The following is a 114,274-nucleotide window of genomic DNA, read 5'->3' as shown; positions in this document are numbered from 1 at the left end:
CAGCACGGTCTTGATCTTCACCGCCGCGTCCTGGGCGGCCTTGCCGTTCAGGTCGGTACCGGTCGACGCGGCGGTCGCCGAAGTGTTCGGCACCTTGGAGGTATCGGTCGCCGACACGCGCACGCGGTTGAAATCAACGCCCAGTTCCTCGGCCACCACCTGGGCGACCTTGGTGTTCAGGCCCTGGCCCATTTCGGTGCCGCCGTGGTTGATCAGCACCGAACCGTCGGTGTAGATGTGCAGCAGCGCGCCAGCCTGGTTGAACTGGGTCGCGGTAAACGAGATACCGAACTTCACCGGCACCAGCGACAGGCCTTTCTTCAGCACCGGGCTAGTGGCGTTGAACGCGTCAATCTCGGCGCGGCGCTTCTGGTACTCCGAGCTTTCCTCGAGCTGACCGACCAGTTCGTGGATCACGTTGTCTTCCACCGTCATCTGGTACGGAGTGACATTGCGCTCGGTCTTGCCATAGAAGTTGGCCTTGCGCACCTCCAGCGGGTCCTTGCCCAGTTTGCGGGCGATATCGTCGATCACGTACTCGATCGCGATGATGCCCTGAGGACCACCGAAGCCGCGGAACGCGGTGTTCGACTGGGTATTGGTCTTGGCACGGATCGACAGGATGTCGAAGGTGTCCAGGTAGTAGGCGTTGTCCGAGTGGAAGATCTGGCGGTCGCCTACCGGGCCGGACAGGTCGGCCGAGAAACCGCAACGCAGCTGGTACTGGAACTTCACGCCCAGGATGCGGCCGTCGTCGTTGTAACCGACATCGAACAGCGCGCGGAAGTCGTGGCGCTTGCCGGTGATCATCATGTCGTCGTCGCGGTCGGCGCGCAGCTTCACCGGCTTGCCGGTGCGGCGCGCGAGGATGGCCGCTACGGTCGCGAAGTACCACGACTGGGTTTCCTTGCCACCGAAACCACCGCCCATGCGGCGGCACTCCACCTTGATGCCGTGCACCGGCTGGCCGAGTGCGTGCGCGACCATGAACTGCATTTCCGACGGGTGCTGGGTCGAGCAGTAGACATGCATGTCCATGTCTTCGCCCGGCAGCGCGTAGGCGATCTGGCCTTCCAAGTAGAACTGTTCCTGGCCGCCGACGTAGAAGTCGCCATCGTGGCGGTGCGGTGCGGACGCGAGCTTCGCCTCGACGTCACCGCGGGCGATGTGCACCGGCGGCAGCACGTAGGCCTTCTCTTCGGCGCCTTGCTGCGCGGTCAGGATTGCCGGCAGGTCTTCGTACTCGACCTTGGCGAGCTTGGCGGCGCGGCGCGCCAGGTCGTGGCTGGTTGCGGCCACGGCGAACATCGGCTGGCCGACGTACAGCGTCTCGCCGTCGGCGAAGACCGGTTCGTCGTGCAGGAACGGGCCGAGGTACTTGTCGCCCGGCACGTCGTCCAGGGTGATCACGGCGATCACGCCTGGCGCGGCCTTCACGGCCGACAGGTCCATCGATTTGATCTTGGCGTGCGCCTTGGCCGACAGGCCCATTGCAGCGTGCAGGGTGCCCTGGCGTTCCGGGATGTCGTCGGTGTAGGTGGCGCGGCCGGTCACGTGCAGGTGGGCGCTCTCGTGGAACAGCGACTGGCCTACGGTACGGTGTTGAGTGTTTTGCATGGTCATTCCTCTATCTCTGATTCGTAGCCTGTCAATCACACGCGGGTGTCGGCTGCGCCGGTGGACTCAAGATAGAACCGCAAGAGCAGGTTCTTCGCCGTCTTGATGCGGTAGTCGCTGGAAGCGCGCATGTCGGTCATCGGGCGGTAGTCCTCGCCCATCGCGTCCATCGCCGCGCGCACGGTCTCCTCGCTCCACTGCTTGCCGATCAGCGCCTTCTCGGTGCTGATCGCGCGCTTGGAGGTGGCGGCCATGCCGCCGTAGGCGATGCGTGCATCGGCTACCTTGCCGTTGTCCAGACGCAGCGCGTAGGCACCGCAGACGGCAGAGATGTCCTGGTCAAAACGCTTGGACAGCTTGTAGGTCGCCACGGCCTGGTCGGCGCGGCGTTTCGGCACCACGATGGCCTCGACGAATTCGCCCGCTTCGCGGTCCTGCTTGCGGTAGTCGAGATAGAGGTCTTCCAGCGCCAGTTCGCGACGGCGCTCGCCCTTGCGCAGCACCACGCGGGTGCCGATGGCGATCAGGATAGGAGCGGAGTCGCCGATCGGCGAGCCGTTGGCCACGTTGCCGACCAGGGTGCCGGAGTTACGAATCGGCATCGACGAGAAGCGCTTCCACAGCTCTTCCAGTTCCGGATATTCGTTGACCAGCGCCGGGAAAGCGTCGTTGAGCAGCGACGCGGCGTTGATGCGGATCTCGCTGTCGTTCTGCTCGATGACCTTGAGCTCTTCGACATTGCCAAGATAGATGACAGTCTTCAGCGTCATCAGGTGCTTGGTCACCCACAGGCCAACGTCGGTACCGCCGGCGAGGATGATCGCATCCGGATATTGCTCGTAGAGGGAAGCCAGCTCGGCGGCAGTCGCCGGCGCAAAATAGCGCTGACCATTGCTTTCCAGGGCGACGGTGCTGTCCGGGCGAATCGACTTGAGCTGTTCGGTGACGGCATCCACGTCGGTCGGCACGGCCGGGTAGCTGCCCATGCTCTGTACCGCGTCGATGATCGGACGGTAGCCGGTGCAACGGCACAGGTTACCGGACAGGTTGTCGAGTACTTCGTCGCGGCACGGCTTCACGTCGCCGTTCTGGTACATGGTGTACATCGACATCACGAAGCCAGGGGTACAGAAACCGCACTGCGAGCCGTGGCAGTCGACCATCGCCTGCTGAACCGGGTGCAAGCTGCCGTCCTGCTGGGCAACGCCTTCAACGGTCCAGAGCGCCTTGCCGTCGAGCGACGGCACGAAGCGGATGCAGGCGTTGATGGCACGGAAATGCACCTTGCCGTCGGCCTCGAGGGTGGCCTCGGTCACGGTGCAGGCACCGCAGTCCCCTTCTGCACAGCCTTCCTTGGTGCCGGTCAGACCGACGTCTTCGCGCAGATAATTCAGCAGCGTTTGAGTCGGCGAGCTCGGCACTACTTCATGCAGCTGGCCGTTCAGAAAAAACCGAACCGATGTACGGTGAGTCATGTCATTCTCCTCTTCCTGTTTCGCCGGGTTGTTTTCTGAAGGAACAACGCCGGCGCTGTTACGGCTGCAACCGGCAGGAGCTTGCGCTCCCGCGATGGCTGGCCCCTCCTGCTGTTGGCCGCCGTTCTGGAAGAAGGTTGGCCGAGCGGCCACCCTGACTCCGATGGTGATACCACGATGCAGGACACTAGTCGAAAACTCGGATACTGCAGCACTTCCGGCCCTGACGAACCGGATAACGACTATACCTGTTCTTGGATTTGTCCAGCCTTTAAGGCCGGGGTAACTCCATTCGATTATCGGACATTGCTGCCCGGCAGCCGGATGGGGTCACCGACAAATGCAGGCGGTTTCATCGGAAACCACCGCAATTCTCTTCACGTAAAATATCTTAATACGGTCGCAATGTCATCCTCTGTTCACGCGACGAGTGGTTTAATGCGACACCGACCGGCCTTCGGCGCAGCCTCGAGCGATTCACCGCGGCCAGCCGCCACCGCTTCTTCAGCGCGATTGAAGTATAGATTCAAGGTCACCACACCCAGCGTTGCAAGCCGAATGCCGCAGCACAGCAGTAGAGCCAGCGCCTTCGCCATCGGCAGCCCCGACGATGAGGTCGGGATCACCATCACGACGTACTTATCGTAGCGTCTGGTCGAGTAGTCCGCTTTGCCCCAGCATCTTGATGCTGGAGGCGAGCACGATATCGAACATCACGATACCGGCGGCGCACAGCACGGGCGAAAAAGTGGCGTGGCTGCTCATGCAAAGCCACGCCACCACAAGGCCGACGTAAAGCAGCCCCTAAAGCTTGGGATTGGGCGGGATGCGCGCCGTATCAGGCGTCTTTGCCCAGCAACTGGTAAACCTGCTTGAGATCGACTTCGTCGCAGTTGTGGCCGGGGCCGACGCGGTCGACCACGATGAAATCGCCTACCTGGCCGATGGTCACCAGCGGGTGGTGCCAGGTGCCACGGAAATAGTTCACGCCCTGGTTGCCCTCGACCCAGAAGGCGCGCAGGCCGGACTCGTCGGGCTTGTCGTCCGCGCCATTCGGGGCGACAACGACGACAAACGGGGCATTGCTGCATGGGATGAAAGCCTGGCTGCCGAGCGGGTGACGCTCGAGCATCGTGACTTCCAGCGGGAAATTGAAGGCATCGCCACGGGCCATGCTAATGGCAACTTGGCAATCTTCACCGACGACGTCGGTGAGGCCGAGCTTGTGGTAGCGCTGGGTGGTGCCCTTGTTGATCGGGAACCAGTCGCTGCCCGCGATCTCGATCACTTCGCCGAAGGGGGCGAAAGCTTCCTTGGTCAGCGCTTCGAGTTTCAACGTCGCCATGGTGTGGTCTCCTCTATTTGATGGCGGCCCCGCCCACAAGGAGCGGGGCCAAAACTTCATGTCACCAGGCGCTTAGTCGGCGAGCTTGCCCCAGATACGCAGGCGGCTTACACCACCGTCCGGGAAGATGTTCAGGCGCACGTGGGTCACCGGGCCGATCTCGCGGATCTGCTCCTTGCCGTAGTAGTGCTGCTTGTCCATCTCGGTCTTCTGTTCCGGCAGCAGGGTGTCCCAGAACATCGCCTGGGTCACGATCGACTGGTCGGTGCTGTTGGTCACGTAAGCAGCCTGGATCGACACGCGGTCCGGGTAGTTGCCCTTGAAGTGAGCGGTGTCGACTTCGATCTTCTCGACGATAGCCGGGTGGCCCAACTCGACGATGCACCAGTCGTTGCCCGGCTCGCGACGGCGGCGGGTTTCCCAACCGTCGCCCATGTTCACGCCGCGCCCCGGCATCACCAGGCGGAACGGCACGCCGAAGTGGGCGTTGTTGTAAGCAACGATGCGGCCGCCGTTTTCCAGCGCCGACACTTCATAGATCTGGCTCGGGTCCTTCTTGTCCCAGTCGCACTGCGGCAGACCGTATACGCGGAAGCGGGCCACGCCGCCGTCCGGATAGATGTGCAGGCGCAGGTGGGTCCACGGACGCTCGTCGGAGATTTCGAAGAAGTGGTGCGAGTCGCCGTTCAGCGAGGTGGTCGCAACGATTTCGGTCCACTCGGTGGCGTCGGTCGGGTCGGTTTCGCTGTAGCAGGCCTCGATCGATGCGGCCGGCGGGTAGTTGCCGGTGAAGTGGCTGGTTTCAACGTCGAAACCCTTGATCACGCCCGGCAGGCCCAGCTTGACGATGGCGTAGTCATGACCACCGTTGCGGCGACGGCGGGTTTCCCAGCCATCCATCCACTTGCCGTGATCGTCGAACTTGCCAACGATGAACACGGCTTCCGACGCTTGCAGCATGCGCTCGGCCGGAGCGAACCATTCATCGGTGCAGAACAGGACCTTGGCGCCGAAGTCCGGGTGAGCCAGGTTGGTATAACGGGTAGCGAATTCCGGTACCGACTCGGCGGGACGGGAATTGATGACGGTTCCTACCGGAGCATTCGGTGCTGCCATGGTCATTCTCCTTTTATGGTTTGTTGCTTCCGGACCGAGGCCGCGACAGGCGGGGTCGGCCGGAAGACTTGGCGATAAGTCCGCGATTAGCCGACGATCAGATCATTGAGACGGAAGCCGCCGATCTTGTAGATTTGCTTGAGGCTTTCTGCCCGCTCCTGCTCGACCGGCAGCGCGGTGCGACGCTCGAACTCGGCAATGATGCCGGCACGGTCGTAGCCGCGAACCGCCAGGATGAACGGGAAGCCGAACTTGGCGTTGTATTCCTCGTTCAGGCTAGTCAGCTTGGCAAACTCCTCGGCCGAGCACTTGTCGAGGCCGGCGCCGGCCTGCTCCGAGGTCGACTCGTCGGTCAGCTCGCCTCGCACCGCCGCCTTGCCGGCCAGTTCCGGGTGGGCGCGGATCAGCTTCAGCTGGGCATCGAGGCCGGCTTCTTCGATCTCGTTGATCATCGTGGCGTGCAGTTCGGCCATGTTGGCGAACGGGCGCTTGGTAGCGGCGCGCTCGGCTACCCACGGCGAGTGCTCGAAGATGCCGCCGAGCACGGCGACGAACTCGGCCACCGGGGCGTCGTTCAGGGCTTGCAGCGAAATGGTCTTGCTCATTGTCTTGTCCTGGTCTTATTTGCTGTACGGATGGGTTTCAGCCCAGTGCCGTGCGATATCAATGCGGCGCGCCACCCAGACCTGCTCGTGGCTGGCCACGTAGTCGAGGAAGCGGCGGAAGGCGGCGAAGCGGCCCGGGCGGCCGAGCAGGCGGCAGTGCATGCCGATGGACAGCATCTTCGGTGCGGTCTCGCCCTCGGCGTAGAGCACGTCGAAAGCGTCCTTCAGGTATTGGTAGAAGTGCTCGCCGGTGTTGAAGCCCTGCGGGGTCGCAAAGCGCATGTCGTTGGTGTCGAGGGTATACGGCACGACCAGATGCGGCTTGGTGCTGCCGTCGGACAGCTCCACTTCGCTCCAGAACGGCAGGTCATCGCCGTAGTAGTCGGAGTCGTAGGCGAAGCCGCCGTGCTCGACCACCAGTTGGCGGGTATTCGGGCTGTCGCGGCCGGTGTACCAGCCCTCCGGCGTCACGCCGAGCAGATCCTTGATGATCTGCATGGCTTCCTTCATGTGCTGGCGCTCGGTTTCCTTGTCGATGTGCTGATAGTGAATCCACTTCAGTCCGTGGCAGGCGATCTCGTGGCCGCCTTCGACGAAGGCCTTGGCCACTTCCGGGTGACGCTGCAGCGCGGTGGCTACGCCGAAGATGGTCAGCGGCCAGCCGCGACCTTCGAATTCGTTCAGGATGCGCCATACACCGGCACGAGAGCCGTATTCGTAGATCGACTCCATCGACATGTGACGGTCTTCGTAGGCCGCCGCGCCGACGATCTCGGACAGGAATTGTTCCGACGCCTTGTCACCGTGCAGCACACAGTTCTCGCCGCCCTCTTCGTAGTTGAGGACGAACTGCAGCGCGATGCGGGCATTGCCCGGCCAGTTGGCTTGCGGAACATTGCGGCCGTAGCCGACCAGGTCGCGTGGGTATTGCTTGCTCATCTTGGGCTTCCTTTATCTCTTGGGCTCAACGCTTCAGGTTGAAAACAGCCCTGAGGTCTGCCTGCATGCCATCGTCTTCGAAACGCAAGCGACGCTCGCAGTCCTGCAGGTGATGATTCATCGCGTCCAGCACACCGGCGCGATCGCGCGCCTCGAGGCTGGCAAGAATGCGGTCGTGCTCGTCGAACGAGCAGGCACTGCGGCCCGGCACGTCGTAGAGCGCAATGATCAGAGAAGTACGCGAGGCGAGGCTGCGCATCAGATCAGTCAGCACCTCGTTGTCGGCCAATTTGGCCAACTGCACGTGAAAGGCGTTGGAGAGGCGGATCCAGGTGACCCGATCCTTGCGGCTGAACGCGGCACGCTCCTCCTCCACCATCTGGCGCAGCGGCAACAGGCGCAACGGCAGATCCGGCAGCGTCAGCAGCTTGTCGAGAATGGCACCCTCGACCATCCGGCGCGCCTCGAACACATCGCGGGTTTCTTTCAGGTCGGGCGTCGCGACAAAGGCACCCCGGTTCGGCAGCAGCTCGACGATCTTGTCGTGCGCCAAGCGCGCCAGCGCGGCGCGCACCGTACCGCGCGAGCAATGGAACACATCGCACAGCACCGCCTCGGTCAGCTTGACGCCGGGCAGTAGACGGTGGTCGATCACCGCATCGAAGATCTCCGAGTAGATGCGGTCGACTTCATTGGCAGGTTCGGCCAATTCCAGCAATCGCGAGGAAACGGACGACTCCGCCGCCATCGTCTGCACGTCTGCTGCTTCAAAAGCTTCGCTCATCTTCTGCCCCGTTACGTTTCCGCTAATCGGGAAACGTTTCCAAAATTTTGTTGACAATTATTGGTGTCGTCGGACAATATCGTCAACACAAATTGTTAACAATTTTTGTGCGACCGCAACAAGGACCGACCGGTGGTCGCGGAAGCACAGGAACAGGAGAGAAAGAGATGGGCAAGCTGTCGACGCACGTGTTGGACACCATGCACGGCAAACCCGCCGCAGAAGTGCTCTGCGAACTCTATAAGGTAGAGGACGGCCAGCGCAGCAAGGTGACCGAAATCCACACCAACCAGGACGGCCGGTCCGACAAGCCGCTGCTGGAGGGCGACAGCCTGAAGGTCGGCGTGTACGAACTGGTGTTCCACGTGGGCGACTACTTCGCCCGCAAAGGGGTATCGGTTCCCGAACCGCGCTTCGTCGACCAGGTGGTACTGCGCTTCGGTATTGCCAATGCCAGCGAGAACTACCATGTGCCGCTGGTTGTAACGCCGTGGACCTACTCCACCTACCGCGGTAGCTAAGATTTAAGAGATTGTGATTCGGTAGATGAAGGACGGCCGGCGCAGTAAGCCGACCGAAGCTCATCTGACCTAGACAGCCGGAGCGACGAGCCACTGCCTGAAGGCCAAACAGCCTGAAAAAGTGACGAGACGAACTGGCGCTCCATACGGGCGATGACCTCGCCTACAAGGAGGAAGAACGGTTCGCGAACCGTGCTTCGTCAACCAGGTGGTGCTGAGCCTTGGCCAACGGCCGGGGCCAGCGAGAACTACCATGTGCCGCAGGTAGTGACGCCGTGGACTAACCCCCATAACAGCGGCCGCTGATTCTTAGGAACCATCGAGATTCAACACCATGGAAAACTACCTGCTTGAGTTCGCCAACCTGCTGCTACGCTGGTTGCATGTCATCGCTGCCATCTCCTGGATCGGTGAGTCGATCTACTTCGTGATGCTGGACAACAGCCTGCATGCACCGAAGGATGAGGCCAGCAAGAAACGCGGTGTGTTCGGTGAAATGTTCGCCGTGCACGGCGGCGGCTTCTATCACAACCAGAAATTCCTGACCAACCCGCCGTTCGAACTGAACGAAGACCTGCACTGGTCGTTCTGGAAGTCCTACACCACTTGGCTGTCCGGCTTCGCACTGTTCTCGCTGCTGTACCTAGCCAATGCCAGCATCTACCTGGTGAACCCGAGCAGCTCGTGGGAGTGGGCGGCCAAGATGTCCGGTCCGGAAGCCGGCGTGGTTGCCGTGGCCTTCCTGCTTGGCGGCTGGCTTGTGTATGACCAACTGTGCCGTCGCATCAGCCCGAACATGGATCGCGATGGCGTACTGAGTATCGCCGTTGCCGTGATGGTGATCGTGGTGGCCTACCTGACCTGCCACATCTTCCAGGGCCGTGCCGCCTTCCTTCTGACCGGCGCCGTGATGGCCACCAGCATGTCGGCCAACGTGTTCTTCTGGATCATCCCGGGTCAGCGTCGCATGGTCGAGGACATCAAAGCCGGCCGTACTCCGAACCCGCTGGACGGCAAGCGCGGCAAACAGCGCTCGGTGCACAACACCTACTTCACGCTGCCGGTCGTGCTGCTGATGCTCAGCAACCACTACTCGTTCACGTACAGCAACGAAAACGCCTGGATCATCATGTCGCTGCTGATCGTGTCCGGCGCGCTGATCCGTCAGTACTTCGTACTGCGTCACCAGGGTAAGAACCTGATCGCCCTGCCGGCGCTGGGTACCGCGGTCCTGGCCGTGGTGGCATTCATCGCCGCACCGAAGCCTGCTGACACGACTCCGGTTGCCAAGGCCGACAGCACTGTCACCGCTCCTGCCGCCGCCACCGCAGCAGCATCCGGCGACAGCAAGGATGTGACCTTCAACAAGGTGGACGGCATCCTGACCACCCGTTGTACTGCTTGTCACGCCGCCAAACCGACCCAGCCGGGCTTTGCCTCGGCCCCGGCCGGTATCCATCTGGATAACCCGGCAGAAGTAAAGTCGCATGCGGCTCGCATCAAACAGGTCGTGGCATCGAAGTACATGCCGCTGGCCAACATGACCAAGATGACCGACGACGAGCGCGCAGTCATCGCGCAATGGAGCGGTAACTAAGTCGGTCTAACGTAGCGCCTTGGTACGGCCAATCGGGGCTCCCCGGTTGGCCGTTCGATAAAATAACGAGGAGATACACCATGTTCCGAGGCACCAAGATCGTCGCCACGCTCGGCCCTGCCAGCAACGACCTGTCCACGCTTGAACGCATGATCTCGGCTGGCGTCAACGTCGTCCGGCTGAACTTCTCGCACGGCACCGCCGATGACCACATCGCCCGCGCTGCCCTTGCCCGTCAAGCCGCAGAGAATGTTGGCCGCACCGTCGGCATCCTCGCCGACCTGCAAGGCCCGAAGATCCGTGTCGGCAAGTTCGCTGACGGCGCCATCCAGCTCGCCAAGGGCGATCGCTTCATCCTCGACGCACAATGTGAACTGGGCAATCAGGAGCGTGTCGGTCTCGACTACAAGAACCTGCCGCGCGACGTGCAAACTGGCGCCGTTCTGCTGCTCGACGACGGTCGCATCGTGCTCGACGTCGAGCGTGTCGACGGCGACGAGATCCACACCGTGGTGCGCATTGGCGGCAAGCTGTCCAACAACAAGGGCATCAACCAGCAAGGCGGCGGCCTGTCGGCCCCGGCGCTGACCGTCAAGGACAAGCAGGATCTGAAGACCGCCGTTGCCCTGGCCGCCGACTACATCGCCGTGTCGTTCCCGAAATCGGGCGACGATATGCGTGAAGCGCGCAACCTGGTCGCCGAAGCGAACGGCCACGCGCTCCTGGTTGCCAAGATCGAACGCACAGAGGCGATCACCAACCTCACCGACATCCTGCTGGCCTCGGACGGCATCATGGTCGCCCGCGGCGACCTGGCAGTCGAAGTAGGCGACGCAGCCGTGCCGGCACTGCAGAAGCGCATGATTCGCGAAGCCCGCCTGCACAACAAGTTTGCGATCACCGCGACCCAGATGATGGAGTCGATGATCACCGCCCCGATCCCGACCCGCGCCGAAGTGTCCGACGTGGCCAACGCGGTGCTGGACGGCACCGACGCGGTGATGCTGTCGGCCGAAAGCGCTGCCGGCCAATACCCGGTGGAGACGGTCGAAGCGATGGCGCGCGTCTGCGCCGAGGCGGAAAAGTCCTACGTCAACAGCCTGGACGAGGAACTGCTCAACCGTGAGCAGAGCCAGATCGACCAGTCGATCGCGATGGCGGCGCTGTTCACCGCGCAGCACATCGGCGTGAAAGCGATCGCAGCCCTCACCCAGTCCGGTTCGACCACCCAGTGGATGAGCCGCGTGGACAGCGGCGTGCCGATCTACGCGGTCACCCCGGAAGAATCGACCCGCCGCAAGGTGAGCATCTTCCGAGATGTATTCCCGCTGAAGACTGATGCGATCCCGACCAACCGCGAAGCGGCGCTGGCCCAAGCCGAGCGCGCGCTGCTCGAACACGGCGCGGTGCAGCGCGGCGACCTGCTGTTGATGACGATCGGTGAACCGCTGGGCAAGCCCGGCGGCACCAACACCATGCTGATCGTGCGGGTGGGTGAATACTCCCGCTGATCACAACGATGATGGGTCCTCTCTTGTAACCGGCGCTTGCGCCGGTTTTTTTTCGGCCTACGCTGACATGGCCCGCCGTCGCTGAACAACTCTGATACGATAAAGCCCCCTATCGGGGGCTTTATCGTGCAGACGTGTCGACTCGGCGATCAAAAGCCGGCCGTGGCCCCGTCCGGGTTGCGCGGGTCCGAATAGCCGTACAGGCCATCGTCACGCACCTGGATGGTCTGGGTACGGCCCATCGTCGGCTTCTCCGCCACCTTGTAGCCCTGGTCACGAAGAATCTTCAGCGTATCCGGGCTCAGCCCTTTTTCGACACGCAATTCGTCCGGCAACCACTGGTGATGCACCCGTGGCGTGGACGCCGATTCGGCCGGGTTCAGGCCGAAATCGATCGCGTCGACGATGGTCTGCAGCGTCGTGGTGATGATGCGCGCACCACCGGGACTGCCGGTCACCAGCCACGGCTTGCCGTTCTTCAGCACCAGCGTCGGCGACATCGACGACAGCGGCCGCTTGCCAGGCTGGATGGCGTTGGCCTCGCCGCCGATCAGGCCGTAGGCGTTCGGCACCCCCGGCTTGGACGAGAAGTCATCCATCTCGTCGTTGAGCAGGATACCGGTGCCCTTGGCGACGATGCCGCTGCCGAAGTTGAGGTTCAGCGTGTAAGTGATCGCCACCGCGTTGCCCTTGCCGTCGACGATGGAGAAGTGCGTGGTCTGGTCGCTCTCATACGGCTGCGGCTTGCCCGGCTTGATCGCCGCGGCCGGCAGCACCTTGACCGGGTCGATCTTCTTCGCCAGCTCGTCAGCGTAACGCTTCGACGTCAGCCCCTTGACCGGCACCTTCACGAAACCCGGATCCCCCAGGTATTCCGCACGGTCGGCGTAGGCCAGCTTCATCGACTCGGCCAGGTAATGGATGCTCTGGGCGCTGTTCAAGCCGTACTGGGACAACGGATAGCGCTCAAGCAGGTTGAGGATCTGGATGATGTGAACCCCGCCGGAACTTGGTGGCGGCATCGACACCACCTTGTAGCCCCGGTATTCCCCGCTCACCGGCTCGCGCTCGACGACCTTGTAGTTCTTCAGGTCTGCCTTGCCGATCAGCCCGCCGTGCTGTGCCATCTCGGCGACGATCTTGTCGCCGATCTCTCCCTCGTAGAGCACCTTGGCGCCGTGCTGGGCGATCAGCTTCATCGAGCGGGCCAGATCCTTCTGCACCAGCCGCTCGCCGGCGCGCAGCGGCCGGCCGTCCTTGAAGAACACCGCGCGGGTGCTCGGCCATTTGCCGAGGTTCTCCTTCTCCACTTCCATCATCTGTCCGAGTGTCGGGCTGACTATGATCCCTTGCTCGGCCAGCCTGATCGCCGGCGCAGTCACGTCGGCGAGCTTCATCGTGCCCCAGCGCTTGAGCGCATGCTCCATCCCGGCCACGGTGCCCGGCACGCCCACCGCCAAGTGGGTATACAGCGAGCGCCCTTCGACCACATTGCCCTTCTCGTCCAGATACATGTCGCGGGATGCCTTCGCCGGCGCGATTTCGCGGAAATCCAGCGCAATGTCCCGCCCGGTCTTGGCGTCGTGCAACATCATGAAGCCGCCACCGCCCAGGTTGCCTGCGTTTGGCAGCACCACCGCCAGCGCGAAGCCGACCGCCACGGCGGCATCGACGGCATTACCACCCCGCTTCAGGATATCGACACCGATGCGGGTAGCCAGCTCCTGCTCGCTCGCGACCATGCCGTTCTTGGCGTAGACGGGGTGGAAGATGTCCTGGTCGTAATCGTATTTGACGAGTGGCGGAGCAAGCTGGACCTCGGCCTTGGCAAGCGCAGGCGTCAGCGCCAGGGCTAGACTCAGCGAGAGTGCGCTGAGCACAGGGAAGCGTCGGGAAATCGTCGATGGCATGGTTTCTCCTTTGTCGATGGCGAGTTCTGCCAACTCGCCCAAAGCCGCCCGGCCATCTGACGCAGCCTGGGTCGTTAACCTGCATACTGTCCGACGATATATTCCAAAGTCAATATTGTTATTTTTTTGTAATCGTATGGCGTAATCGACTTACCCATCCTTTCTCGTAGACCAATGTGATTCCCTCTTCGGAAGAGACATCACAAGGAGTGCGGTACCGACAGCCGATCATGGCACCGCTATTGAGTGTTCCTGACCGGAGTTCTAAAAGGGACAAAAAAAAGCCCCAGCTCAGAGCTGGGGTCAACAGGGGGTAAAACAGGCATGCCCGAGGGAGATCGGGACATGCCGAGGGCAAAAAACTTATTGCGGCAGCACCAGGATCGCGCGGAAATCGTTGACGTTGGTGCGGGTCGGGCCGGTCACGATCAGGTCGTCGATGCTCTCGAAGAAGCTGTAGGCGTCGTTGTTGGCGAGCTTCTGCTTGGCACTGACGCCGACCTTGGCGGCGCGGGCGATCGAGCACGGCGACAGCAGGCAACCGGCGTTGTCTTCGGAACCGTCGATGCCGTCGGTGTCGCAAGCGACCGCATAGACGCCCTTCTCGCCGTTCAGCGCCACCGCCAGTGCCAGCAGGAACTCGGCATTGCGACCGCCGCGACCATTACCGCGCACCGTCACAGTGGTTTCGCCGCCGGACAGGATCAGCGCCGGTTTCTGCACCGGCTCGTCGAAGCCGACCACCTGGCGGACGATGCCGGCATGCACCAGCGCCACGTCGCGGGCCTCGCCCTCGATCGTGTCGCCGAGCACGATGGTGTTCAGGCCGATGTCGCGGGCAAACTTCGCGGCCGCCTGCAGGCTGGCCTGCGGGGTGGTGATGATATGGGTCTCGCAATGCGCTAGGCGCGGATCGCCCGGCTTCGGGGTCTCTTGCGCCGAGGTCGCGTTGTCGAGGTAGGCCTTCACCGACGCCGGCAGCTCGATGCCGTACTTGGCGATCACCGCGCGGGCGTCGTCGAAGGTGGTGGGGTCCGCCACGGTAGGACCAGAAGCAATCACCGACGGGTCGTCCCCCGGCACGTCGGAAATCGCCAGGGTCACAACCTTGGCGGGGTAACAGGCAGCGGCCAGGCGGCCGCCCTTGATAGCAGACAGGTGCTTGCGCACGCAGTTCATTTCGTCGATCGCCGCGCCGGACTTCAACAGCGCCTTGTTCACCGCACGCTTGTCATCGAGCGGGATCTCCGGCACCGGCAGCGACAGCAGCGCCGAACCGCCGCCCGAGATCAGGCAGATCACCAGGTCGTCTTCGGTCAGCCCCTGCACCGAGGCGAGCACCTGTTCAGCGGCCTCGCGCCCGGCGGCATCCGGCACCGGGTGCGACGCTTCGACCACGCGGATGGCGCGGGTCGGCTCGGTGTGCGCATAGCGGGTGATCACCATGCCGGACAGCTCGCCGGGCCAGGCAGCTTCGAGGGCGGCCGCCATCGAGGCGGCGCCCTTGCCAGCGCCGATCACGACGGTGCGGCCCTTCGGCGGTTGCGGCAGATAGTTTTTCAGGCTGTCGTACGGCAGGGCGGTGTTGACCGCGACATCAAACAGCTGGCGCAGCAAGGTACGCGGCGCGGCGGGATCGCGTTGCAGGGCATCGAGGGTGATCGGCTGGCTCATGTTGTCTCCTTACTGTCTCTGGCCCGTCTGACGCGGGAATATTCTTGCTGATCGAAACGGGCTGCGAACAACCCGTTTGAATCAGCCGGCTGGCCTTTCGGCCAACCTGCTGAACGATCCGGGCTTACTGCTGAGCCGGGATCTCGAAGTTCGACATCTTCTCGAGCGCACGTACCAGCGCCGAGTGGTCCCACGACGCGCCACCGTTGGCCACGCAGGTGTTGAACAGCTGCTGGGCCAGGGCGGTAGCCGGCAGGGCAACGCCCATCTTCTGCGCGCTGGACAGGGCCAGGTTCAGGTCCTTCTGGTGCAGGGTGATGCGGAAGCCCGGATCGAAGGTGCGCTTGTACATGCGCTCGCCGTGCACTTCCAGGATCTTCGACGACGCGAAGCCACCCAGCAGGGCCTGACGGACCTTGGCCGGATCGGCGCCGGCGCGAGCCGCGAACAGCAAGGCTTCGCCCACGGCTTCGATGGTCAGTGCCACGATCATCTGGTTGGCGACCTTGGCGGTCTGGCCGTCACCGTTGCCACCGACGCGGGTAATGTTCTTGCCCATCAGCTGGAACAGCGGCAGCACCTTGTCGAAGGTCTCTTCCGAACCGCCCACCATGATCGACAGGGTAGCCGCCTTGGCGCCCACTTCACCGCCGGAAACCGGCGCATCCAAGTATTCGCAACCCAGCGCGTTCACCTTCTTGGCGAACTCCTTGGTTTCGATCGGGGCGATCGACGACATGTCGACGACGGTCTTGCCGGCCGACAGGCCTGCGGCCACGCCGTTTTCCGAGAACAGCACCTTTTCCACGTCCGGGGTATCCGGCACCATGGTGAAGATCACGTCGGCCTGCTGGGCCACTTCTTTGCCCGAAGCACATGCGGTGACTTTGTATTCCTTCAGGAAAGCCGGCACGTCGCCGATGGTGTGCACGAACAGCTCGTGACCTGCTTTGCCCAGGTGGCCCGCCATCGGGGCGCCCATGATGCCAAGACCGATAAAGCCGATTTTCATTGTCTTGCTTCCTTATAGGTTGATTGCAGCGAGGCGAACGTTACGCCAGGTAAGGCTTGACCCAGCCGAGGCCTTCCACGGTGCCGGCTTTCGGCTTGTATTCGCAGCCGATCCAGCCGGTGTAGCCAATCTCGTCGAGGAACGAGAACAGGAACGGGTAGTTGATTTCACCAGTGCCCGGCTCGAAACGGCCCGGGTTGTCCGCCAGCTGCAGGTGCGCGATCTTCGGTAGGTTGGCCTTGATGGTGTTGGCCAGCTCACCTTCCATGCGCTGCATGTGGTAGATGTCGTACTGGTAGAAGATGTTGTCACTACCCGACGCGGCGATCAGGTCCAGCGTCTGCTTGGTGCCCGACACGTAGAAGCCAGGAATGTCGAAGGTGTTGATCGCTTCGATCAACAGCTTGATCCCCTCTGCCTTGAGCTTGTCAGCCGCGAATTTGATGTTGGACACAAAGGTGTCGCGCACCTTGTCGGCATCAACGCCTTGCGGGGTGATACCGGCCAGCACGTTGACCTGCTCGCAGCCCAGCGCCTTGGCGTATTCGATGGCACGGCCGACGCCGTCCTGGAACTCGCCGACGCGGTCCGGCAGGCAGGCGATGCCGCGCTCGCCACCGGCCCAGTTGCCGGCCGGCAGGTTGTGCAATACCTGCTTCAACTTGAACTTGTCGAGCTGTTCGGCCAACAGGTTCTTGTCGAAGTCATACGGGAACAGGTATTCCACACCGGTGAAACCGGCTTTGGAGGCTGCCTCGAAGCGCGACACGAAGTCGACTTCGTTGAACAGCATGGTCAGGTTGGCAGCAAACTTCGGCATGGCACTCTCCTTCTACTCGCTACGACGGCAGACCCCGGATCGCGGAGTCTGCCTCTTTAGTATTGCTTGTGATGCTTAGACCGGCAGGTCGAGCACGTCTTCGAACTCGGTGATCGCGTTGATCTCGGTGCCCATGGCGATGTTCGTCACGCGCTCCAGGATTACTTCGACCACAACCGGCACCGAGAATTCGGCCATCAGGCGGCGGGCTTCGGCGAAGGCATCGCCGATCTTGTTCGGGTCGGTCACGCGGATGGCCTTACAACCCAGGCCTTCCACCACTTTGACGTGGTCGACGCCGTAGGCGCCCAGCTCCGGCGAGTTGACGTTCTCGAACGACAGCTGCACTTGGTAGTCGATGTCGAACATGCGCTGCGCCTGACGGATCAGACCCAGGTAGCTGTTGTTCACCACCACGTGGATGTACGGCACCTTGAACTGTGCGCCAACGGCCAGTTCTTCGATCATGAACTGGAAGTCATAGTCGCCCGAGATCGCCACCACGTCGGCCGAACGGTCAGCCACTTTGGTACCGATCGCAGCCGGAACGGTCCAGCCCAGCGGGCCGGCTTGGCCGCAGTTGATCCAGTTGCGGTCTTTATAGACGTGCAGGAACTGGGCCGCGGCGATTTGCGACAGACCGATGGTCGACACGTAGCGAGCGTTCTTGCCGAAGAACTTGTTCATTTCTTCGTACACGCGCATCGGCTTGACCGGCACGTTGTCGTAATCCGACTTGCGCAGCATGGTGCGCTTGCGGGTCTGGCAGGACTCTACCCAGGCCTTGCGATCCGGCAGACGGCCAGCGGCTTTCCATTCCTTGGCCACTTCAACCAGCAGCTGCAGCGCGGCCTTGGCGTCGGACACGATGCCGTAGTCCGGCGAGAACACGCGGCCGATCTGGGTCGGCTCGATGTCGATGTGTACGAACTTGCGGCCCTTGGTGTACACGTCGACCGAACCGGTGTGGCGGTTGGCCCAACGGTTACCGATACCAAACACGAAGTCGGACTCGAGCAAGGTGGCGTTGCCGTAGCGGTGTGAGGTCTGCAGACCGACCATACCGGCCATCAGCGGGTGGTCGTCCGGAATGGTGCCCCAGCCCATCAGGGTCGGGATCACCGGCACGTTGACGATCTCGGCGAACTCGGTCAGCAGCGCAGCCGCATCGGCGTTGATCACGCCACCGCCGGACACGATCAGCGGACGCTCGGATTCGAGCAGGAACGACAGTGCCTTTTCAACCTGGGCACGCGAAGCGGTCGGCTTGTAGGCGGCCAGCGGTTCGTAGGTGTCCGGATCGAATTCGATCTCGGCCATCTGCACGTCGAACGGCAGGTCGATCAGCACCGGACCCGGACGGCCCGAACGCATCACGTGGAATGCTTGCTGGAAGGCGCGCGGCACCTGGGCCGGCTCCATCACGGTGGTGGCCCACTTGGAAACCGGCTTGGCGATTTCCTTGATGTCCACGGCCTGGAAGTCTTCCTTGTGCATACGAGCACGCGGTGCTTGGCCAGTGATACACAGGATGGGGATCGAGTCAGCCGACGCAGAGTACAGGCCGGTGATCATGTCGGTGCCGGCCGGGCCGGAGGTACCGATACAAATACCGATGTTGCCCGGATTGGCGCGGGTGTAACCCTCGGCCATGTGCGAGGCGCCCTCAACGTGGCGAGCCAGCACGTGGTCAATGCCACCGACTTTCTTCATTGCCGCATACAAAGGGTTGATGGCTGCACCTGGCACGCCGAACGCGATGTCAACGCCTTCCTTACGCAGCACGTGAACGGCTGCTTCAATTGCTCTCATCTTGGCCATGCTGTGATCTCCCTCACACGTTATCCGCGCATGATTTGGCGAAAGGTTTCTGAATCTCGGATGTCACTATCCCGCAACCGCCAACAGGTGTCAAATTATTTCGGAAACAGATTCCATTTTTTTGCAAAACTCTATGTAGAGCTATACTTTTAGCGTGTTACAGAGTGATGTAAATACGGACTTAGCTCCCAAAGTATCAAGCGCGTTGTGCAAGGAGCGATAAGCGGCACAAAATGTCGTGGCCAGCCGTGCTAAAATGGCCGAAACCAGTCCACCCCTTTGATCGAAAGGCCTTTCCAGTCGATGACGAGGGGATTCTGTCCAACTTTGACGAGAGCTGAGTAGATGGCAAACGGCACTACGGCTACCAAGCGAAACCCACGCGGGCGGCCCGCCGACGGCACCACATCGAGCGTCGGCCAGGTACAGTCGCTGACCCGCGGCCTGTTGCTGATGGAACGCATTACCGAATCTCCGGCAGGGGTCACGCTGACCGACCTCGCGCTGCAAGTCGGGCTGCCCAACTCGACCACGCACCGCCTGCTGACCACGATGCAACAGATGGGCTTCGTGCAGCAGGTCGGCGACCTGGGCCTGTGGACGATCGGCGTGCGGGCATTCACCGTGGGCAGCGGCTTCCTCGGCAGCCGCGACCTGATGTCGATCGCACACCCGATCCTGCGCCGCCTGATGGAACAGTCCGGCGAGACCGCCAACCTTCTGGTGTTCGACGACGAAGAATGCCAGGCAGTGATGATCGGCCAGGTGCAGTGCCGCGAACTGATGCGAATGCTGGCACCGATTGGCGGGCGCCTGCCGATGCACGCCTCCGGTGGTGGCAAGGCCTTCCTCGCCACGCTGGACGACGTGGAAGTGACGCGCGTACTGCACAAAACCGGCCTGCCGCAGTACACCGACAGCACGATCAACACCCCGGCCCGCCTGAAGGAAGAACTGGCGCGCATCCGCCGCCAGGGCTACTCGTTCGACGACGAGGAGCACGCAGTCGGCCTGCGTTGCGTGGCGGCGTGCATCTACAACGAGAACAAGGAGCCGTTCGCGGCGGTCTCGGTGTCCGGCCCGAAGTCGCGCATCCCAGACGAGCGCGTCGTGCACCTGGGCTCGCTGGTGGTACAGGCAGCCGAGGACATCACCCTCGCCTACAGCGGCCATCCGCGCCCGGTCGCCCAGGCGGCCTGAGCGTACGGCCCAATGACGACAGCCCGTCCGGGAAACCGGGCGGGCTGTTTTGTTTTGGCAACAGCTTGGCCGAAGCGGGCTCAGCGGCGCTCCGCCACCGTCTCGTAGCGACCGGCCAACCAGTCCAGCACCAACGGGAAGTGGTCGTCCGGCGCGTCCGGATGGGTCAGCAGCGACACATGGTCGTAATCGTGGCGATGACCAGTGGCGCGGCCGAGCCGGTGCACCACGCCGAGCGGCGCGGCGCACTCGTCGCGAAAGCGCGCAACATCATGCGGATGGCCGCGGCAGGGGTCGTTCTGGGCGGCGAAGTACAGCGTCGGCGGCAGCGGGTGGCGGCGTGCCGCGTTGGCATAGTTGAAGCCATCGTCGTCCACCCAGGGTAGCGGCTTGGCCCACTGCATGCTCTGGTAGTGACTGCGGTCGGTTTCGTCGTCGGCACCGAGGCGCATCCGCGTCGCCGGCAGATAGCCATAGCGGCGGATCACCCAGCGGGCGATGCGGTTCCACAACAGGTCGACCTCGAACAGCTTGTTGAGGTTGAACACGCGGATGCTGCGCTTGCTGCCGAACCAGACGCAGGATTTCACTCGCTCGATCAGCGCCGGCTGCCAAAGCAGGCTGCTAGTCATATGCACCCCGCCCCAGGAGTGGGCCAGACAGTGCACCGGCACCTCGCCTCGTTCACGACGGATCGCCTCGAACAGCGCCGGGATATCTTCGCGGATAATCTCGGTCTGGCCGTGGCGGGCCTGGCGATCGATCTTCGGCGTGCTGCGACCACGACCGCGCAGATCGGCAACGTACACATCAAAACCGGCGCGCGCCAGAAATGGCGCCAAGCCCTTGCCGCTGTCAGTGTAGAAAATGCGCCCATTTGCCATCACCCCGTGCACCATCAGCACGGCTTCGCCGTTGACCGAGCCCTGTAGCCTCCTGATGTAGAGTCGGTCGCCTCCGCTGCCAACCGGCACCCACAGATCGCTTTCCTGAATCTCCATCCCCATCCTCGTATTCGTGCGTCAGCCGTCTTGCGCAGAAAATCAAGCAAACGCTTGAATCATTACTGGATGGAATGAACGCGTCAAGTCGACATGCCGCCACTAGCAAATGGAGGGGGGGGAGGACGCTTGGCCAGCCCGCGGCGAGGAACGTTGAGGCAGGTCAGCGCAGATACCTAGACGCGGCCGGGCCGGCCTCGTCAAATCCGGATCCTGCCTGGCCCGCCCTACTTCATCGAGACCAGTTCACCACACGGCGCCAGACGCCGCTCGCGCCACTCCTGCCACAGCGTGCTCCCTGCCAGCAGTGCCAGCGCGATAGCGATCAACCCCATGCCGGCCGCCTCGGCCGGACGAGGCCACTCGTTCAATTGCCAAGCCGACAGTGCCACCGCGACCGTCGGCACCGCCAGGATGTTGAGGCTAGCAGTGCCGGCACTGAGCCGGCCGAGCAGGATCATCCACAGCAGCCAGCCCAACCCCGAGGCGCCGATGCCGGTGAACACCAGCACCGTCAGCAGCGTCGGCGACCAGTCGATCGTGCGCTGCGGCAGCCAGCAGGCCACCAGCAGCATGGGCAGGTAGCCGAACAGCATCTGCCAGAAGGTCAGGTTGAGCACATCGAGGCGCGGCTGACGAATGCGCATTCGCTTGGCGAGGATGTTCGCGATCGCCCAAGAGAGCCCGGTACCGACCGCCAGTATTTCGGCCAACCTCAGCGTCATGCCATGCCACGGCTCGAGCACACCGATGAGCCCCGCCAGCGCGATGGTGAGGGCCAGCCATTGTGGCTGGCGTACTCGTTCCCCAAGACAGGCCTGAGCCAGCAACACCGTCCAGAACGGCATGGTATAGGTCAGCACCGACACCTTGCCGGCACCGCCACTCAATAGTGCCAAGCTGGACAAGACATTGAAGCCGAAAGTCTGCGTCACGCCGAGCCAGAAGGTCGGCAGTAACGGCGGTGGGGTCAATCGCCGACCGCTGAGCAGCAAGCAGGCCAGCAGTGTCGCCAGCCCGAGCGCACCCCGCAGCAGCACTAAATCGATCGGTCCGACGTAGGCCAGCGCGACCTTCGACAGCACCCAGGTGTAGCCCCAGATGCCCCACAGCGCAACCAGCAGCAACAGTGTGCCGGCCCGCCCCTTGCCCATCGTCATCACTTCCTCCCCTTGGTCGACGGCCGCTTATGACAATTAATTTAACTGGACACAAAACAACGGCCCGGCAGATGCCGGGCCGTCTTGGTCAGCGGCGGGCCATCGCCCGCCTCAGGTTCAGCCCAGGTTCTTCGAGACGATTTCGTAGACGTCCTTGGACAGGCCATCCGAACCGTGGATACGTTCCAGCTCGGCCCTCATCAGCGCCTGGCGCGCCGGCTCGACCTTCTTCCAGCGGTTGAACGCCTGAACCAGCCGGCTTGCCACCTGCGGGTTGAACGCGTCGATCGCCAGCACCTGGTCGGCGACGAAGCGATAGCCAGAGCCGTCTGCAGCGTGGAAGAGCGGCAGGTTGCGACCGAAGGTGCCGATCAGCGAACGCGCCTTGTTCGGATTCTTCAGCGAGAACGCCGGGTGTTCCAGCGCGTTCTGCACATGTTCCAGCGTGCACGACAGCTGGCTTGAAGCGATCAGCGCGAAATACTTGTCCATCACCAGCGCATCGTCGGCCCAGCGCTCGTCAAACGCCTCGAAGCATTCGGTACGCGCGTCGGTATCGCAGTCCTTCAACGCCACCAGCGCCCCCATCTGGTCGGTCATGTTGTCGGCGCCGAAGCATTGCTTCTTCGCCGCTTCCTGCGGCCAGTCGTCAGGCAGGCGGTTGAGCATTGCCAGCGCAAGGTTCTTCAGCGCACGCTTGTCGGCATCCTGCGGCTTGTATTCGCGGGTCTGATTCAGATCGAACGCCTCGTGCCAGTCGCCACGCAGCGCCTGCGCCAGCTCGACCAGCACGAATTCGCGAACCTGGTGGATCAGCGCCGGGTCGGCCGCATCCAGCCACTCGAGCATCTCACCCTCGCCCGGCAGGGTCAGCATCAACGCCTTGAACGCCGGGTCGATGGTCAGATCGGTCAGCACCGCGCCAAATGCGTCGACGATAGTCGTCGACAGCGTCAGCGGCTTGCCGGCCTGTGCATCATGGTACAGGCCAACCAGCAGCCTTTGCGCCAGCGTCTGGCCAGCCTCCCAACGCGCAAACGGGTCGCTGTCGTTGGCGAGCAGGAACGCCAGCTCGTCGTCGCGCCAGTCGAAATTGAGCTTCACCGGCGCAGAGAAGTCGCGCAACAGCGACGGCACCGGCTCGGTGACGACATTGACGAAGGTAAACGCCTGTTCGGCCGATTTCACGTCGAGCACGCGGCTCACGCCCTGCGGCTCGTCCTCGCCTTCGAGCTGCAGCGGCAGGTCAACGCCGTCACGGCCGACCAGGCCGAGCGCCAGCGGAATGTGGAACGGCAGCTTGTGTTCCTGCCCCGGTGTGGCCGGGCAACTTTGCTTCACGGTCAGCGTGTAGCGCAGGCCGACCGGATCGTAGTCGCCGGTCACATCGAGCACCGGGGTGCCAGCCTGGCTGTACCACAACGCGAACTGGTCGAGGTTGACGCCGTTGGCGTCGGCCATTGCGGCGCGGAAGTCGTCGCAGGTAACCGCTTGGCCATCATGGCGACGGAAGTACAACTCCATGCCCTTCTTGAAGCCGTCGCGACCGAGCAGCGTCTGGTACATCCGCACCACTTCGGCGCCCTTCTCGTACACCGTCATGGTGTAGAAGTTGTTCATCTCGATGTAGCTGTCCGGACGGATCGGATGTGCGGTCGGGCCGGCATCCTCCGGGAACTGCATCGCGCGCAGCTGCTTCACGTCCTCGATGCGCTTGACCGCGCGGCTGGTCATGTCGGCCGAAAACTCCTGGTCGCGGAACACCGTCAGGCCTTCCTTCAACGACAGCTGGAACCAGTCGCGGCAGGTGACGCGGTTGCCGGTCCAGTTGTGGAAGTACTCGTGGCCGATCACCGCCTCGACACCTTCAAAATCGGTGTCGGTGGCCGTGTCCTTGCGCGCCAGCACGTACTTGGTGTTGAAGATGTTGAGGCCCTTGTTTTCCATCGCCCCCATGTTGAAGTCACCGACGGCCACGATCATGTAGATGTCGAGATCGTATTCGAGGTCGAAGCGGTCCTCGTCCCACTTCATCGCGCGCTTCAGCGACGCCATCGCGTGCGCGGCCTTGTCCTGGTCGGCCGGCTCGGTCCAGATCTCCAGCGCCACGGCGCGGCCGCTCTGGGTAACGAAGCGGTCCTTCAGCACCGCCAGCTTGCCGGCCACCAGCGCGAACAGGTAGGACGGCTTTCGGTAGGGGTCGACCCACTTCACCCAGTGGCGCTTCTTGTCGAGCATGCCCTCACCCACCTTGTTGCCGTTCGAGAGCAGTACCGGGTACTTGTTCTTGTCGGCAACGATGGTGGTGGTGAACTTGGACATCACGTCCGGGCGATCAAGGTAGTAGGTGATCTTGCGGAAGCCCTCGGGTTCGCACTGGGTGAACAGGTTGCCGTTGCTGGCATACAAGCCCATCAGCGAGGCGTTGCTCGCCGGCTCCAGTTCGGTTTCCACTTCGAGGATGAAGCCGTCCGGCAAGCCGGTCAGCGTCAGCAGGTCCTCTTCCAGACGGAAGCGGTCTTCGGCCAACCTGTCGCCATCGAGCGTCAGGCTGAGCAGCCGGGCCGATCCGTGCAGCACCAGTTCGCCACTTGCCGCCGCCTGGGGATGGCGACTGAGCACCAGCCGCGATTTGACGCGGGTGGCTTCGTCCTGGATGTCAAAAGTCAGGTCGACCTTATCGATCAGATAGGACGGAGGAGTGTAGTCCTTGAGGTAGTGGACTTGAGGCGTGGAGGTATCGTGCTTGGCCATCGCGTACTCTTCTTCTCACAGTTACATGCCCGGCGCCGCTACGCGAGCGGCCGGGTACAGAGCGCCGCCGGCACGCTAGCCGGCGACAGGATACGGCCGGTCAGCCGTGGCTCGGCCAGGCGGCCCCGGCGTCCGGGATGCGGCGCAGCCGACAGGTATCAGCCGGCGTCGGAAGCAGCTTGGCGTCGACCACCTGCAGCTCGTCGCGACGGAACGCATACAAGCGCACCGTGTCGCCCGGCTCGAAGCGGGCGAGTTGACGGTCCAGGTCGGCCGCCTTCAGGCCGTCCACCGCGATCAGCACGTCGCCGCCGGACAGCCCGGCCGCCTGCGCTGCTCCGCCGTCGAACACGTTGACGAGTTTCAGGCCGAGCGGGTCGGCTGCGGTCTTCACGCCGAGCGTGGCGCGACCCCGCGCCTTGGTGTCAATAGATTCGACCACGCCGCCTCGGTCAGAGGCGGATTCGGCCGGGGTCAGCGCCAGATCGATGCCCTGCGTCGCCAGCAGCTCGGCCAACGGCAGCTCGGCAGTCGAACGCAGCGCCAGGTCGAAGAACGGTTTCAGGTCGAGGCCGGTCACTTCGGCAGCGACTTGCTCCCACTCATCTTCGGCCAGGCCCTTGCCGTCGGCCAGCCACTTCGCCCACAACGCGCGCATCACATCATCGAGCGACTGGCGGCCCTGGGTATCGCGGCGGATCAACAAATCGAGCGCCAAGGCCACCAGTGAGCCCTTGGTATAGTAGCTGACGATCGCGTTCGGGCTGTTCTCGTCTTGGCGGTAGTACTTGGTCCAGGCGGTGAGACTGGAGTCGACCAGGGTCTGCTTCAGTCGCCCGGCGCCGCGCTCGACACCGGTAATCACCTTGGCGACCAGGCCCAGGTAGCGGTTCTCGTCGATCAGTCCGGCGCGCAACAGCGCCAGGTCGTCATAATAGGAGGTGATACCCTCGAATGCCCACAGCAGCGTGGTGTGGTTCTCGCGAGTCAGATCATACGGGGTGAACGCAGCCGGCTTCATCCGCTTCACGTTCCAGCTGTGGAAATACTCGTGGCTGATCAGGCCCAAGAGCTGCAGATAGCCGTCGCTGATCTCTGTGGCGCCAGATGCTGGCAGGTCGTCGCGGTTGGCCACCAGTGCGGTCGAGGCGCGATGCTCCAGCCCACCATAGATGTTGTCGCCGACGAACAGCATAAACACGTAGTGGTCGAATGGCGCCGGTTCGCCAAACAGCTTGATCTGCCACTCGCATATCTTTTTGGTATCGGCCACCAAACGCTTCAGGTTGGCCTTGTATCGACCCGACACCACGAATTCATGTGGTACGCCGCAAGCCTTGAAGCTGACCCGTTCGAACTCGCCGAGCTCGACCGGATGGTCGATCAACTCGTCATAATTCGCGGCGCGATACCGGCCAAAACCGGACTTCTTTTTCACGTCCACCGCGGTCAGCGCGGTCGCCACCTTCCATTCCTCGTAGGCCTTGCCCTTAGGCGCCAGGATCTCCACCTCGCACGGCCCGCTCTCGTAACCGTCGGCGGACAGGAACACGCTGGTGCCGTTGAAGAAGCCGCGCGAGGTATCCAGGTAGGCGCCCCGTACCGACAGGTCGAATGCATACACTTCGTAGTGCAGCGTCAGTTCCCCCTTCACCGGCTCAGCCTGCCAGGTCGCCTTGTCAAGCTGGGTGATTGCGACCGGCTTGCCGCCCGCCTCGGCCCGCAAGGCGACGATGTGGCGAGCAAATTCACGGATCATATAACTGCCGGGAATCCAGGTCGGCAAACGGAAAATCTGTCCTTGCTTAGCAGGACGGGCTAGGGTGAGGGTAACCTCGAAACGGTGCGCTTCGCAGGACGCGGCACGGATCGTATAGGCAAGCGACACGGGGGGACCTCAATCGCGATGAGCGAAAACCGGCATTTTACCATTTCCGCGGCATTAGACCCGGCTCGGGATTGATCCAGGTCAAAAGCAGCCATCGCGATGACGATGTACTCTAGCAAACCGTGTGCCCTTGGGCCGCGCACGTGTGCCCTTGGGCCGCGCAACAGCAAAGTGGAAAGGGCTTGCAGACGCCGCTTACCGGCTAGTCCGTCGTGGGGGATTGATTTAGAATGATTCGTTGGCTGCTGGGCCTGCGTGCGTCATGTCGACGCTCATGCGGGTAGGATCATGCAAACCACTTGCCTCACCGCATGGTTAAGCCATTGATTTAGCGCAAGTAAAACGAATCTCTGCCGCTTGATGCCAGCCATTTCCATACATGGGGACGGTCTGCACGAGAATCAAGCTGCCATGCTTTATCGTTCTAGTTTGCAACCTTGGAGAAAACCTTAAATGGAAACGCAATCCACTTATAACTATAAGGTGGTGCGGCAGTTTGCAATCATGACCGTCGTCTGGGGGATTGTCGGCATGCTGGTAGGGGTCGTGATCGCGGCCCAGCTGGTGTGGCCGGACCTGAACTTCGGTCCATGGTTCCACTTTGGCCGACTGCGCCCGCTGCACACCAACGCCGTGATCTTCGCCTTTGGCGGTTCCGGTCTGTTCGCCACCTCGTACTATGTGGTGCAACGGACCTGTAACGTCCGCCTGATTTCCGACAAGATCGCCGCCTTCACCTTCTGGGGTTGGCAGGCCATCATTGTCGCCGCGGTAATCACGCTGCCGCTAGGCTACACCTTCGGCAAGGAGTACGCCGAACTCGAATGGCCGATCAAAGTGGCCATCACTGTGGTTTGGGTAGCCTACGCCTACGTGTTCTTCGGCACGATTGGGATCCGCAAGGTTAAACACATCTACGTTGCCAACTGGTTCTACGGTGCATTCATCCTGGCTGTGGCCCTGCTGCACATCGTCAACAGTGCGTTCGTGCCAGTGTCGCTGTTCAAGTCGTATTCGGTGTATTCCGGCGCCGTGGATGCGATGGTCCAGTGGTGGTACGGCCACAACGCCGTGGGCTTCTTCCTGACCGCCGCCTTCCTCGGCATGATGTACTACTTCGTCCCGAAGCAGGCAGGTCGCCCAATCTACTCGTACCGACTGTCGGTGGTGCACTTCTGGGCGCTGATCTTCACCTACATGTGGGCGGGTCCGCACCACCTGCACTACACCGCCCTGCCTGACTGGACCCAATCGGTCGGCATGGTGTTCTCGCTGGTGCTGCTGGCACCGAGCTGGGGCGGCATGATCAACGGCATCATGACCCTATCGGGCGCCTGGCACAAACTGCGTACCGACCCGATCCTGAAATTCCTGGTGGTGTCGCTGTCGTTCTATGGCATGTCGACCTTCGAAGGCCCGATGATGGCGATCAAGACCGTCAACGCGCTGTCCCACTACACCGACTGGACCATCGGCCACGTGCACTCCGGCGCACTGGGCTGGGTGGGCTTCATCACCATCGGTTCGATTTACTACCTGATCCCGCGTCTGTGGGGCCGTGAGCAGATGTACAGCATGAAGCTGGTCGAAGCGCATTTCTGGCTCGCCACCGTCGGCGTGGTGCTCTACATCTCCGCAATGTGGATCTCGGGCGTGACCGAAGGCCTGATGTGGCGCGCGCTGAACTCGGACGGCACGCTGACCTATTCCTTCGTCGAATCAGTGAAAGCGACCCATCCGTACCTCGCCGTACGCGTGCTGGGTGGTGCCCTGTACCTATCCGGCATGCTGCTGATGGCGTACAACACCCTCCGCACCGTGACCGCCGGTCGCGCCGTGGACGCCAAGATTCCGGCCATCACGGCTACTCACCACGCCTAAGCGGGAAAGAGGTTCTGCAAAGATGGAAAAAATCCAAAAACTCATCGAAGAACACGTCGGCTTCCTGATCGTGTTCACGCTGATCGTGATCAGCGTTGCGGGCCTGGTGGAAATCGTGCCGCTGGCGTTCCAGAAATCCACCACCGAGCCGGTGGCCGGCGTGAAGCCGTACACCGCGCTGCAGCTGGCCGGCCGCGACATCTACATTCGCGAAGGCTGCTACAACTGCCACTCGCAGATGATCCGCCCGTTCCGTTCCGAGACCGAGCGCTACGGCCACTACTCGGTTGCCGGCGAGTCGGTGTACGACCACCCATTCCAGTGGGGCTCCAAGCGTACCGGCCCGGACCTGGCCCGTGTCGGCGGCCGCTACTCGGACGAGTGGCAGCGCGTGCACCTGATGAACCCGCGTGACGTGGTGCCGGAGTCGATCATGCCGGCCTTCCCGTGGCTGGCCCGCAACCTGGCCGACGCGGCATCGGTGCCGAAGAAGATGGAAGCGCTGCGCAAGGTCGGCGTGCCATACACCGATAAGGACATCGCCGGTGCCACCGCCGAAGTGGAAGGCAAGTCGGAAATGGATGCCCTGATTGCCTATCTGCAGGGCCTGGGTCTTGCACTGAAGAATGCACGGTGAGCCACGATGGACCTAACCGAATTCGGACGGCTGCTATTCACCCTGATGTGTTTCGGCACCTTCATCGTGGTGGTCCTGATCGCTTACAGCAAGAAATCCAAGAAGCGCTATGACGAGGCGGCGAACATGCTGTTCGACGAGGACAAGCCTGTCGACGCCCCGACCTCCCAGCCTTCCAGCGGAGCAAAATAAATGAGTGATTTTGTCAGTGACTTTTGGGGGATCTGGATCTCCGTCATCGTGATCGCCGGCCTGCTCGGCCTCGGCTACCTGTTGTACTCACAGACCAAGTCTGTTGTCGTTAAAGGGGACAAGGTCGAGATCACCGGCCACATCTGGGACGGCGATCTGGCTGAGTACAACAACCCGCTGCCGCGCTGGTGGATGTGGCTGTTCTACCTGACCCTGGCGTTCGGCCTGGCCTACCTGGTGCTGTACCCGGGCCTCGGCAAATACCCGGGCCTGTTCGGCTGGACCTCGGTCGGCCAGTACAAGAAGGAACGCGCCGACGCGGAAGCGAAGTACCAGCCGCTGTACGACAAGTACCTGAAGCAGGACGTGAAGGCGCTGGCAGCCGACCCGCAGGCGCAGGAAATGGGCAAGCGACTGTTCCAGACCTACTGCGTGCAGTGCCACGGCTCTGATGCACGCGGCGCCAAGGGTTTCCCGAACCTGGTTCACCACGACTGGCAGTACGGCGGCACGCCGGAGAAGATCCACGAGACCATCTCCGAAGGCCGTCACGGTCAGATGCCGCCGTTCGGTGCCGCCTTCGGTGAAGAAAAGGTGAAGGACGTGGCCAACTACGTACTGTCGCTGTCCGGCAAGCACCACGACGCCGAGCGCGCCGCACGCGGCCAGGAAACCTTCAAGGCGATCTGCTCGGCCTGCCACGGCGCGGACGGTACCGGTAACCAGACCATCGGCGCACCGAACCTGACGCACCCGAGCGGCAGCTGGCTGTACGGTGGTACCGAGAAGACCATCATCGAGACCGTCACCAACGGCCGCAGCAACCAGATGCCGACCTGGAAGGACTTTCTCGGCGAAGGCAAGATTCACCTCTTGACCGCCTACGTCTGGGGCCTGTCCAATAACCCGCGCGCCCCGCAGCAACAGTAAGGCGCCCCCCATACTGCCCGCCTAGGCGGGCAGTATGTTTTACAACAAACGATCTATGTTTTTGTAAATTGATAGAGTGGGTTTCGTCAAAGCCAGCCGGGCTGGCTTTCGCGAATCCTTCTTACGAGGCATACCATGTCAGACCCCTTGAAGAACATTCCGATCAAGGTCGTACCGGCCACCGCCAGCCCCGACGATGACGCGCCGAACGAACTGGAACAGGTGTCGCTGTATGAGGCACACAAGAAAGTCTACCCGCGCTCGGTCAAAGGAATATTCAACAACTGGCGGGTGCTGTTCGTGCTGGCGACCCAGCTCGTCTACCTCGGCACCCCCTGGCTGGACTGGAACGGTCGCCAAGCCGTGCTGTTCGACTTGGTGAACCGCAAGTTCTTCCTGTTCGGGTTGACCATCTGGCCGCAGGATTTCGTCTATCTCGCCGCGCTGCTGATGTGCTGCGCATTCGGCCTGTTCACCTGGACCACCATCGCCGGGCGGCTGTGGTGTGGCTATTCCTGCCCGCAGACCGTCTACACCGAGATCATGCTGTGGATCGAGCAGTGGGTGGAGGGCGATCACACCAAGCGGATGAAGCTCGACAAGGCGCCGATGAACGCGCACAAACTGCGCATCAAGACCACCAAGCACAGCCTGATGATCGCGTTCTCGCTGTTCACCGGCTTTTCGCTGGTCGGCTACTTCACGCCGATCCGCGAGCTGGCCACCGCCCTGCCCCGTTTCGATTACGGGCCGTGGGAACTGTTCTGGATGTTCTTCTACGGCGGCTTCACCTATCTGTTCGCCGGTTTCATGCGCGAACAGGTATGCAAGTACATGTGCCCGTATGCACGCTTCCAGGCGGTGATGTTCGACTCGGACACGCTGATTATTTCCTACGACGAAGAGCGCGGCGAGCCGCGCGGCGCGCGGCGCAAGGGCGTCAACCCGCGCGAAGAAGGCAAGGGCGACTGCATCAACTGCCATATCTGCGTGCAGGTCTGCCCGGTCGGCATCGACATCCGCCAAGGCCTGCAGTACGAGTGCATCGGCTGCGCTGCCTGTGTCGATGCCTGCGACTCGGTGATGGACAAAATGGGCTACCCGCGCGGCCTGATCCGCTACACCACCGAGAACGCGCTGAACAAGGTCTACCCGGAGAGCCAGATTCTGTCGCGGCTGCGCCGCCCGCGCGTGGTGCTCTACGGTCTGCTGCTGTTGGCGGTGATCTCAGTGACGACAGGATCTCTGCTGATGCGCAAGCCGTTCAAGGTCGACATCATCCGCGACCGCGCGGCCCTGGTGCGCGAGACCAACGAGGGTTGGCTGGAGAACAGCTATAGCATCAAACTGTACAATACCTCGGAACAAACCCAGCGCTTCCGTTTCTCAGTCAAGGGCCTGCCGGGTATCAAGCTGACGACCGACACCCCGGTGGTCAGCATCCCCGGCACTGGCAGCGAGACGGTGGCGGTACGCGTCCAGGCCGACCCGCAGTACGCCACACAGGGCAGCCACGAGATTCATTTCGTCATCGAATCGCTCGACAAGCCCGGGCAGGTGGACGAAGAGAAATCAAGTTTCATCGGAGAGTAAGATGCAGGTCAAAACGCAAGCCCCACGCCCTTGGTACAAGGAGCCCTGGCCGTGGATCCTGGTGGGCATCCCGCTGATGTCGGTCATCGTCGGCAGCTGGTACGCCTACCTTGCCGTTACCACCAAGGACACCCTGGTCAGCGACGACTATTACAACCAGGGCAAGGCGATCAACCTGCAGCTCGATCGCGACCGGGTGTCGGCCCAGATGCAACTGCTCGGTCAGGCGGTATTCAGCGACGACATGCGCGCCGTGCGGCTGATGATCAAGAGCAAGGAGCCGCTGGCCCCGCAGCTGACTTTGCGCCTGCTGCACCCGACGCTGGCCGATCACGACCAGACCATCGCACTCAATATGGTGAGCCCGGGCCTGTATCAAGGCAGCCTGACGCCGTCCAAGGCCGAGCACTGGTACGTGCGACTCGAAGACCCGAAGGGCAAGTGGCGCATCCAGGGCGAATGGCTACCAGCCGATGGCCCTCAGGTCACACTCGACCCGATGCTGCCGGATGGTGGAGCAACAGAATGACCGCAATCACGATCACGATGAAGCGCCGCCTGCTGTTAGCCGGTCTTGCCGCATCGCTGTTGGCCGGCTGCGCCACCGGTGGCGGCTACACGCCGACCTACCTGAACGGCAGCGTGACGGTGCCTGCCGACAGCAAGCTGCAACTCTCCAAAGTGCACGTCAAGGTTCGCCTGCTTGACGTGAGCCAAGCCGACGCCCCGGCCGGCGTGTTGGCCGAACAGTACCTGAACCGGCCGCGCGCCTTCCCGATGCCGTTCTCGCTGTGCTATGACCGCCGTGCCCTGCTGCCGGGCCACCGCTATGCCGTCGATGCCCAGTTGTTTGTCGACGGCGAGCTGAAGATGCTCAATGCGGCCCAGGTTCCGGTGCTCGACCAAGCGAGCCCCGCCGAGCCGACCGTGTCACTGGAGCGCATCGGTAACTAAAACCGAACCGACTCGGGCCAAAGCGGAGCCAAAAGGCTCCGCTTTTTTCATGTTCGCTCCATCTCCGCACCTTCCTTTCGCCCCAGTGTAGGCCCACCGGCTTGCCGCCACGATGTGGCTCAGGTAGGCCGAAAGACCATTCTGGCATGTGAAATGGTTGTACTTTGGCCGATAACCTCTTGCTACAAAGACGCGAGCTTAGGAATTTATTGCTTCGTCATGCCAAATTATGACACAAAATTAACGCTAAAAGGGTACTTTCAGCCACACAATGCGCCAATAGATTGTCAGACCCTTTGACAAATACAGTATACAAACTGCAATATAGCGCGCCGCCAAATGGCGGCTTTACCCTTTGCAAACCAGCAAGTTACAAACAGCGGTCTCAAAGGGTGGCCCAGCGAGCATTTATCACGATGTTCTAATTTGAAAAATGACATTCTAATTAGAAAATTTTCCGCTTTCATTGCGGAACTTGCTGTGGCTATCATCGTCGCGCCCCCCACGAAGGGACGTGGACAACAACAAGTACACAAAGCACCGAACAAACAGGTGTTCTCTCGAGTAGCACAAGGAACTATCAATGACCACACAAGCCCATCCGCGCGGCAGGAACATGTCCAAGGCTGCACAAGCCCATCCTGGCGGTTTGTACCTGCTCTTCGTCACGGAGATGTGGGAACGCTTCAGCTATTACGGCATGCGCGCCATCTTCGTCCTGTTCATGATCAAGGCGTTGCTGTTCGACAAGGCCCACGCTTCGGACATCTACGGGACCTATACCGGTCTGGTCTACCTGACCCCGCTGATCGGCGGCTATATTGCCGACCGCTACTGGGGCAACCGTCGTTCGATCATCGCTGGCGGCGTGCTGATGGCGATCGGCCAGTTCATGCTGTTCTTCTCCGGCTCGATGCACGCCGGCAATGCGCAGATGGCATCGGGACTGCTGTATGGCGGCCTGGGCTTCCTGATCGCCGGTAACGGCCTGTTCAAGCCGAACATCTCGTCGATGGTCGGCCAGCTCTACCCGAAAGGCGACAAGCGCGTCGACTCCGCGTTCACCATCTTCTATATGGGCATCAACGCCGGCTCGCTGATCGCGCCGATCGTCTGCGGCTCGCTCGGTGACACCGGCAACCCGGCCGACTTCAAATGGGGCTTCATGGCGGCCGGCTTCGGCATGCTGCTGAGCCTGGTGGTGTTCAGCCTGTTCAAGAACAAATACCTGGTCGACCCGCAGGGCAAGCCGATCGGCATGGCGCCGAAGCGCCATCACGAGAGCGGCGAGAAGGTGGTTCACGCTCCGCTGACCCGTGTCGAGAAGGAGCGCCTGGCGGTAATCCTGATCGTGTCGGCGTTCGTGATCTTCTTCTGGTCGGCGTTCGAGCAGGCCGGCGCGTCGCTGACCTTCTTCGCCGAAGAGCAGACCAACCGCAACCTGATGGGCCATGTGATCCCAGCGTCGTTCTTCCAGTCGATCAACCCGATCGCGGTGGTGATCTTCGCCCCGGTATTCGCGTGGATCTGGACCAAACTCGGCCAACGCAACAACGAACCGAGCTCGCCGGTGAAGATGGCGCTAGGCCTGTTCTTCCTGGCTATCGGCTACCTGGTAATCGCCTTCGGCGTCGACGGCCTCGCACCGGGCGTGAAGGTGAGCATGATGTGGCTGACCAGCCTGTACGTGCTGCACACCTTCGGTGAGCTGTGCCTGTCGCCGATCGGCCTGTCGCTGGTAGTGAAACTGTCACCAGTACGCTTCACCAGCCTGATGATGGGTATCTGGTTCCTGTCGAACTCGGCCGCCAATAAGTTCGCCGGTACGCTGTCCGAGCTATACCCGGACCCGGCCAAGCCGATCCCGCACTTCCTCGGCTACGCGATCACCAACCTGCACGACTTCTTCATGCTGTTCGTGATGATGGCCGGCGCGGCATCGCTGATCCTGTTCCTGCTGTCGATGAAGCTGAAGAAGATGATGAACGGCCTGAGCTGATTCATTGCTTCGCTACACGAAAAACGCCACCCAAGGGTGGCGTTTTTTCATGGCTACTCGCCGGCTGAGTCAGACGCTCGGCCATTGGAGTGCCCACGGCGTGGCCCATTCTCCCACCAGCCGTTCGGCCAGCGTTGCGGCATTAAAATGCGCACCGGCCGACGGTGGACAGGTGAAGTTGAACGCCTCGCCATCCAATTCGAACGCCAACGCGTAGGCGTGCAGATAAGTCCGGTCGGCCGCCTCGCCACCGTAGAGCGCATCGCCAAGGATAGGCGCGCCGACGCTCTTGAGCGCCACGCGCAGCTGGTGGGTGCGGCCGGTGCGCGGCCGCAGCAGGAAGGTGCGCACGCCCGGCCCTGCCGACGTAGAGAAAAACTGCGTGACGGCTGGATTCTCGGTGCTGTGCAACAGCTTCCATGCCCCGCCGCGGCCCTTGGCCATATCGCCGCGGATCAGCCCCTGCTTCTTCTTTGGCTTGCTAGCCGACAGCGCGACGTAGAACTTGTCGATGCGGTGGGCCGCGAAGCGTTCGGCCAGGGCATTAGCGACATTGGCCGAACGGGCGACCAGGATCAACCCAGACGTCACCTTGTCGAGCCGGTGCACCGGCCACAAGGCGTCGTCGGCCAGCCCCATGCGCAGCAAGGGCAAGAGCCCTGCCTCGCCGTCCTCGGAATGGAAATTGACGCCCGGTGCCTTGTCAATCAGATAGAAGCGCGGGTCGGCGTGAACGAGGCGAAACGGTTCATTCACTGCGCGCTCTCGCGCATCCGTTCGGCCGCCTCGATGCGCATCTTCTTGCGGATTTCCGCCTCGCGGAAGCGCCTCTTGTGCGTGTCGTTCTCGAGCGTCAGCGGCGGCACCGCCACCGTCTTGCCCGACTCGTCCAGCGCCACCATCGTGAAGTAGCAGCTGTTGGTGTGGCGCACGGTGCGCGCGCGGATGTTCTCGGCGACGACCTTGATGCCGATCTCCATCGAGGTGGTGCCGACGTAGTTGACCGAGGCGAGGAAGGAGACCAGCTCGCCGACGTGGATCGGCTGCTTGAACATCACTTGGTCGACCGACAGCGTCACCACGTAGGCACCGGCGTAGCGGCTGGCGCAGGCGTAGGCCACCTGGTCGAGTAGCTTCAACAGCACGCCGCCGTGCACATTGCCGGAGAAGTTCGCCATGTCCGGGGTCATCAGCAGCGTCATCGACAACTCGCGCTGGGTTTCGGTATCCATCATCGTCCTTGTGGTGTGGGTTGCGTCCATATAGGGAATGCTACCTCAGCCGGCGTAGAATGTCGTTTTGCACCCGCCATTCAATTCGCATGAACGCCCTCTCCCGCCTGTTTGCCTATGCGCGCGACTACCGACGCGACGCGCTGCTCGCCAGCGTCTACTCGGTCGCCAACAAGTTCTTCGATATCCTGCCAGAGGTGCTGATCGGCGTCGCCGTCGACGTAGTCGTCAACAAGCAGGCATCGTTCCTGGCACGTTTCGGCATCAAGGACACCTTTGATCAGCTCGTCTGGCTCGGCGTGCTGACCGTGCTGATCTGGGGTGGCGAGTCGCTGTTCCAGTTCCTCTACGAGGTGAAGTGGCGCAACCTGGCGCAGAGTCTGCAGCACCGGCTGCGCCTGGACGCCTACCGCCATGTGCAGCAGCTCCCGCTTGGCTACTTCGAGAACAAGAGCACCGGCAACCTGATGTCCATCCTCAACGACGACATCAACCAGATGGAGCGCTTTCTCAACGGCGGCGCCAACAGCATCCTTCAGGTGACGAGCTCGTCGGTGCTGGTGAGCATCGTGTTCTTCGTGCTGGCGCCGCAGCTGGCGTGGCTGGCGCTGGCGCCGGTACCGGTGATCCTGTTCGGCACCTTCTGGTTCCAGCAGAAGCTCGCGCCGCGCTATGCGGCAGTGCGCGAATCGGCCGGGGTGATCAACGGCCGGCTCAACAACAACCTGCTGGGGCTTGCCACGATCAAGGCATTCACCGCCGAGGAGTTCGAGGCCGAGCATATCCGCGAGGCGAGCGAGCGCTACCGCACCACCAATGCCCGCGCGATCCGGCTGGCCGCCGCGATCACCCCGGTGATCCGCATGGCGATCCTGGCGGGCTTCGTCACCACTCTGGTGTACGGCGGCTGGCTGACCACACACGGCGAGCTCGGTGTCGGCAGTTACAGCGTGCTGGTCTACCTGACCCAGCGGCTACTGTGGCCGTTCACCGGCCTTGCCGAGATTGCCGACCTGTACCAGCGCTCGATGGCGTCGATCGACCGGGTGCTCAATGTGCTGAACGTGCCGATCGCGATCGCCTACGAGGGAGAAAGGTTGGTCGAAGCGCCGCGTGGTGCGCTGGCGTTCGAGCGGGTCAATTTCGGCTACGGCGGCACACCGACCTTGCATGACATTGATCTCGCCGTGCCGGCTGGGCAAACCGTGGCGTTTGTCGGCTCGACCGGCTCGGGCAAGAGCACACTGATCAAGCTGCTGCTGCGCTTCTACCATGCCGACAGCGGCGTAATCCGCCTCGACGGCCGCGACATCACCACGCTGCACCTGTCCGATCTGCGCCGCGCGATCGGCTACGTCAGCCAGGACGTGTTCCTGACAGACGGCAGCGTCGCAGACAACATCGCCTACGGTCAGCCGAATGCACCGCGTGCCGCGGTCGAAGCCGCCGCCCGCGCAGCCGAGGCACACGAGTTCATCACCCGCCTGCCGCAGGGCTACGACACGCCGATCGGCGAACGCGGCCAGAAGCTGTCCGGTGGCCAACGCCAACGCCTGGCGCTGGCGCGCGCCATCCTGAAGGATCCGGCTATCCTGGTGCTCGACGAAGCGACCAGCGCGGTCGACAACGAGACCGAGGCGGCAATCCAGCGTTCGCTTGCCCATGTGTCGGCGGGCCGCACCACACTGGTGATTGCACACCGGCTGTCGACCATCCGCCACGCCCACACTATCCACGTGCTGGAGCAGGGCCGTGTGGTGGAGAGTGGCACGCATGAGTCGCTCCTGACGGCCGGAGGCGTCTATGCCGGCCTGTGGCGCTTGCAGACCGGTGAACTCGACGCGGCAGAACTTACTGCGATGTGAGCAGGCCACACTCAGTCCGGGACAAACTGCAACCTGGATCAGCCATTTGTGTTAGCAAACGTTAAGGCTTACCGAATAAATTATTGATTTTTAACAAAATAAAATCACACCATGTCTTCGACACGAAAATATCGAACTGGCAGCCGAGTAAAATTACCGTATGCTTATGGTCAATTGGCCACCCTAGGACGTGGCGGCCATGCCGACTGACCGGGTTCACCCCCTTCTCCATGGAGTCAAGAACACAATGCAACTCACCCGCCCCGCCCTCGTTTTTGCCGTTGTCGGTGCCCTGGCCGCCAGCGCCTGCACCACCAACCCGCAAACCGGCCAGAGTGAGATGAGCAAGACCGCGATGTATGGTCTCAGCGCCGCCGCTGCCTGTGGCATCGTTGGCGGGCTGACTCACGGCTCGCGCGGCGCACGCAATGCTGCACTCGGCTGCGGCGCAGTCGGTGCCGGCGTCGGTGCCTACATGGACTACCAGGAAAAACTGCTGCGAGACAAGCTAGCCAATACGCAGGTGCAGGTACAACGCGTCGGCGACCAGATCAAGCTGGTGATGCCTGAGAACATCACCTTCCCGGTGAACAGGTACGACGTGAACACCGGGGCGCAAAAGACGCTGGGCGACGTGGCCGGTGTACTGACCCAATACCCTGACACCACCATCACCGTCTCTGGCCATACCGACAGCACTGGCACCGCCCAGTACAACCAGACACTGTCGCAGCGCCGTGCCCAGGCCGTAGCAGGCATCCTGGAGAACCGCGGCGTCGCCACACCGCGGGTCAATGCAGTAGGCTACGGCCCAGCCCAGCCGGTCGCCGACAACACGACTGCCGCGGGTCGCGCAAAGAACCGCCGCGTCGAGATCCTGATCAATCCGAAGACCGCTTGATCGTCCGCGCATCCGGCTACACAAAACCGCCCTCTCGGGCTAATGCCGTTCACTTAAGCCGTTCAGTCCGGTTTTTAGCTTCGAAGAACGCTTGGAAGTAACAAAAAAGCACCGTTTTTCCACCTTGGTGGGCGGTGCTTTTTCCTTAAGTGAACGGCATTAGCCCTCTCGGGCGGTTTTTTATTGCCAACGCTGGACGAACGCTCCCACCCTTCAGGGCAGTAACAACGGATCCGGATTGGTCAGCGCCGTCAGCACATGGTCGCGCCAGGCACCGTTGAGGAACAGGTAGTCGCGCGCCAGCCCTTCGATGCGGAAACCACAGCGCGCCAGCAGCCGGGCGCTGCGCTCGTTGTCGGGCTGGTAGTTGGCCATGAGGCGGTGCAAGCGCAGCGTATCGAGGGCGAACGCCAGGACCGCCGTCAGCCCTTCATGCATCAGCCCCTGCCCCTCGTACCTCGCGTCGATCCGGTAGCCGAGATAGGCCGCCTGGAACACGCCGCGCACGATCTGCGACAAAGTGATCTGGCCGATGATCCGCTGCGGCTCGCCCTTGGGCGCCAACAGAAACGCCGCCCCTCGCCCCTCCTCAGCCTCGCGCTGATACTGGCGCAGCCGCAGCCCGAGATGCAGCTCGGTGAAGTAGAGCGCGTCGCGGTCAGGATCCCAGCGGGCAAAGTGGTCGCGATTAGCCAGCTCGAAAGCCAGCAGCGCCCGCGCGAAGCCGGGCTCGGCCGGCAGCAGTTCGAGCCGGGCGGTATTCAAGGTAACAAGCGGTATCGTCATGATCGGCAATGAAAAAGCGGCCCATGTGGGCCGCCTTGCAGGCGAAACGCTTTGTCGGAGCAACGACAGCGCGGCTTAGGCCTCGGTCAGCCGGGTCAGCGCCTCACGGTACTTGTCGGCGGTCTTCTGACGTACCTCAAGCGGCACGGCCGGGGCCGGCGGGGTCTTGTTCCAGCCGGTGGCTTCGAGCCAGTCGCGCACGAACTGCTTGTCGAACGACGGCGGATTGGTACCCTCGGCGTAGCTGTCGGCCGGCCAGAAGCGGCTGGAGTCCGGGGTCAGCGCCTCGTCCATCAGCACCAGCGTGCCGTCCTCGTCGAGACCGAACTCGAACTTGGTGTCGCAGATGATGATGCCGCGGCTGGCCGCGTACTCGCTGGCCGCCTTGTAGAGTGCGATCGCAGTGTCGCGCACCTTTTCGGCCAGCTCCTGGCCCACTTCCTCGGCGCAGCGCTCGAACGAGATGTTCTCGTCGTGGTCGCCCACCGCCGCTTTGGTCGACGGAGTGAAGATCGGTTCGGCCAACTTACTGGCCTCCTGCAGACCGGCCGGCAGCTGGATGCCGCACACGGTGCCGCTTTGCTGGTATTCCTTCCAGCCCGAGCCAGCCAGGTAGCCGCGCACGATCGCTTCGACCGGCACCGGCTTCAGGCGCTTGGCGACGACCGAGCGGCCATCGACCAGCGGCAGCTCGGCGGCGCTGACCACGTCGGCCGGCACGTCGCCGGTCAGGTGGTTGGGCACGATGTCCTTGAGCTTGTCAAACCAGAAGTTGGAGATCGCGGTGAGGATCTTGCCCTTCTCGGGGATCGGCTCATCGAGGATCACGTCAAACGCAGACAGGCGGTCGGTGGCGACCATCAGCATGCGCTTGGCGTCGATTTCGTACAGATCGCGCACCTTGCCCGAGTAGATTTTCTTCAGGCTGGTCAGCGTTGGAGTGGTGTTGCCGGTCATCATCAGGATCCTTCACAAGATGTTTCAGTACTTCTTTGCACGACCGCGGGGGCATCCGAACGACGAAGCCACGCACCGCGACCGCATTGATATTCGTGCCGGGTCAGCCTATCACTCCACGTCCCGGTCGAAAAAACGCATGCCGCGGTACGGCGCCTCACGGCACGCGGCAAGCCGGCTCAGCAGCGAGCCGACATGGATTTCCAGCTTGTGCCCGTCCGGGTCGAGAAAATAGAACGACTCGCCCTCACTGCGGCTGTCCTTCCACACCATGACGCCGGCCTGCATCAGGCGCTCCACCCAGGCCGGGAACTCGTCCGGCGTCGCGGTGAACGCGATGTGGCTGTAGTCCGGATGTGGCCGTTCGCCAGCCGCCGCATCGAGCGACAAGCATAGCCACAACTCACCGACAGTCAGGTAGGCGCCGCTTTCCCAGCGGGCCATCGGTTTCGCGCCAAGCAACTCGCGGTAGAACGAAAATGAACGCTCCAGGTCGCTTACCGCCAGCGTCAGGTGGTTAAGTCCAGTCAGTCGCATGGAAAAAGGCGAAACCCACTGGTTTCGCCCGGTACTCTTACAGCGTGTCCTTCAGCGCCTCGGCCTGCTCCAGCGCATCGTCGACCTTGGCCGACAGCACGGTGAAGTGGCCCATCTTGCGGCCGGGGCGCGCTGCTTTCTTGCCGTACAGGTGCAGCTTGGCGTTCGGCGCTTCGCACAGCACCGCCCAGTTCGGCTCGCCGCCGTCCTCGCGCCACACATCGCCCAGCAGGTTCACCATCACCACCGGGGACAAGAGGTCGGTCTTGCCCGGCAGCAGGCCGCACATCGTGCGCACTTGCTGCTCGAACTGGCTGGTCACGCAGGCGTCGATGGTGTAGTGGCCGGAGTTGTGCGGACGCGGCGCGATCTCGTTGACCACGACGCTGTCGTCCTCCAGCACGAAGAACTCCACCGCCAGCACGCCGACGTAGTCGAGCGCGTTCGCCAGCTGCAGCGCCATCTGCTGCACCCGGTGGGCCAACTCAGGCTCGATGCGGGCCGGCACGATGCTGACATCGAGGATGCCGTTCTCGTGACGGTTTTCCGCCACCGGGAAACAGGCCTCCTGCGCATTGGTGGTGCGGGCCACGATCGCCGACACCTCCAGCTTCAGGTCGAGCATCTTCTCGAGCACACAGGCCTGGCCGCCAAGATTGGCGTAGGCGCTACGCGCCTCTTCCGGGGTGGACACGCGCACTTGGCCCTTGCCGTCGTAGCCGAGCCGCGCGGTCTTCATGATGCCCGGCAGATAGTTGCTCAGGTCGACGTGCAGATCCTCGACCGTTTCCAGCGCCAGGAAAGGCGCGGTCGGCAGGCCGGCCTTGTTGATCCAGCTCTTTTCCAGGATACGGTTCTGCGCCACCGCCACTGCGTCGCCGGATGGGCTGACCCGGGTGTGGCCGGCCAGCCAGCGCATCGCGTCGGCGTTGACGTTTTCAAATTCAGTGGTCACCGCCGCGCAGGTCGACGCCAGCATGTGCAAGGCTTCCTGGTCATTGTACGGTGCGCACAGATGCACGTCGGCGAAGGCCGCGGCCGGGGCGTCGGCGTCCGGGTCGAGCACGGTGACGCGGTAGCCCATGGTCTTGGCAGCGGTGGCGAACATGCGACCAAGCTGGCCGCCACCCAGAATGCCGAGCATCGCCGGCGGGAGGATTGCCGCCATCACTGCACCTCCGGCAGCGCCATCGCCAGCACGGTCTGCTTCTGCTTCTCGCGGAAGGCCTTGAGCGCCTCGGCCAGCTGTGGATTGCCGTTGGCCAGTTGCGCCACCGCGAACAGCGCCGCATTGGCTGCACCGGCCTCACCGATCGCGAAGGTGGCGACCGGGATGCCCTTGGGCATCTGCACGATGGACAGCAGCGAGTCTTCGCCGCGCAGGTATTTGGACGGAACCGGCACGCCCAGCACCGGCAGGTGGGTCTTGGCGGCCAGCATGCCCGGCAGGTGAGCCGCGCCGCCGGCGCCGGCGATAATGGCCTTCAGGCCGCGCGCTTCGGCGGTTTCGGCGTATTCGAACAACAGATCAGGAGTGCGGTGGGCGGAGACCACGCGCGTTTCGAAAGCGACACCGAAGTCTTTCAGCACGCGCGCAGCGTGCTGCATGACTTCCCAGTCGCTGTTGCTACCCATCACGATGCCAACGTCGATCATGGTGCAGAGCCCATTCGCTGATTGAGGAAGCCCGGCATTTTACCCGATTTTTGCCGAATGACGGGGGCTTCGCCGCCATAGGGCACCTATTCCACCTATAAAATCTTTCTTCAAATCAAGATTTTATAGGTGAAGTATAGTCACTCGCCAAACCGCTGCCCTGTCAGAACGGCCGGCAGCGCGGCTGTAACGCTTACATATGCTTGAGCTGTTCCTTGGCCTTCACCGCTGCGGCGCTGCTCGGATAGAGCTTGATCAGACGGCGCAGCGTGTTCTTGGCCACGTCGATCTGGTCGAGGTCGCGCTGGCAGTTGGCGACGTTGCGCAGCGCGTCGGGCGCCTTCGGATTGCTCGGATACTGCTCGACGAAGCGGCGATGGATCTCGATCGCGGCATCGTACTGGCGCAGCGCGGTATGCGCGACGCCGAGCCAGTAGGTGGCGTCCGGCACCTGCGGCGAAGTCGGGTTGGCATCGATGAAGCCCTTCAGCGCGCCGACCGCCTTCTCAAAGTCGCGGTTGCGCAAGAGCCCGATCGCCTTGTCGTAATCGGGGCTCGCCTGGGCAGTGCCGGCGTTGCTGCCCGCGTTGGCCGCGCTACCGCTGCCCCCATCGGCCGAAGCGCCGGTCGCACCACCGGCTGCCGCCGGGGCGTGGCCCTCAAGTTTGGCCACGCGACTGTCGAGGTCGTTATAGAGGTCGTTCTGGCGCTTCTGCGTGGTCTGCAGGTTGTAGTTCATCACCTCGGACTCGCCGCGCAGCTTGGCCACCTCGGCCTTCAGGCTTTCTACCTGGCTGACCATCTCCAGTAGCTTCTCGTTGGACAGCTTGGACTCGATGGTGCTCAGCCGCGTCTGGGCCTGCTTGTTGACGGTGTCGATCTGGCGACGCGTATCTTCGATATCGCTGGTGGTGGCGCAGCCGGCCAGCAGGCTGGCCAGCAGCACGGCCGAAACCGCTGCTTTCATGTCTTTTTCCCCCTTGGGCCTGTCAGGCATCGGCTCCGGCTCGAAGCCGATGCCTGATAAGCCCAGTATGTACAAACTGGCCGGGTGCTCGCGCGTCCCCGGCCAGTATTTTGTCATACCCGAGCCTTATTGGCCTTGGTAGACGATGTCATCACGACGGTTTTCGGCGTAGTCGGCGTCGCTGCTGCCGTTAGACTTCGGCTTTTCCTTGCCGTAGCTGATCGCTTCGATCTGGCTGTCCTTGGCGCCGAGCACCTGCATCGCGTTCTTCACGCTTTCGGCACGACGCTGGCCCAGTGCCAGGTTGTACTCGCGGCTGCCGCGCGAGTCGGTGTTGCCCTGGACCTGCAGTTTGCGGTCCGGGTGGGCGGCGAGGTAAGCGGCGTGCGCTTCAACGGTCGGCTTCTCGGACGAGCGGACCGACGAAGAGTCGAAATCGAAGTACACGTTGCGCTTGGCCAGCTGGCTGTTCGGGTCGTTCAACGGATCGACCGCACCGCCCTGCTGTGCGCCGGCGGTGGCGCCGCTGTTTGCCCCGCTACCCGAGGCAACAGGCGCCGTTGCAGCCGGATCCATCGGTTTGGTACTCGAGCATGCGGCCAATGCGAGGACAGTGGCAGCACCCAGAGCAAGCTGTTTCCAGTTCATGCTTGTTCTCCTTATTAACGTTACGGATTACTTGACGGCCCCCAGGCCGGGTCTTGCACGCTGCCGTTGATCACGGCGAGCTTCACGCGACTGCCGCCATCGGTCGTGGCAGCGTAGAGCACGCTCTTCCCCCCCTGATCGCTGGCATATAGCACCAGCTGACCGTTGGGAGCGTAGCTCGGTCGCTCGTTGTAGCTGCCGTCGGACAGCACGCGGCTGTCGTTGTTCCCGAAGGTTTGGATCATCACCCGGAAGCGACCGCCTTCGCGGCGGATGTAGGTGAAGCTCTTGCCGTCCGGCGACACCTTCGGCGACACGTTGTAGCTGCCTGCATAGGTGAGGCGCTGTGGCTCGCCGCCGTTGGCCGCAATGCGGTAGATCTGCGGGCCGCCGGCACGGTCGGACACGAACAGGATGCTGCCGCCGTCCGGGCTCCAGGTCGGCTCGGTATCGATCGCGCTGCTGTGCGTCAGGCGTCGCGGCGAACCGCCATTCGCCGGCACGATGTAAACCTGCGAGTTGCCGCTGGTGGTCAGCGTCACTGCCAAGTGCGTGCCATCCGGACTCCATGCGGGGGCGGAATTGCTGCCCTTGAAGTTGGCGACCATGCGGCGCTGGCCAGTGGCCAGGTCCTGCACCCACACGACCGGCTTCTTGGTCTCGAACGATACGTAGGCAAGCTTGTTGCCGTCCGGCGACCACGACGGCGAGATGATCGGCTCCTTCGAGCGCAGCACGGTGCGCGCACGGCCGCCGTCCACGTCGGCCACCTGGAGGTGGTATTCCGAGCCCATCTTCTGCACGTACACGATGCGGGTATTGAAGATGCCCTTCTGGCCGGTGATCGCCTCGTAGATCATGTTGGCGATGGTGTGCGCCACGTCGCGGGCGCGGTCGGCGCCGACGGTGAACTGGCCGGAAGTCAGCGTCTTCTTCTGCGCTACGTCCTGCAGCGCGAAGCTGATGCGGAACTGGCCGCCAGTCGGCACGACGCTGCCGACCGCAACCAATTGCGCTCCAGCCGCCTGCCACAGCGGGTACTTCACGTCGGCCGCGGAGAACGGCACGTTGGCGACACCCTCGGTCGGCACCATCCGGAACACGCCGGACAGAGACAGGTCGTTCTTGATGGTCGGCGTCAGCGCCTCGTTGACGCCGCTGGTCTCGCTCTTGAACGGCACGACAGCGATGGCATGCTGGTTGCTGCCGCCGCCGACGATCTCGATGGTCATGTCCTCGGCACGAGCCCCCAAGGGCAGCAGCACCGCCAGAAAGGCCATCCACAGCCAGCGGCGGTCTTTCAGGAAAAACGCTAGTTGCATCACAGTCCTCTAATCGGCTAGCCCCGCTCAGTGGGGGCGGAAAATCAGGTTGAACGAGCGGAACAGCCCCGGGTCGGCACCGGCTGGGCGCGGCGGGAAGTTGCCCGCCTCGCGGATGGCTCGCTGCACCGCTTCGTCATAGGCGGTGTTGCCGCTACTCTTGACCAGGGTGACACTGCTCACGCTCATGTCGGGCAACACACGTACTCGCACTTCGACCGCCGGATTGCCCTGCATGCTGTCCGGTATCTGCACCAGCGGCCGAATCCGCGCGACCACCTGCGACTTGTAGCCGCTCAGGTTGACCCCATTGCCCGAGGCCGATCCGCCGGCGACACCGGTCGAGCCGCCCGCCTGGTCGATCTTGGCGTTGCCCTTGCGGGTGGTGTTGGTGCTATCGAGCGACGACAAGAGGTCATCGGCCTCGTTGTTGTAGCGCGGCGCGGTCTTGGTGCCCTTGCCTGACGGGTGTTCCTTGGCCTTGGCCATCGGCTTCGGCGTTTCGACCGGAGCCGGTTTCGGCTTGGCCTTTTCCTGCGGCTTTTCCGGTGCCGGAGCCGGCTTTTTCTCGACCGGCGCCTTCTCGGCCAGATGCTTCTCGATTGGCTTCTTCTCGACGGGCTTCTTCTCGGGCGGCGGCGGCTCGACCGGTTTGGGCACCGGTTTGTGTTTCACCTCGGGCTGCGGCTTCGGCTCCACCAGCTTGTGGTGCTTGGGCTCCTGCTTGCCCAGCTTGACCTCGGCATCGCGGGTATCGAGCGGCGGGGCCGGCTCGGGTGCAGGGGCTGGCTCGGGCTTCGCCACCGGCGCCGGCGCGACCTTGACCGCTTCGCTCGGAGGTGGTGGCGGCGCGCTGGTCCACAACTCGACCGCGGCCGGCAACGCCTCGGTCACTGGCGGCTGACGGAAATTGGCCCAGATCAGCCCGCCGATCAGCAATAGGTGCAGCCCGATCGAGGCCGCCAGCGGCCAGCGTGGGGGGTTGGCATTGCGGCGGACCATCATTTGGCAGTCTTCACCACCAAGGCGACTTTCTTCACGCCGACTTCATGCAGGGCGTTGACCACCTGTACCACGGCGTCGTACTTCAGGTCCTTGCCGGCCGAGACGGCGACCGGACGATCGCCGGCGGTGGCGCTCGGTGCGGCCTGCTTGAGCTCATCGAGGCTGGCGAGCGTGTGGCTCTCGCCCTCATCGCTGAGCTTATAGGTGCCGTCGGCATTGACGATTACCTCGATCGGGCGCGCATCGGCGGACTTGGCGTGCGATACGCTCGGCACGTCGATCACGCCCGGCGTGAACATTGGGGCGGTGACCATGAAAATAACGAGGAGCACCAGCATCACGTCGATGTAGGGCACCACGTTCATCTGATTCATCAGGCGGCGGGGGCGACGATTAAGCATATTCAATAATGCAGAGGCGACCGGACCATAATAGCACCCGTCGCGAGGGGTTCGATGACAGAAGGAAAAGACCGGGCAGTACGCAAGAAAGTTCAGCACCGGAAGTAAATTCGGCCAACCGGGTAGGGCTGGCCGAATAAACATGCAAATGGTATTGCCAGAATCAGCGCCGGATCAGCAAGGTCAGGCCGTCGCCGATCGGTAAGGTGACAGGATGAACACGCGCGTCATTGACGAGCCGGGCGTTGAACTCATGAAGGATATGTACGCCTGGCGGGTCTTCCGGCTTCGGTTCTACGACGCGACCGCTGAGAAACACATTATCGATGGCGATGACGCCGCCGGGGCGCACCAGCTGCAGACAGGCCTCGAAATAAGCCGGATAGGATGGCTTGTCGGCATCGATGAATGCCATGTCGAACCGACCGGTCTCGCCAGCAGCGAGCAGTTCGGCCAGCGTCTTCTGCGCCGGCTGCAACACCAGCCGGATCCGTTCGGCGACGCCGGCCTTCTCCCAGTAGCGGCGCGCCACCCGAGTGAACTCGTCGCTGACGTCGCAGGCGACGATCTCGCCGTCCGGTGGCAGCGCCTGCATCACGGCCAGGCTGCTGTAACCGGTGAACACGCCGATCTCGAGGTAGCGGCGCGCGCCGATCAAGCGCGCGAGCCAGCCGAGCAGTTGGCCCTGCTCCGGGGCGATCTGCATCTTGGCCAGACGATGGCCGGCGTTCTCCTCGCGCAGCTCGCGCAAGAGCGGCGATTCGGTCACACCGATGGTCAGGAGATAATCGGACAGCGTCGTGTCGAGGGAGAGTGTTTGTCGGGTCATGCCAGATCCTCGGCGCCCTCCCCCTGCGATCACCGGCAAGGGTTAGGACAGCTCCAAAAACAAACGCCCGCAAGCGGGCGTCAACGTTGGCCGAACGGCGTCGGGGCCGTGCCGGCTTACTCCGGCTGGTAGACGTAGGGCTTCTGCGCCACGCGCGCCTGTTTGAAGCCTTCCTGCTCCTTGGCGTCGAGCTTGCGGTCCCACCAGGTCAGGCGCAGTTCGCGGCGCTCGGTATCCACGGCCGGGTTTTTGTCGAGGTACTCGTTCATAAACTTGGTGAAGTCCGACTGGTACATCTAGCTATCCTTCGTGCAGAGTTATCGGCGGATTGTACTGCAAAATCCGCGCCCTGCGCAGTCAGGCGACCAGTGCACAGCGGGTGCCGCCCACGTCGCTCATCGTCGCGACGCACAGATTGCAGTGGCTGCAGGCGCTGACATGGCCTGGATCGGCGGCGAGCTTCTGCACGAAAGCGGCATCATGCAGCAGCGCACGGCCGACGCACACATAGTCGAAACCGTCACGCATCAGCTGCGCGACGTCGTCGCCCGAGGTGACGCCACCCAGATACGCCACGGCGCAGCCGACCGCGTCGCGCACCCTGAGCGCCTGTTCGCGAAAATACAGCGGCGCGAACGGCAGGTTCGGGAACAGCTTGCCGCCGGACAGCCGCATCGCCATGCGCACCCGCGCCGCCGGCTCGCGCGCGATCATCGCGTCTAGCGGGCTGGCACCGCGGAACAGGTGCATCGGGCTGCGGTTGACCAGGCCGCCGGACAACACCAGCGCGTCGATGCCACCGGCCTCCAGCAGGCGCGCCACCTCGACTGCCTCGCTGACCCGCCCGCCGCCGGCCACGCCGTCGTCCAGATTGATCTTGGCGAGCAAGGGAAAGCCCTCGCCGACCGCTTCGCGCACCGCCGCCAGCACCTGAAGCGGCAGCCGCATCCGGTTGGCCAGACTGCCACCATAGCCGTCGCGGCGCCGGTTGGTGGCCGGACTGATGAACTGGCTCAACAGATAGCCGTGGCCCATGTGGATTTCCAGCGCGTCGAAACCGGCCTGCTTCAGCAAGGTGGCGGCGCGGGCGTAGTGGCGCACGGTGCGCGCGATGTCAGTCGCATCCATCGCCCCGGCGAACGGCACGCCGTGCAGCAGGCCGTAGTCGTTGAGGCCGAACGACGGTCCTTTCGGCCGACGTGTCTCGGTGGACTTGACCTTGGTGAAGCCGCCGCAGTGGGCAAGCTGGCCCGAGACCGCCCCGCCGGCGGCGTGCACCGCGTCGGCCAGCCGTGTCAGCGCCGGCAGACTGGCCTCGCTGACCACCAGCTGGTCGGGGAAAGTGCGCGCATCGGGTGCCACCGCGCAGTAGGCGACGGTGGTCAACCCCACCCCACCGGCGGCGAAGCCGGCATGGAAGGCACAGGTGGCGTCGTCGATGCGCCCGCCGGGGGTACGGCCTTCGAAGGTGGCAGTCTTGATGAAACGGTTGGGTAGCGCGAGCCGGCCGAGGCGGGCCGGAGTGAAGGCAAGCTGCAACATGCCGTGTTCCTTATGAAGAGTCAGGCCAAAGACTGGCCGAAAGCGGGCCGCCACGAAAGAAGGGGGCCAAAGGCCCCCTCTTCCGGGATCAATCCACTCAGCGCCCGGCGCGGCGTGCCGCATCCGGCGTGAAGTGGTCGGCAGTGAAGTTGGCCGCGTTCAGCGATGGCGCGTTCTGCTGGTTGGACAGACGATCGGCCAGGTAGGCGCCCGACACTAGGTCATAGAACAGGGCGGTGCGGGCCTGGAACGCTTTCATATCGTAGGCGTACACATAGTTCTGCTGGGCAACGCGCCACAACTGGCCGCGCGCGTCGTAGTTGTCGGCCATCACCATGTGATAGGTGTCCTCATCGAGGTACATCACTCGCTTGGCGTACTGGTGGCGGTAGCCCTGCTTCAGCGTCGCTTCCAGCACCCAGACCCGGTGCAGCTCGTAGCGCATCGCGTCCGGATCGGCGTGGCCCGGCTTCAGGATGTCGGCGTACTTGCGCGACGGATCGTCGAAGCGGTAGGCGTCGTATGGGATGTAGTACTCACGCTTGCCGACGATGCGCCAGTTGTAGCGCTCCGGCGAACCGTTGAACAGGCGATCGTCGTCGACGGTGCGAAAGCCCCCCGGACCGAACGGCATGTCGAAGCCGAACTGCGGCGCCTGGCGCACCCGGCGGGTGCCCGGATTGTAAGACCAGGTATCGCGCGGCGTGGTCTTGAAGTTGTTCGACTCCTTGCCGACATAGATTTCGCCGGCCTGGCGCTCAGGCAGCAAGACGGAGGTCAGGAAGTAGGACGACAGCACATTGGTGGTATGCGGACGCTGCTTCTCGGTCGGGTCGTTCACCGGTGCCAGGATGTCGTACTTGACCCGCCCCCAGGCGATATTGCCTTTTGGATAGACCACCGCCTGATCGTAGACCGCTTGTTCCTTCCAGGCGCGCACCGGTAACAGGCTGTTCCACAGCAGCTCCAGCCCGCTCTTCGGGATCGGGAACGCCGGCGCACCGGTCAGCGCGTCGACTCCCATGCCTTCGTCCTGCAGTTCGCCGACCAGGGCGTTCTCCTTGGCGGTCTTGCACACCCATTCGGCGTAGCGGAAGTCGCGATGACTCGGGTAGACCGGGATGTTGTAGCTGTCCGGGTATTTCTTCAGCAGCGCCTTCATCCCCGGAGTGAGCCGTTCGCCATACTGGGCCATGTTCTGCGCGGTGATCACGAACAGCGGTTTTTCGCTGGCGTACGGGTCGGGCAGCGGGGTACCGGTGCCCTTGTAGCCCAGCCCAGGCGGTACGCCCAGCCACTTGCCCGAATAGGCCGGGATGGTGCCGTCCTTGTTTCCGGCCTTTTCGGCGCCGATGCAGGTCAGTTCCTTGCCGAGCTTGTCGGCCTCGGCCTGGGACACTTTGGCCCAACCGCTGGCAGAGGCGGCGGCCAGACACACCCCCACAAGGGCAAGGGTCGGAATGCGATGCATAGCCATGTGCGTTACTCCTCGTCAGAAATCGTCAAAAACTGTACTTCGCGTTAAGAGCCCAGTAATCGCGGTCGGCGAGAGGCCGCAGGCGAGGATTGGGCGAACCGAGAAAGCCGTTGTAGCTGAGGCCCAGCTGTAGGTTGTTCAGGTACTTGAAGTTGGCGCCGATGCCGAGGCGCATGTCGCCCTCGCCGGTGTACGCGCCGATCGAGCCGGCCACCGCCGGTACGCCCTTGACCAGTTGGCCGAAGGTCAGCGGCACGTCGAGGTCCCAGCCGTCGAACACGTTGTTGTAGGTGAGCGTGGCGCCGAGCTGGTAGCCCCAGGCGTTGCGGGTGCGCAAAGTGGTCTCGTCGTCGACGAGCTGGTTGAAGCTCGCCCCGCCGAGCGCGGTCACCGACAGGCTCTTGACCCGGTTGACGTAGACGTCGACCACCTCGCCGAGCAGCGAGATCGCGTCGGCGATCGGGGTCGGGCCGATCGACTGGATGAACGACAACTGCGCCTGGGTCGCATCGCCGCGGCTGGTCATCGCCCCCAAGGGGGTGCCGACCAGCATCGGCACGTCCTGCTTGTAGCTGACTTCGCCGGCGACGTTGGTGTCGCCGAGGCGGGTGGTGAAGCTCGCGCCCGCGAGCTTGATGTCTTCCAGGTAGTCGACGCTGTAGCTGGTCGGCATCACCGCCGGGAAGCCCATGGTCTGGAACATCGCCGGGGTCGGCGAGAAGTTCACCGACACGGACGGGTTCTTGTCGTGGTAGCGCAGGTAGAAGAGGCCCAGCTCGGTCTCGTTGCCGACGCGGAAACGGGTACCCATCCCCCACTGGCCGCTGTTGCGTGCCTTGTTCTCGCCGGTGAACGGGAAGCCGTTGCCCAGGATGTTGGGCGAGGCCGGCGGGAACGCGAACCCGAACGGCGAGAAGATGCCGGGGCGCAGCAGCGCGTAGGCCGCGCCCGGGCCGACCAGGTCGGAATACGAGAAATAGCCACCCACCGCGTCGAGCTCGTTGGGCTTGTACTGGTATTGGTAATAACCGAGCAGGCTCCAGCGCTCGGACAGGGACAATTGCCCCGACACCTGGCCGACCGGCAGCAGGATGTCCTTGACCTCCACCCCCGGCACATTCGCCTTGGTCGCATCCGCCGGCCCCTGCGCACCGGAGATGCCGGGGAAGAACAGGCTCTCGCCCCAGGCGACCACCTGGTTGCCGGCGCGCAGATCGAGGCTCTTGCCCTCGCCGAACTTGAAGTTGCCGTAGAGGTAGGCGTCGAGCACGCGTGCCCGCGAACCCTCGTAGTAGCTGGCCGCGTCGGAGAAGTGGTTGAACTGCCCGAACTTGTTGATCGTGGACGGCGAGGTGTTGTCGTTGTTGCCGTGGTAGGCCTCGTCGTAAAAGGCGCTACCACGCACGAAGGCACCGTAGTTGTCGTGGTGCAGATCCGCTTCGGCCAACAGGCTGAGGCGGTTGTTGATCAGGCTGCCCTTCTTGAAGTTGCGGTCGCCGTCGTCCGAGTTGATGTTCACGAACTGGCCGGTCGACGTGACCTTGTTCGGATTGATCAGCTCGTCGGCGGCATTCTTGGCGCGCACGCCCAGGCCGTAGCTCAGCGTGGCGGCGTAGGAGATCGTGGTGTCCTGATCCTGCCCCACCGTCAGTTGGCCGGCCTCGGCCTGCTGGGCCAGCGCCAGGGCGCCGGCCAGCAATGCCGGTGTACAGCGGCGCACCGCGGTGCGCGAAACAGCTCGATACCGTTGCTTCATCCTGCACTCTCCTCCAGATGGATCCCGCTGGTCTTGTGTCGCCAGGTGAGCCGAGTGTCGGAGAGGGGGCATGCGGCCAACATCGTCTGAGCGGACTAGTGCATCCGGCCGCCGTTTTATCCCGGTCCGCCGTGCAGCGGCGCCGGCACGGCCGGACCGGGCTTTGCTTCAAGCTGTCGTTAGTGCTGCGCATTGGCGGCGCCGAGAAACGCCGGCCGCTCGCCGCCGCCGTGCAGCACCAGATTGCTGCCGCTGACATAGGCCCCGGCCGGCGACGCCAAAAAGACACAGGCGTTGCCGACGTCGTCCGGATGCGCCATGCGGCCGAGCGGAATCGTCGCGCCCACCGCAGCGACGCCGGCCGCGTCACCGAAGTGCCGCTCGGCCTGCTCGGTCAGCACCGGCCCGGGGCTGACCGCGGCGAGCCGCACCTTGGGCGCCCACTCCACCGCCAGCGATTCGACCAGGCTCAGCACCCCGGCCTTGGCCGCGCCGTAGGCGGCGGTGCCGGGTGAGGGGCGCAGTGCGCTGACGCTGCCGACAAACAGCACCACCCCGCCCCCGTCCTGCTGCTGCATCTGCCTATTCGCCTGCTGCGCCAGATGCAGCGGCGCGAGCAGGTTGAGCTGGATCACCGACTCGTGAAAGCGCGGCGAGGCGTCGGCCGCCAGCGCGTACGGCGCGCCGCCGGCGTTGTTGACCAGCACGTCGAGCCGGCCGTGCCGCGCCAGCACCGCGTCGATCAGCGCCTCGGCGCTACCCGGCTCCTTCAGGTTGGCCGACACGAACTCGGCGACGCGCCCGCCCGCCGCGGGCAACGCCTCCGGCTCGTTGCGCGCGCAGACCAGCACCGTGGCACCGGCCGCCAGAAACGCCCGGGCGATGCCCGCCCCCACTCCCTTGGTGCCGCCGGTGACCAACACCACCCGTTCGGTCAACGTTGCGTTCGCTTGCTGCATCCCTGTTCTCCCTGTGCCTGTGATTGACCGAGCCATGCTAGGCCAAGCGCCGCGCCGCGCTTTAGTCCGTGTGGACGATGACCCGGCGGGGCCGGCGGCCGAGCATCGTCGCCGAGGGATCACCGCGCGGGCGGTGTCCGACTGACAGAAAGAGAGCGAGATGAGCCAACACCCCATCCCGGAGCGCCGCTACGTCACGCTGGGCAGCGGCCTGCGCCTGCACTACGACGACACCGGCGCCGGCCTGCCGGTAGTGTTCCTGCATGGCAGCGGCCCCGGCGCCAGCGGCTACAGCAACTTCAAGCGCACCGCGCCAGCCTTCCTCGCCGCCGGCTACCGCATCGTCGTCCCCGACCTGCCCGGCTACGGCCTGTCCGACAAACCGGAAGACGCCGAATACGTGCTCGATTACTTCGTCGACGCGCTGGCCGGTCTGCTCGACGCGCTCGACATCGAGCGCTGCGTTCTGGTCGGCAACTCGCTGGGCGGCGCCATCGCACTGAAGTACGCACTCGACCACCCTAAGCGAGTGACACAGCTGATCCTGATGGCGCCGGGCGGCGTCGAGGAACGCGAGACCTATTTCCAGATGGAAGGCATCCAGAAGATGGTGGCGCGCTTCGCCGCCGGCCCGATCGACCGCGAGGGCATGCGCGCGCTGATGTCGCTACAGCTCTATGACCCGAGCCTGATCGACGACGGCCTGCTCGATGAGCGGGCCGCGATCTGCGCCCTGCAGCCGCGCACCGTGCTGTCGACGATGCGGGTGCCGAATCTGACGGACCGATTGAACGAAATCGCCTGCCCGGTACTGTGCTTCTGGGGCATGAACGACCGCTTCAACCCCACCTCGGGCGCCGAAAAGATCGCCGCCGGCATTGCCAACGCCCGCGTCACGTTGCTGAACCGCTGCGGCCACTGGGTGATGGTCGAGCACCGCGACTACTTCAACCGCGCCTGCCTCGACTTCCTGGCGGAGGGCTGAGATGGACGCCGCCCTCCTCAACACACTCGGCGACGAGCTGTTCGCCGCACTGCGTGGCCGCCACACCTTGGCGCCGCTGACCGAGCGCCACCCGGCGATCAGCGTCGACGACGCCTACCGCATCTCGACGCGCTTTCTGGAGAGAAGGTTGGCCGAAGGCGAGAAGGTGATCGGCAAGAAGATCGGCGTCACCTCCAGCCCGGTGCAGGAAATGCTCAACGTGCACCAGCCCGACTTCGGCTTTCTCACCGACGCGATGGCGTTGTGGAACGACGCCATCGTCGATCTCGCCGAGCAGCGCCTGATCGCGCCGCGCATCGAGGGCGAGATCGCCTTCGTGCTAAAGCAGGACATATCGGGCACCACCATCACCCGCGAAGACATCCTGGACGCCACCGAATGCGTGCTGCCCTGCTTCGAGGTGGTGGACTCGCGCATCGACGACTGGCGCATCCGCATCCAGGACACCGTGGCCGACAACGCCTCCTGCGGCGTCTACGTGCTGGGCCAGGGCTCGGTCGCACCACGCGCGCTGGACCTGGCCGAAGCCCGGCTGACCATGCGCCGCAACGGCGTCGAGGTCGCCACGGGTCTCGGTAGCGCGGTGCAGGGCCACCCGGCTGAAGCGGTGGCCTGGCTCGCCAACACGCTGGGGCGCTTCGGCATCCCCTTCCTGGCCGGCGAGGTGATCTTGTCGGGCTCCCTGGTGCCGCTGGTGCCGGTGGTGGCCGGCGACCATTTTGACCTCGACATCGCCGGCATCGGCAGCGCCGCCGTGCGCTTCATCTGAGAAAGGACACCCATGCGTAAGATCCGCTGCGCGCTGATCGGGCCGGGCAATATCGGCACCGACCTGCTCTATAAACTGCAACGCAGCCCGGTGCTGGAGCCGGTCTGGATGGTCGGCATCGACCCCGAATCGGAAGGCCTGGCACGCGCCCGTGAACTGGGGCTGAAAACCACCGCCGACGGCGTCGACGGCCTGCTTCCGCACGTGCTGGCCGACGACATCCAGATCGCCTTCGACGCCACCAGCGCCTATGTGCACGCCGAGAACAGCCGCAAATTGAACGAGCTGGGCGTGATGATGATCGACCTGACCCCGGCGGCGATCGGCCCCTACTGCGTGCCGCCGGTGAACCTGGCCGAACACCTGAAGGCCGGCCACACGAACGTCAATATGGTCACCTGTGGCGGCCAGGCGACAATCCCGATGGTGTACGCGGTGTCACGCGTGCAGCACGTGAACTACGCCGAGATCGTCGCCACCGTGTCGTCCAAAAGCGCTGGCCCCGGTACGCGCAAGAACATCGACGAGTTCACCCGCACTACCGCCGGCGCCATCGCCAAGGTGGGCGGGGCCGACGAGGGCAAGGCCATCATCATCCTCAACCCGGCCGAACCGCCGTTGATCATGCGCGACACCATCCACTGCCTGACCCGCGAGATGCCTGACGCCGACAAGATCACCGCCTCGGTGCAGACGATGATCGCCGAGGTGCAGCAATACGTGCCGGGCTACCGGCTGGTGAACGGCCCGGTGATCGACGGCAACCGCGTGTCGATCTATCTGGAGGTGGAGGGTCTCGGCGACTACCTGCCCAAGTACGCCGGCAACCTCGACATCATGACCGCCGCCGCCGCACGCACCGCCGAACGCATCGCCGAGGAAATCCTCGCCGGCCGCCTCGCCCCTGCCGCCATCGGAGAACCCGCATGAGCAAAATCACCCTGCACGACATGACCCTGCGCGACGGCATGCACCCGAAGCGCCACCAGATGACGCTCGACCAGATGATCGACATCGCCACCGGGCTCGACGAGGCGGGCGTACCGCTGATCGAGGTCACCCATGGCGACGGCCTGGGCGGCAGTTCGGTCAACTACGGCTTCCCGGCGCACAGCGACGAGGAATACCTTTCGGCGGTCATCCCGAAGATGAAGCAGGCCAAGGTGTCGGCGCTGCTGTTGCCCGGCATCGGCACCGTCGAGCACCTGCACATGGCGAAAGACCTGGGCGTCGCCACCATCCGCGTCGCCACCCACTGCACCGAGGCGGACGTGTCGCAACAGCACATCGGCCTGGCCCGCCAGCTGGGCCTTGACACCGTCGGCTTCCTGATGATGGCGCACATGGCGAGCCCGGAGAAAATCCTCGAGCAGGCACTGTTGATGGAAAGCTACGGCGCCAACTGCATCTACTGCACCGACTCGGCCGGCTACATGCTGCCCGAGGACGTGAAGGCGCGCATAGGCCTGCTGCGCGACAAGCTGAAACCGGACACCGAGCTGGGCTTCCACGGCCACCACAACCTGGCGATGGGCGTGGCCAACTCGCTGGCGGCGATCGAATGCGGCGCCAACCGCATCGACGCTGCCGCAGCGGGCCTGGGCGCCGGCGCCGGCAACACCCCGCTCGAGGTATTCGTCGCGGTGTGCGACCGCATGGGCATCGAAACCGGCGTCGACGTGTGGAAGATCCAGGACGTGGCCGAGGACCGCGTGCTGCCGGTGATGGACAACATCATCCGCATCGACCGCGACGCCCTGACGCTCGGCTACGCCGGGGTGTATTCGTCCTTCCTGTTGTTCGCCAAGCGCGCCGAGGCCAAGTACGGCGTGCCGGCGCGCGACATTTTGGTCGAACTGGGCCGGCGCGGCATGATCGGCGGCCAGGAGGACATGATTGAGGACACCGCGATCAACATGGCGCGCGAACGCGCAGCCTGAGTGTCATCTCCCGGCGAGCCAAGCGCCGGGTGTCTCCGTTGGCCCGCCCCTGGCGGGCTTTTTTTATTCCCACCTTGCGCCCGACCTCAATGACATCCGCTTATCTACGCCAATCCCCCGGCTATCGCTGACAAGTCGACAATGCATTGATAATGCTTACGTCAACAAACTTGATAATGGCATAATAATGCCTTCAGCATTATTCCATCCGGCATGCGCTCCGCCCTGCCGGCTTTGCCATGACCACCGACCTGACCTCTCTGCTCGCCAGCTTCGCCGCCGCCTTCAACCAGCACTCCCGTCTGCTCACCCTCGAACTCGGCGACGGCCGCCGCTGGACCGACGCCCTGCTGCCGCAGCAGCTCGACGGCGAGGAAGCGCTGTCCGATGCCTACCGCTACCAGCTCACCTGCCTGTCGCCCGACACCGACCTCGCGCTGAAGGACCTGCTCGGCCAGCCGGTGCGCCTGACGGTGCAGGACGCCGACGGCGCCGCGGTGGCGCGCTGCGGGGTGGTCTCCGCCGCCCAGGCGCTCGGCAGCGACGGCGGCTTCGCCCGCTACGGCCTGACCATCGAGCCGCCGGTCGCGCTGCTGCGCCACCGCCGCACCAGCCGGGTGTTCCAGGACCTGTCCGTCCCCGACATCGTCCAACAAGTGCTGGCCGAACACCGGGCCGCCAACCCCAGCTTCGCCCGAGTGCAGCACTGGGACTTCCAGCTCAGTGGCGACGCGCCAGTACGCAGCTACTGCCTGCAATACCGCGAATCCGACTACGACTTCATCGTGCGGTTGCTGCACGAGGAGGGCTACCACTGGCACTTCGTCCATGAAGGCAATGAAGGAGACGTCCCCCAGGTGACACTGGTGGTGGCCGATGACCCGTACCGGCTGCCGGCGGCGCCGCTGGAACGGGTGCGCTTCCACCGCAGCGATGCCACCGAGGCCGAGGACGGCCTGACCGACTGGCGCGGCAGCCGCCAGATCGTGCCGGGGCGGGTCAGTCTGGCCAGTTTCGACTACCAGCCGGTCGCGACCCAGCACAGCGGCGACGCCTCCCGCGTCGAACAGGGCGATGGCGGCAGCGCGCTGCAGGCCAGCCTGGAAGACTACGACCCGCAGGGGCTCTACTACGCTGGCGACACCGAGCAGCTCGGGCGCTACGCCCAGCTGCGCCAGCAGGCCCACGACGCCCAGGCCAAGTCGTTCGACGGCGCCGGCAGCGTGCGCAACCTGGTGGCCGGCCACTGGTTCCGCCTCGACGACCACCCGGCCCACGACACCGACCCGGCCGAACAGCGCGAATTCGTCGTCACCCGGCAGACCTTTACCGCCACCAACAACCTGCCGGGCGAGCTGACCCGCTCGCTGCGCGTCGCCGCGCCCGGGTTGTTCGCGAATGAAACCGCCGACGCCCCGGCACCGTTCCAGACCCGCTTCCAGGCGCAGCGGCGCGGCCTGCCGCTGCCGCCGGCCTACGCGCACTCGGCCCAGGCCAAGCCGACCAGCCGCGGCGTGCAGACCGCCACCGTGGTCGGCCCGCAAGGGGAAGAAATCCACACCGACGCCCACGGCCGCATCAAGGTGCAGTTCCACTGGCAGCGCCCCGACGAACACCCGGACAACGGAGCGAATCTGGATGAACGTTCCAGCTGCTGGCTGCGCGTCGCCATGCCCAGCGCCGGCGCCGGCTGGGGCCACCAGTTCATCCCGCGGATCGGCCAGGAAGTGCTGGTCGACTTCATCGAAGGCGATATCGACCGCCCCGTCATTACGGGCGTCCTGTACAACGGCAGCCACCCCAGCCCAGCCTTCAGCGGCGCCGGCAGCCTGCCGGGAAACAAGACGCTGTCCGGCATCAAATCGAAAGAACACCACGGCGGGCAGTACAACGAACTGCTGTTCGACGACACCCCCGGCGAGGTGCGCGCCAAGCTGTCCAGCGAACATGGCAAGACCCAGCTCAACCAGGGCTTCCTGATCCACCCGCGCAGTGACGGCAAGGGCCAGCCGCGCGGCGACGGCTTCGAACTACGCACCGACCAGCACGGCGCGATCCGCGCCGGGCATGGTCTATTAATTACCACCGAGGCGCAGCCCTCAGCCTCCGGCAAGCAGCTGGCGCGCGAGCATGCGCAGAGCCAGCTCGACGCCGCGCTCAGCCTCAGCCAGAGCCTGGCCGACACCGCCACCGGCCAATTGGCCGACACCATGGAGACCGGCCCGGAGCAAATCCAAGCCGACAACAGCAAGGGTGGCAAAGGTGATAAAGGCCACCTGCACCATCACGCCGCAGCGCTAAAAGCCTGGGAAGCCGGGACCAACACCGATAAAGACGCAAACACCGCCAAGGATCAGGCCGGCCAGCAACCGCTGCTGGTGCTGTCCGCCCCGGCCGGCATCGCCAGCGTCACCGCGCAGAGTCAGACCGTCGCCGCCGGCACCAACCTCGACCTGGTGGCGCAACGCGACACCAACCAGACCTCGGGGCGGCGCTGGATCCACAACGTCGGCCAGCACCTCAGCCTGTTCGTGGCCGGGGTGAAGGACGTGATCAGCCTGAAGCTGATTGCGGCGAAGGGGAAGGTGCAGCTGCAGGCGCAGAGTGACAGCGTGGAGGTGACCGGGGGTAAGGATATTCAGATCACCTCTTGCAAAGAGCGCATCGTCGTCAATGCCAAAGAGGAAATCCTGCTGACTGCAGGTGGTGCGTATATCCGCCTCAAGAGCGGCAATATCGAGGTGCACTGCCCCGGCACGGTGAGCGTGAAGGGAGCAAGCCATGCATTAAGTGGAGCAGCAAGCATACCTCCCGAATACCCAGCCCTACCCGAGCCTGGGCCACATTGGATCGGTGTCCACTTCGCCGATGCCGAAGGTGACCCGGTTGAGGGCGCCAAGTACAAGATTCGTTTCGATAGCGGCGCGACGCTCACCGGCAAGCTCAGCGCACAGGGCTCCGCCCGTCATGAGGCAGTACCTCTCGAGCCCGTCCAAGTCAGCTACGAACTGCCTCCACCCAAGCCGGAGCAACCTGCCGATCTCTTGCAGCAACTGCTGGATCAGGTGCAACAGAAACTACCTGCCAACAGCGAAGGGAAATAGGCAGCATGGATCAATTCGAACAAGCACTGGCCTGGTATCGCGCTGCGCCCAAAAGCTGGATTGACAGCCTCGGCTCCAACTTGGAGGCAATGGGGCTATGGATTTGGGAAGTGGTACAAGGCGATTTCAACGAGAACCAAACCACCGGGCAGATAGTCACCGGTACGGTGATCTCGATGATTCCGTATGTTGATCAGATCTGCGATGTACGCGACCTGGTTGCAAACTGCCGCGCCATCAATCGCGATGAGAACAACATCGGCGCATGGGTCGCACTTGCTCTGACACTGGTTGGGCTGTTCCCGGTACTTGGCTCCTTCGCCAAGGGGGCTTGCAAGGTGATGTTCTTGTACTTCCGCAAGGCCGGATTCGACATGGCCGGCAAAGTCGCGAACAAGAAGGCGTTCGACGCTGCGGTTTCAGGGCTCAACAAGTTGCTGGATCAGCCTGCTGTACGCAAAACACTCAAAGCGCTGCGCATTTACAACCCCTACCGCTATCTCGCCGAGCAGGTCCGCAAGGTCAAGGCCAAAGTCACCGTCAGCGCTTTACTCAAAGAGTTTGACCGGCTACTGGAAGTAGCCAAAGCCATCCTACAGCGGGCGGCCGATTGGGGCCCGGCATCGATCAAACGGCCAGTGCAGCAGACAATCGACCTAATCCTAGGGATACGCAAAAAGGCCAACGATGGCTTGAGCAAGGCGCTGGGGCCTTTGAATGACACCCTTGAGCGCTTGGCACGACGCTTGGAGATCGAAGGCGACAAGGCCTACCGCGGCGTCGTCGACAAGACCAACCCACACAAGTATGCGGGCATTAACAATGTCGGCGAAGCAGAGTTGATTCGTCAGCATAAGCCGAAGTGGGCGGATATCACACCCAAAGTAGCTTATCGACAGCTAGAGGGATTACCCCCCAGCGCCAGCGCCAAATTCAATGAAGGTTGGCCGAATATTGGCAAGGACAGCTCTAATCGCGCATTGAAGGGCAAGTTTGATACCTTCGATGCGAGCATGAAGGCCGCGACGGTTCAGCCTGGTGAGACCCTTTACCGGGTAGTCGACCCTCGTTCCTCCGACAATAGCATCTGTTGGATGCGCGAAGCCGAGTTCAAGGCACTGAGCAGCAAAGCTGACTGGCGGCGACGCTTTGCCGTGTGGAAGCACTGGAATGGTAACGGCGAATATGTGACCTATACGGTACCGCCGGGCCAACCGCTCAAGGTCTGGGAAGGGCGAGCGGCAACTCAAAAACTGGACAAGGCTGAAGAGATCAAACTCGAAGGCGGTGGGGTGCAGATCGTCCTCGATCCGACACAATTGCAGAAAGAGTATCTAAGCAAACGCAAGCCGACTGGTTGGGGCTACACCGACGACATTCCGGGGGATCAGGATGTCTTTGTCGGCATCCCCAAGCTCACCCATAACTGGTACGGCAACTAATTAGAGAATCATCACAATGGCCCAACTTCACCCACAGGAAATCTATCTGCTGGAATATTTCACCTCGCTGGAGCATTTCTGCAATGTCCGCGACGCGATGCGCGAAGCGGTGCGGCTCGGCGAGCAGTGTCTGGACGAATTCATGCACCACCTGCCCGCCGACCTGCGACGCCGCCATACCAGCGAGCAGCCGGACGTGGTCTGGGGAGGACTGGTGCTACCCAATCTGCGCTCCAGCCTCGATGGCCTGATCGAAGGCTGCATTCTGCGTAGCCATAACGATCCTCAAGCGTATCGTGGCCTAGTCGGTACCTATGGCGGCAATATCAATAAGAACATTGGCGAGTTCGACGCGAGTTGGATGCCTGAACCGCTGGGAACCGCATTTTGGGATGCACTAGACAAGGCCATTGCATTGGACAAAATCGTCGGCTACACGATTGGCGGGTCATGGCAAGCTGGAGATTTAACTTGGAGCTGCAATTTTGACGATCCCAACGACGTATTGGGTGGAACGGATGTTCGGCTTCCCACTCGAATCCCTGCCTATGAGCTCGACCATTCGGTGGTGATCACTCCTGGTGATCAGGTCAAGGAGTGTGGTGTGTATCTGCCGGATGCGGAGAACACCGCCGCGCAGTTCCTGCATCCGGGTCGGTGGTGGCAAGAAGAACCTGGCATTTGGGTTCGCCAAGGTTTGGTCAAGGATGAGTACGGTTGGTGGGCTGAAGCACAAGATGTGTATCCGTCCCGCTGGACCCTGGTACGACGCGTTCCCGGCCAGTTCATTGAGGTTCCCCAGGAAGGCTTTTATCCAAAGCAGATACTGGCTAGCAGTCGTACCGAGGCTGGCCAGCCCTGCCCGCAAGCAGGATGGTGGTGGTCTCCCGCCAAGGAGGGGTCCCGGCGAGCCTTCCAGGCTGGCGAGGTCATGCCGGACTTCCCGGAATCCAGTTACGGTAGCACCATCTGGTACCGAGAGATTGAGCAGTAACTCGGCTTTAGACGAGTAATGACTGCTTTTGGAGCTAGAGGTAGCCCGCCATCGAGCTACCTAGCAAACCCGCGGCAATTCAGAAAGAGCCAGCGGCCTCGAAGACAAGCTTTAGTTCCCCAAAACAAAACCGCCCCCAAACGGAGGCGGTTTCTAGTTACTCAGGCCGGCACAGCCGGCAGCGGCTTGTCTTCTCCATGACTCAGCGGCACCGCCGTGAGAGAACCTAGCGCCCATTCGCTGGACTGGATCGCCGTCTCTTCCGACGCGACGTCCAGCGAGCGACTCAGCGCGTAGTAGCTGATGCCCGACACCAAGAGCCCGACCAGCCAGCCGATGTCCACGCCGCCGATCAGTTTGGCGATCAGGTCGATGTATACCTCGGCTAGCACGAAGAACGGTATCGTGGCAACGAAGCCGATGGTGTAACCGATCAGGCCGAGGCGGCCCCAAGCACCGTAGATGCCGTTGGGGGTGAACAGGTGGGTGATCGCATAGCGCCAAGCAGGCGCGTCTTGATTTATGGGATATCCATACCGCTGGTAAAGGAGCGCAGACTGATGTTGGCCAAGCATTCAAGGCTTGGAATTGGATCATCAAGGAAAACAAACGTCGCGAATCCGATCGCTAAGTAGCCCCTTACACCTCACTGCGTGGCTTCCTACGCACCGATCCAGCCATCTCGGACAAAGGCTAGTTATGCGCCTACTTATCTTCGTACTGATTACTCTGACGTTAGCCGCCTGCAGCCGCAACGCCCCACGGAGCCCCTGACCATATAAAATGAAAACTCTTTCACGCACAGATATACGATTTATATCTTTTCTATTCAGCACACTAATTATCATCCTTGGGTTGCTTGGCATTTTCTTTGCAAACGAAACACATGGAACAAATCAATTCGAAGTAGTTCCTAAATTAGGATGGTGCATAATAACAATTGGAATTACTTCGGCAATCATAATAGCAATTAGGGCAAGAAGCTCTCAAATTGAGTTAGGGATTTTGTTTTCAGTATCCTTGAGTTCAATATGCTTTTGGCTTAACGTTATGCTGTTCACTCCATTTATAAATAGCACTTTCCCCACATGGCTGAAGACACTAGGTATTTTCGCAGGGCTAGCGCCAAACATATGGTGGTGCGCAAAAATAGCTATATGTATGAAGGAATTATTTAACAATCAAAAATTAAGAGATCAATTATACGAAGACCACGGAAGCTATTTTATTTTCAAACGAGGGGTGCAAGAAAAACCAATGAAGTCACTACGAACAGGCCTAACTCCTCCTTGGTACATTTTTGCTGCTTTCACACCAATTTACCCTCTATCAATGACAATACCAAAATTTTTGGTCAGCCATTTTGATATTCAAGTGTTCTCTATTTTATCCTCAACCATTTCTCTCCCTCTGTCTTTATTATTTAATGGCGGACTGGTTTTTTGTCTAATCTGCTATATATACAATCCATTAATATTGCAAATAAAAACAGGAAAAGAAGTTATTTACTCCCTTTAAAAATACGGATAGCACTTGCCATGGGGAAACATGCCAGCCTACTCAAAGGAATATCAGAACGCATTGCAACGGGTACGAATATTCTCTCTCACCAAACAAAACGGCGAATTCTGATCGAATCAATAACTACCGTACCCACAAACACTGGTTAGCTTAAGGAATAAAAACATGAAAAAATTATCATTTATTCTCATGCTACTTGCATCACCTCTAGTCTCGGCAGAAGAAACAACGGTAAAGTCTCCAGAAAAATTGGAGTCAATTTCATACACTTGCTCTGATTCGAGCTGCACAGCTTGGGTTAATTCAAATGGCACAAAGAAAACCATATTTCAAGACATACCAACTAGTAGCGTATCCGCCAGATGGCTATCATCCAAGCTGGCTCAGATATCTTTCTCTTGTGGAAGCCCATGCTCGGTTAGCTTTTTCTACAAGAAAGAAAACGGGGTATCTCGTCCAGTCCAAGACGCAATGGCAGTCGATGCCAACCGATCTTGCGTGCTAAAGCCAGTCGAAGACGGGTTAAGTATTGCCCCAATTTTTTCTAAAGACGACTCAAAAAAATTTTGGTATGTAAAATATAATGACTCACAATTTCAATTTTACACCAAGTCAGCCGTAATATTTTCAACCATAAAAGCGCATTTTAACAGTGATGGAAAACTAGAGTTACATTATATCAACAGCAAAAATCATGACGCTTATAGAAAAATCGATAAGAAATGCCCTGATATCCAATAAGAAAACATCTATTTCATGCATTATTTTTTATTACTATAAAACTTGAAGGCTTGATAGGCTAAGCAACGGTCTATCAGGCCAGAAAGCTGAAAACAAAAAGCGTCCCTCAAGAAGACTTTGTTAAAAAATTTAGCCTCCATAAAAAGCTAGCTAGCAAAGTGCTTCAATAACCAGCAACGCCAACCAATACTGAAAAATCGTCAACTGAGCTAGTTATCTCAAACTTTCACAATACTGAACAGTTTAGAGCTCAATGTCGCTGACCATTTTGTCAGACTCCAATGTGATCAATTGCTCCTCGGATGATCCATCCGACTCTCACTGGCAGAAACGGGCCACTGTTGGTAAAAGCTTGGTTACATCTCTGGCTGCCGTTAGGAAAAATGATTCAGACTTATTCAAAACTAAATCTTCCCAGTTTTATCAAGGCGAGCTTGCTGATCATCTAGATACATCTCAATCATGGAAAAAAAATCTATCCTAGCTATTAAGCTCATAATTCTATTTCTTCTTCCAGGACTCTCTGAGGCCACCTGTCCTACTATTTCTGATGGAATTTACGTACCTGACGATACAGCAAGTGAAGTTGGTAAACCGGGTAAATATGAAAACATAATCAGAAATCTGCAGAAAACAGACCAAAATTTAGCGGCTACAACTCTGGGATTTTCCGTAGCATTACTAAAAAACAAGGGCAACCTAATACTATTTCGGACGATAGGAAATGATATAAACGAGCAATACACTACACTGTCTATTCGTGCAGAGTACAACCATTTAAGCTGCACTGAATCAGATTGGTGGACATTACAGACAAATCAATACTATCCAGAAGAACTTAACTTCCTTAGAAAGCCGAGAAAAACCCCAAAAAAGCTACCAACCCCACTAAGAATGTTGGTTAAAATTAAATCGACCAATCCAAAAGAGCTAGAGATTACTGGTTGTAAAACAGAGGTACAGGAAGCAGGAAAATGGCGTCCTTATGGAAAATATGATGCCGTTGACTTATGTACCAATTTAGTCTCAAGTAAATTGTTTGACATCCGTCCCTTAGTGCAAGGTCGTCCAGGTTGGAAAGGCTTATTCTGACCAACCATTTAGACCACCTTGTCTATCGCACGCACAGAGCACTACTACTGTCAGATAGAAACGGGTATCCCCCTTCTCCCAAAACAAAACCGCCCTCAAACGAGGGCGGTTTTTAATAGATTAAGCTGGCACTGCTGGCAACGGCTTATCCTCACTGGAGCTCGGCGGCACCGCTGTAAGTGAACCCAACGCCCATTCGCTGGCCTGAATCGCCGCCTCCTCGGCCACCACGTCCAGCGAGCGGCTCAGCGCGTAGTAGCTGATGCCAGACACCAGCAGCCCGACCAGCCAGCCGATGTCGACGCCGCCGATCAGCTTGGCGATAGGCCCGCTATACACCTCGGGCAGCACGAAGAACGGGATGGTGGCGACGAAGCCGACGGTGTAGGCGATCAGCCCGCGGCGGCCCCAGGCGCCGTAGATGCCGCTGGGGGTGAACAGGTGGGTGATCGCGTAACGGCCGCGGCGCACGTAGAAGTAGTCGACCAGGTTGACCGCGGTCCAGGGCACCAGGAGGTAGAGCATGATGGTCAGCGCGGCGAACAGCATGTTGATGGCGTTGACGCTGGTGACCAGCGCGATGCCGCCCCACAGCACGGTCAGCGCCCCGATCACCACCACGCGCAGCGAGCGGGTCGGCGTCACCTTGCGCAGCGAGTCGAGCGCGGTGACCACAGTCAACATGCCGCTGTAGGCGTTCAGACCCATGGTCGCGACCATCGCGGCGATCGACGACAGCGCGATCAGCGCGCCAAAGCCGTGGAACACCGCATTGCCCGAGCTGTACAACGCCACGAGGCCGTCCGAAGCGCCAAGCCGGGTGGCCAGCCAGGCACCCAGCACGATCAGCCAGATCGCCGAGCTGGCCGCGCCCCAGAACACCGAGGCGATGATCGAACGTGCCGGGGTGTGGCGCGGCAGGTAGCGCGAATAGTCGGACACGTACGGCGCATAGGTGATGTTGTAGCTGGCGCTGGCGGCGATCTGGGCCGCGAACGCCACCCAGGTGAAGCCACCGGTGGTCGGCACCTTGCCGCCCGCCCCGCCCATCAGGATCGCGACGGACAAGATCAGGTACAGCGGCAGGCTCAGGTAGAAGATCCACTTGAACACGCGGTGCAGCCAGTCGTGGCCGTAGATCGCCAACAGCATGCCGATCAGCGAGGTGACCATAGTGATGGCGACCGTATTCCAGCCGAAGATGCCGTGCAAACCGCTGGCCATCAGCACCACGTCGACCACGTTGAAGCCGACGAAGGTGAACAGCGTGCCGATCAGCACCAGCGCCACGCCGCGGTAGCCGAACTGGGCGCGCGACTGGATCATCTGCGGCAGGCCCAGCTCCGCCCCCTGCGAGGCGTGGAAGGCCATGAACAGCGTGCCGAACAGAATGCCGATGATGCCGGCCAGCGCGGTGTAGCCGAGCGACAGGCCCATGCTCGGGCCGATGAAGCCGATGGCGATGGTGAAGAACTGGAAATTGCCGAGGAACCAGAACGGCCCCTGGTCGCGGACCTTGCCGTGCCGTTCGTGCTCCGGCACGTAGTCGATCGAGCGCACCTCGATGCCGCCGCGAGGTGCGGCGTGGCTTCCCGATTGCTGAGTCATGATGGGTTTCTCCTTGCAGACTAAAAGCGGACCCCGGGTTTTTGTGTGGGTGTCCGAGCGATGATGTGGGACCTGCCTGGTCGCCGGCCGCGGCTCAATTCGCTACGCCGGCAACGACATGCTTCACCTCCTGGAATGCGCGCAGCCCCCAGGGGCCGAGCTCGCGGCCGATGCCGCTCTGTTTGAAACCGCCCCAAGCGGTGTGCGGAAAGATCACCTGCGGGCTGTTGATCCACACCAAGCCCACTTCCAGCTCGGCCGCCAGGTGCTTGTTGCGCGCGGCGTCGCCACCGACTAGGGTCGCCACCAGGCCGAAGTCGCTGTCGTTGGCGATGGCGACGGCCTCGGCGTCGTCGCCGAAGCTACGCACGCAGGCCACCGGGCCAAAGATTTCCTCGCGCCACAGCGCGCTGCCGGCTGGCAGGTCGGTGAACACGGTCGGACCGACGAAAAAGCCCTCGCCCTCCGCCGCCGCACGGCCGTCGCACAGCAGCAGGCCACCGTCGACCAAGCCCTGCTCGATATAGCCGAGCACGCGGCGCTGCTGGGCGCGGCTGATCAGCGGGCCCATCTCGACCCCCTCCTCGCCCAGCGCGCCCAGATGCAGCGCGGCGGCAGCCTCGCGGAAACGCTCGACGAACTCTGGGTAGACCGCATGCGCGACCAGGATGCGCGAGGTGGCTGAGCACATCTGGCCGGCGTTGAAGAATGCCCCGCCGAGCGCCAGGCTCACCGCCTGCTCGAGGTCGGCGTCGTCGAGCACGATCAGCGCCGACTTACCGCCCAGCTCCAGGCTGACGCGCGCCACCCGCTCGGCGGCGGCGGCCATCACCGCCTGCCCCACCCGGTTGCTGCCGGTGAACGACAGCTTGGCTATGGCCGGATGCGCGACCAGCGCGGCCCCCACCTCGGCGCCGGCGCCGCACACTAGGTTCAGCACGCCGGCCGGCAAGCCTGCCCGTTCGGCCAACCTCACCAGCTCGATCTCGGCCAACGGGGTCAGCTCGGATGGCTTGAGCACCACGGTGCAGCCGGCGGCCAGCGCCGGCGCCAGCTTCCAGGCGCTGGTCACCATCGGGAAATTCCACGGCACGATCAGCCCGACCGGGCCGACCGGCTCGAAGCGCACCGAGGCGGCGAAGGCCGCATCGGGCAGCGCCACAGGGTTGGTCGACAGGCCGGTACCGGTTTCGCAGCACTCGGCGTAGTAGTCGAAGGTGGCGATCACGTCGCCCACGTCCAGCTCGGCCTCGAAGCGCGGCTTGCCGTTGCACTGCATCTGCAGCGCCACCAGCCGCTCGCGATCCTCCTCCACCGCCCTGGCGATGGCACGCAGGATCTCGCCGCGCTGGTGCGCCGGGGTACGCTTCCAGGCAGGGAAAGCACGCTTGGCGGCGCGAGCGGCCGCGTCGATGGCGGCGGCGTCGCCGCCTGACACCCGGGCGATCGGCGTGGCGGTGGCCGGGTTGGTCACCTCGAGCACGGCGCCGTGGCCAGCCTGCCAGACGCCGTCGATGAACAGGCCGTCAATCATCGTCATGAGTCACTCCTGCGGCAGCGGCGACAGGTGCTCGTGCACCGCCAGCCAGCGTTGATCGGCATCGCGCTGGAACACAATGGTCTCGCGCTCGCGCAGCGCCTGTTCCACGCCGTCGATAGCCACTACCGTGTTCACGGTGTGGGTGAACAGCGCCGCCTCACCCACCCACTGCACCTGGCGGTCGCTGGACTCGCAACGGATCACCCGGAAGTCGGCCTCGCGCTCCCAGCCCTGCCAGACGGCCCGGTAGGCGTCGCGGCTGTCCAGCCGCTGCGGCAGGGTGTGGAACAAAAAGGTCGCCTGTGGCGCGAAGGAGGCGAAGTAGGCGTCGGTGTCGTGCCGGCCGAAGGCCCGCACCAGCGCGTCGGCGGCGTCGAGTACTTGCTGGGTTTGCGTCATGGTCGCTCTCCTCAGTCGCGGTACTGCACGCCGGGCAGCACGCACAACATCTCGAACGCCAGGTTGGCGGCCAGCAAGGCGGTGGTGCCGAGCGGATCGTAGGGTGGCGATACCTCGACCAGATCCGCCCCGACCAGGTTGAGGCCCTTCAGGCCGCGGATGATCTCCAGGCCCTGCGGCACGGTCAGGCCGGCGATCTCCGGGGTGCCGGTACCGGGCGCGAACGCCGGGTCGATGCCGTCGATGTCGAAGCTCAGGTACACCGGGCCGTCGCCCATCAGTTCCTGCACCTGCTGCATCAGCGGTGCCAGCGACTTGCCCCAGCATTCCTCGGCCTGCACCACGCGGAAGCCCTGCTCGCGACACCAGTCGAAGTCCTCGGCGGCGTAGCCGGTGCCGCGCAGGCCGATCTGCACCACCCGGTTGCAGTCGAGCAGGCCCTCTTCCACCGCGCGGCGGAACGGCGTGCCGTGGGCGATCTTCTCGCCGAACATGGTGTCGTTGACGTCGGCATGGGCGTCGACGTGAACCACGCCGACCTTGCCGTACTTCTTGTGCATGGCGCGCAGGATGGGCAGTGCGATGGTGTGGTCACCGCCCAGCGTGATCGGCTTGCAGCCGTTGGCGACGATCTCGTCGTAGGCGGCGTCGATGCGGTCGATCGAGTCGTGGATGTTGTAGGGGTTGGTGGCCACGTCGCCGATGTCGGCCACCTGCAGCGAGTCGAACGGCGCGGCGCGGGTGGCCATGTTGTAGGGGCGCAGCAGCACCGACTCGGCGCGGATCTGGCGCGGACCGAAGCGGGTGCCGGTGCGGTTGGAGGTGCCGAGGTCAAACGGTACGCCGACGAAACAGGCGTCGAGGCCGGCGGTGCTGCTTTGCTGCGGCAGGCGCATCATGCTGGCGATGCCGCCGAAACGCGGCATCTCATTGCCGCCCTGGGGTTGGTTGAAGTGCTGTTCCATGGCTGTTTTTCTCCTCCACATCGAAACCTGTCAAAACGACGATAACGCCGGTTTTTCAGTAGTATGTGGCGTAGAAAAAATTTTGAAACACGCAAGACGCCATGTTTACATTGATACAAATCGATGTATCAAAGCGACCATGACAAGCGCGCCAAGGATCTGCCATGCTCCGAACTATCAGCGACCTCGACTTGCGGCTGTTGCGGGTCTTCCTGGCGGTGGTCGACGCGGGCGGCGTCACCCCGGCCCAGACCACCCTCAACGTCGGCCAGTCCACCATCAGCGCCCAGCTTTCCACTTTGGAGACCCGGCTGGGCTACCGGCTGTGCGAGCGCGGCCGCAGCGGCTTTCGACTGACCCCGCGCGGCGAGCGGATGGTGGACTTGGCGCGCGAACTGCTGGCGGTGGTCGACGACATCGGCGAGCGCGCCCGCAATATGGGACGCCAGCTGGTCGGCACGCTGCACCTGGGACTGATCGGCCACACGCCGATGAGCCACAACGCCCGCATCAGCCAGGCGATCGCCCGCTTCAAGGAACGCAGCCAGGCAGTGCGTTTCTCGATCTCGGTGCGCGCGCCGGGCGAACTGGAGGAAAAACTGCTCAGCGGCGAGATCGAGGTGGCGGTCGGCTATTTCTGGCACCGCGTCACCAGCCTGAGCTACACCCGGCTGTTCGTCGAACGGCAGGTGGCCTATTGCGGACAGGGCCATCCACTGTTCGAGCGCGCCGGCACGCTGACCCACGACGAGGTCACCGCCCACGAATGGGCGTGGCGTTCCTACCCGCTACCCGAGGCGCAGCTGACACTGCCGGCTGGTGCCATCACCGCACTGGCCGACAATATGGAAGCGGTAGCGGTGTTCATCCTGTCCGGCCACCACCTGGGCTTCCTGCCCGAGCATTTCGCCCGGCCCTATGTCGAGCAGGGATTGCTGCGCGCGCTCAACCCGGAGCGCTTCCACTACGAGGTGCCGTTCCACATGGTGACCCGACAGGGGCGGCATAGCGATGTGGTGGCGGCCTTCATCGAAGACCTGCAGGCGGTGCACCTGGGTGGAGGCAGCGTCCTATTGCCGGACTAAGAGCCTGTTTACGATCTGCTGCACTCGGGTGATCCTGCGTTGAAATGGCGCTCAACATGCTTATCTACTCGATAAGTACATTCCGCTTTTTCACGCCATTTCGCCTTGGCTGACCCTTCGTTCGCGAGATCGTAAACAGGTTCTTAGCGCGCGGCGACCTCACGTAACGCCTGCTTCATGACTTTCCCAGAGGCATTCAGCGGCAGCGCGGCGACAAAGGCGACGGCGCGTGGCACCTTGTAGTTGGCCATGTGCTCGCGGCACCAGTCGATGAAGGACTCTGAACTCAAACTGGCCCCTGTGCGCAGCACCACATACGCCTTGCCCACTTCGCCCAAGCGCTCGTCCGGCACACCGACCACCGCAACCTGCGCTACCGCCGGATGACTGGAGATCAGGTTCTCGATCTCGGCCGGATAGCAGTTGAAGCCGCCGGCGATGAACATGTCCTTGAGCCGGTCGGTGATGCGCAAATTGCCGCGTTCATCGACGATGCCGACATCGCCGGTATGCAGCCAGCCGTCGCGGTCGACCGCCTCGCGGGTGGCGGCTTCATCGTCGAAGTAGCCCTGCATCACGTTGAAGCCGCGAATCAGCACCTCCCCTGGCGTACCGGCGGCCACACTGTTGCCGTCGCCATCGACGCAGCGCAACTCGACGCCCGGCAAGGGGCGTCCGCACGTGGTCGCGATGGTTTGCACATCGTCTTCCGGACGGCAGACGGTGGCCAAGCCGCAGCATTCGGTGAGTCCGTAGGCGGTGAATACCGATTCGAAGCCCAACTCCTGCCGCATGCGCTGCACCAGTTCGGGTGCCACGTTGGCGGCGCCGGTAACGGCAATGCGCAGGGAAGACAGGTCGAATTCGCCCAATTGCGGATGGGCGAGCAAACTCAGGTACAAGGTGGGCGAGCCTGGAAGAAAACTCACGTGGTCGGTGGCGATGCGCCGCAGCACCGCCTGCGCATCGAACTGCTGGTGCGGCAGAATGGTGGCCCCACGGATCAGTGCGGCGAGCCAGCCGGCCTTGTAGCCGAAGGCATGGAAGAACGGGTTGACGATCAGGTAGCGGTCGCCGGCTTGCAAGCGCACGATGTCCGACCAGGCGGCGAAGGCGGCCAGATTCTGGCCGTGGGCGGTGACCACCCCCTTGGGGCGGCCGGTGGTACCGGAGGTGAACAGTAGATCGGACGGCGACTCCGCGGCAACCGCAGCACTGCGCTGCTGCTGCATAGCCTCAGGCACGCCCTCGGCCAGTGTCATGAAGGACTGCCAGCTGGTTTGGCCGGCACGCGCACTGCGCAATACGACAACATGTTCCAGGCTCGGGATGGCATGCTCGGCCAGCATGTCCGGGTAGTGCACGCCGAGGAAATCGCCGATGCTAATGAGCACGCGCACGCCGCTGCGCGCAAGGATGTCGGCCGCCTCGGCCCCCTTCAGGCGCGTGTTGATCGGCACCAGCACGCCGCCGGCGAGATGAATGCCAAGAGCCGACACGATCCATTCGTGGAGGTTGGGCGCCCAGATGGCGACGCGCTCCCCTTGCTCCACACCAAGCGCCATCAGCGCGCGGGCGGCGATCTTGGCGACAAGATGCAGGTCGGCATAGCTGAGTTTCAGATCCCCGTCCTCGATCGCCACGCTATTTGCGTAGCGCCGTGCAGATTGTTCCAGCAGACGAGGGATGGTAGGAATCGCAGGCAGGATGTCTGTCATGGACCGGTTGCTCCAATTGTTGACACGGGGGGCTGCGGACAGGCCGCGTAGGGCGGGTAATCTGTGTAGCCGCGCGGCCCCGGCGTATACAGCGTGGTGCGGTCGAAGGGGGCAAGCGGAGTACCGTCGCGCAAGCGTTCTGCCAGATCCGGGTTGGCAATGTAGTGGCGTGCAAAGGAGACGGCCTCCCCTGCCCCGCTCGCCAAGGCCTGAGCGGCGCTCGCGCCGGCAAAGCCGTCATTGAGGATCAGTGGGCCGCGAAAGTGCCGTCGCGCCAGCGCAAAAGCGTCCAGCGCCGGATCGGGCGAACGGCTGACATGGAGATAGGCCAGCCCCAGCGACGACGCGGCGTCGAGCAGGGCACTGTAGGTGGCGACAGGATCATCGTCTCGCATGTCGTTGTATGGATTGCCCGGGCAGATGCGCAGGCCGACCCGCCCAGCGCCAATGGCACCAGCCATGGTTTCGAGCGCTTCAAGGGGAAAACGGAGACGCCGCAACAGCGATCCGCCATACCCGTCGCTGCGCTGGTTGGCGCATTCGAGCAGAAACTGCATGGGCAGATAGCCGCTGCTGCAATGCAGTTCCACGCCATCGAAACCAGCCGCCAAGGCGTTGACTGCGGCTTGCCGGTATTCTTCGATCACACCGGGGATTTCACTGCTGTCCAGGGCGCGGGGCATGTCCATTTCTACCAGCCCCTTCGCGTCGGTATAGAGCGTGCCGTGCGCGCGAATGGCCGATGGCGCAACCGTTTCAGCATCCGGTTCCTTGTTGTTGCAAGAGGCCACCCGCCCCACGTGCATCAGTTGCAGAACCATGCGCCCGCCTTGGCGGTGGACGGCATCGGTCACCCTGCGCCAGGCTTCAACCTGGGCGGCGGTTGCGATACCCGGCGTGCGGCTGTAGCCCTTGCCGTGCTTGCTCGGGTAAGTGCCCTCGGCAACGATCAAGCCCGCGCTGGCGCGTTGGGCGTAGTACCTCTCGTGTAATTCGGTCGGCACATCACCTTCGGCGGCGCGGCTGCGCGTCATCGGTGCCATGACGACCCGATTAGGGAGCACCAGCTCGCCGAGCCGGACCGGTTCGAACAGATTAGCTGTCATGTCTGCGATCTCATCCCGGGCTGGGTTCAACGCGTGCGGATCTTGGGGACTGCCGAACCGCGGCGCATGGTCTCGAGGAACGTATCCAGCGGAGCCGGCGCCGCCACGTCGGGCAAGCTATCGTTCGGCTTGTTGTGCCAGAATGCCTTCCACGACGGCCACAGCTCATGCCAGGAACCCTCGTAGAGTTCCCTGCCCGGCCAGCGCATCTTCTTATCGCCGATCGGCGGCTTGTTGAGATCCGTGGCATAGAGATAACAAGGCAGGCGGCGCCGGAAGTACCAGCGGCCGTCGATACGCTCGTAGTCGTCCCAGTAGAGCATCTGCATGATCACCCATTCCGGCCCGGTCTCATGTTCGTTCTTCGAATACACCACGCCGCAGGCATGGTCGGCATCCTTGAACTCAATGATGTGGCCGCCGATGTGATGGGAGGTCACCGTAAACTGGTTGCGCAGGGTGTCGTCGATCCAGCGCTTCAGATGGGCGCGGCCGATCTGCTCCTTGCCGACTACGACGTCTTCCGGAAACAGCCCGGTCCATGCATCCAGATCGCGCATGTCCAGTGCCAGCGCATACTTGGCCGGCAATTGACGAATTTGCTCGAGCGATTCGAGGCGATCGAGACGGTCCAGCAGTGCCATGTCATGCATGTGCTTCACCTCCCGCCAATCCCTGCTCGGCCCCCTGGCCGGCGGCTTCGCGCCGTTCGGACGAGGTGTCCGACACATAGTCGGTGGCGCCAACATCCAGCCGGCAGGTCTTTCCGCCATCGACCACGAGGCTCTGGCCGGTAATGTAGGAAGCTTCGTTGGAAGCCAGGAACAGGATGGCGTTGGCCAATTCCTCCGGCTCACCGATCCTCCCCATCGGTACCGCGCGCGCGGTGCCGCGTGCCACTTCTTCACTGTTCAAGGCTTCGCGCGTGCCTTCACTCCAGACCACGCCGGGGATCACCACATTGACCCGCACATTGGATTGCGCCGCTTCGAGCGCTACTGCGCGGCTGAAGTTGAGCACTCCGGCCTTGGCCGCACCGTAGGCGGACAGCCCCGGGCTGCCGAGCAGCCCGGCCACCGAGCCCAGATTGACGATGGCGCCGCCACCCTGCGCCTTCATCACACGCAGCGCCGCCCGGGTGCCGAAGAACACGGGATCCAGGCTCCCACTCAGGCATGTGCGCCAATCGTCGGTACTGACTTGCTCCAGTACCCCCCAGGTGTAGTTCACGGCGTTATTGACCATGATGTCGAGGCTACCGAAGTGCTTCACGGCGGTCTGGACCGCGTTCTCCACCGACGCTTCATCGGTCACATCGGCTTGTACCCAGGCAGCCTCCCCCCCTTGGGCTAGAATCGACTCGACCACGGTTTCCAAAGGCGCCTTGCGGCGCCCACAGATGACCACCTTGGCCCCCTCTGCCGCGAATCGCCTGGCCGTTGCCGCGCCGATGCCGGTACCTGCGCCGGTGATCAGCGCAACCTTGCCTTGCAAACGTCCTGTCATGTGATTCACTCCTAGATCATGTACATGCCGCCGCTGGCGGACAGTGTTTGGCCGGTGAAGCAACTGCCGTCACCGCTGGCCAGGAATAGCGCCGCCTTGGCGATTTCTTCCGGCTCCGACATGCGGCCCAGCGGAATGGCCTGCTCAAGACTTCTTGCCCACTCCTCGGGAATCGTCTGCATCATCGGGGTGCGGGTCGGCCCGGGGCAGATCGCATTGACGCGGATGCCCCTGGGCCCGAGATCGCGCGCCAGGCATTTGGTCAGCCCCAGCAGCGCCGCCTTGGAGGCGCAATAGCTCAACGGCCCCTCACCAGTCAGTGCGGAAACGCTGGCGATATTGACAATGGAGCCGGCTACGCCGGCCCGGATCATCAAACGCACCGCCTCACGCGAACAAAAGAAAGCGCCGTTGAGGTTGATGTCGATCACCCGTTGCCAGCCGGCATCGGTGAGGTCCACGACCATATCGGTGTGGACCGCCTCCTCCCCTGCGGCCAATTGCTGCTGGCGCCGCACCAGCCGCTCTTGGTAGTGCTCTAAGCCGTCCCCAGGCACCTGCCCGACTCCGGCGTTGTTGACGAGGACGTCCACACGGCCCCAACGGCGGGCGACTTCTTCGAACAGCTGCTCAACGGAGCGGCTGTCAGCAATGTCGCAAGCACGGGCAATACCTGCTGCCGCGCCCCCTATCCGTTCGAGGGTGCCTTGTGCGGCGGATTCGTTCAGATCCACAGCAATCACCGTCGCGCCCTGGGCGGCGAACAGCTCGGCCGTAGCACGCCCCATCCCGGATCCAGCGCCGGTAATCAAGGTCACCTTGTCAGTCAATTGCATAGCGGTTCACCGGGTCAGATCGTGTGCAGTTGGCTACGTGCCGCCTCGGGCACTTCGGACAGCGCGCGCCATGTGCCGTCATGGCGCTCGAACACTTTTTCCTGGTGCAGGTCGTCCGGCAGTCCCTTCACGTCCGTATAGAACTGGCGGTACCAGTCGCGCAGTTGATAGATCGGGCCGTCGCTGTCGGCCAGGATCGGGTTGTCGATGCGGATCTTGTTGTGCCAGATCTCGACATCCTGGAAGAAGGATTTGTGCGCCTGTTCGACATAGGCCTTGGCAATGGCATCGTTCTCTTCGTCCGACAGGCCGGGGATCTTCTTGACCATCACGCCGTAGCGCAATTCGAAGCTGCCTTGGTCGATCGGCACATGGCAGTTGAGCAGGATGCTGTGCACCGGCTTGCCATCGACTTCCGCCACCATGCGGGTGATGTGGTACGCCGGGCCGAAATAGGCACTGTCGGCAATCAGGGCACTGCCGAGCAGTTCGCTTTCACTGCCGCGGAACATCTGGTAGCCGATATGACCGACGAAGGTATTGCAGAAATAGCTGGCCGGCGAGCCGTGCACTGGGCCGAAATGCGCCACGTCGGCGAGGTTGTCCACCAGTTCGCGGCAATTGTTATGAATCACCATCGAGCGGATGGTCCACCCGGTCCATTCGTCCGAGAAACACGCGTTGATTCGTGGAATGCTGACATCGGCAGGTGGCGGCGCGCCTTCAGGGTCGTGCCATACGAACAGCAGTTGGTTCTGCTCGCAAGTTAACCAAGCCTTGGTCTTGGCCTTGGGGGGAATACGCTTGGCACAGGGGATGTCGTTACAAGAGCCATCTGCGCCCCAGCTCCAGCCATGGAAGCGGCAGACCACCGAATTTCCCCTGATCTCGCCCAAGCCAAGGTCCGCCCCCATGTGCGGACACCAGGCATCCAGAATGTGGACTTGCTGATCTTCGCCGGCGAAAGCCACCAGCCGGGTGCCGAACACATTGAGGCTGTGCGGCTTACCATCCCGATAGCCCGCCGCCAGGCCGAGGCAATGCCAGCCGCGAGCATAGCGGCCTTCCGCCTTCAAGCCGCCAGATGAGTTGGATGCTGTCATGATGCTCCTCCATGGTGGTTGAACAAGTCAGCGCATTGTTCGGCGCCCGGGCATGGAGGAAATCGTCCGGACGGACTAACCCTGAGTAGAGCAGGGTTTTTTCACACGCCAACCACTGCGGAAAACGGAATGGTCCATTCGGACGATGCGCGACCCGACACAATTGAGAAAGATGCGGAGACCCGCATCGTTGAAGATGCGTTTATCACTACACAGCAGGAGGTTGCCTGTGCATCTCGAATCCAACGAATCGATCGACGACTTCAAAAACAGCCGCCATGCGCCGACCACAGCGGTCATCGTCACCGGCGGCGCATCCGGTATCGGCGCTGCTTGTGCCGAGGCGCTTGTCGCAGTGGGGCGCCCCGTCGCCATTTGGGACGTGCAGGAAGATAAGGCGAAAGCTGTCGCGGCAGCTCTCGCCGAACGCTACGACGTACCGAGCGTGGGGCTGGGCATCGACCTGCGCGATTCAGCGGCGTTGGCACCCGCGCTTTCGCAGACTCGGGCACAACTGCCAGCCATCGGCGGCCTAGTGCATGCAGCGGGCGTAGTGGATCAAAGCGGGCTGGAACAACTGACCGAGGCACGCTGGGATGCCGTGCTGGACGTCAACCTGCGCGCCCTGGCCCTGCTGGTCCAGGCCATGCTCCCCGATCTGCGCGCTCACCCCGGTTCCGCCGTGGTCGGGATCGCCTCGATCAATGCCACCCTGGGCAATGGATTGATTCCGGCTTACAGCGCCTCCAAGGGTGGCCTGCTGTCTCTGGTGCGCTCGCTGGCCGACAGCCTGGGCAACGACGGTATCCGCATCAACTCGGTGTCGCCGGGACAGATCCTGACGCCGATGATCCAGTCCGTTGTCGATACCCTGCCGGCCGGCACCTTCGAGCGCCGCATCATGCTCGGCCGGCTGGGCCGTCCTGCCGAGATCGGCCGCGTAGTGCGCTTCCTGCTGTCCGACGAGGCCAGCTACGTCACCGGATCCGAGATTGTGGTGGACGGCGGCAATATTCCTTCCCAGCGCTAAACGCGCTGGAGGCGACGCGGCTCCCCCCGGGCTTTGCCTCGCCCAGCGAAGGAGTGGGAGTCGATGGTCAGGCTGAGAAATCAGCCTATTCGTGGCGAGACCGGGCTTTGCCCGGTCTTCCACAATCATTGCAAACCACTTTGTTAACCGCCTGAAGCAGCGCTGTTGTCCTCCCCCGTCTGACCAAAGCCAAGAGCCGCGCAGCATCAATCCTACGCTGCGCGGCCCTGGCACCGGAGCCGTCACGGTCCCGTCAATCTTTATCTATCCGTTTGCCCGCCAGCCGCATGACGCCCGGCCTGACGACCGAAGAAAGTAGCGTCCGCCAGCGACAGGCCGGAACTGTAACCGCCCCCCCATCGCGGCAAGCCACAGGCGGTGCGCCCGGCCGCATACAGGCCACGGATCGGCTCTCGCTTGGCAGTCAGCACCTGGCCGGTAGGCAAGGTGTCCAGTCCTCCCAGCGTGAAATGCGGATAGAACGCGTAACCGACTCGGCAATCCAGCGCCACGAACGGAGGCTGGTCGAGCGGCGTCAGCCACTTGGCGCCTTTATGGAACAGGGGGTCCTCGCCTTTGCGCGCATGCCGGTTGTACACCTCGACAGTGGCGCTCAGCGTGCCTTCCGGCAAGCCCAGATCACTCTCCACCTCATCCCAGCTGTCACCGGCGGCGGCGATGCCGATACGGACGAGTTCGGCCGGCTCCTGGAAGGTGGCGCTATCGGCCAGCAGGTAAATGCGGTCGCCCATCTGCTGCAGGATATGGTGGCCGATGCGGCCGTGATAGCAGTCCTCGTTGATGAACCGCTGACCGCGTTCGTTGACCAGCACGCCTTTGATCAACGACTCCGGCGCGTAGAACGGTAGGCTGACGAAGGCCTGGTCCATGTGGATGGCGGCAGCGCCGACACTGATGCCCATCTGGATGCCGGCGCCGGTGTCGCCTGGACCGCCGATCGGATCGTCCGAACGCAGCAGATGCGGCGCGTGGCGTTTGACCATCTCGCGGTTCATCACAAAACCACCGGCGCACAGGATCACGCCGCCGCGCGCCCGCACGAACTGCTCACGGCCGTCGATGCGCACGACCACGCCGTGTACCGCATTGGCTTCGTCGGCGATCAGCGCGAGCACCCGGCTGTCGAGGTGCACCGCCACCCCGAGCGCGTTCACGCGCGCGGCCAGCACATCCATCAGCAAGCGCCCGCCGCCCCAGCCGGCCCACTGCGGTGTATGTCCGCGCGGACAGGGCTTGGCCTGCTCGGCGAACGGCCAGGCCTCCTCGCTGCCGGACCAGATCAGGCAATCGTCGGTTTCCGGCTCCAGCATGCGCTGCGGCAGGAAGGTGTTCTTGTAGGGTACGCCCTGCGCCACCAGCCAGTCGTGGTGGGCCAGACTGTGGTCGGCATACAGGCGAACCTTGGCCTCGTCGGCATCCGGCCCGCCGGCCAGCATCAGGTAGCGATACAGATCCTCGGTGTCGTCGTGGAAGCCGGCCTGGCGCTGCGCCGGCGTGCCGCCGCTGCCGCCCAGATAGATCTCGCCGCCGGACAAGGCGCTGGTGCCGCCGTGGCCTGAAGCCAGTTCGAACAGGGTAACGGCGGCGCCGCTTTCGGCCGCCTCGATGGCGGCGCTGGCCCCGGCCGCGCCGAAGCCGACTACGATCACGTCGGTCTCATGGTCCCAACGCGGCACCGCGCTCAGACGACAGGGCTGGGTTAGCGAATACGGTTGCGACATGTTATGTCCTCGCATGAAAACACAGATAAAAAAAGAGCAAGCCCTCATGCGAGAGATTGCTCAAGGAGCCTCCTTCCACACCACTAGCCCACCACAAACAGAAGGAGCACAACGCCGCCCAGGGAGAGCCATGCGGCGTTACTTGCCGCGGAAATGCGGGATGACGTACTTGCCGATGTTGCTGATCGTTTCCAGCTGAGCCCACTGCGGCACTGTACCCATCTGGCAGATGAACAGGATCTCGTCGGCGCCGGCCTCCTGCAGGCGCTGCACGTAGCCGATGCAGTCCTCCACCGTGCCGTAGGCGTGATTGGGGTTCATCATCGCCAGCGCCGGGTCGGAGAAGTCGGCCACCACCTCTTCCGAGGCAAAGCGCGACTTGATCACCATCTCGCCGGTGGTGGCCTGGGTTAGGTCGTCCTGCCAGGCGGCCGGGTCCGGGCGCTCGCCGCCGGCATACCAGTAGGCGAGCGACTCCATGAAATAGCGCTGACCGCGGATGCCGATCTGGCGAGCGCGCATGCCGTCGTCGAGCACGATGGCCGGGCATAGCGCTGCCAAATGCTGGGTCGGGCGGTAGCCGACCTGCTGCTCCGGCTTGCGGCTTTCCCACGCATCGCGGTAGACCTTGTTCTTCTTCGCCACTTCGTCCGGGCCGCCGAAGCCCAGCACCAGAGCGCCCATGCCGCGTTGGCCGGCGCGGGTCAGCGTGTCGGTGTTGGTGCAGGCCATGTACATGCGCGGGTGCGGGTCCTGGTAGGGCTTGGGATGGATCGGCCGTTTCGGAATCTTGATGAAGTCGCCGTGATGCTCGATCTCGTCCTGCACGAACATCTTCGGGATCAGGTACATCGACTCGTCAATCATCGGGTGCAGTTCGTTGAGGTCATAGCCGAACGCGCCGGCCTCCTGCTGGCTGCCGCCCTTGCCCACGCCGAAGTGCACCCGCCCCTTGGACAACAGGTCGAGCGTGGCGATGCGCTCGGCCACCTTGATCGGATGGTTCATCGCCGGCGGCAGGCACACCACGCCGTGGCCCAGCTCGATGCGCTTGGTTCGCCCGGCAATAAAGGCGAGGAAGGTTTCCGGCGCGCTCATGTGCGCATAGTTGGTCAGCGAGGTGTGCTCGACACACCAGACCACGTCGAAGCCCATCTGTTCGGCCAACTCCACCTGCTCGACGATCTCGTCGAACACCCGGCGATCGCCCAGACGCGAGGCGTCCACCGTCTGCGCTTCATAGATCAGGGAGAATTTCATGTGCCCATCCTTTGGCTAGATTGTCCGTCGCGGGCTCCGGGGCGGCCCGCTTGGGTGGCGCCATCCGTTACCTCTGGCGACGATTCTGCCCAGCCGCCCCTCCGCCAACATCGTCCGTTCGGAGTAACGAAACCGCGCGCTTTCCGCTCGGCCAACCCCATTCATTCGGACGATGCCGGCACTGGGTCGCGTGCAGACAATGGCGGCACATCCAGCCCGAAGGAGCCACGCCATGCAGCTGACCATGCTGATCCAACCGGTGGACGACCTGCCCACCGCCGCCGCCTTCTACCGCGACGCCTTCGGCTACACAGAGAAATTCCGCGACGGCGCGCGCTTCTGCCTGTTCGATACCGGCGCGCTGCCGCTGGCGCTGGCCGCCGGCGAGGAACGCCTGACCGAGCGCACCGCACTGGTGTACCGCGTCGACGACATTGAGGCCGCCCTCGCCCGCCTGACCGCCGCCGGCGCCCGTGTACTGCTCCCGCTCGAAGCGGGGCCGCACGAATGGCGCGCGGTGCTGGCCGACCCGGCCAGCAACCCGCTGATTCTCACCGCCCGCTTCACCCCGACCTGATTCCGCGCAAGGAGACCGCCATGGAAACCCTCGTGTCCGCCCCCGCCTTCGACCGCCGCGCCTTTCGCAGCGCGCTAGGTAGCTTCGCCACCGGCGTCACCGTGATCACCACTCGCGCCGCCGACGGCAGCCCGATCGGCCTGACCGCCAACAGCTTCAACTCGGTCTCGCTCGACCCGCCGCTGGTGCTGTGGGGCCTGGCGAAAAATGCCCGCAGCATGCCGGTGTTCGCCGAGGCCGAGCACTGGGCGGTGCATGTGCTGTCGGCCGAACAGGAAGCGCTGTCGAATGCCTTCGCCAAGAGCGGTGAGGACAAGTTTTCCGGCGTCGAACTGGAAACTGGCCACGCCGATCTGCCATTGCTGACCGGCTGTGCCGCGCGCTTCCAGTGCAAGACCCGCTTCTGCTACGAGGGCGGCGACCACATCATCTTCGTCGGCGAGGTGATCGAGTTCGACCGCCGCGACGCCACGCCCCTGGTGTTCCACGCCGGCCGCTACGCGCTGGCCGCTAGCAAGGACGCCGGCCGCGCTCCGGGCGGCTCGGCGCGACTCGCCGGCAGCTTCGACGACGACCACCTGGGCTACCTGCTCGGCCGCGCCCACTTCCAGTTCTACGCGCCGATCCGCGCCGCGGTGCGCGAACAGGGCCTCGATGACGCCGAGTATTTCGCGCTGCTGACGCTGACCATCCGCGGCCGCGCCGGCGCCGCCGAACTGGCCCGGCTCAATGCGCTGACCGACTGCCTGCTATCCGAGGCACGGCTGGACAGCCTGGTGTTGCGCGGCCTGCTGACAGTGGACGAGGAAGACGGCGAGCGCCGCTATGCGCTGACCGCGCGCGGCAGCGACGTCGCGCTGCGGCTGATCGCCGTCGCCAAGGCGCGCGAGGCCGACTTGCTGCAAAGCTTCGGTGACACCGACGCACTGGCACTGAAAACGCTGCTGCACCGCCTGAGCGGCTTGGCCGGCCCGCACCCGGACCTGTGGCAGCCGGATGGCAGCCTTACCGCCTGTTGAAAAAGCACTTAACAATGTCGTGACCGGCCCGCGCCCCCGCCCCGTGGGCCGGGACGCACACAGACCGGCTTGTGTGGAAACGCTCCCCGGCCAAAAGACATCACTCAAACCAAGCGATTATGTCCATATAAACAGCTATCTATATACCAAATCGTTACTTGTGAAGTATGCCAATTGCACCAGCAAACCCGCTGCGAGTACCATGTCTGCTTCCGGGCACGCCGACGTTTAGACGATCCGTTTTACCCCCTCCTTTCGCGTGCCTTTAATAAGCAAATAATTTAAAACCGGGCAGCGATCATGTTTACCTCCCGCAAACTTCAGCGACAGCTCGCCAGCACGCAGGAAGAACTCCAACACCTCAAGAACCTGGTGGCCGCCTTGCACTCGACCACGGCAGTGATCGAGTTCAGCGCCGACGGTAGCGTGCTGGAAGCCAACGAGCTGTTCTGCCGCACCATGGGCTACCGGCCCGACGAGGTGTGCGGTGCCCACCACCGCCAGTTCTGCCCGCCGGAATTCGCCAACAGCGCCGACTACGGCCAGTTCTGGGCGCGGCTGCGCCAGGGAGAGTCGTTTCGCGGCCGCTTCAAGCGCCGCCACCGCAACGGCAACACGGTGTGGCTAGAGGCCAGCTACTTCCCGGTGCGCAATGCAGCCGGCCAGATAGAGCGGGTGGTGAAAATCGCCAGCGACATCACCGCGCGTGCCAGCGAGGCGCTGCATACCCAGAGCCTGGTGTCGGCGCTGGGCCGCTCGATGGCGGTGATCGAGTTCGACCTGGATGGCCGGGTGCTGGACGCCAACGACAACTTTCTCGCCATCACCGGCTACCGCCGCGACGAGATCATCGGCCGCAACCACAGCGCGCTCTGCCCGCGCGATTACGCCACCAGCGCCGAGTACCAGCAGTTCTGGGCCAAGCTGCGCGCCGGCCACTTCTACGCAGGCCAGTGCGAACGGGTCGCCAAGAACGGCGATGCGCTGTGGCTGGAAGCCACCTACAACCCGGTGAAGGACGACGACGGCAAGGTCTACCGGGTGATCAAGTTCGCCAGCGACATCAGCCAGCGGGTGAAACGCCACCAGGCCGAGCAGCACAGCGCCCAGACCGCCTTCGAGATTTCGCAGCAGACCCAGAACCTGTCGGCCAACGGCGAGCAGGTCATCTGGCAGGCCATCGACAAGATGCACAAGCTGGAGCAGCAGGTGCGCGGCGCGTCCGAACAGATCGGCACGCTCGGCGAGCAGACCCGTGCGATCACCTCCATCGTCAACACCATCAAGGACGTCGCCGACCAGACTAATCTGCTGGCCTTGAACGCAGCGATCGAGGCGGCGCGCGCCGGCGAGCAGGGCCGCGGCTTCGCCGTGGTGGCCGACGAGGTAAGAAAACTCGCCGAACGCACCGGCAACTCCACCGCCGAGATCGCCCGCACCATCGACCAGATCCAGGCCGACACCCACTCGATGATCGCGCACATGAACGACAGCCTGGCCGAGGTGGAGGAAGGCACTCTGCTCGCCAACGAGGCCGGCGACGCCATCAAGCAGATCCGCGAGGGAGCACAGCGGGTGGTCGAGGTGGTCAACGAGTTCTCATCGACGCTGAAGGACTGAGTGCCGGCGGGCAGACACGCTGGTGCGATGGCGCGCATAATCTCGCCATCGGCGCCGCGCGCCCTGCCCTTCGGACTGCCTCATGCCCACACCGCTCGACCCCGATTTCTGCGCCCTGCTGCTCGACAGCCACCTGCGCCTGGTGGGCACTTCGCTGCTGGACCCGAGCGTTGCGCCGGCGGAGGCTGCCCGCTGGCTGTACGAGGATGCGCCGTTTTGCGTGGTGGCTCACAACACCGACGCCGACCCGCGCTTCGTCTACGCCAACCAGGCAGCGCAGCGCTGCTTCGAATACAACTGGGACGAAATGACCGCGCTGCGTTCCCGGCTGTCGGCCGAGCAGCCCAACCGGGAAGAACGGGACCGCCTGCTCGACACGGTACGACGCCAGGGCTACGCGAGCGGTTATCGCGGACTGCGCATCTCGAAGTCTGGCCGCCGCTTCTGGATCGAGGACGTCACCGTGTGGAATCTTGTCGATCGCGACGGCGTGAATCACGGCCAGGCCGCGACCTACCGCCGCTGGACGGACGTCTGAGCCATTCCGGGTCATCCGGACATCACCTTCCGTTCTCTCCGCCGCCTGCCCCCCAAGTAAGCAGCCGGAGACACCAGCCAAAGACCGCTCGCAATAGCGCCAGCGCATCATCCGCTAATGCAGCGCGAGGCTCAGCGCCCGGGTCAAAGGTCCTTGCAGAGCATGGGCGAACCGTGGCGGCAGGTCGAGCGGCTTGAGCAGCATCTTGACGGCCATCTCCACCGGATAATGCCGTTTCATCTGCTGGCCGAGCCGCTTGTTGAGCGCTTGGAACGCTGCTCGGTCGCCCTGCATCTCGGGCTGCCGGACTTCAAAGGCATGACGCAGCGCGCACTCCCCGTCCCCACTACGGGCTTCGCCCATGCGCCGCCCGACGGCGGCCAGGACGCGCAGGCGACCGGGGGCCTCGCGCTCGCGGTAGGCCCGGAAGTAGCGGTAGAAATGCTTGAAGTGACTGATCTCGTCCGCCCGGATCCGGGTGGTGATACCGGCCAACACCGGCTCGACCGCTTGTGCGGCCAGCGCCTGGTAGAAGGTGGACGTGCCGGTCTCGACCACGCAGCGCGCCGCCAGCTCGAGCGCCCGCGTCGGTTCGAACGCATCGACGATACATTGCCGAGCATAGTCGGCAAAAAACGCGGCAAACGCTCGCTCCCAGTCGAACTCCGGCCAGACGTGGCAGACATAGGCGCGCAAGGCGCGGCCGTGTCGCATTTCCTCAACCTGCCAGCGGTTGGTGAGCCAGTCGGTCACCTCGTCATCGCCATCGAAATAGCCGGCCAGATTGCCGGTGTAGAGATCGGCGCCGCTTTCGATGAACGACGCGGCCGTCACCAGATAGAACAAGTCCTCTTGCGGCTTGACCCTCGATACCTCGATCGAATCCAGCGGAATCTGACTGAGGTCCCAGCCTGGTACGGTGTTCGCCTGTTTGTACATCGCGAATTCTCCCCAGCCCCTGCCTTAGCAAAATTCGCAGATAAAACCAGCCGCTGCCGGTTCGTTGGGCGTGCATGTCGGCAAGCCGCATGAGCCCTTATCGAACCTTAGACGCAAAACGATCGGCAGCCCAGCCGCCCAGCTTGGCACAAAAGCCCCAGAGCCCAGGACTGCGTGATCGCCGCTGAGCGGCGAGCTTGGCCCTGCAAAGCGTTCAGGCTCTTTATTGCCAGGAGAACAGCGACTGCCGCGGCCCGCCCCTGACCTAGCGGCACGATGCGGACAATGGCCCTGCCCCGGATACCGCGACTTATCTATATGCACCGCCCCTATCCTTCACCAGAGGGGTCGTACGGTAGAACCTGCTCGTGCTCATCGGGCAGGTTGCGCGCCACAATCGCCCTGGCGGGCATCGTAGCGCTCAAGTTGAACGGCTGGTGCGGCACACCTGGCGGGATAAAGAGAAAGTCACCCGCTTCGGTGACAACCGACTGGCGCAAGCCGGGCCCGAATCGGGTCTCGACACGCCCCTCCAGCACGTAGATCCCCGTCTCATAGCCACAGTGAACGTGCGGCTCGGCATGGCCACCCGGCGGAACGACGACGAGGTACATCGACAGGCCTTTTGCGCCCGCAGTGACGGCAGAAATGCCCACGAAATAGGGCAAGCGCTGGGTCGTGGCGATTTCCCGGTCAGGGTGCACCTTAACCACGGTGACTGCCGGATCATGGGGTTCGTCTAGCATGGCTTGCCCTCCCGTGATGCCAGGAAGACGTCGCCTCGCATGCCCTCATCGCTGTTTGGCGGGGCATGCCGAGGCTTGGGTCTCCAGAGCTGGCTGACAATGATGCAGCCGTTCTTCTCATCGTAGATCGAAGGGGGGTGCTGGTGCTTGTCGGGCATTTCCGATGTTGCGGGGCGCGATTGGTGAGTAGTCGCCACCACTGCAAGCGTTAGATTCAAACCTATGTGGCGGCGAATACGCCCAGAAGCGACCGTCGATGATACTGACTCGGGAGTACGAAGCTCGGCCTAGGCTGACGCTCAGACTGTATGGACTAAGCGTCAGCTACCGGCCAGGAGCGGAAATTCAACGGGTTGGTACAACCGCCGTTTGAATAGCTGCTCTACTCTGAAACCTGCCGGAAGTGGAATGTGCTCACATCCCACGTCACGCGGAACAGAGTAGCTTGTCTCCAGAATCGTCAGGCCCATTTCAAACTACTTTCCGCGAAAGACATGATGTATTCCATCGACGACCAGAAGAGCAATGGCGCCCCAGATGGGGAGGTAAGTTAGCCATTCGTCGGCCTGAATGTGCTCTCCTAGGATCAAGGCAACCAGCAGCATCAGCACTGGTTCCACGTATCCCAATAAGCCGAACAAACCCATCGGCAACAACCGGCTGGCGGTGATATAGGCCATGAAGGCCGTGGCGCTGATCAGAGCCAGTACGATCACCAACAGGTACAGCCGGGGATACTGAACAAATGGCTGACTACTGCCGTGCTGCCCCAGCACGACCCACGCGGCAAAGGGCAAAGTGAGCAGCATGTCGAACCAGAGCCCGCCCAGGTGTTCGGTGGCCAGCCGGCGGCGCAGCATGAAGTACAGCGGGAAACCAAGCGCTACCAGCAAGGCTTCCCAAGAGAAGCCACCAACCCGATATAGCTCATGCGCTACGCCACAGGCAGCGGACACGCCGGCCAGCTTTTGAAGCCAGGAAAGAGGCTCGCGATAAAACAGCCGGCCTACCAGCAGCATGACCAAAGGCAGCAGAAAATACCCAAGCGACACCTGCAGCCCGCGGCCGTTTAGCGGCGCCCACATGAACAGCCATTGTTGTGTGCCCAGCAAGGTACTACTGCATACCAAGCCGAGGAGGAGCGATGGCCTGCGCCTGAGCCGGGCGAACACCTGCGCGACAGGCTCCCACGTTCTGCCAACAAGCATGAAGAGGGTGACGCAAGGCAGGGTAAGCAGCATGCGCCAGCCAAAGATTTGCTCGCCACTGAGTGGAGAAAGCAAGGTGGCGTAGTAATACAGCGCGGCAAACAGGCACGATGAAGTCACCGACAAGGCTGCGCCACGCTGCGGGTGACCGCTATTATCTGACAGTATCATCTTAGTTCTCCCCGATTTGCCAAGGGAGTCCGGCGTTGAATCTGGCCTCGATCCAGGATTTGAAGGCCAGCGTGCTGGCTGCTGCAAACCGGGCCGAAGGACGAACCAGGTAAATGCCACCTTGAGCATCCATCTGCCAATCCGGCAGCACCCGCACCAGCTTGCCGGCAGCGATATCGCGACTCATCAGCCACTCGCCGGCGGCCAAGATACCCGTCCCGGCACGGGCTGCTGCCAGCAGTGCCTCGCTGTCATTGCTGGTCATCGACCCCGCTACCAGGACAGATTGCTGCTGCTCGCCGCAGGTCAGCCGCCACTCTGGATAGGACGAAAAACCACTGAAACGCAAGCAGTTGTGATCGGCCAGCTCCTGTGGATGGGCCGGCTGGCCGTGGGCTTCAATATACGCTGGAGAAGCACACAAGATGCGGCGATGATCGCCAAGCTTTTTGGCGATCAGCCGGCTGTCGTGCAACTCGCCCATGCGAATGGCCAGATCGAATCCTTCGGCGATGATGTCCACGAAGCGCTCGTTATAATCAGCCACGATGGATACCTGCGGATAAGCTTCCAGGAACGCCGGCAGCATGGGAGCCAGCCATTGCCGCCCCATGGCAGCAGGAAAGGCCACCCGCAAGACCCCGCGGACTTCCGCTGCGCCGGCGGAGGCTTCCTGCTCTGCTTCGGTAATCAAATCGATGGCGGTACGGAGCTTCTGCGTCAGTTGGGCACCGGCATCCGTCAGGCGCACTTGCCGAGTGGTGCGCTCAATCAGCCGGATGCCCAGACGCGCCTCCAGGGCGGCAACCCGCTTGGATACCACGGTCGGGTGGCGCTGGAGCAAGCGGCCGGCAGCCACGAACGAGCCCTCGGATGCCACGGCAAGCAGGGCGGCGATTTCGTCGCTACGCTGGTTGTCAAATGTGTCATACATCATGGCTGCAGGATAATGCTGCCGGAGGTGCGCCCGGCTTCGAGATCGGCGTGGGCGGCTGCCACATCGGACAAAGCGTAACGCTCCCAGATGCGTGGCGCGATCACGCCGCTGCTCACGGCGGCCAGCACGTCCTGCGCCCTTGCGTGGTACTCCGCGTCGTTGGCCGTATGGGCGGCCAGCGATGGCCGGGTGAGAAACAGCGAACCTTTGGCATTCAGCGTGGCCAGCTCAACCGCGGACGGCACGCCGGACGAGGCACCGAAAGACACCATCAGCCCACGCGGGCGCAAGCTGTCCAGCGATGCCTCAAACGACAAGCGGCCAATCGGGTCATACACCACATCCACCTTGCTGCCGCGGGTGATGCGGCCAACCTCGCTGGCCAGTGTGGACGGGTCGAATACCAGCACCGCATCACAGCCCAGCGCTTCCGCCTTGGGCACGCTGGCCTCTTTCGACACGACACCAATCACGAATGCCCCCAGCTGTTTGGCCCACTGTGCCATGAGGGCACCCACGCCGCCTGCCACGCCGTAGAGCAGGATGGTGGTGCCCGGGCCTACCGGGTAGGTAGTTTTGAGCAGGTACTGTGCGGTGATGCCCTTGAACAGGATGGCGGCCGCATCTTCACATGACAGGCTGTCCGCCAGTTTGACCAGCCGTTCGGCAGGATAGATGCGTCCACTGGCATAGCCGCCCAGCGGCCCGGTGGCATAAGCGACCCGATCACCCACCTGAACATTGCTTACCCCTTCCCCTATAGCGGTCACGCGGCCGGCACCTTCCAGCCCCAAGCCGGATGGCAGGGGAATTTTCACCGCGCCATTACGCTGCATCACATCCAGATAGTTCACCCCGATCGCAGCTTGCTCGATCCATACTTCCCCCGCCCCAGGGTTGGCTGGGCTTGCTTCCTCAATGTACAAGACATTGGGGCCTCCACATTGATCAAATCGGACAACAGCAACCATCGACATCTCCTTAATGACGGAAAGGCCATGCTTCCTAGCATGCTGATCCAGATTATGGGAATGTAGCCACGGTTGAACAATATGGAATTTGTGCAGTTTATTAATGCACTGGCTGCAGCAATTGGTCTAGACAGTCCTTGCCTGTGTGTGTGGATGCATGCGAGTACAGAGGGATAGTGAGAAGGTCACAAGCGGGCACAAGGGCTTTGGTGATGGGGCCAAATTCCATTACGACCTCCTGCCACCAAGTCCCCAGCACAGTAGCGATTTCGGCTGACTAACTGGCAAGCTAGTACGCAGACTCCAGCTCGGCCCTCGGTGGTGCTCCATATAAGGTCGACATCTTGCCCTTTAGCCACAGACTGGAGAGACAGGTCCACTCCAATACCTGCCGTTGAACGTAATCGACAACGAAGGTCAGGACTGGGTCGGAAGCTGCCCCTTCCCGAGCCGCTCACCAACCGGCCACTTCAGCCGAAAACTGACAATTCTCAGTCAATTGGGGGGCACTCCGAGTCAAAACCAGTCGCCGGTCAGATACGCTGCAGAGAAGCAGAGGTACCATCCGTGCCCAATAACAAAACAGCCACGCCTTGGGCGTGGCTGTTTTGTTTTGATGGACCGGCTCAGCTGCCCGCTTCGGACAGTGCCACCCGCGCCTTGCGCTCGCGCGCGGTCTCGCCGACGCCCAGCCATACCGCCAGCGCCGGCAGCAGGAACACCGCACCGAGCAGATTGACCAGGAACATGAAGGCCAGGAGCACGCCCATGTCGGCCTGGAACTTCAGCGCCGACAGCGCCCAGGTGGCCACGCCGGCCGCCATCGTCACCGCAGTGAAGGCGGCAGCGGTGCCGCGCTGGCACATCGCCTGGTAGAACGCCTCGCGCAGCCCCTGGCCCTCGTGGTGCATCTGGTGCTGAATGCGCTCGAAGAGATAAATACCGTAGTCGACACCGACCCCCACGCCGAGCGCGATCACCGGCAGCGTCGACACCTTCAGGCCGATGCCCAGCGTCGCCATCAGCGCATTGCACAGGATGGACACGATGGTCAGCGGCACGATGATGCACAGCACCGCGCGCCAGGAGCGGAAGGTGACGAAGCACAGCAGCGCGATGGCGCCGAAGATCGACAGCAGCATCGATACCTCGGCGTTCTCCACCGCCTCGTTGGTGGCCGCCATCACCCCGACGTTGCCGCCGGCCAGGCGGAAGCGCAGGTTCGGCACCTGCTCGGCGGCGATGAAGCGCTTCGCCTCGGCGACGATGTGGGCGATGGTGGTGCCCTGGTGGTCCTTCGGATAGATCAGGATCTGGATCGCGCCGCAGCCGTCGGTGTTAAGGCCGAGGTCGGGGTTGAAGCCGTTGGCGCCCTGGGTCAGCCCCTCGCGGTTGCGCGGCAGCGCGGCCCAGCGCGGGTGGCCCTCGTTGCTGGCGGCGATCGATACTTTGGCCGCCGACGGCACGCTGTACACCGAGTGCACGCCGTCCACGCCGCGCATGAACAGTTCGAAGCGGTCGATCGCCGCCATCACCGGGTAGTGCAGGCAGGCGTCGTCATAGCCCTTGGTCTCGACCACCACGGTCAGCACGTCCACACCGACGTTGTAGTGGCCGACGATGGCATCGTTGTCGCGGTTGTAGCGCGAGTCGGCGCGCAGCTCCGGCACGCCGTTGCCGATGTCACCGGTGGCGAGGTGGCGCGACTGCACGGTGCCGACCGCCAGCAACGCCAGCGCCACTGCGAAGGCGGCGAGACCGCGCTTGCGCTCGGCGAAGCCGGAGATCGCCCACCACAGCGGGTGGCGGCGGCTGGCATCGTGGCGACTCTGTGCAGCCGATGCTTCCAGCTTCAGGTAGGACAGCACCACCGGCAGCATCAGCTTGTTGGTGACGATCATCAGCGTCACGCCGAGGCAGGCGGTGAGGCCCAGCTCGCGCACGATGGCGATGTCGATGCGCATGATCACCATGAAGCCCAGCGCGTTGGTCAGCAGCGCCACCGAGCCCGGCACGAACAGCTTGCGGAAGGCCTGGCGGGCCGCCTCTTCGGAGGTGGCGCCGGCGAGTTTTTCCTGCTTCCAGGCATTGGTCATCTGCACCGCGTGCGATACGCCGATCGAGAAGATCAGGAACGGCACCAGGATGGACATTGGGTCGATGCCCTGGCCGAACAGCGGTAACAGGCCGAGCAGCCACACCACCGGTAGCAGCGCCACCAGCAGCGCGACGACGGTCAGCTTCAGCGAGCGGCTGTAGGCGAACAGCAGCAACGCGGTGATGGCGAAGGCGATGGCGAAGAACACCAGCACGCCGTTGAGGCCGGCTTCGACGTCGCCGATCAGCTTGGCGAAGCCGGTGATGTTGACCTCGATGTTCTCCTTGCCGAACTTGGCGCGGATCTCCTCCAGGCGTTTCGCCACCTCGACATAGTCGAGCCGCTCGCCGGTGGCCGGGTTTACTTCCAACAACTCGGCGCGGATCAGTGCGCCCTTCAGGTCATTGGACACCAGGCTGCCGATCTCACCGGAGCGGGCCACGTTGCGGCGCACCGTGTCGAGGTCGGCCTGGCTGCCGGTGAAGTGCGCCGGCACCACCACGTCGCCGACATAGCCCTTCTCGGTGACCTCGATGTAGCGCACGTTCGGCGTGAACAGCGAGAACACCCGGGTGCGCTCGACGCCGGGGATGAAGAACACCTCATCGGTGGCGCGGCGCAGCGCGTCGAGGAACTGCGGGTTGTAGATATCGCCCTTGCCCTTCCACCGCAGGTTGACCACCACGCGGTTGGCACCGGAGAAGGTCTGCGCGTAGTCGGTGAAGGTGCGCATGTATTCGTGCTTCAACGGGATCATCTTGTTGAAGCCCGGGTCGAGCTTGAGCTGGGTGGCGGTGTAGCCGAACAGCGCGGTCAGCGCCAGAAACAGCACGAGCAGCGGGCGGCGCCAGGCGATCAGCGCCGTGGCAGCCCGGTCGAGCAGGGAAACGGTCTTCATGGGTCAGCTCCGTGGCGAGGCGGATGGGGAAACGGGGGCGGACAGCCGAGCATCGCGGGCGATGCCGGTTTCGCCGGCGGTGTAGACGCTGCCGTCGCGGCCGGCCAGCACCGCGGTCAGGCTCTGCCGGCCGCCGGCGTGCAGCACGGCGAACGGTGCTACGCCGTCGGGCGACACCAACACCGAGCCGCCCTGCCCGACCAGCACCACCCTGCCGTCGGCCAACTTGGCGCCGCCGAACAGCGTGACCGGGATCGGCAGCGCCACCGGCTGCCAGCTGGCGCCGTCGTCGACGCTCTTGAACACATGGCCGCGCATGCCGTACACCAGCCATTCGCCCTTGCCCAGCGCCAGCGCGCCGAACAGCGAGCCGGCGTAGAACGGCGCCTGTTTCTGCCAGCTGGCGCCGGCGTCGGTGGAGCGCAGCAGCGTGCCCTGCTCGCCGACCAAGAGGCGGGTGTCGCCCTGGCCGGCCAGGCCGTACAGGTGGCGCTCGTCGGCATCGATCGGCTGCGCCGCCCAGTGCACGCCGCCATCGTCCGACTTCAGCAGTTGGCCGAAGCTACCGTAGGCGAACAGCACCTTGCCGTCGCCCCACACGCCGAGCAGCGGGTCGCTGCGCTTGGTATCGAATGCCACTTCCTGCCAGTGCCGCCCGCCGTCGGTGGTGCGCACGATCCAACCGTCGTGGCCGACCGCGACGCCGACATCAGGCGTGGCGAACCACACCTGGTTCAGCGTCGAGCCGCGCGCCTTGCCGAGCTCGGCCTCCTGCCAGTGGGAGCCGTCATCGGCCGAATAGAGGATGTGGCCCTGCTCGCCGACCGCCACCACGCGCGCGCCGGCCTGGGCGACACCGTTGACGATCAGCTCGTTGGCATCGAGCCGGGTTGGCCGAAAGCTGGGCATCGGCCGCGGGGAAAAGGCCACCAGCGCCGCGATCAGGGTGATCAGCGACATGGCGAGCCCGACGAGTCTAGTCATGGGGGTGCTCCTCTCGTTGCGGGACCGGCGAGCGCCGGCTCGTGTTGTTTGCTGCGATTGTTCGAACGAGACGGGATCGGCGGCATCGTCCGAATGGAGGAGTGGACAGAGCCTGTGATGAATCTGCCCCTGGCTGCGAGCAGGCTCATCACAGGTGCTAATGCTGGAAGAGCGCCAGCAAGTCGCATTGCAGGGCGTGGCTGCCACAGGAGGCGTCGGCGCAGGCCTCGACATCGGCCGAATCGGACCGGTACACATAGACGGCGGCGAGCACCGCCAGCAACACGGCACAGACAGCGAGCTTGATCATGGCGTTCTCCTTCGCGATGCCCCTTCGCAGCGGCAACGGCCCGGGTCGACATGCCCGGCCGGTTTTTCGCCAGTATTCGGATCGCGGCGGCGCGGCCACATCGTCCGAATGGAGGACGTGACCGCTTTAGAACGGCAATGACTTGAGGGAGAACGGGCCCACCGAGAGATAGGGGTGGTGCGGGGAGGCATGAAATTGTGATGCGTCCGGGAAGGGACAAGCAGCATCGGCCGGAGGTGGCCCGACCGGATGGGGGATAGGGAGGCGCGCAGTGCCCCTACGTCAAGACATAAGAACCACTGAGGTAAACAGGCGGCAAACCCGCCGCCTGTTCTATCTGTTATCCGTCCAGCGGCGTCAATTCGCCGAGTACCGTCGGCAACAATTCCGAGACGGTCGGGTGGATATGAACCGCGCGCTGAACCACCGTGTAGGGAGCCTTCGCATACATCGTGTCGAGCAGGCAATGGACTGCCTCGTCTCCGCCCGTGCCAAGGATGGCGGCGCCCAGGATTTCCTTCGTCTGCGCGTCGACCGTGATTTTCATGAAACCCTGCGTTTCACCCTTTTCCACCGCACGGCCAACGCGCGTCATCAGGCGTTTGCCGACCAGTGCCGGCCGGCCAGAGCGGCGGATCTCGTCATCGCTCATGCCGATGCGCCCGAGTGGCGGATCGATGAATAGGCCGTAGGCGACAATGCGGTCACGCACGCTGCGGTTGTCGCCGTTCACCAGATTGTCGGCAACGATCTCGTGGTCGTTGTATGAGGTGTGTGTGAACGCGCCACGTCCATTGCAGTCCCCCAGTGCCCAGATGCCCGGCACATTGGTGCGCAGCTGGTCGTCGACCGTGATGTAGCCGCGCGGGTCGACGTCAACGCCCGCCTGATCCAGCCCGAGGTCGTCAGTATTAGGGATGCGGCCGATCGCAAGCAGCAGATGCGACCCGACGACTTCGCGCATGCCGCTGGCGCAGTCGAGCTGAACCGCGATCTGGTCGCCGCGTTTCGCGACCTTTATGCATTCTGCGCGCAGTTCGACGCCGATGTCTTCGTTCTGCAGAATCTCGAGCACGCCTTGCGACACGTCTTCGTCTTCCCGCGCGATCAGCCGCGGCCCTTTCTCGATGATCGTCACCGCGCTGCCGAAGCGACGGTACATCTGCCCGAACTCCAGCCCGATATAGCTGCCGCCGATCACGATCAGATGCTGCGGCAGGAAATCGACATCCATCATGGTCGAGTTGGTCAGGAAATCGATCTGGTCGAGCCCCGGCATTGGCGGCACCAGCGCGCGTCCGCCGACATTGATGAAGATGCGCTCGGCGCTCAGCACCTCGTCGTTCACACGGATGGAATCCGGCGACTCGAAGCGGGCGTGCCCCTGGTATACGGTGCAGTTGGCCAGCCCTCTGAGCCACTGCTCGACGCTGCGGCTCGAGCGCCCGGAGATCTCGTCCTTGCGTGCCTTCACCCGCGGCATGTCGACCTTGACCGTGCCGTCTATCGCCACGCCATAGTCGGCCGCCCGCCGCGCCAGGTGTGCCGCGTAGGCGCTCGCAACCAGCGCCTTGGTTGGGATGCACCCGGTATTCACACAAGTGCCGCCGAAGGACTTGCGCTCGATGATCGCGACCTTCATTCCGGCCCCGGAGAGCCTTGCGGCAAGCGACGGCCCGGCTTGGCCGGTGCCGATGATGATGGCGTCAAACCGTGTCGTCATGCTGGGCTCCGTGCGGTGGCATCGACTTGCCCCCCATGGTAGACGAAGCGTCAGCGGCTTGCCGGACATCGCGCTGGCAGAGCTCAAGCTCCTCGGCGGGACCCAATGTCGGCAGGCCATGCGAATGGGGATACGTCCCTGCCCTCAAAAAAGCCTTGCCCCTGCGTGTGCAACGTAGGGGCAAGGCAAGGAGCAACCACTTTTCAGGCAAGCATCAGAGCGGTTTGGCATCCTCCGGGCCCCAGTACGCCTTCATGCTGGCGATGCGGCCATCGGCGTCGAAGGTCATCACGTCGATCACACTGATGCGCTGGCCCTGCCCCGGCACGCCGACCAGCACGTCGAAGGCCATCGCGGCGGCGTTGCCGTGCGAAGCGCGGATCGGTGCGGCCAGCTCCAGGCGCAGCGGCATCGCCGCTACCTTGCGGTAGAACGCCTCGACCGCGACACGGCCGACCAGCGGCGGGCTGCCGACCGGATCCTCGACGGTGGGGTTGTCGTTGTAGAGCGCCAGCACCGCGTCGGCGTCGTTACGATTGAGGGCGTCGAGATAGGCCTGCAGTGCGGTGCGCATACGGACGGTTTGCGGTTGCTCGGACATGGTGGGTCTCCGGGTCAGGATAAAGGTCGGCCAAAGCCTCTCAGCCGATTTCGAACAAGGCGGCCGCGCCCATGCCGCCGCCGATGCACATCGCCACCACCGCGTAGCGCACACCGCGGCGACGCCCTTCCAGCAGCGCGTGGCCGGTGAGGCGCGCGCCGGACATGCCGAAGGGGTGGCCGACGGCGATGGCGCCGCCGTTCACATTGAGCCGGTCGTTGGGGATGCCGAGCTGATCGCGGCAGTACAGCACCTGACTGGCGAACGCCTCGTTGATCTCCCAGAGACCAATGTCGGCCACGGTCAGGCCGTGGCGCTTCAGCAATTTCGGGATCGCGACCACCGGGCCGATGCCCATCTCGTCCGCCTTGCAGCCGGCCACCGCCAGGCCGCGATAGACGCCGAGCGGAGACAGGCCGCGCTTCAGCGCCTCGTGGCGGCTCATCACCAGCACCGCCGCCGCGCCGTCGGACAGCTGCGAGGCATTGCCGGCAGTGACGAATTCGCCCTGGCTGACCCACTGCCCGCCCTTCCACACCGGCTTCAGCGCGGCGAGACTCTCGGCCGAGGTGTCGATGCGGTTGCACTCGTCCTGCGCCAGCATCACCGTCTCTGAGCCCGTTACCTCGCCGGCCTTGTCGTAGAGCAGCTTGGTCGAGGTCAGCGGCACGATCTCGTCGGCAAAGCGCCCGGCTGCCTGTGCGGCGGCGGTGCGCTGCTGGCTCTGCAAGGCGTAGGCGTCCTGATCTAGCCGGCTGATGCCGTAGCGGCGCGACACCAGCTCGGCGGTCTCGATCATCGGGATGTAAGCGGCCGGCACGGCGGCGATTGCCGCCTGCGACTGGGCGCGGAAGGTGTTCTTGTGCGCGTTCTGCGTCAGCGAGATCGACTCCAGCCCGCCGGCGACGACAATGTCCTGCTCGCCCGCCATGATGGTCTTGGCGGCGCTGGCGATGGTCATCAGCCCCGACGCGCACATGCGGTCGAGCGCCATGCCCGGCACCGATTCGCCCAGGCCGGCGGTGTACGCGCACAGTCGCCCCAGGTTGTACGACTGGGTGCCCTGCTGCGCGGCGGCGCCGATCAGCACGTCCTCGACCGCATCGCCCTCGACCCCGGCGCGCTCCAGCACCGCGCGCACCACGTGGCCGCCCAGTACCGGCGCCTCGGTATCGTTGAAGGCGCCGCGAAACGCCTTGCCGATGGCGGTGCGCGCCACCGAGACGATCACCGCTTCATTCATTCTCGACATGCTTAATCCCCTTGAGTCTGTATCAGGCTTGGAAGGTGTAACGGCTGATGGTGTCGACCACGCAGGCCGGGCGCTCGCTGCCCTCGATCTCGACGGTGACGCGCACCGTCGCCTGCAAGGCCTTGCCCACCGGTTCGACCTGGCTCAGCGTGGCGCGGCCGCGCACCCGCTGGCCGACCTTTACCGGCGCAGGAAAGCGCACCCGGTCGCAGCCGTAGTTCACGCCCATCGCCAGGTTCTGCACGTCCCAGATCTGCGGCAAAAACGCGTTGACCAGCGCCAGCGTCAGGTAGCCGTGCGCGATGCAGGCGCCGAACGGGCCATCCTTCGCGCGCACCGGGTCGACGTGGATCCACTGCGCATCGCCGGTCGCCCCGGCGAACAGATCGATGCGCGGCTGTTCGATGGCGAGCCAGGCGGTGACACCCAGCTCCTGCCCGACCGCCGCCTGCATCGCGGCCGGCGAGTCGATGACGGTATGGAAGAGCTCGCTCATCGCCGCCTCACGCATGCTGGCTGGAGGTGGAGATCACCTCGCCGGTCAGATAGGACGAGTAGTCGCTGGCGAGGAACATCATCACGTTGGCCACCTCCCACACCTCGGCGGCGCGGCCGAACGCCTCGCGCGAGGCCAGCTGCTGCAGCAGCTCGGCGGGCGCGGACTTCTTCAGGAAGTCATGGAAGGCGATCGACGGCGCCACCGCGTTGATGCGCACGCCGAACTCGGCCGCCTCCAGCGCCGAGCAGCGCGTCAGCGCCATCACCCCGGCCTTGGCCGCCGCGTAGTGCGCCTGCTCCTTCTGCGCGCGCCAGCCCAGCACCGAGGCGTTGTTGACGATCACCCCGCCGCGGCCGCGCGCCTGCATGGTGCGCAGCATCGCGCGGCTCATGCGGAAGGTGCCGGTCAGCGTGACGTCGAGCACCTTGTGCCACTCCTCGTCCGTCATCTCGACCACCGTCTTCGAGCCGCCGAGGCCGGCGTTGTTGATCAGCACGTCGGTGCCGGACAGCTTGTCCTCGGCCGCCGCGATCAGCGCCTGCACCTGCGCTTCGTCGGTGACGTCGGCAAGCTGGCCGAACACTGCCTCGAGACCGGTGTCGGCCTTGAGCCGCTCCACCGCTTCGGCCAACCTTTTCTCGTGCACGTCGGAAATCATCAGCGCGCGGCAGCCCTCCTCGGCGGCGCGCTGCGCGGCGGCGTAGCCGATGCCGGCTCCGGCCGCGGCGGTGATCAGCACCGACTTGCCCTTTAACAGGCCGTGGCCGGGTACGTAGTTCGGAATCTGGGTCATATCAGCCTTTCGATGGAACAACGGGACGCGGCTCGCGCGGCAGGCCCAGCGCGCGTTCGGCGATCAGGTTGAGCTGGATTTCGTTGGTGCCGGCGTAGATCGTGTCGGAGCGGCTGAACAGATACACCTGCTGCAGCCGATTCAACTCGCCATCGATCACGTCTCCGTCGGGTCCGAGCACGTCGGCGGCGAGCTGGCCCAGCTCGCGGTGCCAGTTCGACCAGGCGTACTTGTAGCTGAGCGCCTCGCGGCGCAGCTGGCCGTCGTCGGCTCCACTCATCATGCGCAGCGCATTGGCGCGCAGCACCTTCAGCCCCAGCGCCGCCTCGGCGAGCCGGGCGCGGATCACCGGGATCTTCGCCCCGCCGTTTTTTCTGGCGGTGTCGACCAGCAGCTGCAGCTCGTGGGCGAAGTGCATCTGCTGGCCCAGCGTCGACACGCCGCGCTCGAAGCCGAGCAAGGCCATCGCGATCTTCCAGCCGTCGCCGGGCGCGCCGACCACATGGCCGGCCTCGGCGACGGCGCCGTCGAAGAACACCTCGTTGAATTCGGAGGTGCCGGTCAGCTGGCGAATCGGGCGGATCTCGACACCGGGCTGGTCGAGCTTCATCAGCAGGAAGATCAGCCCCTGGTGGCCCTGCGAGCCCGGCTCGCAGCGCGCCAGCACGAAGATCCAGTCCGACTCGTGCGCGAGCGAGGTCCACACCTTCTGGCCGTGCACCCGCCAATGGCCGGTATCGGGGTCGCGCACCGCACGGGTCTGCACGTTGGCGAGATCCGAGCCGGCGTTCGGCTCGGAATAGCCCTGGCACCAGAACTCGGTGCCGGCGACGATGCCGGGCAGGAAGCGCTGTTTTTGTTCTTCGGTGCCGAAGGCGATCAAGGTCGGGCCGATCAGTCCCTCGCCGATGTGGCCCATCCGGCCGGGGCCGCCCAGGCGTGCGTATTCCTCGTGGAAGGCGACCTGCTCGGCGATGGAGAGTCCCCGTCCGCCGTGCTCTGTCGGCCAACCCACGCAGCTCCAGCCGCCGCGCGCCAGTTCCTGCTCCCATTCTTTGCGCTCGACGCCCAATGCATCCTCGTCGCCGGGGCCGCCGCGGTGGCGCAGTTGGCCGAACGGGCCGGCCAGGCGCGGTGTCAGCCAGTCGGCCAGCTCGCGACGCAACGATTCGATCTGCTCGCTCATGCGGCATCCTCCAGCAGTTGCGCGGCGACGCGCTCGCGCCAGGCGTCGGCAGAGCCGAGCCAATGGCTGAACGCCTGCGCGCGCTTGAAATAGAGATGCGGGTCGTATTCCCAGGTGAAGCCGACGCCGCCGTGCAGCTGGATCGCCTCCTGCGCGGCGAAGCGCGCCGCCGCGTCGGCAAATGATTTGGCACTGGCGGCGGCGAACAGCAGCTCCTTATCCGACACACCAGCGTCAACCTCCGCCGCCGCACCGTACACCGCCGAGCGCGCCGCCTCGACCTTCACCAGCACCTCGGCCAGGCGGTGCTTCACCGCCTGGAAGCCGGCAATGGGTCGGCCGAACTGCTGGCGCTCCTGCGCGTAGGCGACGGTCAGGTCCAGGCACTGCTGGGCGAGGCCGAGCTGTTCTGCGGCCAGCGCGATCGCAGAGTGGGACAAGGCCCGATGAATCGCCGCCACATCGCCGGCATCGAGCCACGAGTCGGCCGGCAGCCGGACCCCATCGAGCACCAGCTCAGCGACGGGCCGGCCCTGATCGAGTGTCTCGAGCGGCATCAGCGTCGCACCGGCGGTATCAGCCGGCAGCGCGAACAGCGCCGGCTCGCCGCCGAGCCGCACCGCGACGATGACGAGGTCCGTACCCAGCACCTGCGGCACGTGACGGCAGCGACCGGTCAGCACATAGGCATTGCCGTCCGGCTCGGCCCTCACCCCGTCGCCGACGGCGAACGGGTCGAGCCCGCGCGCCGACAGCGCCACCGTGGCAGTCAACTCGCCCGCCGCGAGCGCCGGCAGCCAGCGCTGCCGCGCCGCGTCCGTGCCCGCTTCGGCCAACAGGGGCGCGGCAAGACAAGCGGTAGAGAACAGCGGCGCAGCCAGCAGGAAGCGACCGGCCTGCTCCTGCAGCAGCGCCAGCTCGAACAGCCCGAGCCCTAGCCCGCCGTGTTCCTCCGGCACGGCAATGCCGCACCAGCCGAGCTCGGCAGCGATGCGCTGCCAGACGCCGGCGTCCATGCCGCCCGCCTCGTGCGCAGCGCGCACCTTGGCCGAATCGCTGTAGGCGGACAGGAAATCCTCCGCCGCATCGCGGATCATCTGGCGGTCCTGATCGAGTTCCAGATTCATCGCGCGGCCCTCAGCTGCCGTACACCGGCTGCGCCGGCACCACGCGGGCCAGCAGGCCGTCGACCGCCGCGCCGACCTCGACCGGGTCCCAGCGTGCGCCCTTGTCCACCTCGGGGCCGGTGCGCCAGCCGTCGGCGATGGAAATCTTGCCGCCGGCCGCCTCGAACACCTGGCCGGTGACATGGCGCGATGCGGCGCTGCCGAGCCACACTACCAGCGGCGCGACGTTGGCCGAGTCCCAGAAGTCGAAGCCGCCGTCCTCGGGCACCTTCATCATGTCGGCGAACACCGTCTCGGTCATGCCGGTACGCGCCGACGGCGCCAATCCATTTACTGTGATGCCGTAGCGGCCCAGCTCGGCCGCCTGCACCAGCGTCAGCGCGGCGATGCCGGCCTTAGCGGCGCTGTAGTTGCTTTGCCCCACCGAGCCCTGCAGGCCGGCGCCGGAGCTGGTATTGATGATGCGGGCATTCACAAGTAAGCCATCCTTGGCCTGGTCGCGCCAGCGCTTGGCCAGCACATTGGCGAGGCAGAAGTGCCCCTTCAGGTGCACGCGCATCACCGCGTCCCAGTCGTCCTCGGACAGGCTGACGAACATGCGGTCGCGGCAGACGCCGGCATTGTTGACCAGCACCTGCACCTCGCCGAACGCCGCCAGCGCCGCGTCAACGATGGCGCGCGCGCCGTCCATGCTGGTGATGTCGTCGTAGTTGGCGATGGCGTCGCCGCCGGATGCGCGGATTTCGGCGACGACGGACTCGGCCGCCTCGGCGCGCAGGTCGTTGACCACCACCGCCGCGCCCTCGGCGGCGAAGGCCAGCGCATAGGCGCGGCCCAGGCCACCGCCGGCGCCGGTGATGATGACGGTACGGTTGTCACAGATGCCCATGAAGGTCCCCTTGCAGTGTGTCTTGCCATCCCGGATGGGCCGGGGGTTGGGGATAGCATCCGCTGATGGGGCGGTGGGGGCATCGTCCGAATTGCCTAGATGGGGGATAGAGGGTGGGGAACGCTCACGACGCGTTGCATGTGATGGTGCGCGTCGTTCGGCGCAGGGCGGTCAGGGAATAATTGAGAATTCGTGATTAGGTGAGCTTGCCGGTCCCGCCCGGCAGGCGGGTTCATTTCTTTTGCCTCGCCAAAAGAAACGAACCAAAGAAAAGGCGCCCCCGGGATTGCCGCCCTTCGGGTTCCCGAAAAAATCCGGCCCGGCCAGGCGCCGCCGAACTCGCGATTCGCTAACGTCGAATCGCTCAAACAAAACGGCGGCTTAAAACCTGGCCGGACCGGATTTTTTCGGCGGCATCCAAGGGGGATGGGCTGCCGTTTGTAGCGGTACCCTAGATGGAACTGCCAACGACATCTTACCCGACGTTGTTGCGTTCACTTGACTGTGTCGCTTGTTCTACACAGCGGACTCCTCATCGAGGACCGCAACATAGAACCTTGTGAGCGGCTCAAACTCGGTGGCATCTCCGGCTCAAAACCACTTACCACGACATTCGGCGATCTCCCTTCAAGCACCATCAGCAAAAAGGGTCATGACAAGGTTTTAAGCTGCCAACTGTTCAGGCAGTGCAACGGAAGCCGGCTTCTGCGTGCCACATTGCATGCCCCCTCAGCAGTGAATTCGGCGGGATCGTCTCAAAGTGATTCTGGCCGGCGCTCTGGCACTCTCAATAAGAGATAGAGGACCGCAGCTGTCGATCTTTCAAATTCCAGCGCCACCACAGGAGACGAGCCCCTCCCCCTTCGAGCGCCGCCGGTCAAAAGCACCTTGGCAAGGTTTTAAGCCGCCGTCTGTTCGAGCAGCGCGACGGTAGCGCGCTGCGAGTTCGGCGGCGCCTTGCCAAGGTGGTTTTGGCCGGGGTTTCGGTGCTCGCAGGGGTGCCCTTTGGGGTGCAGGGGGCTTTGGGCAAGCAAAGCCCCCTGCCCGTCCGCCGGGCGGAACCGGCAACCCTCCAACTCCACCAACGCTCCACACAGTCACGTACAGCAAAACTCATCGTCGATCAAAGCCAAAGCGACACCACTGCGCCGCTTTGGCCTAACCCACTACAACCTCTCAATAATCGTCACATTCGCCACCCCGCCCCCCTCGCACATCGTCTGCAGCCCATACCGCCCCCCACGCCGCTCCAACTCATGCAGCAAGGTCGTCATCAGCCGCGCACCGGTGGCGCCGAGCGGATGCCCCAGCGCAATCGCGCCGCCGTTCACATTGGTCAGCTCATGCGGGTAGCCGGTCTCCTTCAGCCAAGCCATCGCCACCGAGGCGAATGCCTCGTTGATTTCGACGAGATCGATGTCGGCCAGCGTCAGCCCCGCCTTCTTCAAGGCGAGCTTGGTCGCCGGGATCGGCGCGGTCAGCATCCACACTGGGTCGTCGGCCGCGACGCTCAGGTGGCGGATCGCCGCGCGCGGGGTCAGGTTGTAGCGCTTCAGCGCGTCCTCGGACACCACCAGCAATGCGGCTGCGGCGTCACAGGTCTGACTCGACACGGCGGCGGTGAGCGGGCTGCCCGGCTCCAGCGGTTCCAGCTCGGCCATCTTGGCCAAGGACGTGTCGCGCGGCGTTTCGTCGACCGCGAGGCCCGCAATCGGCACGATCTCGCGGTCGAAATAGCCCTGAGCCTGCGCGTGGCGGGCGCGGCGGTGGCTTTCCAGCGCATACGCTTCCATGTCGCTGCGGGTGCAGCCCCAGCGCTCGGCGATCAGCTTGGCGGCGTGGAACTGCGATACCGGCTGCTCGCCGAAGCGCTCGCGCCAGCCCACGCTGCCGGAGAACGGGTCGGTAAACCCAAGGGCCTGACCGGCCAGCATCGCCGACGAGATCGGGATGCGGCTCATCGTCTGCACGCCGCCGGCGACGACGACATGCTGCGTGCCGCTCATCACCGCCTGCGCGGCAAAGTGCACCGCCTGCTGCGACGAGCCGCACTGGCGGTCGACGGTGACGCCGGGCACCTGCAGCGGCAGCCCGGCGGCCAGCCAACTGCTGCGGGCGATATTGCCGGCCAAGGGGCCGATGGTGTCGACGCAGCCGAAGATCACGTCATCGTACTCGTCGGCCGGGATGGCGTTGCGCTCGACCAGCGCGTGCAGCACGTGCGCGCCGAGGTCGGCGCCGTGGATGTCGGCCAGGCTGCCGCGGCGCTTGCCGGTGGGGGTGCGCAGCGCGTCGACGATATAGGCTGTTTTCATGGTGGCTCTCAGGCGGCGAAGGTTTGCGAGGGGTCGAGCACGGTATCGCTGGCCAACACATGGTCGGCGACGCGCTGCAGATGGAAGGCCTTGTCGCCCCAGACGGCGGCCAGCGCCCAGATCCGCTTCATGAAGATCTGCAGGTCGAGCTCCCAGGTGTAGCCCATCGCGCCGTGCACCTGCATGGTGTGGCGGGCGGCCAGCGTGGCGGTGTCGGCCAGCGCCAGGCGGGCATGCGACACGTGCAGTCCGGTTTTCGAATGGCCATTCGCCAGCGATACGGCGGCGCGGAGCAGCGCCGGCTTGGCGAACTCCAGCTCCACCGCCACGTCGGCGAGCAGATGCTTCACTGCCTGGAAACTGCCGATCGGCTTGCCGAACTGCTTGCGCTCGGCGGTGTAGTCGATCGCCAGATCCAGCACCCGCGTCACCAGGCCGGACAGCTGCGCCGCCACCGCCAGCACCGAACGGTTCAGCGCGTCGGCCCACAGCGTTCGGCCAACCTCGGCGTCGGCAAGCCGGGTCGCTTCGCTCGGCGTCCACTCCACCGCGAACAGTCGCCGCGAGGCATCTAGACTGGCGTGGGCGGTCAAGGTCACTTGGCCGCGCGGCACCGCATGCACCTCGTCGCGGTGATTCAGCAACAGCAGATCGGCGACGTGGGCGTTCTCGACCAAGGGGTTGAGCGGGTGGCCGATCGCCAGCTTGGCCTCGCCGTGTGCGATGCGCGCCAGCCACACGTCCTTGAACGCGGCGGCCGACTCGGGCAAGGCAGCGATCAGCGCCGCGCCGACCCAGGCGGTGTCGATCAGCGGCTCGGTCAGCCCGTAGTAGCCGACCTCCTGCGCCATCAGCACCCAGTCGATGTCAGCGAGCCCCAGGCCGCCGTATTCCTCGGGCACCGACAGCGCGGTCAGGCCCTGCTCGGTGACGAGCTGCCACAGCTCGGCGGAACGGCCGGTGTCAGTCTCCCACAGCTCGCGCAGCAGCTCCGGCGCGACCTCTTTCATGAACACGCTGCGCACATTGGCGCGCAGCGCCAGCTGGTCTTCGGTGAAGGTGAAGTCCATGCGATTCCTCCAGGGCGTGCTCTCATGCATTTTGCGGTTGCGGCCGGGCTCTGCCGGATGCAGCGCAAAGAGAGCGTTTTGCCGCAGTGTCATTCACTGCAAAAAACGAACGATGAAGCGATGCGCCGGCAGAGCCCGGCCCCGAAGGGCTGGCCCGGCAACCGGCCATCTGCTGTGTTGGTCGGCTTGGCCTTGGAGTGCCAAGGCCAGCACCGCCCGCCGTGCGTATGCCCGCTTGCCGGGCCAGCGCAATCCACAAAATGCATGAGCGCACGCCCGACTATCTCGGCATGCCGAGCAGGCGCTCGGCGATGATGTTGCGCTGGATTTCGTTGGTGCCGGCGTAGATCGGCCCGGCCTGGGCGAACAGGAAGCCATCGATCCAGCTGCCGATCGCGCCCTCGCGCGGCACGCTGGCGACGAGCTCGCCGTGCGCGCCCAGGATCGCCTGTGCCGCGTCGTGCATTTTCAGGTCCAGCTCCGACCAGAAGATCTTGTTGGTGCTGGCCTCGGCGCCGATCTCGCCTCCCTGGATCAGCCGGCTGGCAGTGCGGTAGGTCGCCAGCGCGTACGCCTCGGCACGCAGCCACGCGTCGAGCACCGCATTGCGGATCGCCGGGTCGCGGTCGGCATGAGCGCGGTTGGCCTGGTACAGCCGCACCAGCGCCGCCGCGGTGGCTTGGAAGCGCGCCGGCGAGCGCAGCATCAGGCCGCGCTCAAAACCGGCGGTGGCCATCGCCACCGACCAGCCGGCGCCCTCGTCGCCCAGGCGGTTTTCCACCGGCACCCGCACGTCGTCGAAGAACACCTCGGCGAAGCCGGTCTCGCCATTGAGCTGGCGGATCGGCCGCACGGTGATGCCGGGGGTATCGAGCGGCACCAGCACGAACGAAAGCCCATGGTGGCGGCTCGACTCCGGGTCAGTGCGGAACAAGCCAAACAGCCAGTCGGCCCACACCGCACGGGTCGACCAGGTCTTCTGGCCGTTGATCACGTAGTGGTCGCCGTCGCGGATGGCCTTGGTGCGGATCGCCGCCATGTCCGAGCCGGCGTTCGGCTCCGACCAGCCCTGCGCCCAGATGTCGTCGCCGGCGGCGATGCGCGGCAGGAAGCGTTGCTTCTGCTCCTCAGTGCCGTAGTCCATGATGGTGGGCCCGAGCAGAAACACGCCGTTCTGGTTGACGCGCAGCGGCGCGCCGGCGCGCCAGTATTCCTCTTCGAAGATCAGCCATTCGATCAGGTCACAGCCGCGCCCGCCCAGCTCGGTCGGCCAGGTGACCATGCTCCAGCGCCCCTCGAACAAGGTGCGCTCCCATTCGCGGTGGGCTTTAAAGCCCTCCTCGGTGTCGAAGCTCGGCAGCGGCTGTTTCGGCACGTGCGTAGCCAACCAGGCGCGGATCTCGGCGCGGAAGGCGCGCTGCTTGTCGGTGTAGTCCAGCTCCATGGGGATCTCCGTGTTCAGTGACTCATTGGCTGGCGAATTGCGCCTCGCGCTTCTCGACGAAGGCGCGGCGGGTCTCGGCCGAATCGGCCGACAGATAGGCCTGTAGGGTGAAGCCCTGCTCCCAGCGGTACTTGTCTTCCAGGTTGCCGTCCTCGACGCCGTTGAGCGATTCCTTGGCCAGCTGGATCATCGCGGCGCTCTTGGCGGCGACGCGGCGGGCGAAGTCGAGCGCGGTGTCGCGCAGTTGCTCGCGCGGCACCACTTTTTCGATCGCGCCGAGCCGGTAGGCCTCAGCGGCGGAAATCGGCTCGCCGCTGAAGTACATCGCGCGCACCTTCTGCACCGGAAACAGCCGCTGCAGGTGGGCGCCGCCGCCCATCGCGCCGCGGTCCACCTCGGGCACACCGAAGGTCGCGCACTCGGACGCGAACAGCACATCGGCCGCGCCGGCGATGCCGATGCCGCCGCCCAGCACGAAGCCGTGCAGCGCCGCGATCACCGGTTTCGGATTGCGATGAATCGCGCGGAAGGTCACGTAATTGCCGGCGTTGACCGACACGATCAGCTCCGGATGCGCGTCCAGCTCCTTGATGTCGACGCCGGCGCAGAAGCCGCGCCCCTCGGCGCGGATCACGATCACCCGCACGTTGTCGTTCTGCCCGAGCGCGTCGATGGCGTCGGCCAATGCGAGCCAGCCGGCGTTGTCGAGCGCGTTGACCGGCGGCCGGTCGATCACCAGTTCCGCCACGCCCTGCTGGATATCGATATGGAAAGGCTGCGTCATGCGACGGCTCCCTGTTGGGTAGGCTGACGGTGGTAGACGGCGGCGAGGCAGGCTTCGGCCTCGGCCACCAGCGATGAAATTAATTGCTCGCAGCTGAGCAGCTCGGCGATGGCGGCGGCGGCCTGGCCACTCGGTAGCACGCCCTCGTCCGGGTGGCCGTCGACCATCGCGCGCTGGATCAGCACCGGCGCGTTGGCGGCCATCAGCGTTTCGGCCAACTTCGTCCGGTCCTCTTTCAAACTCTTGCCGAGCACCGCCAGCATCTGCCCGGCGCTCATGCCGGTCTGCCGCTTCCACTGCCAGGCCGAGCCCAGCGCGATGGCCAGGCGACGCCAACCGGCACTGTGTTCGAGCTTGTCCAGATACGCATTGGCGATCATCCGCTGCGGCAGGCCGTCGACCGCGTGCGACACTGCAATCGCATTGACGTCGTCGACCTTGAGGTAGCGCGCCAAGGTGTCGGCCGGCACCGGCGACTCGCGCGTCATCAAAAAGCGCGTGCCCATCGCCACCCCGGCCGCACCGGCCGCCAAGGCCGACGCGAGACCCCGGCCGTTGTAATAGCCGCCGGCCGCCAGCACCGGCACGGACACCGCGTCGAGCACCTGCGGCAGCAGGATGTTGGTCGGCACACTGCCGGTATGGCCGCCACCCTCGCCGCCCTGCACGGTGACCGCGTCGGCGCCGAGCTGCACCGCCTTCACCGCGTGCTTTACCGCGCCGACGGTGGGGATGCACAGCACCCCGGCGTCCTTCAGCCGTTTCACCGTCGCCTTGTCCGGGCCGCGCCCGTAGCTGACCGCGCGCACCTGGTGTTCGATGCACAGGGCTATCACCTGCGTTGCATTGGGCTGGAACATGTGGAGATTGACGCCGAACGGCTTGTCGGTCAGCGACTTGAGCCGGGCGATCTCGGCCTCGATCTTGTCGGCCGGAATCGTCGCCGCGGCCAGAAAGCCGAAGCCGCCGGCATTGCAGGTGGCCGCGGTCAGCCGCGCGTCGGCCACCCAGCCCATCGCGGTCTGGATAATTGGATAGCGACAGCCCAGCAGCCGCACGATGTCGGTCTGCAACCAGCCGTTCTCCTGCGGTGTAGGCACGTAGAGCGCGTTCATTCCGCCTCCTTGCGCTGCGAGGCGGCCATGCTGCGCGCGTCATAGCCGCCGAGCTTGTCGCCGGACACCAGCTCGTTGTGCGCATGGGCGAAGTGGTGCCAGGCGAACGCCGCGTCCATACCGGCGCGCTTGCCCTGCAGATCCTCGACGTGGTTGATCGCCTGCTTGGTCAGCGCCAGGCCCAGGCGCGGCATCGCGGCGATGCGGCCGGCGATGGAGAGCACCTCGTCCTGCAGCGCCTCGCGCGCCACCACCTTGTTGACCATGCCCATCTGGTAGGCGCGTTCGGCCGACATCCGCTCGCCCAGGAACAGGAATTCCTTGGCGATGCGCGGGCTCAATTCGTAAGGGTGGGCGAAATACTCCACGCCGGGGATGCCCATGCGCACCACCGGGTCGGCGAAGAACGCATCGTCGCTCGCCACGATCAGGTCGCACACCCAGGCCAGCATCAACCCGCCGGCGATGCAGGCGCCGTGCACCATCGCAATGGTGGGCTTGGGGATATCGCGCCAGCGCCGGCACATGCCGAGGTACACCTCCTGCTCTCGCGCGTACAGAAACTCCCCACCCGGCTTGCCCACGTGGTCGTACCACAGGCTCGCCCGCTCGAAGCTCTGATCGATGTCGCGCCCCGGCGTGCCGATGTCGTGACCGGCCGAAAAATGCTTGCCGCAACCGGCCAGCACGATCACCTTCACCGCGTCGTCGTCGGTGGCGCGCCGGAACGCGGCGTCGAGCGCATAGGTCATCTTCGAATTCTGCGCGTTGTGGTAGGCCGGGCGGTTCAGTGTGATCCAGGCCACGCCGTCGGCAGACTCGTACAGCACCACCTCGGCCGTATCGAGCGGCGGCTCCAGCTGATTGCTTGTCGCCTTGTCCATCTTGTCCATGGAGATGTCCTCAGCGTGCCCGGATGCCCGGCGGGTTGTTCTTGATCGCCGCCGCGCGCAGATTGTGCGGGTCGAGACGGCGGATGATCGCCAGCTGCTCCTCGGTCGGGCGCGGCGTCTCACGCAAGTCGGCCGACACCGCCAGCTCGAAACCGGTCGCCGCGCGCACCTCGTCGAGCGTCACGCCCGGGTGCAGCGACACCACGCGGATGCCGTGATCCGGCCCGCCGAAGTCCATCACGCACAGGTCGGTGACGATGCGGCGGATGTCGAGGCTCGCCGGGACGCGGCCGTCGGGCCAACGTGCCGGGTTGTAGCCGGCGCTGCACACCACGTCGACCTCGCCCGCCACGAACACGCGCGGGTTGTGGCCGGGGATGAACATCGAATTGGTGTGGCTGATGCTGTTGCCCGGAAAGCCGCGCATGCCCAGCATCTGCACCTTCGGTTTTTTGAAATCGCCGATGCATGAGATGTTGCCCTGGCCGAAGCGGTCGACCTGGGTCGGCGTCACCAGCGCATGGCGGCGGCCGCGCCACACCGCGTCGAACACGCGGCTGTACGGCATCCAGCCGGAAAACTTGGCTTTCTCCTCGCGCGGGCCCAGCGGCAGCGGCTCCTCGATCAGGTACGCCTCGCCGTCGGTCATCAGCAGCGCCGGGTTGTGGGTCAGCCGGGCCAGGCCCGCCGCGATGCGCGGGATGGTGCCGATGCCGGTGGCCAGCACCTCGCCCTCGTCGCGCCAGACTTCGGCGCAGGCGACGATGGCCAGTTCGCTCAGGGTGAATTCGCTCATCGTTCGCTCCTTACAACACGGGGATGGGCAACTGGGTCACATGGCCCACGCCGCCGACCCGCTGCAGGTAGTCGGCCTCGTCGCGGCCCAGGTACTGGTTGGCGTAGCGCTGCCAACCGTCGTCCTCGCCGGCTGCGGCCACGTAGTCCTTCAGGTGCTTGGCGTCCCAGCCGTAGTGAGGCGCGCACGAGGTCGGATGCGCGCCGCCCGGCGCGTACACCACGCCGGACACCAGCGAGCGCTCGAAATAGTTGCGCTTGGCGCTGTCGCCGCAGGCTTCGGCCAAGCTGTCGACTACGTATTCGGCAGTGACGAAGGTGCGCTCCGCCGCACGCGCCATCTGCTCGTCGAAGAACGGGTCGGGGCCGTGGATCTGGGTGTTGCCGAGCCGGTCGGCGTAGTCGACATGGAGCAGCGCTACGTCGAGCGGGATCGCCGGCATCGCCAGCAGCGTCTCCTCGTCGGCATACGGCGAGCGCACCAGGCGCAGCTCGGGGTTGTGGGTGAGCAGATCGGTGCCTAGGCCCACCCGGGTCGGCAGGAACGGCACACGCATGCCGGCAGCGCGCAGGCCCAGGTTCAGCAGGCCCTCGTCGAGCTCGCTGACGGCCACCTCGCCGCGCTCGCGGGCACGGCGGAAGAACGGCTCCAGCGGAATGAAGTCCATCGACACGAAGCCGTACACCAGCTTCTTCACCTTGCCGGCCGCGCACAGCATGCCCATCTCCGGGCCGCCGTAGCCGACGATGGTCAGGTCTTTCAGGTCCGAACGCAGGATGGCGCGCACCAGCGCCATCGGCTTGCGGCGCGGGCCCCAGCCGCCGATGCCGATGGTCATGCCGCTTTTCAACTGCCCCACCACCTCGGCAAGGCTTGTCCGTTTATCGAGTTGCCGGGTCATCGCATTACTCCCTGAAACCAACGCTGAAATCGTGGCCCCACTGGCTGACCGCGGTGGACTCGAACACCACGTGCTCGTCCCAGTCCACCAGCCGGCCCTCGCAGCCGTACTCCAGCGCGAAGCCGGACGGCGTCAGCATGTAGAAGGACATCATGTGGTCGTTCACATGGCGGCCCAGCGTGGCCATCAGCTTCACGCCGGCCTTGGCCATGCGGTCCTGCGCGCGGCCCACCTCGTCCATGCTCGGCACCTCGACCATCGCGTGCACGCAGCCGGACGGCACCTCACCCTCGAACAGCGCCAGGCTGTGGTGGCGGGCGTTGCCGCAATGCAGAAAGTGGATGCGCTGCGCCGGGGCGTCCGGCGCGAAACGGTGGGTGAAGGTGTCCGCCACGCCGAAGCCCAGCACGTCGCGGAAGAAAGTGGCGGTGGCGTCGAAGTTGGCCGCCGGCAGGACGGTGTGGCCCATGCCCAGGTGGCCGGTGACGAAGTGCGGCACGCCCTGCGGCGACGCGAAGCGCGCGAAATCGCTCTTGAAGCCCAGCGCCAGCTCGTGGCGGTTTCCGGAAGGGTCGACGAACGACACCAGGTCCAGTACCTGGCGCGCCGCCTTCAGCGCCGCATCGGCGCGGATCGTCTCGACCCCGGCTTTATTGAGCGCAGCAATCGCCGCGTCGAACGCCGCCTGGTCGGCCACTTCCCAGCCCGAGGCGTAGTAGCGGTTGGCCGAACCCGGCTGCACCGCGATGCGGAAGTGACGCTCGTCGAGCTTCAGGTACATGCCGCCGTCCGGCGCGTCGTTCACCATCGTGCCGAGCACCTGTTCGCCGAACGGGCGCCACGCTTGCGGGTCTTGCGCCTCGGCCACGATATAGGCCAGGCCGCGAATGTCGATCATGTGCTCCTCCTGTTCCGTGCGCTTGGCGCAGACCGCCAGTGCATGGGGCGGACTGTAGCCATGGGGAACAGGGGGAACATCGTCTGATGGGACTACGGAGGCAGGGACAATCGCAAACTTCGTGGGACCCTGTCTTAAGTTTGCCCATCGTGGAGCAAGCATCGGTGGCGATGCTGCGAACTCTCTTGTAGGATTGGCCGACTTATCAACACTCGGCAAGCACGCATTCGCTTTAGCTCACCAGTTTGGACAGTCTTAATGCTACGCTCGCTCCGTGTTGGCTTTACATTTTGATTTTTAATGAAAAATTCGTCACCACACCAAAATTTCTCACGAAAAAAACATGATACTAACCTTTTAGAAAGTAATGCCATTTCATGTGATAATTTTCTTCATGAAATGCAAACGAAACTCTGACGCCCGCGGGATTGACCACCACACCCTCCAGGTCATGCGCCAGCAAGCCGTCAAGGCGATTCGAGAGGGCCAATCGGTGCAAAGCGTAGCAGCCGCCTACGGTGTCAACCCGCGCACGGTGTTTCGCTGGTTAGCAGACTTTGCCAATGGCGGCCAAAACGCCCTGCTGGCCAAGCCGATCCCGGGGCGTCCACCGAAGGTGACGGCCGATGAGATGAGCTGGCTGGCCAAGGCGGTGAAAGACAATACGCCGCAGCAGTTCAAGTTCGAGT

At 63.6% G+C, this 114,274-nt stretch carries 105 protein-coding genes (1 of these 105 cut by a window edge); 31 read left to right on the top strand and 74 right to left on the bottom strand.

Translation table 11 applies throughout. The features are described 5' to 3' along the window. From xdhB to QU481_RS03500, 9 genes are all read right to left on the bottom strand, one after another. Positions 1–1,617: the 5' portion of a xanthine dehydrogenase molybdopterin binding subunit gene (xdhB, locus tag QU481_RS03540; RefSeq protein WP_289828515.1), read on the bottom strand. 720 nt of this gene lie to the left of the window's left edge; 1,617 of the gene's 2,337 nt are visible here — the first part of the coding sequence; its start codon is at positions 1,615–1,617; its stop codon lies off the left edge, out of view. A 35-nt stretch (positions 1,618–1,652) separates the two neighbouring features. Next, positions 1,653–3,092 carry a xanthine dehydrogenase small subunit gene (gene xdhA, locus QU481_RS03535; protein WP_289828514.1) on the bottom strand — a complete coding sequence of 480 codons (1,440 nt, stop codon included), beginning with the start codon at positions 3,090–3,092 and terminating at the stop codon, positions 1,653–1,655. A gap of 419 nt (positions 3,093–3,511) precedes the next feature. Continuing rightward, positions 3,512–3,721, bottom strand: coding sequence for a hypothetical protein (locus QU481_RS03530; protein ID WP_289828513.1), 210 nt, complete (start codon positions 3,719–3,721; stop codon positions 3,512–3,514). 10 nt (positions 3,722–3,731) lie between these two features. After that, entirely contained in the window at positions 3,732–3,857 is a 126-nt protein-coding gene (locus QU481_RS03525) for a hypothetical protein (RefSeq protein ID WP_289828512.1), read from the bottom strand. Positions 3,858–3,930: 73 nt separating this feature from the next. After that, positions 3,931–4,437, bottom strand: a complete 507-nt coding sequence (locus QU481_RS03520; RefSeq protein WP_289828511.1) for an ureidoglycolate lyase — start codon at positions 4,435–4,437, stop codon at positions 3,931–3,933. 72 nt (positions 4,438–4,509) lie between these two features. Continuing rightward, positions 4,510–5,553 (bottom strand): allantoicase, encoded by a 1,044-nt coding sequence (gene alc / locus QU481_RS03515; protein WP_289828510.1) that lies wholly within the window; start codon positions 5,551–5,553, stop codon positions 4,510–4,512. Positions 5,554–5,639: 86 nt separating this feature from the next. Then, the gene (gene uraD / locus QU481_RS03510) at positions 5,640–6,158 is read right to left on the bottom strand and encodes a 2-oxo-4-hydroxy-4-carboxy-5-ureidoimidazoline decarboxylase (protein WP_289828509.1); all 519 of its coding nucleotides are present in this window, start codon (positions 6,156–6,158) and stop codon (positions 5,640–5,642) included. 15 nt (positions 6,159–6,173) lie between these two features. Next, positions 6,174–7,097 carry an allantoinase PuuE gene (puuE, locus tag QU481_RS03505; RefSeq protein ID WP_289828508.1) on the bottom strand — a complete coding sequence of 308 codons (924 nt, stop codon included), beginning with the start codon at positions 7,095–7,097 and terminating at the stop codon, positions 6,174–6,176. 25 nt (positions 7,098–7,122) lie between these two features. Further along, on the bottom strand, positions 7,123–7,881 hold the full coding sequence (locus QU481_RS03500; RefSeq protein WP_289828507.1) for a GntR family transcriptional regulator: 759 nt from the start codon (positions 7,879–7,881) through the stop codon (positions 7,123–7,125). A gap of 167 nt (positions 7,882–8,048) precedes the next feature. On the opposite strand from QU481_RS03500, the gene uraH reads away from it, so the two are divergent. From uraH to pyk, 3 genes are all read left to right on the top strand, one after another. Then, positions 8,049–8,402 carry a hydroxyisourate hydrolase gene (uraH, locus tag QU481_RS03495; RefSeq protein WP_289828506.1) on the top strand — a complete coding sequence of 118 codons (354 nt, stop codon included), beginning with the start codon at positions 8,049–8,051 and terminating at the stop codon, positions 8,400–8,402. Positions 8,403–8,736: 334 nt separating this feature from the next. Next, complete coding sequence (locus QU481_RS03490; protein ID WP_289828505.1) at positions 8,737–9,999, top strand: urate hydroxylase PuuD; 1,263 nt, start codon at positions 8,737–8,739, stop codon at positions 9,997–9,999. An 80-nt stretch (positions 10,000–10,079) separates the two neighbouring features. Continuing rightward, positions 10,080–11,510: a pyruvate kinase gene (pyk, locus tag QU481_RS03485; protein WP_289828504.1), complete on the top strand. Its 1,431-nt coding sequence runs from the start codon at positions 10,080–10,082 to the stop codon at positions 11,508–11,510. Between the two features lie 149 nt (positions 11,511–11,659). Here the strand turns inward: pyk and ggt are convergent, their stop codons facing one another. The 5 genes from ggt to gcl form a co-directional block, all read right to left on the bottom strand. Continuing rightward, on the bottom strand, positions 11,660–13,420 hold the full coding sequence (ggt, locus tag QU481_RS03480; protein WP_289828503.1) for a gamma-glutamyltransferase: 1,761 nt from the start codon (positions 13,418–13,420) through the stop codon (positions 11,660–11,662). A gap of 363 nt (positions 13,421–13,783) precedes the next feature. After that, on the bottom strand, positions 13,784–15,094 hold the full coding sequence (locus QU481_RS03475) for a glycerate kinase type-2 family protein (protein WP_289828502.1): 1,311 nt from the start codon (positions 15,092–15,094) through the stop codon (positions 13,784–13,786). Between the two features lie 124 nt (positions 15,095–15,218). Beyond that, positions 15,219–16,106: a 2-hydroxy-3-oxopropionate reductase gene (locus tag QU481_RS03470; protein ID WP_289828501.1), complete on the bottom strand. Its 888-nt coding sequence runs from the start codon at positions 16,104–16,106 to the stop codon at positions 15,219–15,221. A 40-nt stretch (positions 16,107–16,146) separates the two neighbouring features. After that, positions 16,147–16,926, bottom strand: a complete 780-nt coding sequence (hyi, locus tag QU481_RS03465; RefSeq protein ID WP_289828500.1) for a hydroxypyruvate isomerase — start codon at positions 16,924–16,926, stop codon at positions 16,147–16,149. Positions 16,927–17,001: 75 nt separating this feature from the next. Then, positions 17,002–18,747, bottom strand: a complete 1,746-nt coding sequence (gene gcl, locus QU481_RS03460; protein ID WP_289828499.1) for a glyoxylate carboligase — start codon at positions 18,745–18,747, stop codon at positions 17,002–17,004. Between the two features lie 345 nt (positions 18,748–19,092). Here gcl and iclR point away from each other — a divergent pair, with 345 nt between their 5' ends. Next, complete coding sequence (gene iclR, locus QU481_RS03455; protein ID WP_289828498.1) at positions 19,093–19,947, top strand: glyoxylate bypass operon transcriptional repressor IclR; 855 nt, start codon at positions 19,093–19,095, stop codon at positions 19,945–19,947. Positions 19,948–20,027: 80 nt separating this feature from the next. Here the strand turns inward: iclR and QU481_RS03450 are convergent, their stop codons facing one another. The 4 genes from QU481_RS03450 to QU481_RS03435 form a co-directional block, all read right to left on the bottom strand. Continuing rightward, on the bottom strand, positions 20,028–20,948 hold the full coding sequence (locus QU481_RS03450) for an alpha/beta fold hydrolase (protein ID WP_289828497.1): 921 nt from the start codon (positions 20,946–20,948) through the stop codon (positions 20,028–20,030). A gap of 227 nt (positions 20,949–21,175) precedes the next feature. Then, the gene (locus QU481_RS03445) at positions 21,176–22,108 is read right to left on the bottom strand and encodes a DMT family transporter (RefSeq protein WP_289828496.1); all 933 of its coding nucleotides are present in this window, start codon (positions 22,106–22,108) and stop codon (positions 21,176–21,178) included. Positions 22,109–22,225: 117 nt separating this feature from the next. Continuing rightward, positions 22,226–24,862 (bottom strand): aminopeptidase N, encoded by a 2,637-nt coding sequence (gene pepN / locus QU481_RS03440; protein WP_289828495.1) that lies wholly within the window; start codon positions 24,860–24,862, stop codon positions 22,226–22,228. 100 nt (positions 24,863–24,962) lie between these two features. Beyond that, complete coding sequence (locus QU481_RS03435) at positions 24,963–26,750, bottom strand: M61 family metallopeptidase (protein ID WP_289828494.1); 1,788 nt, start codon at positions 26,748–26,750, stop codon at positions 24,963–24,965. Between the two features lie 453 nt (positions 26,751–27,203). Between QU481_RS03435 and ccoN the strand changes: the two genes are divergently transcribed. The 8 genes from ccoN to QU481_RS03395 all read left to right on the top strand — a co-directional run bounded on the left by ccoN (position 27,204) and on the right by QU481_RS03395 (position 34,936). After that, positions 27,204–28,631, top strand: a complete 1,428-nt coding sequence (gene ccoN, locus QU481_RS03430; RefSeq protein ID WP_289828493.1) for a cytochrome-c oxidase, cbb3-type subunit I — start codon at positions 27,204–27,206, stop codon at positions 28,629–28,631. 22 nt (positions 28,632–28,653) lie between these two features. Then, on the top strand, positions 28,654–29,268 hold the full coding sequence (gene ccoO / locus QU481_RS03425) for a cytochrome-c oxidase, cbb3-type subunit II (RefSeq protein WP_289828492.1): 615 nt from the start codon (positions 28,654–28,656) through the stop codon (positions 29,266–29,268). 6 nt (positions 29,269–29,274) lie between these two features. Beyond that, positions 29,275–29,460, top strand: a complete 186-nt coding sequence (locus QU481_RS03420; RefSeq protein WP_289828491.1) for a cbb3-type cytochrome oxidase subunit 3 — start codon at positions 29,275–29,277, stop codon at positions 29,458–29,460. Next, complete coding sequence (gene ccoP / locus QU481_RS03415) at positions 29,461–30,390, top strand: cytochrome-c oxidase, cbb3-type subunit III (protein WP_289828490.1); 930 nt, start codon at positions 29,461–29,463, stop codon at positions 30,388–30,390. A gap of 135 nt (positions 30,391–30,525) precedes the next feature. Further along, positions 30,526–31,983, top strand: coding sequence for a cytochrome c oxidase accessory protein CcoG (gene ccoG, locus QU481_RS03410; RefSeq protein WP_289828489.1), 1,458 nt, complete (start codon positions 30,526–30,528; stop codon positions 31,981–31,983). Position 31,984: 1 nt separating this feature from the next. Beyond that, a complete protein-coding gene (locus tag QU481_RS03405; RefSeq protein ID WP_289828488.1) occupies positions 31,985–32,512 on the top strand; it encodes a FixH family protein in 528 nt (175 codons plus the stop codon). Then, positions 32,509–32,937 carry a YbaY family lipoprotein gene (locus tag QU481_RS03400; protein WP_289828487.1) on the top strand — a complete coding sequence of 143 codons (429 nt, stop codon included), beginning with the start codon at positions 32,509–32,511 and terminating at the stop codon, positions 32,935–32,937. The genes QU481_RS03405 and QU481_RS03400 overlap by 4 nt, the downstream gene beginning before the upstream one ends. A 583-nt stretch (positions 32,938–33,520) precedes the next feature. Next, positions 33,521–34,936, top strand: coding sequence for a peptide MFS transporter (locus QU481_RS03395; protein ID WP_289828486.1), 1,416 nt, complete (start codon positions 33,521–33,523; stop codon positions 34,934–34,936). Between the two features lie 69 nt (positions 34,937–35,005). On the opposite strand, the gene QU481_RS03390 is transcribed toward QU481_RS03395, so the two are convergent. Both QU481_RS03390 and QU481_RS03385 read right to left on the bottom strand, forming a co-directional pair. Then, on the bottom strand, positions 35,006–35,692 hold the full coding sequence (locus QU481_RS03390) for a TIGR01621 family pseudouridine synthase (protein WP_289828485.1): 687 nt from the start codon (positions 35,690–35,692) through the stop codon (positions 35,006–35,008). Continuing rightward, a complete protein-coding gene (locus QU481_RS03385) occupies positions 35,689–36,171 on the bottom strand; it encodes an acyl-CoA thioesterase (RefSeq protein ID WP_289828484.1) in 483 nt (160 codons plus the stop codon). Before QU481_RS03385 ends, QU481_RS03390 begins: the two co-directional genes overlap by 4 nt. 86 nt (positions 36,172–36,257) lie before the next feature. Here QU481_RS03385 and QU481_RS03380 point away from each other — a divergent pair, with 86 nt between their 5' ends. Further along, entirely contained in the window at positions 36,258–38,033 is a 1,776-nt protein-coding gene (locus tag QU481_RS03380) for an ABC transporter ATP-binding protein (RefSeq protein ID WP_289828483.1), read from the top strand. 247 nt (positions 38,034–38,280) lie between these two features. After that, a complete protein-coding gene (locus QU481_RS03375; RefSeq protein ID WP_289828482.1) occupies positions 38,281–38,934 on the top strand; it encodes a YiaD family glycine zipper/OmpA-like lipoprotein in 654 nt (217 codons plus the stop codon). A 213-nt stretch (positions 38,935–39,147) separates the two neighbouring features. Here the strand turns inward: QU481_RS03375 and QU481_RS03370 are convergent, their stop codons facing one another. From QU481_RS03370 to QU481_RS03295, 16 genes are all read right to left on the bottom strand, one after another. Then, the gene (locus tag QU481_RS03370; protein WP_289828481.1) at positions 39,148–39,720 is read right to left on the bottom strand and encodes a GNAT family N-acetyltransferase; all 573 of its coding nucleotides are present in this window, start codon (positions 39,718–39,720) and stop codon (positions 39,148–39,150) included. 75 nt (positions 39,721–39,795) lie between these two features. Further along, positions 39,796–40,677 carry a phosphoribosylaminoimidazolesuccinocarboxamide synthase gene (locus tag QU481_RS03365; protein ID WP_289828480.1) on the bottom strand — a complete coding sequence of 294 codons (882 nt, stop codon included), beginning with the start codon at positions 40,675–40,677 and terminating at the stop codon, positions 39,796–39,798. 111 nt (positions 40,678–40,788) lie between these two features. Next, entirely contained in the window at positions 40,789–41,214 is a 426-nt protein-coding gene (gene fos / locus QU481_RS03360; protein ID WP_289828479.1) for a fosfomycin resistance glutathione transferase, read from the bottom strand. A gap of 37 nt (positions 41,215–41,251) precedes the next feature. Further along, entirely contained in the window at positions 41,252–42,382 is a 1,131-nt protein-coding gene (locus QU481_RS03355; protein ID WP_289828478.1) for a 5-(carboxyamino)imidazole ribonucleotide synthase, read from the bottom strand. After that, the gene (gene purE, locus QU481_RS03350) at positions 42,382–42,870 is read right to left on the bottom strand and encodes a 5-(carboxyamino)imidazole ribonucleotide mutase (protein ID WP_289828477.1); all 489 of its coding nucleotides are present in this window, start codon (positions 42,868–42,870) and stop codon (positions 42,382–42,384) included. Before purE ends, QU481_RS03355 begins: the two co-directional genes overlap by 1 nt. A 193-nt stretch (positions 42,871–43,063) precedes the next feature. Beyond that, positions 43,064–43,837, bottom strand: a complete 774-nt coding sequence (gene ybgF / locus QU481_RS03345; RefSeq protein WP_289828476.1) for a tol-pal system protein YbgF — start codon at positions 43,835–43,837, stop codon at positions 43,064–43,066. 126 nt (positions 43,838–43,963) lie between these two features. Further along, entirely contained in the window at positions 43,964–44,485 is a 522-nt protein-coding gene (gene pal / locus QU481_RS03340; RefSeq protein ID WP_289828475.1) for a peptidoglycan-associated lipoprotein Pal, read from the bottom strand. A gap of 20 nt (positions 44,486–44,505) precedes the next feature. Beyond that, positions 44,506–45,807 carry a Tol-Pal system beta propeller repeat protein TolB gene (gene tolB / locus QU481_RS03335; RefSeq protein WP_289828474.1) on the bottom strand — a complete coding sequence of 434 codons (1,302 nt, stop codon included), beginning with the start codon at positions 45,805–45,807 and terminating at the stop codon, positions 44,506–44,508. A 27-nt stretch (positions 45,808–45,834) separates the two neighbouring features. Further along, positions 45,835–46,812 (bottom strand): cell envelope integrity protein TolA, encoded by a 978-nt coding sequence (tolA, locus tag QU481_RS03330; RefSeq protein ID WP_289828473.1) that lies wholly within the window; start codon positions 46,810–46,812, stop codon positions 45,835–45,837. Further along, positions 46,809–47,213 (bottom strand): biopolymer transporter ExbD, encoded by a 405-nt coding sequence (locus QU481_RS03325; protein ID WP_289828472.1) that lies wholly within the window; start codon positions 47,211–47,213, stop codon positions 46,809–46,811. The genes tolA and QU481_RS03325 overlap by 4 nt, the downstream gene beginning before the upstream one ends. A 163-nt stretch (positions 47,214–47,376) precedes the next feature. Then, positions 47,377–48,042 carry an O-methyltransferase gene (locus QU481_RS03320; protein WP_289828471.1) on the bottom strand — a complete coding sequence of 222 codons (666 nt, stop codon included), beginning with the start codon at positions 48,040–48,042 and terminating at the stop codon, positions 47,377–47,379. 116 nt (positions 48,043–48,158) lie between these two features. Then, positions 48,159–48,338, bottom strand: coding sequence for a DUF3460 family protein (locus tag QU481_RS03315; RefSeq protein ID WP_289828470.1), 180 nt, complete (start codon positions 48,336–48,338; stop codon positions 48,159–48,161). 61 nt (positions 48,339–48,399) lie between these two features. Continuing rightward, positions 48,400–49,584: an NADH:flavin oxidoreductase gene (locus QU481_RS03310; RefSeq protein ID WP_289828469.1), complete on the bottom strand. Its 1,185-nt coding sequence runs from the start codon at positions 49,582–49,584 to the stop codon at positions 48,400–48,402. Between the two features lie 97 nt (positions 49,585–49,681). Further along, complete coding sequence (locus QU481_RS03305; RefSeq protein ID WP_289828468.1) at positions 49,682–51,061, bottom strand: DUF1329 domain-containing protein; 1,380 nt, start codon at positions 51,059–51,061, stop codon at positions 49,682–49,684. A gap of 25 nt (positions 51,062–51,086) precedes the next feature. Continuing rightward, a complete protein-coding gene (locus QU481_RS03300) occupies positions 51,087–52,817 on the bottom strand; it encodes a DUF1302 domain-containing protein (RefSeq protein ID WP_289828467.1) in 1,731 nt (576 codons plus the stop codon). 179 nt (positions 52,818–52,996) lie between these two features. Beyond that, positions 52,997–53,776, bottom strand: coding sequence for an SDR family oxidoreductase (locus QU481_RS03295; RefSeq protein ID WP_289828466.1), 780 nt, complete (start codon positions 53,774–53,776; stop codon positions 52,997–52,999). A 160-nt stretch (positions 53,777–53,936) separates the two neighbouring features. On the opposite strand from QU481_RS03295, the gene QU481_RS03290 reads away from it, so the two are divergent. The 7 genes from QU481_RS03290 to QU481_RS03260 all read left to right on the top strand — a co-directional run bounded on the left by QU481_RS03290 (position 53,937) and on the right by QU481_RS03260 (position 63,031). Next, positions 53,937–54,761 carry an alpha/beta fold hydrolase gene (locus QU481_RS03290; RefSeq protein WP_289828465.1) on the top strand — a complete coding sequence of 275 codons (825 nt, stop codon included), beginning with the start codon at positions 53,937–53,939 and terminating at the stop codon, positions 54,759–54,761. Position 54,762: 1 nt separating this feature from the next. Next, complete coding sequence (locus QU481_RS03285) at positions 54,763–55,551, top strand: fumarylacetoacetate hydrolase family protein (protein WP_289828464.1); 789 nt, start codon at positions 54,763–54,765, stop codon at positions 55,549–55,551. Positions 55,552–55,563: 12 nt separating this feature from the next. Then, positions 55,564–56,481: an acetaldehyde dehydrogenase (acetylating) gene (locus QU481_RS03280; protein WP_289828462.1), complete on the top strand. Its 918-nt coding sequence runs from the start codon at positions 55,564–55,566 to the stop codon at positions 56,479–56,481. Next, entirely contained in the window at positions 56,478–57,491 is a 1,014-nt protein-coding gene (gene dmpG / locus QU481_RS03275) for a 4-hydroxy-2-oxovalerate aldolase (RefSeq protein ID WP_289828461.1), read from the top strand. Before QU481_RS03280 ends, dmpG begins: the two co-directional genes overlap by 4 nt. A 239-nt stretch (positions 57,492–57,730) precedes the next feature. Beyond that, positions 57,731–60,595, top strand: a complete 2,865-nt coding sequence (locus QU481_RS03270; RefSeq protein ID WP_289828460.1) for a type VI secretion system Vgr family protein — start codon at positions 57,731–57,733, stop codon at positions 60,593–60,595. Between the two features lie 5 nt (positions 60,596–60,600). Then, positions 60,601–62,037: a hypothetical protein gene (locus QU481_RS03265; protein ID WP_289828459.1), complete on the top strand. Its 1,437-nt coding sequence runs from the start codon at positions 60,601–60,603 to the stop codon at positions 62,035–62,037. Positions 62,038–62,053: 16 nt separating this feature from the next. After that, positions 62,054–63,031 (top strand): hypothetical protein, encoded by a 978-nt coding sequence (locus QU481_RS03260; RefSeq protein ID WP_289828458.1) that lies wholly within the window; start codon positions 62,054–62,056, stop codon positions 63,029–63,031. Between the two features lie 161 nt (positions 63,032–63,192). Here the strand turns inward: QU481_RS03260 and QU481_RS03255 are convergent, their stop codons facing one another. Further along, positions 63,193–63,606, bottom strand: a complete 414-nt coding sequence (locus QU481_RS03255) for a hypothetical protein (protein ID WP_289828457.1) — start codon at positions 63,604–63,606, stop codon at positions 63,193–63,195. Between the two features lie 208 nt (positions 63,607–63,814). Here QU481_RS03255 and QU481_RS03250 point away from each other — a divergent pair, with 208 nt between their 5' ends. The 3 genes from QU481_RS03250 to QU481_RS03240 all read left to right on the top strand — a co-directional run bounded on the left by QU481_RS03250 (position 63,815) and on the right by QU481_RS03240 (position 66,385). Beyond that, complete coding sequence (locus tag QU481_RS03250) at positions 63,815–64,549, top strand: hypothetical protein (RefSeq protein WP_289828456.1); 735 nt, start codon at positions 63,815–63,817, stop codon at positions 64,547–64,549. A 168-nt stretch (positions 64,550–64,717) separates the two neighbouring features. Further along, complete coding sequence (locus QU481_RS03245; protein WP_289828455.1) at positions 64,718–65,293, top strand: hypothetical protein; 576 nt, start codon at positions 64,718–64,720, stop codon at positions 65,291–65,293. Positions 65,294–65,755: 462 nt separating this feature from the next. Further along, positions 65,756–66,385, top strand: a complete 630-nt coding sequence (locus tag QU481_RS03240; protein ID WP_289828454.1) for a hypothetical protein — start codon at positions 65,756–65,758, stop codon at positions 66,383–66,385. 120 nt (positions 66,386–66,505) lie between these two features. Here the strand turns inward: QU481_RS03240 and QU481_RS03235 are convergent, their stop codons facing one another. The 4 genes from QU481_RS03235 to speB all read right to left on the bottom strand — a co-directional run bounded on the left by QU481_RS03235 (position 66,506) and on the right by speB (position 70,897). Beyond that, entirely contained in the window at positions 66,506–67,993 is a 1,488-nt protein-coding gene (locus QU481_RS03235) for a purine-cytosine permease family protein (RefSeq protein WP_289828453.1), read from the bottom strand. Between the two features lie 94 nt (positions 67,994–68,087). Further along, a complete protein-coding gene (locus tag QU481_RS03230; RefSeq protein WP_289828452.1) occupies positions 68,088–69,533 on the bottom strand; it encodes an aldehyde dehydrogenase family protein in 1,446 nt (481 codons plus the stop codon). Between the two features lie 3 nt (positions 69,534–69,536). After that, a complete protein-coding gene (locus QU481_RS03225) occupies positions 69,537–69,932 on the bottom strand; it encodes a YybH family protein (protein WP_289828451.1) in 396 nt (131 codons plus the stop codon). Positions 69,933–69,943: 11 nt separating this feature from the next. Next, positions 69,944–70,897, bottom strand: a complete 954-nt coding sequence (speB, locus tag QU481_RS03220) for an agmatinase (protein WP_289828450.1) — start codon at positions 70,895–70,897, stop codon at positions 69,944–69,946. 164 nt (positions 70,898–71,061) lie between these two features. Here speB and QU481_RS03215 point away from each other — a divergent pair, with 164 nt between their 5' ends. Further along, positions 71,062–71,982, top strand: coding sequence for a LysR family transcriptional regulator (locus tag QU481_RS03215; RefSeq protein WP_289828449.1), 921 nt, complete (start codon positions 71,062–71,064; stop codon positions 71,980–71,982). 143 nt (positions 71,983–72,125) lie between these two features. Here QU481_RS03215 and QU481_RS03210 read toward each other — a convergent pair whose 3' ends face one another. Genes QU481_RS03210 through QU481_RS03185 form a run of 6 tightly spaced genes read right to left on the bottom strand, consistent with a single transcriptional unit; the run spans position 72,126 to position 78,251 of the window. After that, on the bottom strand, positions 72,126–73,700 hold the full coding sequence (locus QU481_RS03210) for a FadD3 family acyl-CoA ligase (RefSeq protein WP_289828448.1): 1,575 nt from the start codon (positions 73,698–73,700) through the stop codon (positions 72,126–72,128). After that, on the bottom strand, positions 73,697–74,806 hold the full coding sequence (locus tag QU481_RS03205; RefSeq protein ID WP_289828447.1) for an alkene reductase: 1,110 nt from the start codon (positions 74,804–74,806) through the stop codon (positions 73,697–73,699). Before QU481_RS03205 ends, QU481_RS03210 begins: the two co-directional genes overlap by 4 nt. Before the next feature lie 26 nt (positions 74,807–74,832). Continuing rightward, positions 74,833–75,459, bottom strand: coding sequence for a nuclear transport factor 2 family protein (locus tag QU481_RS03200; RefSeq protein WP_289828446.1), 627 nt, complete (start codon positions 75,457–75,459; stop codon positions 74,833–74,835). After that, positions 75,452–76,312, bottom strand: coding sequence for an SDR family NAD(P)-dependent oxidoreductase (locus QU481_RS03195; protein ID WP_289828445.1), 861 nt, complete (start codon positions 76,310–76,312; stop codon positions 75,452–75,454). The genes QU481_RS03200 and QU481_RS03195 overlap by 8 nt, the downstream gene beginning before the upstream one ends. Before the next feature lie 11 nt (positions 76,313–76,323). Then, positions 76,324–77,148 carry an SDR family NAD(P)-dependent oxidoreductase gene (locus tag QU481_RS03190; protein ID WP_289828444.1) on the bottom strand — a complete coding sequence of 275 codons (825 nt, stop codon included), beginning with the start codon at positions 77,146–77,148 and terminating at the stop codon, positions 76,324–76,326. A 14-nt stretch (positions 77,149–77,162) separates the two neighbouring features. Continuing rightward, complete coding sequence (locus QU481_RS03185) at positions 77,163–78,251, bottom strand: 3-ketosteroid-9-alpha-monooxygenase, oxygenase component (RefSeq protein ID WP_289828443.1); 1,089 nt, start codon at positions 78,249–78,251, stop codon at positions 77,163–77,165. Positions 78,252–78,480: 229 nt separating this feature from the next. Here QU481_RS03185 and QU481_RS03180 point away from each other — a divergent pair, with 229 nt between their 5' ends. Then, positions 78,481–79,281: an SDR family NAD(P)-dependent oxidoreductase gene (locus tag QU481_RS03180; RefSeq protein ID WP_289828442.1), complete on the top strand. Its 801-nt coding sequence runs from the start codon at positions 78,481–78,483 to the stop codon at positions 79,279–79,281. Between the two features lie 260 nt (positions 79,282–79,541). Here the strand turns inward: QU481_RS03180 and QU481_RS03175 are convergent, their stop codons facing one another. Both QU481_RS03175 and QU481_RS03170 read right to left on the bottom strand, forming a co-directional pair. Beyond that, positions 79,542–81,023, bottom strand: coding sequence for an FAD-dependent oxidoreductase (locus QU481_RS03175; protein WP_289828441.1), 1,482 nt, complete (start codon positions 81,021–81,023; stop codon positions 79,542–79,544). A 138-nt stretch (positions 81,024–81,161) separates the two neighbouring features. Then, positions 81,162–82,283: an LLM class flavin-dependent oxidoreductase gene (locus tag QU481_RS03170; protein ID WP_289828440.1), complete on the bottom strand. Its 1,122-nt coding sequence runs from the start codon at positions 82,281–82,283 to the stop codon at positions 81,162–81,164. A gap of 232 nt (positions 82,284–82,515) precedes the next feature. Here QU481_RS03170 and QU481_RS03165 point away from each other — a divergent pair, with 232 nt between their 5' ends. The 4 genes from QU481_RS03165 to QU481_RS03150 all read left to right on the top strand — a co-directional run bounded on the left by QU481_RS03165 (position 82,516) and on the right by QU481_RS03150 (position 86,037). After that, positions 82,516–82,860, top strand: coding sequence for a VOC family protein (locus QU481_RS03165; RefSeq protein WP_289828439.1), 345 nt, complete (start codon positions 82,516–82,518; stop codon positions 82,858–82,860). A 20-nt stretch (positions 82,861–82,880) separates the two neighbouring features. Then, entirely contained in the window at positions 82,881–83,879 is a 999-nt protein-coding gene (locus QU481_RS03160; protein ID WP_289828438.1) for a flavin reductase, read from the top strand. 300 nt (positions 83,880–84,179) lie between these two features. Further along, complete coding sequence (locus QU481_RS03155; protein ID WP_289828437.1) at positions 84,180–85,499, top strand: methyl-accepting chemotaxis protein; 1,320 nt, start codon at positions 84,180–84,182, stop codon at positions 85,497–85,499. 82 nt (positions 85,500–85,581) lie between these two features. Further along, positions 85,582–86,037 (top strand): MEKHLA domain-containing protein, encoded by a 456-nt coding sequence (locus QU481_RS03150; RefSeq protein WP_289828436.1) that lies wholly within the window; start codon positions 85,582–85,584, stop codon positions 86,035–86,037. 114 nt (positions 86,038–86,151) lie between these two features. Here the strand turns inward: QU481_RS03150 and QU481_RS03145 are convergent, their stop codons facing one another. The 25 genes from QU481_RS03145 to QU481_RS03025 form a co-directional block, all read right to left on the bottom strand. After that, positions 86,152–86,976: a ferritin-like domain-containing protein gene (locus QU481_RS03145; protein ID WP_289828435.1), complete on the bottom strand. Its 825-nt coding sequence runs from the start codon at positions 86,974–86,976 to the stop codon at positions 86,152–86,154. 329 nt (positions 86,977–87,305) lie between these two features. Then, positions 87,306–87,722, bottom strand: coding sequence for a cupin domain-containing protein (locus QU481_RS03140; protein WP_289828434.1), 417 nt, complete (start codon positions 87,720–87,722; stop codon positions 87,306–87,308). Between the two features lie 476 nt (positions 87,723–88,198). Continuing rightward, positions 88,199–89,101 carry an EamA family transporter RarD gene (gene rarD / locus QU481_RS03135; RefSeq protein ID WP_289828433.1) on the bottom strand — a complete coding sequence of 301 codons (903 nt, stop codon included), beginning with the start codon at positions 89,099–89,101 and terminating at the stop codon, positions 88,199–88,201. 1 nt (position 89,102) lies between these two features. Continuing rightward, positions 89,103–90,038 carry a LysR family transcriptional regulator gene (locus QU481_RS03130; protein ID WP_289828432.1) on the bottom strand — a complete coding sequence of 312 codons (936 nt, stop codon included), beginning with the start codon at positions 90,036–90,038 and terminating at the stop codon, positions 89,103–89,105. Then, positions 90,035–90,964: a quinone oxidoreductase family protein gene (locus QU481_RS03125; RefSeq protein WP_289828431.1), complete on the bottom strand. Its 930-nt coding sequence runs from the start codon at positions 90,962–90,964 to the stop codon at positions 90,035–90,037. Before QU481_RS03125 ends, QU481_RS03130 begins: the two co-directional genes overlap by 4 nt. Before the next feature lie 671 nt (positions 90,965–91,635). Next, complete coding sequence (locus QU481_RS03120; protein ID WP_289828430.1) at positions 91,636–94,005, bottom strand: efflux RND transporter permease subunit; 2,370 nt, start codon at positions 94,003–94,005, stop codon at positions 91,636–91,638. 3 nt (positions 94,006–94,008) lie between these two features. Next, positions 94,009–94,989 carry a WD40/YVTN/BNR-like repeat-containing protein gene (locus QU481_RS03115; RefSeq protein WP_289828429.1) on the bottom strand — a complete coding sequence of 327 codons (981 nt, stop codon included), beginning with the start codon at positions 94,987–94,989 and terminating at the stop codon, positions 94,009–94,011. 157 nt (positions 94,990–95,146) lie between these two features. After that, positions 95,147–95,299 carry a hypothetical protein gene (locus tag QU481_RS03110; RefSeq protein ID WP_289828428.1) on the bottom strand — a complete coding sequence of 51 codons (153 nt, stop codon included), beginning with the start codon at positions 95,297–95,299 and terminating at the stop codon, positions 95,147–95,149. A gap of 340 nt (positions 95,300–95,639) precedes the next feature. After that, positions 95,640–97,022, bottom strand: coding sequence for an FAD-containing oxidoreductase (locus tag QU481_RS03105; protein ID WP_289828427.1), 1,383 nt, complete (start codon positions 97,020–97,022; stop codon positions 95,640–95,642). 214 nt (positions 97,023–97,236) lie between these two features. Then, on the bottom strand, positions 97,237–97,623 hold the full coding sequence (locus tag QU481_RS03100) for a nuclear transport factor 2 family protein (protein WP_289828426.1): 387 nt from the start codon (positions 97,621–97,623) through the stop codon (positions 97,237–97,239). Positions 97,624–97,663: 40 nt separating this feature from the next. Next, positions 97,664–98,875: an acetyl-CoA C-acyltransferase gene (locus QU481_RS03095; RefSeq protein WP_289828425.1), complete on the bottom strand. Its 1,212-nt coding sequence runs from the start codon at positions 98,873–98,875 to the stop codon at positions 97,664–97,666. Between the two features lie 22 nt (positions 98,876–98,897). Further along, the gene (locus QU481_RS03090) at positions 98,898–99,371 is read right to left on the bottom strand and encodes a MaoC family dehydratase (RefSeq protein WP_289828424.1); all 474 of its coding nucleotides are present in this window, start codon (positions 99,369–99,371) and stop codon (positions 98,898–98,900) included. Between the two features lie 7 nt (positions 99,372–99,378). Then, a complete protein-coding gene (locus QU481_RS03085; protein WP_289828423.1) occupies positions 99,379–100,167 on the bottom strand; it encodes an SDR family oxidoreductase in 789 nt (262 codons plus the stop codon). Position 100,168: 1 nt separating this feature from the next. Then, on the bottom strand, positions 100,169–101,353 hold the full coding sequence (locus tag QU481_RS03080) for an acyl-CoA dehydrogenase family protein (protein WP_289828422.1): 1,185 nt from the start codon (positions 101,351–101,353) through the stop codon (positions 100,169–100,171). Next, the gene (locus QU481_RS03075) at positions 101,350–102,480 is read right to left on the bottom strand and encodes an acyl-CoA dehydrogenase family protein (protein ID WP_289828421.1); all 1,131 of its coding nucleotides are present in this window, start codon (positions 102,478–102,480) and stop codon (positions 101,350–101,352) included. The genes QU481_RS03080 and QU481_RS03075 overlap by 4 nt, the downstream gene beginning before the upstream one ends. A gap of 10 nt (positions 102,481–102,490) precedes the next feature. After that, positions 102,491–103,369: an SDR family oxidoreductase gene (locus QU481_RS03070; RefSeq protein WP_289828420.1), complete on the bottom strand. Its 879-nt coding sequence runs from the start codon at positions 103,367–103,369 to the stop codon at positions 102,491–102,493. Positions 103,370–104,535: 1,166 nt separating this feature from the next. Further along, complete coding sequence (locus QU481_RS03065; RefSeq protein ID WP_289828419.1) at positions 104,536–105,684, bottom strand: acetyl-CoA C-acetyltransferase; 1,149 nt, start codon at positions 105,682–105,684, stop codon at positions 104,536–104,538. Positions 105,685–105,692: 8 nt separating this feature from the next. After that, the gene (locus QU481_RS03060; RefSeq protein WP_289828418.1) at positions 105,693–106,754 is read right to left on the bottom strand and encodes an acyl-CoA dehydrogenase family protein; all 1,062 of its coding nucleotides are present in this window, start codon (positions 106,752–106,754) and stop codon (positions 105,693–105,695) included. Between the two features lie 280 nt (positions 106,755–107,034). Then, on the bottom strand, positions 107,035–108,198 hold the full coding sequence (locus tag QU481_RS03055) for an acyl-CoA dehydrogenase (protein WP_289828417.1): 1,164 nt from the start codon (positions 108,196–108,198) through the stop codon (positions 107,035–107,037). A 22-nt stretch (positions 108,199–108,220) separates the two neighbouring features. Further along, entirely contained in the window at positions 108,221–108,982 is a 762-nt protein-coding gene (locus QU481_RS03050; protein WP_289828416.1) for an enoyl-CoA hydratase family protein, read from the bottom strand. Next, positions 108,979–110,097: an NAD(P)H-dependent flavin oxidoreductase gene (locus tag QU481_RS03045; protein WP_289828415.1), complete on the bottom strand. Its 1,119-nt coding sequence runs from the start codon at positions 110,095–110,097 to the stop codon at positions 108,979–108,981. Before QU481_RS03045 ends, QU481_RS03050 begins: the two co-directional genes overlap by 4 nt. Further along, positions 110,094–110,990 (bottom strand): enoyl-CoA hydratase, encoded by an 897-nt coding sequence (locus QU481_RS03040; RefSeq protein ID WP_289828414.1) that lies wholly within the window; start codon positions 110,988–110,990, stop codon positions 110,094–110,096. The genes QU481_RS03045 and QU481_RS03040 overlap by 4 nt, the downstream gene beginning before the upstream one ends. 10 nt (positions 110,991–111,000) lie before the next feature. Next, positions 111,001–111,786: a CoA-transferase subunit beta gene (locus tag QU481_RS03035; RefSeq protein WP_289828413.1), complete on the bottom strand. Its 786-nt coding sequence runs from the start codon at positions 111,784–111,786 to the stop codon at positions 111,001–111,003. A 10-nt stretch (positions 111,787–111,796) separates the two neighbouring features. Next, positions 111,797–112,687, bottom strand: coding sequence for a CoA transferase subunit A (locus QU481_RS03030; RefSeq protein ID WP_289828412.1), 891 nt, complete (start codon positions 112,685–112,687; stop codon positions 111,797–111,799). Between the two features lie 4 nt (positions 112,688–112,691). After that, positions 112,692–113,585 (bottom strand): VOC family protein, encoded by an 894-nt coding sequence (locus tag QU481_RS03025; RefSeq protein ID WP_289828411.1) that lies wholly within the window; start codon positions 113,583–113,585, stop codon positions 112,692–112,694. Between the two features lie 394 nt (positions 113,586–113,979). Here QU481_RS03025 and QU481_RS03020 point away from each other — a divergent pair. Beyond that, a partial coding sequence (locus tag QU481_RS03020; RefSeq protein ID WP_289828410.1) for a helix-turn-helix domain-containing protein occupies positions 113,980–114,274 on the top strand: 295 nt, incomplete at its 3' end.

The sequence above is a fragment of the Crenobacter oryzisoli genome, assembly GCF_030385785.1.
In the GTDB taxonomy this organism is placed as follows: domain Bacteria; phylum Pseudomonadota; class Gammaproteobacteria; order Burkholderiales; family Chromobacteriaceae; genus Crenobacter_A; species Crenobacter_A oryzisoli.
This window is presented reverse-complemented; position numbering and strand designations above follow the sequence as displayed.

Excerpts from the sequence above, each read along its gene's own strand:
- xdhA (WP_289828514.1), bottom strand. The coding sequence starts at position 3,092 with ATGACTCACCGTACATCGGTTCGGTTTTTTCTGAACGGCCAGCTGCAT.
- QU481_RS03530 (WP_289828513.1), bottom strand. The coding sequence starts at position 3,721 with ATGGTGATCCCGACCTCATCGTCGGGGCTGCCGATGGCGAAGGCGCTG.
- QU481_RS03525 (WP_289828512.1), bottom strand. The coding sequence starts at position 3,857 with ATGAGCAGCCACGCCACTTTTTCGCCCGTGCTGTGCGCCGCCGGTATC.
- QU481_RS03520 (WP_289828511.1), bottom strand. The coding sequence starts at position 4,437 with ATGGCGACGTTGAAACTCGAAGCGCTGACCAAGGAAGCTTTCGCCCCC.
- alc (WP_289828510.1), bottom strand. The coding sequence starts at position 5,553 with ATGGCAGCACCGAATGCTCCGGTAGGAACCGTCATCAATTCCCGTCCC.
- uraD (WP_289828509.1), bottom strand. The coding sequence starts at position 6,158 with ATGAGCAAGACCATTTCGCTGCAAGCCCTGAACGACGCCCCGGTGGCC.
- puuE (WP_289828508.1), bottom strand. The coding sequence starts at position 7,097 with ATGAGCAAGCAATACCCACGCGACCTGGTCGGCTACGGCCGCAATGTT.
- QU481_RS03500 (WP_289828507.1), bottom strand. The coding sequence starts at position 7,881 with ATGAGCGAAGCTTTTGAAGCAGCAGACGTGCAGACGATGGCGGCGGAG.
- uraH (WP_289828506.1), top strand. The coding sequence starts at position 8,049 with ATGGGCAAGCTGTCGACGCACGTGTTGGACACCATGCACGGCAAACCC.
- QU481_RS03490 (WP_289828505.1), top strand. The coding sequence starts at position 8,737 with ATGGAAAACTACCTGCTTGAGTTCGCCAACCTGCTGCTACGCTGGTTG.
- pyk (WP_289828504.1), top strand. The coding sequence starts at position 10,080 with ATGTTCCGAGGCACCAAGATCGTCGCCACGCTCGGCCCTGCCAGCAAC.
- ggt (WP_289828503.1), bottom strand. The coding sequence starts at position 13,420 with ATGCCATCGACGATTTCCCGACGCTTCCCTGTGCTCAGCGCACTCTCG.
- QU481_RS03475 (WP_289828502.1), bottom strand. The coding sequence starts at position 15,094 with ATGAGCCAGCCGATCACCCTCGATGCCCTGCAACGCGATCCCGCCGCG.
- QU481_RS03470 (WP_289828501.1), bottom strand. The coding sequence starts at position 16,106 with ATGAAAATCGGCTTTATCGGTCTTGGCATCATGGGCGCCCCGATGGCG.
- hyi (WP_289828500.1), bottom strand. The coding sequence starts at position 16,926 with ATGCCGAAGTTTGCTGCCAACCTGACCATGCTGTTCAACGAAGTCGAC.
- gcl (WP_289828499.1), bottom strand. The coding sequence starts at position 18,747 with ATGGCCAAGATGAGAGCAATTGAAGCAGCCGTTCACGTGCTGCGTAAG.
- iclR (WP_289828498.1), top strand. The coding sequence starts at position 19,093 with ATGGCAAACGGCACTACGGCTACCAAGCGAAACCCACGCGGGCGGCCC.
- QU481_RS03450 (WP_289828497.1), bottom strand. The coding sequence starts at position 20,948 with ATGGAGATTCAGGAAAGCGATCTGTGGGTGCCGGTTGGCAGCGGAGGC.
- QU481_RS03445 (WP_289828496.1), bottom strand. The coding sequence starts at position 22,108 with ATGACGATGGGCAAGGGGCGGGCCGGCACACTGTTGCTGCTGGTTGCG.
- pepN (WP_289828495.1), bottom strand. The coding sequence starts at position 24,862 with ATGGCCAAGCACGATACCTCCACGCCTCAAGTCCACTACCTCAAGGAC.
- ccoN (WP_289828493.1), top strand. The coding sequence starts at position 27,204 with ATGGAAACGCAATCCACTTATAACTATAAGGTGGTGCGGCAGTTTGCA.
- ccoO (WP_289828492.1), top strand. The coding sequence starts at position 28,654 with ATGGAAAAAATCCAAAAACTCATCGAAGAACACGTCGGCTTCCTGATC.
- QU481_RS03420 (WP_289828491.1), top strand. The coding sequence starts at position 29,275 with ATGGACCTAACCGAATTCGGACGGCTGCTATTCACCCTGATGTGTTTC.
- ccoP (WP_289828490.1), top strand. The coding sequence starts at position 29,461 with ATGAGTGATTTTGTCAGTGACTTTTGGGGGATCTGGATCTCCGTCATC.
- ccoG (WP_289828489.1), top strand. The coding sequence starts at position 30,526 with ATGTCAGACCCCTTGAAGAACATTCCGATCAAGGTCGTACCGGCCACC.
- QU481_RS03405 (WP_289828488.1), top strand. The coding sequence starts at position 31,985 with ATGCAGGTCAAAACGCAAGCCCCACGCCCTTGGTACAAGGAGCCCTGG.
- QU481_RS03400 (WP_289828487.1), top strand. The coding sequence starts at position 32,509 with ATGACCGCAATCACGATCACGATGAAGCGCCGCCTGCTGTTAGCCGGT.
- QU481_RS03395 (WP_289828486.1), top strand. The coding sequence starts at position 33,521 with ATGACCACACAAGCCCATCCGCGCGGCAGGAACATGTCCAAGGCTGCA.
- QU481_RS03385 (WP_289828484.1), bottom strand. The coding sequence starts at position 36,171 with ATGATGGATACCGAAACCCAGCGCGAGTTGTCGATGACGCTGCTGATG.
- QU481_RS03380 (WP_289828483.1), top strand. The coding sequence starts at position 36,258 with ATGAACGCCCTCTCCCGCCTGTTTGCCTATGCGCGCGACTACCGACGC.
- QU481_RS03375 (WP_289828482.1), top strand. The coding sequence starts at position 38,281 with ATGCAACTCACCCGCCCCGCCCTCGTTTTTGCCGTTGTCGGTGCCCTG.
- QU481_RS03370 (WP_289828481.1), bottom strand. The coding sequence starts at position 39,720 with ATGACGATACCGCTTGTTACCTTGAATACCGCCCGGCTCGAACTGCTG.
- QU481_RS03365 (WP_289828480.1), bottom strand. The coding sequence starts at position 40,677 with ATGACCGGCAACACCACTCCAACGCTGACCAGCCTGAAGAAAATCTAC.
- fos (WP_289828479.1), bottom strand. The coding sequence starts at position 41,214 with ATGCGACTGACTGGACTTAACCACCTGACGCTGGCGGTAAGCGACCTG.
- QU481_RS03355 (WP_289828478.1), bottom strand. The coding sequence starts at position 42,382 with ATGGCGGCAATCCTCCCGCCGGCGATGCTCGGCATTCTGGGTGGCGGC.
- purE (WP_289828477.1), bottom strand. The coding sequence starts at position 42,870 with ATGATCGACGTTGGCATCGTGATGGGTAGCAACAGCGACTGGGAAGTC.
- ybgF (WP_289828476.1), bottom strand. The coding sequence starts at position 43,837 with ATGAAAGCAGCGGTTTCGGCCGTGCTGCTGGCCAGCCTGCTGGCCGGC.
- pal (WP_289828475.1), bottom strand. The coding sequence starts at position 44,485 with ATGAACTGGAAACAGCTTGCTCTGGGTGCTGCCACTGTCCTCGCATTG.
- tolB (WP_289828474.1), bottom strand. The coding sequence starts at position 45,807 with ATGCAACTAGCGTTTTTCCTGAAAGACCGCCGCTGGCTGTGGATGGCC.
- tolA (WP_289828473.1), bottom strand. The coding sequence starts at position 46,812 with ATGATGGTCCGCCGCAATGCCAACCCCCCACGCTGGCCGCTGGCGGCC.
- QU481_RS03325 (WP_289828472.1), bottom strand. The coding sequence starts at position 47,213 with ATGCTTAATCGTCGCCCCCGCCGCCTGATGAATCAGATGAACGTGGTG.
- QU481_RS03320 (WP_289828471.1), bottom strand. The coding sequence starts at position 48,042 with ATGACCCGACAAACACTCTCCCTCGACACGACGCTGTCCGATTATCTC.
- QU481_RS03315 (WP_289828470.1), bottom strand. The coding sequence starts at position 48,338 with ATGTACCAGTCGGACTTCACCAAGTTTATGAACGAGTACCTCGACAAA.
- QU481_RS03310 (WP_289828469.1), bottom strand. The coding sequence starts at position 49,584 with ATGTTGCAGCTTGCCTTCACTCCGGCCCGCCTCGGCCGGCTCGCGCTA.
- QU481_RS03305 (WP_289828468.1), bottom strand. The coding sequence starts at position 51,061 with ATGGCTATGCATCGCATTCCGACCCTTGCCCTTGTGGGGGTGTGTCTG.
- QU481_RS03300 (WP_289828467.1), bottom strand. The coding sequence starts at position 52,817 with ATGAAGCAACGGTATCGAGCTGTTTCGCGCACCGCGGTGCGCCGCTGT.
- QU481_RS03295 (WP_289828466.1), bottom strand. The coding sequence starts at position 53,776 with ATGCAGCAAGCGAACGCAACGTTGACCGAACGGGTGGTGTTGGTCACC.
- QU481_RS03290 (WP_289828465.1), top strand. The coding sequence starts at position 53,937 with ATGAGCCAACACCCCATCCCGGAGCGCCGCTACGTCACGCTGGGCAGC.
- QU481_RS03285 (WP_289828464.1), top strand. The coding sequence starts at position 54,763 with ATGGACGCCGCCCTCCTCAACACACTCGGCGACGAGCTGTTCGCCGCA.
- QU481_RS03280 (WP_289828462.1), top strand. The coding sequence starts at position 55,564 with ATGCGTAAGATCCGCTGCGCGCTGATCGGGCCGGGCAATATCGGCACC.
- dmpG (WP_289828461.1), top strand. The coding sequence starts at position 56,478 with ATGAGCAAAATCACCCTGCACGACATGACCCTGCGCGACGGCATGCAC.
- QU481_RS03270 (WP_289828460.1), top strand. The coding sequence starts at position 57,731 with ATGACCACCGACCTGACCTCTCTGCTCGCCAGCTTCGCCGCCGCCTTC.
- QU481_RS03265 (WP_289828459.1), top strand. The coding sequence starts at position 60,601 with ATGGATCAATTCGAACAAGCACTGGCCTGGTATCGCGCTGCGCCCAAA.
- QU481_RS03260 (WP_289828458.1), top strand. The coding sequence starts at position 62,054 with ATGGCCCAACTTCACCCACAGGAAATCTATCTGCTGGAATATTTCACC.
- QU481_RS03255 (WP_289828457.1), bottom strand. The coding sequence starts at position 63,606 with ATGCTTGGCCAACATCAGTCTGCGCTCCTTTACCAGCGGTATGGATAT.
- QU481_RS03250 (WP_289828456.1), top strand. The coding sequence starts at position 63,815 with ATGAAAACTCTTTCACGCACAGATATACGATTTATATCTTTTCTATTC.
- QU481_RS03245 (WP_289828455.1), top strand. The coding sequence starts at position 64,718 with ATGAAAAAATTATCATTTATTCTCATGCTACTTGCATCACCTCTAGTC.
- QU481_RS03240 (WP_289828454.1), top strand. The coding sequence starts at position 65,756 with ATGGAAAAAAAATCTATCCTAGCTATTAAGCTCATAATTCTATTTCTT.
- QU481_RS03235 (WP_289828453.1), bottom strand. The coding sequence starts at position 67,993 with ATGACTCAGCAATCGGGAAGCCACGCCGCACCTCGCGGCGGCATCGAG.
- QU481_RS03230 (WP_289828452.1), bottom strand. The coding sequence starts at position 69,533 with ATGACGATGATTGACGGCCTGTTCATCGACGGCGTCTGGCAGGCTGGC.
- QU481_RS03225 (WP_289828451.1), bottom strand. The coding sequence starts at position 69,932 with ATGACGCAAACCCAGCAAGTACTCGACGCCGCCGACGCGCTGGTGCGG.
- speB (WP_289828450.1), bottom strand. The coding sequence starts at position 70,897 with ATGGAACAGCACTTCAACCAACCCCAGGGCGGCAATGAGATGCCGCGT.
- QU481_RS03215 (WP_289828449.1), top strand. The coding sequence starts at position 71,062 with ATGCTCCGAACTATCAGCGACCTCGACTTGCGGCTGTTGCGGGTCTTC.
- QU481_RS03210 (WP_289828448.1), bottom strand. The coding sequence starts at position 73,700 with ATGACAGACATCCTGCCTGCGATTCCTACCATCCCTCGTCTGCTGGAA.
- QU481_RS03205 (WP_289828447.1), bottom strand. The coding sequence starts at position 74,806 with ATGACAGCTAATCTGTTCGAACCGGTCCGGCTCGGCGAGCTGGTGCTC.
- QU481_RS03200 (WP_289828446.1), bottom strand. The coding sequence starts at position 75,459 with ATGCATGACATGGCACTGCTGGACCGTCTCGATCGCCTCGAATCGCTC.
- QU481_RS03195 (WP_289828445.1), bottom strand. The coding sequence starts at position 76,312 with ATGACAGGACGTTTGCAAGGCAAGGTTGCGCTGATCACCGGCGCAGGT.
- QU481_RS03190 (WP_289828444.1), bottom strand. The coding sequence starts at position 77,148 with ATGCAATTGACTGACAAGGTGACCTTGATTACCGGCGCTGGATCCGGG.
- QU481_RS03185 (WP_289828443.1), bottom strand. The coding sequence starts at position 78,251 with ATGACAGCATCCAACTCATCTGGCGGCTTGAAGGCGGAAGGCCGCTAT.
- QU481_RS03175 (WP_289828441.1), bottom strand. The coding sequence starts at position 81,023 with ATGTCGCAACCGTATTCGCTAACCCAGCCCTGTCGTCTGAGCGCGGTG.
- QU481_RS03170 (WP_289828440.1), bottom strand. The coding sequence starts at position 82,283 with ATGAAATTCTCCCTGATCTATGAAGCGCAGACGGTGGACGCCTCGCGT.
- QU481_RS03165 (WP_289828439.1), top strand. The coding sequence starts at position 82,516 with ATGCAGCTGACCATGCTGATCCAACCGGTGGACGACCTGCCCACCGCC.
- QU481_RS03160 (WP_289828438.1), top strand. The coding sequence starts at position 82,881 with ATGGAAACCCTCGTGTCCGCCCCCGCCTTCGACCGCCGCGCCTTTCGC.
- QU481_RS03155 (WP_289828437.1), top strand. The coding sequence starts at position 84,180 with ATGTTTACCTCCCGCAAACTTCAGCGACAGCTCGCCAGCACGCAGGAA.
- QU481_RS03150 (WP_289828436.1), top strand. The coding sequence starts at position 85,582 with ATGCCCACACCGCTCGACCCCGATTTCTGCGCCCTGCTGCTCGACAGC.
- QU481_RS03145 (WP_289828435.1), bottom strand. The coding sequence starts at position 86,976 with ATGTACAAACAGGCGAACACCGTACCAGGCTGGGACCTCAGTCAGATT.
- QU481_RS03140 (WP_289828434.1), bottom strand. The coding sequence starts at position 87,722 with ATGCTAGACGAACCCCATGATCCGGCAGTCACCGTGGTTAAGGTGCAC.
- rarD (WP_289828433.1), bottom strand. The coding sequence starts at position 89,101 with ATGATACTGTCAGATAATAGCGGTCACCCGCAGCGTGGCGCAGCCTTG.
- QU481_RS03130 (WP_289828432.1), bottom strand. The coding sequence starts at position 90,038 with ATGATGTATGACACATTTGACAACCAGCGTAGCGACGAAATCGCCGCC.
- QU481_RS03120 (WP_289828430.1), bottom strand. The coding sequence starts at position 94,005 with ATGAAGACCGTTTCCCTGCTCGACCGGGCTGCCACGGCGCTGATCGCC.
- QU481_RS03115 (WP_289828429.1), bottom strand. The coding sequence starts at position 94,989 with ATGACTAGACTCGTCGGGCTCGCCATGTCGCTGATCACCCTGATCGCG.
- QU481_RS03110 (WP_289828428.1), bottom strand. The coding sequence starts at position 95,299 with ATGATCAAGCTCGCTGTCTGTGCCGTGTTGCTGGCGGTGCTCGCCGCC.
- QU481_RS03105 (WP_289828427.1), bottom strand. The coding sequence starts at position 97,022 with ATGACGACACGGTTTGACGCCATCATCATCGGCACCGGCCAAGCCGGG.
- QU481_RS03100 (WP_289828426.1), bottom strand. The coding sequence starts at position 97,623 with ATGTCCGAGCAACCGCAAACCGTCCGTATGCGCACCGCACTGCAGGCC.
- QU481_RS03095 (WP_289828425.1), bottom strand. The coding sequence starts at position 98,875 with ATGTCGAGAATGAATGAAGCGGTGATCGTCTCGGTGGCGCGCACCGCC.
- QU481_RS03090 (WP_289828424.1), bottom strand. The coding sequence starts at position 99,371 with ATGAGCGAGCTCTTCCATACCGTCATCGACTCGCCGGCCGCGATGCAG.
- QU481_RS03085 (WP_289828423.1), bottom strand. The coding sequence starts at position 100,167 with ATGACCCAGATTCCGAACTACGTACCCGGCCACGGCCTGTTAAAGGGC.
- QU481_RS03080 (WP_289828422.1), bottom strand. The coding sequence starts at position 101,353 with ATGAGCGAGCAGATCGAATCGTTGCGTCGCGAGCTGGCCGACTGGCTG.
- QU481_RS03075 (WP_289828421.1), bottom strand. The coding sequence starts at position 102,480 with ATGAATCTGGAACTCGATCAGGACCGCCAGATGATCCGCGATGCGGCG.
- QU481_RS03070 (WP_289828420.1), bottom strand. The coding sequence starts at position 103,369 with ATGGGCATCTGTGACAACCGTACCGTCATCATCACCGGCGCCGGCGGT.
- QU481_RS03065 (WP_289828419.1), bottom strand. The coding sequence starts at position 105,684 with ATGAAAACAGCCTATATCGTCGACGCGCTGCGCACCCCCACCGGCAAG.
- QU481_RS03060 (WP_289828418.1), bottom strand. The coding sequence starts at position 106,754 with ATGGACTTCACCTTCACCGAAGACCAGCTGGCGCTGCGCGCCAATGTG.
- QU481_RS03055 (WP_289828417.1), bottom strand. The coding sequence starts at position 108,198 with ATGGAGCTGGACTACACCGACAAGCAGCGCGCCTTCCGCGCCGAGATC.
- QU481_RS03050 (WP_289828416.1), bottom strand. The coding sequence starts at position 108,982 with ATGACGCAGCCTTTCCATATCGATATCCAGCAGGGCGTGGCGGAACTG.
- QU481_RS03045 (WP_289828415.1), bottom strand. The coding sequence starts at position 110,097 with ATGAACGCGCTCTACGTGCCTACACCGCAGGAGAACGGCTGGTTGCAG.
- QU481_RS03040 (WP_289828414.1), bottom strand. The coding sequence starts at position 110,990 with ATGGACAAGATGGACAAGGCGACAAGCAATCAGCTGGAGCCGCCGCTC.
- QU481_RS03035 (WP_289828413.1), bottom strand. The coding sequence starts at position 111,786 with ATGAGCGAATTCACCCTGAGCGAACTGGCCATCGTCGCCTGCGCCGAA.
- QU481_RS03030 (WP_289828412.1), bottom strand. The coding sequence starts at position 112,687 with ATGACCCGGCAACTCGATAAACGGACAAGCCTTGCCGAGGTGGTGGGG.
- QU481_RS03025 (WP_289828411.1), bottom strand. The coding sequence starts at position 113,585 with ATGATCGACATTCGCGGCCTGGCCTATATCGTGGCCGAGGCGCAAGAC.